We start from the raw sequence: 115,343 nt of genomic DNA, 5'->3' as shown, positions 1-115,343 counted from the left end.
CACACTCCGGGAGTGGGCTCAACTGCCGGACAGCCGGGCCACCGCGGACACGTACATCACTCCCACCGGCACACACGTCCTCGACCTGCGGCTCACGGCCTCCGACGGGACGACGCTCAGCTGGCGCGTCTCCCAGCAGCGGGCGTTCGACGGCACCCGCCCGGACGTGCTGTTCGAACGCGTCGACGCTCCCGGCCCCCGCGTCGCCCTCTATCTCGACGGCTACGCCTACCACGCGGCACCCGAGCACAACCGGGTCGCCTCCGACGCGGAGAAGCGGACCCGGTTGCGGGCCGACGGGCTCCGCGTCTTCCAGCTCACCTACCCCGACGTCCGCGAGTGGCAGCGGCGGGTGCGCGACACCGGCTACGCGGGCGCAGGGCCCGCCGACCCGGTGTGGCGGCCGTACAGGGAGCAGGGCGTGGCCGATGCGCGCGCCTACTACAGCCGGGTGCGCGGGGGTCTGCCGGGCGAACTGCCGGAGACGGTGTGGGTGAACCCGGCCGACCTGCTGCTCGCCTACCTGCGGCAGCCGGACGCCGAACGCTGGCAGTGGCGGGCCGAGGCCGCGCTCGCCGGGCTCGCCAAGGCGCGCGGACGCGGAGGGCGGCCGGCTCCCGGCTCCGTGGGCGATCAGATCGCTGCCGCCCTGCGCGGCCGCGTGCCCGAGGACGCCTCCGGAGCGGCGGGGCGGGTGCAGGTGCTGACCGCGTCGGACGCGTCAGGGTGCCTGCTGGTGTGCGCGGCCGACGGCCGGGAGAAGCCGCCGGTGTGGACGGGGCTGGTGCTGCTGGACGACACCACGGCGGCACGCGCGGACGAGGACGCGCACAAACGGCGCTGGCAGGCGTGGCTGTACTGGAGCAACGTGCTGCAGTTCCTCGATCACGGCGGCGGGGACGGCGTCCAGCTCGCGGTCTCCGGGCTGGAACACTTCGCGACGGAGAGGCTCGCGGTCGCCGGCGGGGGCGGCGTGCTCCTTTCCGTGCGGACGGAGATCGTCACACCGGAGCCGTCACCCTCGCTGCCGGTCGCGCAGCCGCAGCCGTCCGGGGGACGGCCGCCGCGCGACAGCGCCTGGGTCGAGGCCCTGGACCTGCTCGACCCCGACGAACCGGGTCTCGCCGAGCTCGCCGAAGCCCTCGCCAACCACGGTGACGTGCCGCCACCCGAGGTCGGGTACGAGCTGGACGTCCGGGGCGGGTGGATGGCCGAACTCGCCTGGCCTGCCACGCGTGTCGCGGTCGTGTCGGCACCGCGTCCGGAGGCCGGGCAGGACGACGACCCGGAGGCCGCGGACCGTGACAAGGCGTTTCGCGCGGCCGGCTGGAGCGTGCGGCCCGCTGCCGACTGGCGCATCGACGAGATCACCGAAGCCCTCGGCATCACGGGCCGACCGTTGCAGAGCGACGCCCGACCACACGCCCAACCACACACGCAACCATCCGAGGACGCGACTGGTCATGACCGTCGCGACGGCATCGCCCAGGAAGACGACGGAGAGAACGGACCCCAGTGAGCGGCACGAACGTGACTCTGCGCCTGCTCGACAAGGCGGACAAGGAGATCCTCCGACTCCCCCGCCCGGTCAAAGGTGCGATCTACGATTTCCAGCACAAGTTCCGCACCAACCCGGACTCACCGGGGTTGCGCCTGAAACAGCTCACGGGGCACGACAAGCTGTTCTCCGCCCGCGTCAACGACGAGTACCGGGCCTTGCTGCTGCGCCTGGCCGAAGACGACTGGCTGATCGTCTCCGTCAAGCACCGCAAGGACGTCTACGACCACCTCAGCCGCATCACCGTCAACCCGGTCAGCGGCGGCATCGAGTACATCGACCTCAAGACCGTCCAGGAACGCGTCCTTCCCACTGAGGCCGCGGTGCCCACGCCGGAAACGGCCCCGGCACCCGCACCCCAGCAGGCGGCCGCAGCGCAGGCACCACCCATGATGTTCTCGGCATGGTCCGACGAACAGCTCACCGACCTGGGCGTCACGGGTACGCTCCTGCCCGTCGTCCGGGCGCTGACGACCGAGGACCAGCTGCTCGGCCTGGTCATGTATGCGCCGCAGCTCACCGGCGAGGTGCTGCTCAGCCTCCACGACGGCAAGCCCTACGACGAGGTGCTCGACCAGGTCACGGCTCCCGTCGCGGCCACCGAGCCCGTCGACACGGACGACTTCGTGGCCGCTGCCTCCCGTCCGGCCACCGTCGTCACCACCACGGACGACAAGCTCCGCGAAGCCCTCGAAGGTGAGGACTTCGGCCGGTGGAAGGTCTTCCTGCACCCCACGCAGTCCAAGCTGGTCTCTCGCGACTACAACGGCCCGGCGCGCGCCGGCGGCGGACCCGGCACCGGCAAGACCATCGTCGCCCTGCACCGCGTCAAACACCTGGTGGACCAACTGCCCCCGGGACATAGCAAGCCCGTGCTGCTCACCACGTTCAACAAGAACCTCGCAGCCGACCTCCGCTCACGTCTGCTGGCGCTCGGCGGCGAAGACCTGCTGTCACGGGTGGACATCAGCCACGTCGACAAGCTCTCGCTGGGGGCCGTGCGGGAGGCCGAACCCGGAAACCATAAGCGGCTCATCGACGACAACCAAGCGGTGCGGGAGTGGCGCGCGCTCCTCGACGAACTCGGCGAGGACCGGTGGGACGCGGAGTTCCTCCAGGACGAGTGGGCCCAGGTCGTCCTCGGCCAGGCCATCGCCTCGCGCACCGAGTACTTCCGCGCCCGGCGGGCGGGCCGGGGACGGACGGTCACCCGCGCGGACCGGGCCGCGATCTGGCAGCTCACGGAGCAGTTCACGCAGCGCCTGGACCGGCAGAGCATGCAGACCTGGGATCAGGTGGCCGAGCGGGCAGCCCAGCTGGAGCGTGCACGGGCCCGCCGTATCGAGAACATCGCCCGGCAGCAGGAGGAAGCCGGTGGTCTCCAGAACATCCATCTCCAGGACGGCTCGGGCGGCTGGCTTCGCTACCGTTACCGGCACATCGTCGTGGACGAGGCGCAGGACCTGCGCCCCGCCCACTGGAAGATGCTGCGCTCCATGGTCGCCCCCGACCGCAACGACATGTTCCTCGTCGGGGACACCCACCAGCGGATCTACAAGAACCAGGTGACGCTGGGCAGCCTCGGCATCAACATCCGCGGCCGCTCGTCGCGGCTCTCGCTGAGCTACCGCACGACCCGGCAGATCCTCCTCTCCGCGCTCCAGGTCCTCGGCGAGGAGAAGTACGACGACCTCGACGGCAGTGACGAGACGCTCGCCGGATACCGGTCGGTCCTCAGCGGCGGTGTTCCCCAGATGCACGGTCTTCCCGACTGGGAGGCGGAGCGTGAGGCGATCGCCGAGTTGATCGCCTCCCTGGGGGACGTTCCGCACGAGCAGATCGCCATCGCGGTGCCCACGAACCAGATGGTCACGGAGGCCGCGGCGACGCTGCACCAGCACGGCATCCGACTGGTGGAGATCGGCCCCGACGGCCCCCGCGGTGACGGCGGCGTCCACATCGGCACGATGTTCCGCTTCAAGGGGCTGGAGTACCAGCACATGATCATCGCCGGCGCGAGTGACGGCCTGGTGCCCCGCGAGGAGATCCAGCGCAGGCGCCAGACGGACCCGGTCCGCCATCGGCGGGACCTGCAACGAGCCCGCTCGCTCCTGTTCGTCGCCGCTACGCGCGCACGGGACACTCTGGACGTCTTCTGGCACGGAAAGCCCAGCCCGTTCCTCGACGCCCTGCTCGGCACCGCAGGCAAGGCGTAGCCCAGTGGTGCGGGCAACGAGCGCGCCGCGTGGCTCATGTCTCAGCGCAAGGTGAGAGCGGGGGCAACGTGACGACCTGCCCAGGTGTATTCGCGTCACTCGTGGACCTCGGCGGAGGCAACCGACCGGTGGAGGAACACAGGCACGTCCCACAGCCGGGAGCGGTGCAGGGACTGGGGGCAGTGCCGGTAGATCTCCTCGATCTCGACGAGCAGGGCGAGTGCCGGGCGTCGGCCCGCATCGGCCATGGCGTCGAAGAAGGGGGCGTCGGTGAGGATGCGGGCCCTGCCGTTGATCCGCAGGACGTCACGGCTGCCGGGTACGAGGTGGAGCAGTCCGGCGTGCGGGTTGTCGAGGATGTTGTGCAGGCTGTCGCCGCGCCGGTTCCCGGGGCGTTCGGGCAGTGCCAGCGTGCTCGGATCCACGACATGGGTGAAGCCCGGGGCGTCACCGCGAGGGGAGACGTCGCAGGTGCCGTGTGCGTCGGAGGTGGCGAGGAGGCAGAACGGCGAGCGGGCGAGGATGCCGGTGTCCTCGTCGGTGAGCTGGTCGTGCACTTTGTCGATCACGACGGGGTGCGGCTCGTCGAGTAGTTCCCGCAGTTCGGTGCGTGAGCGCAGCACGGTGAGGCCGGCCCTGGATGTGGTGGACCGGCCGTCGGCGGAAGCGGGCGCGGGCGGCGTGGGAGTGGGATGCGTGGTGGCGGCGGGGGTGCGGGGCACATGAACTCCTGCGGTGAGTGGCGGGCGCTCGGAGGCGGGTCGGGCACAGGCGGCCCGGTCACCTGCCCGCCGAGGACGCGGCCTGGGGCGGCCTGACATGGTGGCGCCCGATCGGCAGCATCAGCGGCCGCCCCGACACCGGGTCCTCGATGATGCGGCTGTCGAGGCCGAACACCGCGCGCACCGTGTCCTCGCTCAGCACCTCGGCCGGAGGGCCGGACGCATGCAGCCGGCCCTCGGCGAGCGCGAGGATGTGGTCCGCGTACCGGGCGGCGAGGTTGAGGTCGTGCAGGACCATGACGACGGTGGTACCCCGCGCCTGGTTCAGGTCGGTCAGGAGGTCGAGGACCTCGACCTGGTGGCTGGCGTCGAGGAAGGTGGTGGGCTCGTCGAGCAGGAGGATGTCGGTGTGCTGGGCGAGCGCCATCGCGATCCACACGCGCTGGCGCTGCCCCCCGGACAGCTCGTCCATGGCACGGTCGGCGAGCGGGGTGGTGCCCGTCGTTTCGAGGGCTGCCGCCACGGCCGCGTCGTCCTCGGCGTTCCAGCGGGAGAACATCCCCTGGTGCGGGTGGCGGCCCCGGCCGACGAGGTCGCCGACGATGATGCCCTCGGGTGCCACCGGTGACTGCGGCAGCAGGCCGAGTGTGCGTGCCAGTTGCCTGGCGGGCATCCGGTGCACCTCCTTGCCGTCCAGGACGACGCGGCCGGTACGGGGAGCCAGCAGCCGGGACATGGAGCGCAGCAGCGTCGACTTGCCGCAGGCGTTGGCGCCGACGATCGCGGTGATCCGGCCGGGCGGGACGACCAGGTCGAGGGAGTCGATGACGGTGCGGTCGCCGTAGCCGAGGCTGAGCCCCTCGGCGGCCAGGGAGTGATGCGTGGTCACAGGGAGCCTCCCGTCCGGTTGGTGCGGACGATCAGGTAGATGAGGTAGGGGGCGCCGAGCACGCCGGTGACGACGCCCACGGGCAGGCGGGTGCCGAGAGCGTTCTGGCCGGCGAAGTCGGCGACGAGGACGAGCAGGGAGCCGACGAGCCCCGCGGGCATCAGCAGCGACCCGCCCGGCCCGACCAGCCGCGCCGCGATGGGTCCGGACAGGAACGCGACGAACGCGATGGGGCCGGCCGCCGCGGTGGCGAAGGCGATCAGTACGACGGCGGCGACGATCACCGTGATGCGGGTGCGTTCGGTGCGTACGCCGAGGGCGGAGGCGGTGTCGTCACCGAGTTGCATCGCGGAGAGGCTGCGCGCCTGGGCCAGGAGTACCGGGCCGAGCACGGCCAGGGCGACGAGTGCGGGCAGGGTCTCCTTCCAGGCGGCGTTGTTGAGACTGCCGGTCAGCCAGCGTGTCGCCTCCTGGAGGTCCCATTCGGCGGCCTGCGACAGGACGTAGGAGATGACGCTGTCGAGCATCGCGGAGATCCCGATGCCGATCAGGATGAGCCGGATGCCCACCACGCCGTCCTTGAAGGCGAGGAGGTACACGAGCAGGGCCACCACGAGTGCGGCGACGACCGCGAGGACCGACACCTGCGTCTCGTCGAGGGAAAGCGTGACGATCGCCACGGCCGCGGCGGCGCTCGCGCCCGAACTGATGCCGATGACGTCCGGGCTGGCGAGCGGATTGCGCAGCATCGTCTGGAAGGTGACCCCCGCCAGGCCGAAGCTGAAGCCTGCCACCACGGCGAGCACCGCCCGCGGCAGCCGCAGCCGCCCGACAGTGAAGGACGCCCCCGGAACCTGCTCTCCGCGGACCACCCGGAGCACGTCGTCGAGCGGATAGAAGGTGTCGCCGGCCATCAGTGACACGGTGAACACGGCGACCACGAGGAGGGTCAGCACCGCTGCGACCGTACGCCGCCGCAGCGCGCGCCGGGCGCGGCCACGTGACACGGCCCGGACGGCGGGCGGCTGGGTGAGGGTGTCTGCGCTCACAGGGCTCGCACCTTCTGCCTGCGGACGATCCAGATGAAGAAGGGGGCGCCGACCAGGGCGGTGACGATGCCCACGTCGACCTCCGCCGGACGGGCCACCACCCGTCCGACCACGTCGGCGGCGGTGAGCAGCGACGCGCCCAGCAGCGCGGCCAACGGCAGCAGCCACCGGTGGTCCACACCGACGAGCAGCCGGCAGGTGTGCGGGACGACGAGGCCGACGAAGCCGATCGGCCCGGCCACCGCGGTCGCCGCCCCGCACAGCACCACCGCGCCGAGCGCGGCGACGGCACGCGCCACGGCGACGCGCTCTCCGATGCCGGCCGCGAGCTCGTCGCCGAGGGCGAGCGAGTTCAGCGACCGGGCCGACAGCAGGCAGATCACGAAGCCCGCCGCGAGGAACGGCGCGACCTGTCCGGTGCGTTCGAAGGAGGCGCCGCCCACGCCGCCGATCTGCCAGAGCCGGAAGCCGCCGGCGATGTCGTTGCGGGGCAGTACGACGGCGGTGACAAGTGACGCGAACGCGGCGGAGGTGGCCGCCCCGGCGAGCGCGAGCTTCAGCGGGGTGGCGCCGCCTCGGCCGAGGGTTCCGACCGTGTAGACGAAGACTGCCGCGAGCGCCGCGCCCGCCATGGCGGTCCAGATGTAGCCGATGGGCGAGGAGAGCCCGAAGTACGCGACCGCCGTGACGACGGCGAGCGAGGCTCCCATGTTGACGCCGAGGATGCCCGGGTCGGCCAGCGGATTGCGCGTGACGCCCTGCATGACGGCACCCGCCAGGCCGAGCGCCGCGCCGATCAGCACCGCGAGCACCGTACGGGGGATCCGCTTGCTCGCCGCCGCCTGGCCCAGGGAGGCGTCGGCCCCGCCGAGCGCGGACCACACGTCGGACAAGGGGATGTCCCGGGTGCCGAAGGCCAGGGAGGCCAGCATCAGGGCGGCGAGCACCAGGATCGCGGCGAGCAGGCACAGCACCCGCACCCGCACCCGCGCCGGACGCCGCCGCGGCGCGGGGGCGTCCGGCGCGTCCGGCAGGTGGCGAGTGGCGACCGCCGTCACCTGATCCGTCACTTGACCTTGTCCGCGGCCTCGGCGAGCGCCGCGACGTAGTCTTCGAGGACCCACGTCAGGGACAGCGGCGTCGGATTGGCCGCAGTGGCCAGCGGCGAGGAACTGCCGGGCAGCAGGTAGGCCGAGCCGCGCTCGATGGCGGGCATCTTCGACAGCAGCGCGTCCTTCCGGAGTGTTCTGAGCAGCTTGCCCTTCTCGTCGCCGTACCCGGTGACGATGTCCACGTCGTCGAACGTGTCGATCTTCTCGGCGCTCTGCGTCAGCGAGAACTTCTTCGTGCCCTCGGACGCCTTCGCGATGCTGCCCGGAGTCTTCAGGCCGAGGTCGTTCAGGAACTGGACCCGGGTGTCGTGCGCCGTGTAGAAACCGACCTTGCTCACGTCCCCGGCGTCGACGTGCGTCATGAACATCGCCGACTTCCCCTTCAGCTGCGGGTACTTGGCGACCGTCCGCTTGATGTCGGCGTCAAGCTCTCCGACCAGTTCGTCGCCCTTGTCGGCCAGGCCGATGGCTTTGCTGTTCATCCGGATGACGTCGCGCCACGAAGTCGACCACGGGGCGTCCGGATAGGCCACCACGGGCGCTATCCGGCTCAGCGTGTCGTAGTCCTTCTCGGTCAGCCCGGAGTAGGCGGCCAGGATGACGTCGGGCTTGGTGCCGGCGACCGCTTCGAAGTCGATGCCGTCGGTCTCGTCGAACAGGGTCGGCGTCTTCGCGTCCAGTTGCTTGAGCCGCTTCTCCACCCAGGGCAGGACGCCGTCATCGTCGTCGTCGCCGAAGTCGGCGGAGGCCATGCCGACCGGGACCACACCGAGTGCCAGCGGGACCTCCTGGTTGGCCCAGTTCACGGTGGCGACGCGCTTCGGCTCCTCCTCGACGGTCGTGCTGCCCAGGGCGTGCTTGATCGTGATCGGGAACCCGGCCGAGGAACTCCCCGAATCCCTGCCGTTGTCCTTGCCCTCCTCGTCGGCGGCGGACGAACCGCCACATGCCGCGAGCGTCAGGAGAGCGGCTGCCGTGGCAGACAGCCGTAGGCGATGTGCACGCATGAGTTCGTCACTCCACTTGTCCGGATGCCGGAGGTGCTGGTCCTCGCACGCCGGGGGTCCCGGGAATGCCGTCGTGGAGTGTGCACCGCACCGCGCGATACTTAGGTAAGGCTTACCTTGGCATCCTAAGTAAGTTGCACAGGTGTCGCAATCGGCCTTATGAGACAACCGATATAGCGATCGGGACATGAAGCCCGGCAGACGGGAAGGAAGCATGCCGCGTGGGTGTGCTCGAAGGTGATGCTCAGGACGCTCGGAACGTGCCCGGAGTAAGCCCGGTCGTCCGCCGGAACGCAGCCCCGAACGCACTCGCGGACCGGTAGCCGACCTGCTCCGCCACGGCCTCCACCTCCCAGCCGAGAGCGAGGAGAGCGACAGCGTGCTGAGCCCGGACCGCCGCGACCCAGCGCGCGAAACTGGTGCCGGTCTCCGCGTTGAAGGCGCGCGTGACAGTGCGGGTGCTCACCCCCAGCTCCGCCGCCCAGTCCCCGAGCGTGCGCTGGTCACCCGGATTCTCCCGGAGTGCCGCGGCGACCGGACGCAGGAATGCCGACGTGGGTGCGTGCACGAGCAGTTCGCGGGGCGACGGTTCGACCGCGTCGAGGATCATCGCCTCCGTGGTCGCACGGGAGGCGGGGGACAGCCGCGGCTCACCGAGCCGTTCGAGCAGCAGCCGCAGCAGCGGGGTGATCTCGACGGTCACCGGTACGTCCGAGAGGGACGGCGTCGTGTGGAAACCGAAGAACCCGGCCCGGAACCACGTCCCGGCCACCGCCGAACCGGAGTGCAGCGTGCCGGCGGGCATCCACAGCCCCAGGGAAGGCGTGATCGTCCAGACCCGGGCCCCGACCACGGCGGTGGACGCTCCGCGCTCATTCCAGAGCAGCTCGTGGAAGGCATGGGAGTGCTCGCCCCAGGTGGTGTCGCACGCGACGACCTCGTCATACCCCTGGATGCCGGACGGCATCTCCACCGCACCCGCGGCGACGACCGGCAGAGTACGAACCTCCCTCATCCCGCCCACCCCCGCTCACTCGACCTGCGCGCTCAGCCCGTCGTCCGTCCGGCGCCCCGGCCATCTTCCGATACCGCTGGATCGCTCCCAACGCCGCCCCGCACCGCGTCGTCGGTTCTGCCATGCACGGCCCACTCCCAGCCCTGCGCTGCCCAGCCCTGCGCTGCCCAGCCAATTTCCGGTCACCGAGCACATGCCGGTGGCACCCGGCACTGGCACTGGCACTGGCACTGGCACTCTTGCCCGGATACCGCCGGTGTGTTCTTGTGGTGCCGTTCGCGGGGGAGATGAGAGGGGACATCGATGGCGGGCGGTACCGGGCATCTGCTGGCCATCAGCGACCTCCACATCGGTTACGCCGAGAACCGTGCCCTCGTCGAGCGCATGGAGCCCGAGTCCGCCGACGACTGGCTGCTCGTGGCCGGGGACGTCGCCGAGACCGTCGCCGACATCCGCTGGGCCCTCAAGACGCTGGCGAGCCGTTTCCGCAAGGTCGTCTGGGCCCCGGGGAACCACGAACTGTGGACCCATCCCAAGGACGCCAACACCTTGCGCGGCGCCGCCCGTTACGAACACCTGGTCGAGCTGTGCCGCGACTTGGGCGTGACCACCCCCGAGGACCCCTATCCGGTCTGGGACGGCCCCGGCGGCCCGGTCGCCGTGGCACCGCTGTTCCTGCTGTACGACTACAGCTTCCTGCCGTCCGGCTGCACCACCAAGGACGAGGGACTGGCCTACGCGCACAGCACCGGAGTCGTATGCAGCGACGAGTACCTGCTGCACCCCGACCCCTACCCGAGCCGCGAAGCGTGGTGCCGCGCCAGGGTGGCCGAGACCGAACGCCGGCTCGCCTTGCTCCCCGACGACCTGCCCACCGTCCTCGTCAACCACTACCCGCTGGACCGTCATCCCACGGACGTCCTGTGGTACCCGGAGTTCGCGATGTGGTGCGGCACCCGGCTGACCGCCGACTGGCACCGCCGATTCCGCCCGGCCGCCATGGTCTACGGCCATCTGCACATCCCGCGGACCACCTGGCACGAGGGCGTCCGCTTCGAAGAGGTGTCAGTGGGATATCCCCGCGAGTGGCGCAAGCGGTCGATCCCACCCGGCAGACTGCGCCGCATACTGCCGATGGAGGTCCCGGCCGGTGATCGATGAGCTGCTCCCGGAGTCGGTGGTGGCCGTGGAGTCACGCGGTGACGACGAGGCCGACCACGCCCCCCTGTACCCCGAGGAACTGGCGATCGTGGCGCGGGCGGTGGAAAAGCGCCGCCGCGAGTTCGGCGCGGTGCGTGCCTGTGCCCGCCGTGCCATGGAGAAGCTCGGCGTGCCGCCGCAGCCTGTGCTGCCCGGCGAGCGCGGCGCCCCGTGCTGGCCGGAGGGCCTGGTCGGCAGCATGACCCACTGCGACGGCTACCGCGCCGCCGCCCTGGCCCGCGCCGCCGACCTGGCCTCCCTCGGTATCGACGCCGAACCCCACGCCCCTCTCCCGGACGGCATCCTGCCCTCCGTCTCGCTGCCCGCCGAGCGGGAGCGCCTGACGCAGCTGGCCGTGCGGCAGCCCGCCATCCACTGGGACCGGCTGCTGTTCAGCGCGAAGGAGTCCGTCTACAAGGCGTGGTTTCCTCTGACCGGGAAATGGCTGGACTTCACAGAGGCGGACATCGAGGTCCACGCGGACCCCGGGCCCACGGGACCTACGGCCCCGCACGGCCGCTTCCGCGCCGAGCTGCTCGTCCCCGGACCGCTGGTGGGCGGCCGCCGACTCGGACACTTCGATGGACGGTGGACCGTCGGCCAGGGCCTGGTCGCCACCGCGATAGGTGTTCCACACGCTTGAGCCCGCCCCCCACCCTGCCCCGTACCTCTGTCGCACCGTCAGCCGAAAGTACCTCCCGACGGCGACCAGCACCTGCCACCAGCCTCGCCCCCCCCCGGCAGCTCGCTGAAAGGCTGATGCCGGACGCCACTACTCGGGGTCGGGAGATCGGGTGTGGTGGTCCAGCAAGCGGGTGAGCAGTTGCATGAACTGGTCGCGTTCGGCCGGATTCAGCGGCGCGAGCAGTTCTTCGTGGAGGTCGTCCAGGACCGTGTCGAGGCGGCGCAGGTGACGGCGGCCTCGGGCGGAGATCGTGATGATGTTGCGGCGCCGGTCGCCGGGGTCCGGCGCCCGCTCGACGAGGTCACGCTCGGCCAGTTCGTTGAGCACCCCGACCATGTCGCTGCGGTAGATGCCCGTGCGTCCGCTCAGCGCCGCCTGGCTGCCGGGCCCGTAATCCTGTAGCGAGGCGAGCACGGCGTAGTGCCACTTGCGGGCGTCGACCTGGGCCAGCCCTTCGTTGATCAGCCGGTCCGACCGCATGGTCAGCTGCGACAATTGCCTGCTCGCCCGTCGACGCAGCCTGCCGGGCGTCTTGGGCGGGCCGTCGTCGGGCATGTCCGGGGCTTCGGCTCTGCTCATGGCGCTGAGCCTACCGTTGCGTTAGTGCGACTAACGATGTACGTTCACGCACGCCGAAAACGTTGGTGCGCCAAACGTCAGTTCGGTGAACTCCCAGGAAGGAAGATCCACCATTCCCACCAAGATGTTGCAGATTCCCACCACGGACGGCCAGGCCGACGCCTTCGCCGCCTTCCCCGACCAGGGCGAGCGGCATCCTGGGGTGCTGATGTACGCGGACGCCTTCGGCATCCGGCCCGCGCTGCGGGAGATGGCCCGCGAACTGGCCGGTCACGGGTACTACGTGCTGGTCCCCAACTTCTTCTACCGACAGGGCCAGACCCCGCTGGTCGAACTTCCCGAGCACATCGGAGAAGACGTCCGGCCCGCGATCATCGCCCAGCTGATGCCCTTGATCGAGGCGCACACCACCGAACGCGTCCTGAGCGATGCCGACGCCTACCTCAGGTTCCTCACCGCCCAGCCCGAGGTCGGCGCCGGACCGGTCGCGGTGACCGGCTACTGCATAGGCGGCCTCCTCGCTACGCGCACCGCCGTGGCCCACCCCGGCCAGGTGGCCGCCGTCGCCGCATTCCACGGCCCCGTGGGCGCCGACGGGCCCGAGAGCCTGCACAAGCTCACCGCCCAGGTCCACCTCGGCCACGCCGAAACAGACCTGACGCCCGAGGCCCTCGGCGAGCTCAACCAGGCCCTGGACACGGCAGGCGTCGGCTACACCTCCGAGATCTACCCCGGCACCGTCCACGGCTTCACCATGTCCGACACCGACGCCTTCGACCCCGCCGGGCTGCAACGCCACTGGGACCGCCTGCTCCCCCTCCTCGACCGCACCCTGACCCACAGCTGAAAGCTCCGCGTGCCATCGCCCTCACCGAGGGCCTGACCAGCGCCCGCAAACCGCTCGGCGCCCTGCGCCGCCGCCTCGAACACGCACTGCCCGAACCGCCCCCTCCCCCACCCCCGTCACCAGCGACACCGGAGCCCCAGCCCCGCATCACCGGCATGCGCGAGTGCCGCACCCGCCACACCCAGCCCCGCCTGTTCCGGCCGGAGCCCGGCAGCGGCCGGGACCTGTGCCCCGACTGCCGCACCGCGCACGACCGCACCGCCGCCCACGCTCGGCAGCCCCGGGAGAGCACACCGGCCTCGCCGCGTTCCGCGACGCCCGCAAACGCAAGCGCAAGCGCCTGCACCCGGCCACGTAGCCGGCGGAAGGAGGGTGGGTCGGTGGGTGGGTGGGTGGGTGCGAGAGCGGCCAGGTCCAGCCCGCGCGACGACATCCGTGAGTGTGCGGGCGTCGCCCCACCACGCGCACCATCCGTCAGACGCGCTCGTAGGTGGTGCCGGACTCGTTTCGGCGCAACAGGCCCTCGTCCACGAGGGCACGGCGCAGGCTCACCCAGTCGTCGAACCATTCGCCGCAGATCGCGTTGACCTTGGCCTCGGAGTACGTCACGCCATGCTCGAACGAGTCCTTCACCACGGCCAGAACACGATCGCGTACCTCCGCCTTGCCCGGAATGGACGTGAGCCGACCACGGCGGAAGTAGGAGCCCGCCCCGTCTCCGCTGCTCCGGCCGGAGACCCTGACCTCGGCCTGGACTGCGAGCCGGAACGTGTCGTCGAGCAGCGTGTACGTACGCTTTTCGCTGTCGAAGGCGGCGATCCGGCCCTCCGTCAGCTTCTGAAGCGCCGCGGCAGCGGCCGGTGGGCGGAGCTGGGCCAGTTCGGCGACCTCCGCCACGGAGGCCGCGCCGAGGACGAGGGCCGCGTAGGCGGCGCGCCGGTCGGTCTGGGCGAGGATACCTACCAGGTCGCGGCAGGAGGGCGGATGGTCCTCGGTGGGGGCAGTGTTCATGATGTCCTCTCCGGTTGTCGTTCCGGACGCCGGTCGTCGCGGGAGCCTTTGGCGTCGCTACAAGCGGCTCAATCGGTCCGGCCTCCCACGCGCGGGCCGACCGGTGTGAGAACTCCGAGCCGGTCCTCGATCGCCTGGGCCGCGCCCAGGCACAGGTCCTCGCGGAACGCGCGCCCGACGATCTGTACTCCGGAGGGGAGCCCGCCGACCACCCCGGTCGGTATGGCCACACCGGGTACGCCGACGAAGCTGGTCACGGTGCACAGGCGCATGCCCGACGCGACACGGTCCCGCCCTGGCCTGTCACGCGACTCCAGCCCCGGCTCGACCGGTGGTTCGGTGAAGACCGGGCCGAGCAACAGCGGGTATTCGTCGAGGAATTCGGCCCACGAGCGGCGGATGTTCATCCAGGTGCCCATCAGCGTCATGAACTCTGCCGCGCTTGCGGGCGGGGTCTGCTCCATCGCCATCTCGATATAGCGGTCCCCGCCTTTGCCGAGCAGCTCGCGCACCACCGGCCAGTTCGGGGCGAACTCGGTCACAGCGATCCGGCCGTACGCCTCCAGGGCCTCTTCCATCCGCGGTACGTCCTGTACCTCGCGCACGTCGTATCCGGCGTCGCGGAGCGCGTCGGCCGCGGTCGCGACGGCTTCGCGAATCGTGGGGTGGACGCCGTGCCCGCCAGGGTCCGCCACGACCGCGACCTTCGCGCGTCCGGGGAGCGGTTCGCCGTATGCGGGTACCGGCACGGCGCGTGGGTCTCGCGGATCGGTCCCGGCCAGCACTTCGTAGGCCAGCCGCAGGTCGCCCACGCTCCGGGCCAGCGGGCCGTCGGTGACCAGCATCTGGGACGCCGGGCCGGGGTCGGCCGGGCCGAGTACGCGGTGGTCGGCGGGGAACCGGCCCGTGGACGGCTTCAGCCCGGCCACACCGCAGAACTGGGCCGGGATGCGCACTGACCCGCCAGAGTCGTTGCCGAGCCCGAGCGCCGCCATGCCCGTGGCGACGGCCACCGCGTCGCCCCCGCTGGAGCCGCCCGGGGTCCGGCTGCTGTCCCACGGGTTGAGCGTGTCGCCGAACAGCTCGCTGCGCGTGTGCATCCCCGCCAGGATCAGGGTGGGGATGTTGCCGTGCCCGATGGGGATGGCCCCGGCCGCGCGCAGCCGCGCCACCGGGGGTGCGTCTGCCGGCGCCACCAGATCGCGGAAGCGCTCCGTGCCGAACGTGGTCGGCACGCCTTCGACGGCGGTGCTCTCCTTCACCGTGAAGGGCACGCCCGCGAGCGGTCCCAGCGTTTCACCGGCGGCCCGCCGACGGTCCGTCTGTGCCGCGGCCTCGCGTGCGCGCTCCGCCAGGAGCTGCGTGACCGCGTTCACCTGCGGGTTGACCTCGGCGATGCGATCCAGGTGGCTGTCGACCAGTTCGACAGCTGAGACGGCCGCGCTGCGCACAGCCTCCGCCTGCGCGGCGGCCGGCATCTTCCACAGGGCGTCCTGCATGGCTTTACCTTCCCCATCCACGTACCAATGCGCTTGCATCGGAACCGTACCCTGGAACCGATACGAGCGCATCGCATAAAGTGCACTGCGAAACAGAGCGCTGGGAAACAGGGAGGCGACCAGGCATGCCCAGGCAGGTGGATCACGCGAGCCGACGCCGCCTCATCGCCGAGGCCGTGTGCCGCCTCGCCGATGAACGCGGGCTGGAGGGCGTGACCCTTCGCGACGTCGCCGCCCGCGCGCAGGTGTCGATGGGCGCGGTCCAGCGGTGCTTCCGCACCAAGGAAGAGATGCTCGTGTTCGCTCTCGGGCACATCGGCGAGCGGATCAGCGAGCGCGTACGGGCCCGCCTCGTCAGGAGCCCGGCCCAGTCGGCCGGCACCGCCCTGGGCCACGCGGCCACCGAGATCTCACTGCTCCGGGAAGAGCACCGCGCCGAGGCCAGGGTCTGGCTCGCCTTCCTCGCGCAGGCGGCTGTCAGCAAGCCGCTCGCCAGGACGCTGACGGCTAACTACGCGACCCTGCAGGAGACGTTCACCCGCCTCATCGCGGAAGCCGGCGAGGGGCACGGCGCCGACTGCGCCATGCCCCTCGATCCGCAACGCGAGGCCCGCACCCTCCTCGCCCTCGCGGACGGCCTCACCGCGCACGTCCTCATCGGCCACCTCACCCCGCACGAGGCACACGACGTCCTCCACGCGCACCTGGCCGCCCTCTGGGAGTCGACGTGAAGGGCGGGGTGCGCCCGCACCTCCGCGTCGCCGCCGGATTCCTGCCGGCCGCTGCCGTCGGCCTCCTGCTGACTGTCACAACCGGACGCGGCCCCGAGGCCGGCTGCGGCCAGGGTCACCGCAGCAAGCAGGCTGACGGGGCGCGACGACCCATGACGGGTTCCACTCTGTGGACGGGACACCCTGGACGTCTTCTGGGACGGCGAGGCCCAGCCCCTTCCTCTACGCCCTGCCGCGCAGCGGACACCGCGCCTCGTTGACCGGCGAACCCGGTCGACCGACCGGCTGAGTGCGCTCTGACGCCGCCTCCATGGAATGGCATATGCCATCCGACGGTTCGGATTCCACCCCGCTCTTCGTCGTGGAATCGTGGCCCTCCCACTCCAACAACCCGACGAGAGGCCGCAGATGACGGAGCAGTCCGAGGCAGACAGCGTTGTTGACACCTCGGTGCCGCATTCGGCACGGATCTGGAACTACTGGCTCGGAGGCAAGGACAACTACAGGGTCGACCGCGAGGCCGGGGACGAATACGCGAAGCTCTACCCGGACATCGTCTTCATGGCGCAGGCGGCTCGGGGCTTCCTGAGCAGGGGTGTTCACCATCTGGCCGCCGAAGTGGGTATCCGTCAGTTCCTGGACATCGGCACCGGCCTGCCCGCTGCCGAGAACACCCACGAGGTCGCGCTGCGCGCGGCGCCGGAGTGCCGCGTCCTCTATGTCGACAACGACCCGCTGGTGCTGACGCATGCCCGTGCAATCCTCACGGGCCCTGTCAGTGATCGCGTCGGCTACATCGACGCCGATGTGCACCGGCCGGAGTCCATCCTGGAGGCGGCGCGCGAGCGGCTCGACTTCGATCAGCCCATCGCCCTGATGCTGATGGGCATCCTGGGCCACGTCGACAGCTACGAGGAGGCCCGCTCGATCGTCGCACGGCTGCTGGAGCCCCTGCCCGCGGGCAGTCACCTGGTGCTGTACGAGAGCACCGACGGCGACGAGCAGCTGCAAGCCGCCCAGCAGGGGTACGACGACGGCGGATCTGTGCCCTACCGCCTGCGCGACCTGGATCAGGTCCGCGGCTACTTCGACGGCCTGGACCTCCTCGAACCGGGTATCGCCTCCTGCTCCCACTGGCGCGTGTCCAGCCCTCCCGAGAGGGAGGCCATGACGTTCGGCGGCATCGGGCGCAAGCCCTGAACCTCCGGTAGCGCCCTCGTGCGCGGGGTGCGGTGACGGCGTCCCCGATCGCCCTGCGCACGTCGGTCAGGCGGTCCGCTCAATCCTGTCTGCGGGGCTGTGCGTGCTGCAGGGCTGGAGGGGTACTGCGGGGGCACGGTGAGCTGTTGTCAGCTCACACCGCAAGCGGAGGGAACTCCCATCATGGGACACAGCGGAAATGTGATCGCAGAACTCACCACCGACCATCGCGAGGTCGACGAGCTGTTCGAGAAGATCGAGGCCCAGCCGGTCGGTGACAAGCGGCGCCGGAAACTGGTCGACGAGCTGACCATCGAGCTGGTACGGCACTCGGTCGCCGAGGAGCAGCACCTGTACCCGGCGGTGCGCGAGCACGTCGCGGGCGGGGACGAGATCGCGGACAGGGAACTCTCCGAGCACGCCACGGTGGAGCAGCTCCTCAAGGAGGTGGAAGGACTCGACGCGGGGGATCCGCAGTTCAACCATCTGGTGGCAAAGCTGAAGGTCGATGTGAGCAAGCATCTGCGCGACGAGGAGAACCAGCTCTTCCCCCTGCTGGCCGCAGCCTGCACCCCCGAAGCGCTGGACGAGCTGGGCGACAAGATCCGCACCGCGAAGAAGACCGCCCCCACCCGCCCCCACCCCTCCGCGCCGGACACCCCGCCGGGCAACAAGCTCCTGACCCCCGGAATGGGACTGGTGGACCGCGCCCGCGACCTGGTGTCCGGCCGCGGTAAGGGCTGACACCAGCCATCGCGCAGCACCGGAAGCGGCCCGAGATGGTCATTGGGCCGGATGGCGGGCCTGCGCACGCGTGAGTGCCGCGGAGAGGGGACCCTGCGACTGAGGCACCTTCCAGCGGAGTCCAGGAGCAGGAGCGGAGACGGGCGATGGCCACCACGAGGGGCGAGGTGCGGGCGAGCCTCTCACGGCCCAGGAGTATCCGGTTGCCGGGCATCGTGCTCGGTGTGGGGATGGGCGGGTTCGTCGACGGCATCCTGCTGCACCAGCTGCTTCAGTGGCACCACATGCTCTCCAGCACTGACCAGGACCACATCGGGGTGAAGTACTACAACGCCCACACGGTCTCCGGCCTGGAGATGAACACTCTGTGGGACGGAATCTTCCACACCGTCTGCTGGCTCTCGGTCCTGCTCGGGCTGGCCATCCTGTACTCGCGGGTCAGCCACAACCGGCGGCGGCTGTGGACCTCACGGGTGCTGTGGGGCTGGATGTTCGTCGGCTGGGGCGTGTTCAACCTCGTCGAAGGCGTCCTGGACCACCACATCCTCGGTATCCACCACGTCTACGCCGGAGACGGCCAGATCTGGTGGGACCTCGGCTTCCTCGTCCTGGGGGCCTTGCTGGCCGCCGGCGGCTTCCTGCTCCAGCGCAGCGGCCAGCCGTTCGATCCGCATGCCCCGGCTGGACGGAGTGAGGGCCGGCGCGTCTGATGGGCCATGACATGCCCGCGCACGGGCACGAAGCGGGCAGCAGCATCGTGGAGACGCTGCTGCCCGCGCTCGTCCTGCCGGCGGCCGCCGGCGCCTACCTGCTGCTCGTCCGCCGTGCGTGCCGCCGCAACCCGGCTCTGGGCTGGAGCCGGTGGCGGACGACCGGCTTCCTGACCGGAACCGTCCTGCTCGGGGTGGCACTGCTGCCTCCCGTGGCCCCTTTCGCGCATGAGGACTTTCGCGGCCACATGGCCCAGCACATGCTCATCGGCATGTACGCGCCGCTCGCGCTCGTCCTCGCGGCCCCCGTCACCCTCCTGCTGCGCACGTTGCCCGCGGCCGGGGGACGGCAGCTGACCGCCGTGCTGCACAGTCCACCCGTCCACGTGCTCGCCCACCCCGTGGTCGCGCTGGTGCTGTCGACGGGCAGTCTCGTGCTGCTCTACTTCACCCCCCTGTACAACGCGACCATGGGCAGTCCGGCAGCACACTGGCTGCTCCACGCGCACTTCCTGCTGTCCGGGTGCTTGTTCGCCTACGTCATCGGCGGCCCCGACCCCGCCCCCGCCCGGCCGGGCGTGCCCGCCCGGCTGGTCTGTCTCGGGGTGGCGATCGCGGCACACGCGGTGATCTCCCAGTTGATGTACGGCGGCTTCTGGGTCGATATCCACGCACCGGTCTACCAGGTCCAGGCAGGCGCTGAGGTCATGTACTACGGCGGCGACATCGCCGAGCTGCTGCTGGCCGCCGCCCTGGTCGCCACCTGGCGCCCCGACCCCCGTCGCCCGCGCGCTGGTGTCGGATCAGGCGCGCGGCGTCAGCCGCACCGTCACGATCTGGAACGGGCGCAGGACGAGCGGAACGCCGTCGGCGGTGACGGGCAGGTCGGGTCCGTCGGCCAAGGGCCGTTCGAGCAGGTCGGTCATGGTGGCGGTGGTCAGGGGGAATCCGGCGCGCAGGATCGTCGTGGCGCGCCCGCCGAGCGACTCGTAAAGACGCACGATCACGTCTCCTGAGCAGTCGTCCGCGAGTTTGACCGCCTCGATCACGACACCGCTGTTGTCGACCTCGGCCAGTGGGGCGACGACGGCTGTGCCGGCGACGGTACGTTCGGCAAGGTTGAAACGGTAGCCCTCGCGGACGGCGTCGCCGATGTCCGCGCCGATCACCAGGCCGTAGCGCAACCGGTGTTCGCCCTGGTCGGTCTCCGGGTCAGGGAAGAGCGGGGCGCGCAGGAGCGAGAGCCTGGCGGTGGTCGTCGTTCCCCCGTCGGGGCGGACGTCGTGGGTGACGTCGTGGCCGTAGGTGGAGTCGTTGACCAGCGCCGCCCCCCAGCCTGGCTCCGCGAGGTGCAGGAAGCGGTGGGCGCAGATCTCGAAGCGGGCCGCGTCCCAGCTGGTGTTGGAGTGGGTGGGCCGCTGGACGTGGCCGAAGGGGATCTCGCTGGTGGAATTGCCGGCCCGGAGGTCGAAGGGGAACGCGGCCTTGAGGATCTTCTCGCGCTCGCGCCAGTCGAGGGTGGTGTCGATGTCGAGCCGGCGGGCGCCTTCTCGCAGGGTCAGCAGTTGCCGGATGCGCGACCGGTTGACGCTCCATACGACCTCGATGCCCTCGTCGTGGGCCGTGACCTGGTCGGCTTGGGTGAGGTCCTGCACGGTGTTGCGGTAGAACGCGTCGACGTCCCAGGCGTCCCACTGGTTGGGGAAGTCCTGGTGGAGCTGGAGCAGGTTGCCCACCGCCCCGGGGGCGAGCGCTTCGCGTCCGGCTGCCAGGTCGTAGGCGGAGGTGATCAGTCCACGGGTGTCGACCGTGATCCGCACCAGACCGTTGTCCAGGACGAGGCTGCCGTTGTGGCCTGGTCGTACGGGCGCCGTCCGCAGTGGTGTGGTGCGGGGTGCGGCGGCGAGTGCGGGCACCCCGTCGCGGCTGTGCGGGGCGGCGTTGAAGACGACGCCGCCGCCATCGGCGTCTGCCGGTCCGGCCAGGGCACGCTGGGCGGTGTCGATGAGGGTGTTCAGTTCGCGGGCGACTTCCTTGTGTGCGTTCTCCGTTTCCCGGTGCACCCAGGCGATGGAGGAGCCGGGCAGGATGTCGTGGAACTGGTGCAGCAGGACGGTCTTCCATATCCGGTCGAGCGCGGCGTACGGATATGCCTCACCGGTCCGCAGCGCGGCCGTGGCCGACCACAGTTCTGCCTCCCGCAGCAGGTGTTCGCTGCGTCGGTTGCCCTGTTTGGTGGCAAGCTGGCTGGTGAGTGTGCCCCGGTGGAGTTCCAGGTAGAGCTCGCCGACCCAGACCGGCGCATCGGGGTATTCCTCGTGGGCCTTGGTGAAGAAGTCTGCGGGCCCCTCCATCTCGACCTTCGCGGAGCCCTCCAGGTTCGCGAGCCGGCCGGCGCGCGCCAGCATCTCGCGAGTGGGGCCGCCCCCGCCGTCGCCGTAGCCGAACGGCACCAGGGAGCGGTTGGCAGCCCCCTTGTCGCGGAAGTTGCGTTCGGTGTGGCCGATGTCGGCACCGGAGAGGTCGCCGTTGTAGGAATCGACGGGCGGAAAGTGGCTGAAGACACGGGAGCCGTCGATGCCCTCCCACCAGAAGGTGTGGTGCGGGAACGCGTTCGTGGTGTTCCAGGAGATCTTCTGCGTCAGGAACCAGTCGATGCCGGCGAGCTTCATGAGCTGGGGCAGCGCGGCGTTGTAGCCGAAGGTGTCGGGCAGCCACATGTCGCGCGTCTCCACGCCGAACTCCTCCAGGTAGAACCGCTTGCCGTGGACGAACTGGCGGACCAGGGACTCGCCGCCCGAGAGGTTGGTGTCGGGCTCGACCCAGAGACTGCCGGTCGGCAGGAACTGCCCGGTCGCCACCTTCTGCAGCACCCGGGCGTACACCTCGGGGCGCTGCTCCTTGAGCCAGGCCAGTTGCTGGGCCTGTGACATGACGAAACGGAAGTCGGGGTGGTCGTCCATCAGCGCGGTCACGTTCGAGACGGTGCGGGCCGCTTTGCGGACTGTTTCGCGTACCGGCCACAGCCAGGCTGTGTCGATGTGGGCGTGGCCGATGGCCGAGATGCGGTGGGCGCCCGCGTGCGCCGGTGCGGAGAGCGCAGGGGCCAGCAGCGTCCTGGCCTGTCCGGCGGTGCCGCCGATGTCCTGGAGGTCGATCGCGTCGAGGGCTGTGCTCACCGCGTACCGGATCTGGCTGCGGCGGGTGGAGTCCTCGGGCAGTTGGTGCATGAGCCCGGACAGGACGTCGAGGTCCTGGACGAGCTCCCAGACGGTCTCGTCGAAGACGGCGAGATCCATGCGGGTCAGCCGGTACAGCGGTTCACCGACAGGCCCGGTGTGCCCCTCGGCGCGCAGCCAGGGGGCGACGTCACCGGCGCGCGTGGGGACGAAGGGGTCGCCCGCGGTGTCGGAGTCGAAGATCAGGGGGTTGGCGGCGGCCTCGATGTGGAACTCGAAGTCCTCACCGCCCTCTGCCCGTTCGGCTATGAGGAGCCAGGTGTTGCGCGGGTTGAGGGCCTTCACGGGGGTGCCGTCGGCGCGGTACACGAGTCCTTCGGCGGAGAAACCGGGCTGGGTGGCGCCGAAGCCGAGGTCGAGCACCGCTTCGACCCGCTCCCCCGCCCAGTCGGTGGGGACGGTGCCACGGATCCTGAACCAGCTGGTCGACCAGGCCGGGCCCCAGTACTCGCCGGTGCTGACCGGCTTGTAGGGTCCGGCGATTCCCTCGCTCACGGGGGCGGGTTCGCCAAAGACGTGGTGGACGCTCACCTCGAGCGGGAGGCTTCGGACGTGGACTGCGGGCCTGAGACGCTGGTCGAGTACCCGGGCGAGCCGGCGTTCGGTCAGCGTGCGGTCGTCGTGCATGGAGACTCCAACGAAAATTGCGCGCGTGCAGCGCAGGTCCGTCCGCTGCCCGTCGCGGGCAGCGGTGTCCCGCAAACGGGCGGGCGGACGGTGCAAGGCTTACGGTCGGTCTATCCCGTACCGGATGACTTCGGTGGGGACCACGGAGCGTCGTGCGGGCAGTGGGGTGTGGGGGCCTGCGTTTATGCGGTCGATGAGCATCTGGCCGGCCCTGCGTCCGATCTCGTCGGCGTCGTAGGACGCGATCGTCAGCGGGAGCCCGAGGACGTCCGCGAGGTCGAAGTCGTCGAAACCGGCCAGGGCCACCGGGACTTCGAGGGTGCGGACGGCCCGGATGGCGCCCTGGGTCAGACGGTTGTTGGTGCAGAAGAGGGCGGTGGGGGCGTCAGGCTCCCTCAGCAGGGCGACGGCGGCGCGCTCGGCCATGGCCACGTCGGCCAGTCCGCGGCGGATGTGGCGTTCGTCCGGCTCCAGGCCGGCTGCCTCATGGGCGGCCCAGTAGCCGCGGAAGCGTTCGGCACCGGTGTAGAGCGCGGGCGGGTTCCCCAGGAACCCGATCCGCCGGTGTCCGTCCTCGATCAGCCGGCCGGTGGCCGCTTCGGCTCCGCCGAAGTCGTCCACCAGTACGCAGTCGGCGTCCATTCCCGCCGGCGGCCGGGAGGCGAGGACGATCGGCATGCCGCGCAGCGCGGCCGGTGCCAGGTGACGGTGGCTGCCGCCCGCCGGAACCACGATCATCCCGTCGACCTGACGGGCTGCCAGGTCCTCCACGAGCCCTCGCTCCCGGTCGACCTGTTCGGCGGTGTTGCCGAGCAGGACTCGCAGACCGTGTTCGTAGGCCACCTCCTGGACGCCGAGCGCCAGTCGCGAGTAGAAGGGGTTGGCCAGGTTGGTGACGACGAGACCGATCATCCCGCTGCCGCCGACCCGTAGACGGCGAGCGGTTTCGTTGCGCCGGTAGCCGAGCGCGTCGACGGCGTTCAACACCCGCTCCCGGGTGGCTTCGGTGACCCTGGGGTCGTCCTTCAGCACCCGGGAGACGGTCATCGCGCTGACCTTGGCACGGGCGGCGACGTCACGCATCGTCGGCGCGGCGGCGTCACTCGGTCGGTGCTGCGCCACGGCCGGTCCTTCCTTCGTACCGTCAGGGGGCCTGTGCCGTCGGGGAGCTGCCGGAGTCGCAGGCGCCGTCATTGTAGAGAGTGCCCGGCCTGTGGCGCCGTCCGCCCCGGCAGACGGATCCGGCGGCTCCCTGGCGCGCGGCGGCACTGTCTCCTCACTGGTGAGCCGAGCGGCAGGCGTCGAAGGGTGCGGGTTCGGCCGCCAGGGGGTCGGGCTCCGGCGGGCCGCACCCCGTCCGACGCCTCAGGGCCCAGTGGGCGGCACCGATCAGGGGTGCGTCGTCGGGCCGTCGGGCGGCACGCAGGTCCATCGCGGCGACGCGTGCATCCGCTCCCGGTCCGGCGGCCTCGGCCCCGGTGGTGAGTCCGGAGCGCAGCGCGGGGCCGATGAGGTCCCAGGACGCGGCCATGGAGCCGCCGACGACCATCACGTCCGGCCGGAACACGGCGCACCAGGGTGCCAGGGCACGCCCCAGCGTGGTGAAACACCCGCTGATCGCCGCCGCGGCGTGCCGGTCTGCTCCGCGGGCCAGCGCGGCGATGGCGCTGACGTCCGGGCCTTCGGTCCGCCCGTCCAGACCTGCGGTCCGGGCGTACCGCGCGCGGATCGCCCGCCGCGAGATCACCTCCTCCAGCGGCAGTCCGTCGACGGTGATGCGGTGGGCCCGGCCTCCGGGCGGCACGGTGGGGCCTTCCGTGACGGGGCGTCCGTCGTGCAGGAAGGAGGATCCGACGCCGGTGCCGAGCGTGACGCACAAGGACCGGTTCCGCCGTACCGCCGCCCCGCTGTGGTGCTCCCCGATGGCGAAGGCGTCCGCGTCGTTGAGGAAGCTGATGGCGCGCGGGTGCGGCAGCCGATCACGCAGTCCCGCCCCGACGTCGATATCGTGCAGCGACTCGAACTTGCCGATGCCCCGGAATCTGCCGATGCCGGCCGCGTAGTCGAACGGTCCCGGTACGGCGACGCCCCAGCGCGCTCGGTCGGGTGCTGCGATGTGCCGGGCGGCCGCGGCGAAGGAGTCGAGGATCTCCGCGGCGCCGGCATCGGCGGACACCGGCCTGCGGACGACGGAATCGGCGACCGGCAGGCCGGTCGTCATGTCCACCAGGGCGGCGGTGACGTGGGTGCCCCCGACTTCCAGTACGGGCACCCGCGTCATGACGGTGCCACCAGGGACTTGACGACCTGCACGGGCCGTGCGCCGACGGGGTGGAGGCGATAGCTGCCCACGGCCGCCGGCACGGTGAGGGTTTCGGCGAACGCCAGGTCGTGGCATCGGCCGTCGGCGGTCTCCACCACCACGCCGTCACCGGCGGCGACGTTGAGGATGTGGAAACGGCCCTCGGTGTCGTCGTCGGCCGGCCCCGTTCCGTCGAGCACGAAACGGTGGACCACGTAGAACATCTCGGGCAGCGCGCCGAGGACCTCCTCGCGCCAGCCCGCGCCCTCGCGCAGGAGGCGCGGCTGCTGGACGAGATCCTCGATGACCTCGCTGCCGCGCCGGCCGGTGTCGAGGTTGGCGAAGGCGTGACGGTGAGACAGCGGCCGGGGCACCCCGGAGGCGGAGCGGCGCAGCCAGTCGTAGAAACGCAGGGAGTAGAGGTAGGGCGTGGCGCTGATCTCCAGCACGAGGTTGCCCGCACCGGAGATGTGCGGCGTGCCGGCCGGGATCATGAACAGCTGGCCGGGGTCGGCGGGGAACGTCTGGACGTGATCCTCGACGCGCAGCGGTGTGCCGTGCGTCGCCGACGCCTCCACTTCCTTGCGCAGGACGTCCACGTCGGTACTCTGCCGCAGCCCGAGGAAGACCAGGGCTCCGGGGTCGCTCGCCGTGACGTAGTAGGTCTCGTGCTGGGTGTAGGACCAGCCGAAGTTCTCCCGCATGTACTGCTCCTGCGGGTGGCAGTGCAGGGAGAGGTTGCCGCCCCCGACGGTGTCGAGGTAGTCGAAGCGGATGGGGAACGAGGTGCCGTAGCGCTGGTGCACGTCCGCGCCGAGGAACCGTTCGGGGTGCAGGACGCACAGGAGCTGGAAGGGCAGTTCCACCAGTGCCCCGGTGTCCTGGCCGACGAGGACGCCCGCTTCGGGGGCGATCAGCTCGTAGCCGAGGGCGGTGTTGCCGTTGTCGGGCTCGAAGCCGAGCTTCTCGGCGGCCCACTGGCCGCCCCAGGGGGTGGAGTTGAAGTAGGGGCGGGTGCGCACGGGCTGCTGGGCGAGGCCGGCGAGGGTGGCTCGGACCGCCTCGCCGTCCAGGGAGGCGGGGGCCTGCGGTTCCTGTACGTCGATCCACCGGTCGATCCTGGGCGCGAGCGCATCACGGTGGCGGTCGGTGACGGGCCAGTCGGTGTAGAAGAGGCTGCGCAGTTCGCCAGGTACGTCCACGCGCCCGAGGTTGACGCCCACGGGCAGCGTCTGGGAGGCGACAGCGCTCTCGGCGTACCGCTTGGGCAGGTCCGCCCACCAGATCAGATCGGGCGAGCAGAGGGCGGCGCCGGGGCCGAAGACCAGCAGGACGCCACTCGTGGGACGCTCGACGGACAGTCGGCCGTCGAAGAGGTCGGCCATCTCGAACTCGGCGAGCGGCAGGAAGAACGCGTCGGTGTCGGCATCAGGGACGCACAACCGCTCGACGGCTGCCGGTGACCAGCGCTCACGCACATCGAGGACGGCGGCCTCGACGGACTGTTCCCGCAGGGCTGTGGCGATTCCCCGGGCGGCCTCGTTCCAGTCCAGGGCCGCCGGCCCGTCCAGGGCGAGCACGGCCGGCCGGGCGGGCAGGGTCGCGACTGCGTCCTTCCACCCGGTGACCACGGTGCCGGCGGCCGGGTAGCGGGGGTTGCGTTCGTAAGGACGGGGCTCTGAGTGCACGGGTACTCCTGAGGAGGCGAGTGGGGGCGACCGCAGGAATGGTATCGATAACCAAGGAGCCGAACAAGGTGAAGACTTATCTGTGAGACATAACCACAGCTAGAGAGGGTTCCTCGGTGGATTCTCGTCTCAGAGTCTTGTTTCAGCCCCATGGTGTCGTTAACATCCTGGCAATCCGAACCGCCAATGCCGTGCGGTGCGGCGAGATCTCTCGGAGGGGGCCATGCCCCCTCACCCGCCACACCCCAGAGCCAGGGATCCCTGCCCGGGATCCAAAGGGAAGGGAACCCATGAGATCAAACGGCGGGGCGACACAATGGTCGTCCCACCCGCTTGGCCGCCGCAGCGTCCTGGCGGGCATCGGAGCGGGCGGTGCGGCCGCGCTGGCCGGCTGCGCCCGCGGCGACAGCACCGCGGTGAAGCCGGGCACCACCTCGCTCGCCAACGACAACGCCACCTGGGACCAGGGCTACGTAGCGGCCGGGCGGGAGCTGAAGAAGCTCACCGGCTACGCGCTGCGTCCGCTGTCCAACCCGAACCCCACGTCGTACAAGCAGGTCACGCAGATCTCGCTGCAGACGACCAAGGCCACCGACATGATCAAGTGGGCCTCGGGGTATCTCCTCAAGTCGCTGGCCCGCACCGGAGAGCTCAGCGACCTCTCCTCCCTATGGGCTGACTACGAACGCAGGGGCTGGGTCACCTCCCAGGCCCGTGAAGCGATGTCCTACCGCGGCTCCGTGTACGGGATGCCGCTCTACGAGTCGTACTACGTGCTCTTCTACAACACGGCCCTCTTCCGCAAGCACGGCCTGCGGGCGCCCGGCACCTGGGAGGAGCTGCTGCACAACGCCGAGGTGCTGAAGAAGGCGGACATCGTCCCGTTCGTTGCCACGCAGAGCGGCAACTGGCCCGCCTACGAGTGGTTCCAGGAGCTCGTCAGCAAGGTGGACCCGCAGTTCTACGCGGAGTTGATCAGCGGGAAGGCGCATTACACCGACCCCCAGGCGAAGCAGGCTCTGCAGATCTGGCAGGACTTCATGCGCAAGGGCTGGATGACGCCGGCGGACTTCGACCAGAACAACGGTCCTGCCGCGCTGAAGGCCGGGCAGGTCGGCATGTTCCTGCACGGTTCCTGGCAGTCGCAGGGGATCGCTGCCACCGGGATGAAGCCGGGCGTCGACTTCGACGCCTTCGTCATGCCTCCCGTGGAGTCCTCCACCCGCCGCTCTGTCATCACCGAGTCGGGTGTGCTCGCCGTCCCGCGCAAGGCCGTCTCGCACGAGGCGGCGATGGCCAACGCGGCCAACTGGCTCGACCCGAAGGTCCAGAAGGTGTGGACCGACTTCCTCCAGGATGCCTCGGCCAATCCGCGCTCCCGGCCCGGCAACCCGGTGATGGCCGGTCTCAAGGACCGTGCGCAGCGGGAGCGCTGGACGCTGCTGCCGCGCTACGGCGAGTCGGGCCCGCCCAACCTCATCCAGGGAAACACCGACGACTTGGGGAGCTTCATGACCGGGTCCTCCTCCGCCGAGGGCACGCTGCGCAGCATGGCGGGCCGGGCGGCCGAGGAGTGGGCCGCGTGGGAGAGGGACGAGGCATGAGTTCTTCCCTCGACCAGCGCAAACCACCGCTCCCCGGCCCGCGCACCTCGTCCAAGCCGGGCCCCGCGGACTCCCCTCCCCCGCGCCGGTCCGCCCGGCGGCTACGGGACAGGCTGGCCGGGGCCGGATTTCTGGCTCCCGCCGTGCTCCTGGTCAGCACACTGCTGCTGCTCCCGTTCGCCACGACCGTCTACCGGAGCTTCTTCGACGACCGGCGCGTCTCGGGCTTCGCCGGTCTCGACAACTACGCCCTCTTCCTCAACGACCCGGTGCTGACCCGCTCGATCCAGAACACCCTGATGTGGGTGGTCGGCACGGTCGTACTGCCGCTCCTGCTGGGTCTGGCCATCGCCGTGCTCACACACGGCGGCGGGTGGTCCCGTGCGGCCCGGCTGGTCGTCGTCCTTCCCTACGCTCTGTCCGGATCGGCCGTCGCGGTGGTGTGGAACTTCGTCCTCACCACCGACGGCGCCGCGAACCAGGCGCTCAGGGCGTTCGGCATGGATGCGTTCGCCCAGGGGTGGCTGCTGGAGTGGCCGGGCAACACGCTGGTCATGATCCTCGCCAACACGTGGCAGTCGGCGGGCGTCGCGGTGATCCTCTTCCTGGTCGGTCTCCAGACCATTCCGCCCGAAACCCTCGAGGCCGCCTCCCTGGACGGTGCGTCGGGCTGGCGGAGGTTCTGGTTCGTCGTGCTGCCCCAGCTGCGGACCGTCTCGGTGATCGTCGTCGGCATCAGCCTGGTCAACGGGCTCAAGTCCTTCGACCTGATCTGGGTGCTCACGCAGGGCGGGCCCGGACGGGAGTCCGAGACGCTCGCGGTCTCGATGTACCAGGAGACATTCCTCGCCCTGCACCCCGGAGCGGGCGCGGCCGTCGCGGTCGTACTCACCACGATCGTGCTGTTCACCTCGTGGCTGTATCTGCGGCGTCAGCTGACCCCGAAAGGCAACTGATCATGCCCACCATCCCCGGCACGCCGAGGCGTGCCCCGCGAACGCGGCCCACGCCCGGCCGCATCCTGCGCAACACCACCCTGGTGGTCATCTCCTTGGTCTGGGCACTGCCCACCTGGCTGCTGCTGGTCAACGCCATGGTGCCGGCCGCCGACTACGGCGGTGCGCCCCACTGGTGGCCGCAGGGCTTCGGTCTCTTCGACAACATGTCGCAAGCCTGGACGAAGGCGGATCTCGGCCCCTCCATGGGCAACAGCCTGCTCTACGCCGTCACCAGCGCCGCCGCCGCCATCGTGGTGGCCACCACCGCCGCGTTCGCGACCGTCATCATGCCGGTCAAGCACAAGACGCTGTGGTTCTGGCTGATCTACTCGGGAACCCTGCTGCCGCTCCAGGTCTTCCTGCGCCCCCTGTTCCTCGCCTACGCCGACACCGGGCTCTACGACGCCCAGTTCGGGCTGTTCCTGGTGTACGTGGCCATCGCCATCCCGTTCGCCTACTTCATCATGCGCAACTTCGCGCTGACGCTGGCACCGGAGATCATCGAGGCCGCCCGGATGGACGGTGCGTCCTGGTGGCGGGTCTTCTGGCAGATCCACGTGCCGCTGTCCAGGTCCGCCATGGTGGCCGCCTTCGTCTTCCAGTTCGTCGCCGTCTGGAACGACCTGCTGTTCGGCATCACGCTGTCCACCAGCAAGAACATCCGCCCGGTCATGGCCGCGCTGGCCGAACTCCAGGGCAACTACTCCAACGTGGGGCCGCCGGTGGTCCTCGGCGGCGCGCTGCTGGTCTCGCTGCCGACAGTCGTCCTCTTCTTCTCCGCACAGCGCTTCTTCGTCAGCAGCCTCAAGCTGCACGGCTGAGCAGCATCCCCGACGCCCCTCACCGTTCCACCTTCCCGAAAGGCAGACCATGGTGAAGACACCTGTACGCGCCACGCTGGCCCTCGCCGTCCTCTCCGGAGCGCTGTTGGCGAGTCCCTCCGCCGCAGCCGACAGCGACCGGCAGACCTCGCCCTCCACCTGGGCCCACCGCGCCGAGGTCACCTACGACTCGTTGCAGCAGCACCTCTACCAGGGCCCGCAGGAGCACGGCCTGTACCTGGAGAAGACGCCGCGCAAGGAGGGGGAGAACCCCCACTCGTACCTCTGGCCGCTGCGTGAGGTGGCCGCCGCCACCGTCGACATGACCGAACTGCCGCGCGGCGGTGCGCGCTACAAGCGCGATGCCGCCGAGCGCTTCACGACACTGCGGCTGTACTTCAACCCCCGCGACGGCAGGTCCGGATACGACTCCTACCTGCCCGCCCCGCTCGGTCAGGGCGGCGACGTCTTCTACGACGACAACGCCGTCGTCGGACTCTCCTTCCTCGACCAGTACCGGGCGACCGGCAAGAAGCTGTACCTGGACCGGGCGCTGGAAACCTATGCGGTCGTCAGCCGGGGCTGGGACGAGGACCCCGCCAAGCCGTGCCCCGGAGGCATGCACTGGGTCGACTCGCCGGACAACACCATGCGTGCGGCCAACGTCACGGGACTGTCCGCCCAGCTGGCCGCCGAGCTCTACGCCATCGACCACGACGAACAGTTCCTCGCGAGTGCGAAGAAGTGGTACGAGTGGAACTGGTCGTGCCTGCGGCAGTCCCCCGGCCTGTACAACAACAGCCGCGACGACGACGGCACGGTGAACACCACCCTGTGGTCGTACAACTCCGGCGCGATGATCGGCACCGCGACCACGCTCTACCGCGCGACCGGGAACCAGAGCTACCTCGACCGTGCCGTCGAGGACGCGAAGGGCTCGCTCACGTACTGGAAGCAGGGCGACCGGCTGCACGACCAGCCGGCGATCTTCAACGCCTTCTACTTCGACAACCTCCGCATCCTGAACGAGGTGCGGCCCGACCGCGCCTACCGAAAGACAGCCGCCACCTACGCCGAGCAGACCTGGAAGGACAACCGGACACCGTCCGACGGACTGTTCCGCTTCCAGCCCTCCGGCGGCGGCGACCACGACCCGGCCGCGCAGTCCGAGACACTCGAACAGTCCGCGATGGTACAGATCTTCGCCGGTCTCGCCACCGACCGTTCCTGAGCCTCCCCCACCCACGCCCCGAGCAGCACGTCCCGGCACCGCACACGAGTGGAGACCTCTCCCATGCCCCGCCCCGCACTTGCCCGTCCCTCCTGGTGGGACTCGAACATGGCCCGAGACATCCTGCGCGAGCGCGCGGTGTCCGCCGAGGGGGTCCTCGGCGGACACCGGGTCAGGCTCTCCTGCGAGCCGCTGCTGCGCCACGACGGCGCGGGGGGCCTGCTCCAGTCCGTCCGCGTGAAGGTGGGCCGACCGGTCACCCGTGCCCGCGTCACCACCGTCACCGGGGGTGCGCTGCGCTGCGACGTCCTGCCGGGGCCGGGCGGAGACACCCGGCTGCTCGTTCCGGAGGTGGACGCTCCCACACCGGTCCTCGTCGAGCTGCCTGAGCTTGCCGCCGGAGAAAGCACCGAGGTACTGCTGACCCCGCAGCGGCACTGGACGCTGCACCTGGTCCAGCACGCCCACCTGGATATCGGCTACACCGACCCGCAGAGCACCGTGCTCGCCGAAGGGCGCAAGTACCTCGATTCCCTGCTCGAACTGTGCCGCACCACGGACGACTGGCCGGACGAGTCGAAGTTCCGCTGGGCGGTCGAGGGATTCTTCAGTTACGAGAACTGGTCGCAGAACCGGCCGCCGCGGCTGGTCGCGGAATTCCTGGACCGCGTGCGCGAAGGACGCATCGAACTGGCCGCGATGCCCTTCAACCTCCACACCGAGACCTGCTCCACGGACGAGCTGCACGAACTGCTGCGTCCCGTACGGGAATTGCGGGAGCGGGAAGGCATCGACATCACCACGGCCATGCAGACGGACGTGCCGGGCCAGGTCGTCGGGCTGCCCGACGTCCTCGCCGGCAGCGGGATCCGCTACCTGTCGGTCGCCCACAACTGGGCGGGGCGCGCGGTGCCGCACCACGTCGGCGGCCAGGACCTGCCGCGCCTGTTCCGCTGGCGGGTGCCGAGCGGGCGCGAAGTGCTGGTATGGCGTACCGACACCCCGCACGGCCTCGCCTACATGGAGGGGTCGATCATCGGTTTCGACGAATCCTTCGACCGGGTCGACGACCTGCTGCCGAACTACCTCTCGGCACTGACGAACCACCAGTACCCGCACGAGGGGCGGGGCATCCCCGGGTTTCCCATCCTGGACGAGGAGTTCAAGGGCGACCCGTACCCGTGGGACTTCCTGCACCTGCGGGTCCTGGGCAAGTTCGCGGACAACGGGCCGCCGCGCCGCATCATCGCGGACACAGTGCGCCGGTGGAACGAGGAATGGGCCTTCCCCGTCCTGCGCACCTCACGCAACGAGGACTTCTTCACCGACGCCGAAGAACGGCTCGGCGACCGGATCGAGACGTTCGAGGGCGACTGGACGGACTGGTGGGTCGACGGCGTCGGCGCGGGGGCCGTGCCACTGGCCGCCACCCGCGACGGGCAGGCGGCGCTTGCCGACGCGCAGACCCTCGCGGGGTACGCGGAGATCCTGGGGGCACCGGATGGGGCACGGATCACCGAAGCCGCGCCCGAGGTGTACCGCGCGGCCTCGCTGTTCAACGAGCACACCTGGGGCGCCGGCGACCCGTGGACGCACGGCGACCACGGCCATGCCTCGGGCGAGCGGCAGTGGCACTGGAAGTACGCCCAGGCCCTGCGTGCCCACGACGGGGCGCACACCCTCCTTGATGCCGCGAGCGCGGCACTGGGAGAGCGCCTGGCTCCGCGCGAAGGGACGCTCGCCGGCTACTACGTCGTCAACACGTGCAGCTGGGAGCGTTCCGAGACAGTCCGGCTCTTCCTCCCCGAAAGCACCGTGCCCCTCGCCGACCCGGTGCGGGTCGTCGACTCCCGCACCGGCACACCCCTGGAGATGGTGGAGGAAGAGCAGAGCAACGAACTCCACCGGGCGGCCGGCCGCTTCCTGCTGTTCCGGCTGGCCGACGTACCGGCCCACGGAGCAGTACGAGTGGACATCGAACCCGCTCCGTCCCCCTCGCCTCTCATGGCGGAGAGCGGCTCCCCGGCCGACGCCTCCACGGTCCTGGAGAACGAGTTCCTGCGCGTCCACGTCGATCTGCCGTCCGCCTGCATCGACTCGATCCTGGACAAGCGGACAGGGAACGAACTGGTCCGCCAGGATGCCACCGTCGGCTTCAACGGGTACCTGTACGACGAGTACGCCACGGCCGGCGGGTTCAACCACCAGTCGAGCAAGACCACGGCCGACGACTCGATGCACCTGCTGGCCACGCGGAAGACGGCTCCCCCGGCGGCTCTGGTGGAACGGACCTCGGACGCGACCGGCGAGACCCTGGTCTACGAATGCGCCCCGGCCGGCACCCGACGGCTGCGGGTCAAGGTCCATCTGCCGCGCGCGAGTGCGCGGATCGACCTGGAGAACCGGATCGACAAGGCCGCGACCCTGACAAAGGAGAGCGCGTTCTTCGCCTTCCCCTTCGCGATGCGGTCCCCGGCCGTCCGGATGGAGGCGACCGGCGGAGTCACTGGGACGGGGCTGCCCACGGTGCCCGGTTCGGCCCGGCACATGCGGGCGATACGCCGCTGGGTCAGCCTCCAGGAGGAGGCCACGAGCGCGGCGCTGGCCACTCAGGACGCACCGCTCATCCAGGTGGGCGGGGTCGCCATCCCTTATGTGCCGTATCCGCAGTCTCTGGCGCAGGAGGAGCCGGGGACGGTCTTCTCGTGGATCCACAACAACATCTGGGACACCAACTTCCCCTCGGAGCAGGAGTTCGACCATGTCTTCCGCTACAGCGTCGGATGGCAAAACGCACCGGCCCTCGGCGGTGCGGTGCTCGGCATGCGCACGGCCGCCGTCGGCAGCCGGCCTCTGCTGGCGATACGGGCCGGCCGGGCGGCCGAACCCGGCCCCGGCACCTCCTACGCACTACTGGCCCTCGACGACCCGCGCGTGCGCGTCGTCGGTCTGACCGTGCCGGAACCGGGGCGTCTGCTCGTTCGCCTGCAATCCTTCGCCGAGGAACCCGTCACCTGCCGGCTGACTCCGGGCTTCCCCACCACCGGAGCCATGTCTGCCGACTACCTCGGCGCCGTGTCCGCCACACTGCGCGCCGGGGCGGACGGCTCCCTGCCCGTACCGGTGCCCCGGCTCGGCACCACGGCGGTGTCGCTGACGACGGGAGACACGCCCCGCGGCACGGAGTGACGCGTCCGCATGCCGTCGGCGGCTTCCACGGAACAGGCGCAGTCTCGGCGATGCCGAGGCAGGTTCAGCGGATCAGCACCCCAGGGCGGTCGCGGCCCCCGACCCGTACCGTCGGCCAGCGGTCGTCGTGCACCAAGGTGCGCACGCCGCCCGCCAGCACCAGGGCGGTGTCCTCCACCTTCCATCCGCCGCCACTGGGGTTCCAGGCGACGGCACTCCCCTGCGCGAGGAGCTCCGCCGAAGCGTGATGGGCCGGGAACTCGCGCGGCTGCGTACCTGAGAAGCCGCCTTGGTGGTGCCGGTGCCACTCGTCGGGCGGGAAGCCGTTCGCCGTGTACGCGGTCACTCCGGCGCCGAAGACCGCGCCCAGCCGTGCGCCGGGCAGCGACGAGTCCAGGAACGCCCGTTCCACCTCCAGCAGCCGCTCATAGCGGCGCTGCTCGGACGCGGTCGGCGCGCCGAACGACACGAACCGCGTGATGCTGGCGATGAGGCCGTGCCGGCGGCCGCAGGCCACCAGCATCATGCGGCGGGTGGCCGCCCGCTCCGTGGGCAGCGGGTGGCGGTGCCGATCGATACGTTCGTCGGCCGCCACCAGCAGCACCACCGGGTCCAGGCCCCGTTCCAGTAGCGCGTGGGCCAGGTCCGCCGCCGCCGCCCGCTCGGTGCGGCCGGGAGTCAGCCGGTGTGCCGTGTCGGTCGCCGCTTCTGCGGTGTCCCGTGCGACCTCGGCCAACTGGTCTTGCTGGCGTCCGGTCAGCACGCGGCGGACACGGGCGATCTCCGCGGTCAGTGGTATCTCGTCGAGGCGTGGCATGTCCGACCCGGTCCGGGGCCCGGACAGCAGCCGGTCGTCCCGGCTCTCCCACCAGGGCACGGTCTGCCAGTCGGCGTCCAGCCCGGCGAGCTCGGTGTCCCGCAGCCTGGGCGCCTCGATGGCGTTGGCAACCACGGTCAGCTGACCGGTGCCCGTGATCAGCAGCACGGTGAAGCAAGCGGTGTCCAGTGTCTGCGGCACGTGGGTGCGAGCGCCCAGCAGCCAGGCGAGGGTGGCCGGTGCCCGGAGTATCAGTGTGTCCAGGCCGTGCCGGGTGCCGAGTGCGCACAGCCGGTCGCGTTTCTCCGGGAAATCGGGTGCCCCGGTGAACTCCGCGCTCACCGTTCCGCCATGTGCCGTACAACCCGTCCGGCGAAGGGCTGGTCGCCTTCGGCACGCACCACGTCTCCCTCGACCCGTACGTCGAACGGAGACCCGTCGAAGCCGGTGAATTCGCGCAGGCCGTCCGCGGCGCCGTACAGGTGGAGTTGCCAGGGCCGGTCCGCCAGGTCGTCGGTCGAGCGGACCGTGTCGTCCACGGCCAGCCGCGGCAGCCAGCAGCCGTCCCGCACCAATACCGGCATGCGCTCGAGGCCGACGGTCTGCTCGGCGTGCCCCGGCCCGGTGTGACGTTCGCCCGTGAGCAGGTCGGTCCAGCCGCCTTGCGGCACCCAGAAGCGGCGGCGTACCGGGCCGGGGCCGTCGTCGAAGACGGGTACCACCAGCAGGTCCGGGCCCAGCAGGAAACTGTCGTCCACCGAGCCGGCCACGGGATCGTCCGGGAACTCGAGCGCCAGGGGGCGCAGCAGCGGCCAGCCGTGTTCGGCGGTCTCTCGTGCCACCTGCCAGAGATACGGAAGCAGTTCGTACCTCAGGCGTACCCAGCGGCGCGCGATCTCCAGCGCCCGGTCGCCGAACGCCCATGGCTCTCGGGGGCGCAGCCCGTGCGCTCGCATGAGCGGGGACAGCGCGCCCAGCTGCGTCCAGCGCACGTACAGTTCGGGTGTCAGTTCGGGACCGAAGAAACCGCCGATGTCGTGGCTCCAGAAGCCCGGCGCGCTGAGCGCGTACGAGAGTCCGCCGCGCACCGTGGAGCGCATCCCGGCGACCGTCGACTCCGCGTCCCCTCCCCACTGGCCCGGGTAGCGCTGCGAGCCCGCCCAGCCCGACCGGCCCCACACCAGCGGGGGGCGGCCGGTGCGGGCAGCGATCGCGGACGAGACGGCTGCGTTGTAGCGCAACGGGTAGAGATTGTGCGCGTGGTGGGCCGGAGTGCCGTCGGCCGGGGCCGTGCGGTCGGGCAGCCCTTCGCCGAAGTCCGTCTTGAACACCGCCACGCCGTCGTCCAGGAACTCCGCGTGCAGGTCCTGCCACCAGGTCACGGCCTCCGGATTGGTGAAGTCCACCAGGGCGCGGGGCCGTCCGTCCGGAGAGGGGGTGCCCGCCACCTCGGCCGGTTCGCCGTCCGCGCCCCGTACGAGGTAGCCGCGCTCCCGGGCCTCCGCGTGCCGGGGCGAGGCGGGATCGAGATACGGGAGCTCCCACACCGACAGTCGCAGCCCGCGTGCACGGAGCCCGGCGACGAAGGCCGCCCGGTCGCCGAAGCGTTCGGTGTTCCAGATGAAGTCGCAGTTCAGCCGGTCCACCACCAGCCAGTCCGGGTCCACGTGCAGCACGTCGCAGGGCACCGCGTGCTCGCGCATGGTGTCGCCGACCTCGTTCATCTCGGCGGCGCTGTGGTAACGGCAGCGGCCCATCCAGTAGCCCAGGGCCCACAGTGGCGGTACGGCGGCCCGACCGGTCAGTGCGGTGTAGCGGGACAGCCGCGTCTTGGGAGAGGGAGAGCCGATGATCCACAGGTCGAGCGCCTCGTCGTCCACCGTGAGGCCGAGGACGTCCGGGCGCCGGTGGCCGACATCGGCGGTGACCACGGCACCGGTGTTGAGGAAGCCCAGATAGCCACTGCTGGAGTGCCAGACCGGCACCGGCTTGTAGGCCATGCCCGTGCCGGTGCCGAGAGCGTCCTCCACTCGCAGCCGCAACCGCTGTCCGTTCTTCACGAGCGGGCCGAACTGTTCACCGAACCCGGTGATCCGTTCGTCCGGGCCCAGTTCGAGGTTGAGTACTGTTCCGGAGTCTCCGGCGAGCACGGGCGGGGCCATCGGGAACCCGGCCACCTGTCGCAGCCGTTCCCCGGTACGCAGCAGCGTGCGTCCGGTGGCGGTGTCCTCGACGGCGACCGCGAACGGCCGCCGGGTCAGGCGTACCCGCATTCTGCCGGTGTGCAGGACGGTCTGTGCGGTGTCCGCCATGCCCGGGCCGCTCCCGCCGGGGCCCACCGCGACGTCGGCTGTGCGTACGCGGGGTGCGGGCCCGTGGGTGCCGTCCAGCACGATGCCCAGCCAGCCGGGCTCCTCGCCGAGCACTCGCGCGCCCTCGGGGGCGAGGGTGATCCGGACGGCGTCCTCGCTGCCGAACGCCACCCGCAGCACGAAGCCGCGCGGATCCAGCGGGGGGACCGGCAGCTTCGGGAGGTTGGGCATGGTGGTCTCGATGCCCTGGTCGGCAGCCGGTTCGCCGGTCAGGTAGCCCGGCGTTCCGGGAAGTTCGACGCAGCGGACGGCACGTATGGCGCACTCCACGCCGCCCTCGTAAGGGCGCACCGCCGTGATCTCACGAAGCAGGTACACAGGTCACTCCTTGACCGAGCCGGCGGTCATCCCGGCGATGAAGAACCGCTGGAGGAAGATGTAGCCGACGACGAGCGGCAGCGAGGCCACCACGACGCCGGTGAACAGCAGCGGGTAGTTGGTGAGGAACTCGCCCTGGAAGTTCAGCAGTGCCAGCGGCAGGGTGCGCTTCTCCGGGTCGTTGATGAACAGCAGCGGATACAGCAGCTCGTTCCAGTGGATGACGAGCAGGAAGATGGCTGTGGCGGCGACTGACGGCAGGGACAGTGGCAGCGTGATCGAACGGTACGTCCGCCACGGCCCGACCCCGTCCAGCGCCGCGGCCTCGTAGATCTCGCGGGGCAGCGCTCTCATGAAGCCCGCCAGGATGAACACCGCGACGGGAAGCGTGCTGACGATGTTGATCAGTACCAGGCCGGTCAGGCTGTCGGTCAGGCCGAGCACGTCGAAGAGCACGAACTGCGGGATCATGTTGGCCTGCGCGGGCACGGACATGCCCAGTACGAGGAAGCCGTAGACGGCCCAGCCCGGCCAGCCGGGGATACGGGCCACTCCGTACGCGGCCAGGCTGCCCAGCAGCAGCGTCAGCGTCACGGAACAGGTGCTGACCACGGCGCTGTTGGTGAACGCGGTGCTCAGGTCCCCGCTCCCCAGCACCTCGCTGTAGTTGCTGAACCGCCACTCCTCGGGCAGCGAGAACGGGTTGCTGAACAGGTCCGAGGTGGACTTGAAGCTGCCGGCGAGCATCACCAGCAGGGGCACCAGGACGAGCGCCGCGTACACGCCGAGCAGCGCACGCCGTCCGATACGGGATCCCATCTCACGCTCCTGACTGGGTGAGCTTGACGGTCCGCCGCTGGATCACCGTGACGAGTGCGATCAGCGCCATGAAGACGATCGACTCGGCGGCGGCGTAGCCGAACTCGGAGTTGGCGAACGACGTGTAGATACGGGTCGACAGGATGTCCAGCGACCCCTGCGGCGGATTGCCGCCCAGTCCCAGCACCAGATCGAAGGCCTTGAACGACTGGATGGTGGTGTACGCGATCACGATGCTGGTGGCCGGGGCGATCATCGGCCAGGTCACGTGCCGAAAGCGCTGCCACCTGCTCACTCCGTCGATCGCGGCGGCCTCGTACAGCTCCCGGGGGATCTGCTGGAGACCGGCGATGAAGATGACCATCATCTGGCCGGTGTGGAACCACACCTGGGTGAGCGCCAGGAAGTAGATGGCCTTGCCGTCGTCACCGAGGTACGAGCTGGTCAGCGCGTCCAGCCCGACGCCTTCCAGCGCGCCGTTGGCGAGTCCGAAGTTCGGGTCGTAGATGAACTTCCAGACGAACGCGACCGAGACGCTGGAGAGGATCGTCGGGAGGAAGAACACCGCGCGCAGCAGCGTGGAAGAGCGGCTGTTGCGGGTCAGCATGGATGCCAGTACGAGCGAGAACAGCGTTTGCAGGACCACCACGACCAGCATGAACTTCAGGCTGTTGGACATCGCGTTGGAGAACAGGTCGTCCCCGCCTGCGAGCTGCCCGAAGTTGTCCAGGCCCACAGAGTCGTAGTCCGCGCTGTAGCCGTCCCAGTCGGTCACCGCGTACTGGAACGCCTGCACCGTGGGGATGGCGAAGAAGATCACGTACAGGACGAGTGCGGGCAGTGGGAAGAGATAGAACGCCGGGTGCCCGTAGCGCCTGCGCAGACTCCGGCGCCGGTGCGCCACACGCTCGGGGAACGGCGGGTCCGCCGCCGGGCTGGGGCCGGTCTTCACCGGGCTGGGGGCGCTCACTTGCGCCGCCGCTGGTCGACGACCCGCTGGGCGGCGTCGGCGGCCTTGTCGGGGGACGTGCCGGTGAGGACATCCGCACAGGCGCCCTCCACGGCGTTGAGCATGTCGATGTCCTCGATCTGGTAACGCGGGGCCAGCATCGTGCGCTTCTTCAGCCAGTGCTCGGTTGCGCGCAGGTCCTTGTTCTCGTACGTGACCCCGGAGACCGTCAGGTGCTGGGCGGTGCCGTTGGCGTAACGGGTGGCCACCGACGGGGTGGACAGGTACTCGACGAAGCGCAGCGCGGTGGTTGCGTGCTCGCCGGCGGCGTTCACCCCGAGGATGAAGGTGGCGTTGTGCGTACCCACGTAGCGTGGCCGCTCACCCTTGTCCACGGTGATCGGCGGGACCAGGTCGATCGGGAACTTGGCGTCCAGCTGCCGTACGGCGGCCATGTGGTAGGAGCCGGTCGACAGCATCGCCGCGGAGCCGCGGGCGAACATCTGCTGGGCGGGCTCGACTTGTGTGCCGGACGCGTTTTCCTGCACGAAGGGGCGCAGCTGCGCGTACTGGCCGAGGAGGGCGAGGAACCAGTCGTCGGTGACCTTCGCCTTGCCGGACGCGATCCGTGCGCAGGCGTCGTCACTGGGCGCGTTGTTCATCACCATCGAGTTGAAGAGCTGGCCCGCGTTGCCCGGCTCGGCGCCCGGCCAGGCCAGCGGGACCTTGCCGCGCGACTTGAGCTTGTCGCAGAGATCCAGATAGCCGTCCCAGTCCTGCGGCGGATCGGCGTAGCCGGCCTTCTCCAGCAGGTCCCTGTTGGCCAGCGGCATCAGGAACACCAGCTGGTACGGCAGCCCGAACAGCCGCCCGGCATCGTCCCGGCCGCCACGGCTGTGCTGCGGCAGGTACGCGTCGGCGAACGTCTGTGCCGACAGCTCGGTGAACAGACCGGCATCCAGCATGTCGGTGAACTGCGCGCCACGGAAGGCGGTCAGCACATCGCCGACTGCGCCGCCCTTCAGCCGCTGCAGGGCGTTGGCCTGGTAGTCCTGCGCCGGGGAGATGTCCTGCTGTACCCCGCTGCCGCGGTTGCCCGCGGTGAAGTCGTCGATGATCGAGCCGAGGACCTTCTTGTCCTCGGCCCTCCAGTGCGCGAACGATATTTGGGCGTCCGCTCGACCGCTCACCGGCGGCAGGACGTCGGAAGGCGCCCCCTTGCTCCCCCGGCCGCCGCGGGTGGAGCCCGGACCCACGCAGCCCGCCGCGGCGGCGACGGTCCCACCGGCGACGGCGGCGCTCAGCAGTCCGCGGCGACTGAGACCGTACGGCCGTGAATTCTCGGTCATGCTTGCTCGTCCCTCCTCGTGAAGCCGATGAACACCGTCACCACTCGGTGACGGGGATGCCGAGCAGGTCGGCGGCGGTGCGCAGGGCGGGCCGTACGTCGCTCCAGGCGAGCACGGTGTGATGCGGAAATCCACCTGTGACCAGGGACTGGACAAGGCCGTCGGCGGGCCGGTCCACCCGTACCTCGGCGGTGTTGCCCTGAAAGCGGTTCGGGGCGGGCAGCGACTCGCCCGCGGCGATCAGCAGTCGGAGCCGGCCGGGCCGTGCAGGGTCCTCGGTGAGCCGCGTGATCACCACGGGCCCGGTACGCAGCGGGAAGTTCCCGGCCACTCCCAGCTTGCGGTTGCAGTGCACCGACTGGGTGGCGTTGGCCGGGTCCGCGGCGAGCGAGGTCGCGGCGGCGCCGCAGTGCCACAACCGCAGCACGTTGCGGTCGCTGTCCACGTCGACCGTGTCCACCAGGTACGTCGTGCCCGCGCCCAACGACTCCATGAGCAGCATGGTCACGGCCCCGTAGACGTCCCGTTCGCAGGCGGTCGGGGTTCCCTCGTCCGCGAGCCTGGAGAGCGCCGAGCAGGGACACGCACCGAGCCGGGTGGGGAACTCCGGCCAGCAGCGGACTGCCGCGGCCGCCAGCTGGCGGTCGGCGGTCCAGTCACGCAGGGAGGTGGTGACGGCGGCCGCGAGCCCGGACTGCTGGTGGTCCACCTGAGCCAGGCTCGGCTGGGCGGCGGTCGCGGCCTCCCGTTCGGTTTCGCGTTCACCGGGGTCCACTCGCTGCGCCGCGTCGATGGCGGCGTCCACGGTCAGCCTCTCCATGGTGATCCCGAACAGTTCCGCCACCAGTTCAGGGTCGTACTCGCTGGGGGTGAAGCCGGGCGGAGCGTCGCCCACCAATCCGATGCGGCGGCCGCGCAGCCGCTCCAGTCCAGCCCGCACGGGCTCCTCCGCGGCCCGTTCACCGTGGACCGTCTCCAGGACGGGAGGCGCGGGCAGCTCTCCGGCCAGGGCGCAGGCCAGGGCGTCACGTACGGCGGGCTCGTCCGGGTCGCCGTGGATCAGGCGGACGGTGCCGCCCTCGCGCACCACGGCGTGGGCGAAGAGGTTCGCGCCGCAGAGGGAGTTGAGCCACAGCCGATCGCCGGTCTCGCCGGGCTCCCGGAAGGCCCAGAGCAGCAGGGGCCGGTCCAGACCGGTGTAGAGCCGGAGCGCGGGGGTCGCGTCGGAGAAGGTGGCGCAGACGTTGACCACGAGGTCGGCTCCGTCCAGGGCCGGGGCTGCCGCCTCGACGTCCTCGGGGGTCATGACCAGTTCTCTGGGGCCCACGACGTCCGCGCCGAGACTGGCCAGCAGTTCGTGGGCCGAGTCGGCCCGCACCCGCGCCTGATCGGTGGCGAAGGTGGGCCTGGCCGTGGGAATGAGTGCGACACGCGGCATTGCGGGCCTTCCTGACGAGCGGTGCGGGTCCGGCGGACGGCCGCAGAACCGGCGGAGAGTGGATGTCTCGTGCGCTGTCTGTTAGAAATCCAACATGAGATGTTGGGACTTTAACGCTGACCGTGGCGTTGTCAAGGGTTCGCTGCGGAGTGAACATCGGGGTACGCCCCGTGAGTAAGGTGGCGATGTATGAGTCGGGACGGGCGTGTGAGCCGTGGGCGCCGAATCAAGGAAGGGCACATGACTGACGCAGTGCCGCGATACGACACGGCCACCGGGCGACGCGACGCGATCCTCAGCCGACTACAGGCCAGCGGCTTTCTTTCGATCAGCGACCTGAGCGGCGACCTCCAAGTCTCCGACATGACCGTACGGCGTGACCTGCGGCTACTGGAGGGGGACGGTCTCGTACGGGTGGTGCGCGGCGGAGTCAGCCTGCCGCTGGGCAGCCAGGTCCCCGCGTTCTCCGGGCGGGCGGACGCACACCACGACGCCAAAGTGCGCATCGGCGCTCGCGCGGCCGAGCTGGCAGGTCAGGCCGACGCGATCGCGATCGATTCCGGGACCACCCCGTGCGAGCTGGTCGCGGCGCTGCCGCAGGCGTTCACCGGGTCGGTGGTCACCCACTCGGTGCCCGTTCTCCAGCAGATGCTGGGCCGCCCCCCGGCCCGGGTGGTGGGACTCGGCGGCGATCTCAATCCGGAGAGCAGGGCCTTCGTCGGACCGATGACGGTGGAGGGCGTGGCCCGGCTGCGGGTACGGCTGTTCTTCATGGGAGCGGCGGCCGTGGACGAACGGGGAATCTACGTCAGCACCGACCTGGAACGGCCCACCAAGCAGGCACTGATGGGTATAGCCGACGAGGTCGTGCTGATGGTGGACCACTCGAAGATCGAGGCATCAGCGCCGGTGCTGCTCTGTCCGCTGGAGGCGGTCGGCACCATGGTCACCGACCGGCCGCCGGCGGCCGGTCTGGCGGCGGCCCTTGATGCCGCCGGGGTGCGGGTCTGCGTGGCGGAGGGCGTTCCGGCGGGTGTCGTGGCGGACACGAACACGGACCCCGAGGCATGACGCTGCCCCACCACTGTGCACTCCGCCACGCACAGGAATGATCCGTTAGCAACATTCTCTGTTGACAAGTAAACATATCGTTGTGACACTCCCTCCATGACTCTTCTGGATTCGGGCAGGCGGTGGCCATGACACGTGTCGTCTTCGTCGGTGTCGCTACCGCGGATGTCATCGCGGTGGTCGACCACCACCCCACAGCGGACGAACGGATCGTCGCCGACGACCTGGTGCACGGCGGCGGCGGGCCGGCCGCGACCGCCGCCGTGACCGCCGCCCGGCTGGGCCTGCACACCGAACTGATCTGCACCGTCGGAAGCGACGCCCGGGGCCACGGCATCGCGGCGGAACTGGCGGCCGAGGGCGTGGGGACCCGCCACCTGCACATCGACCCCGACGTACGTACTCCCGCCAGCGTCGTGATCTCCAGCCTGCGGGAGGGGGCCCGGGCGATCTGCACCCTCCCGGTCCCCCCGCTGGTCCTCCAGCCCGAGGCGGAGGCCGCCGTACGGAAAGCCGACTGGGTGCACGTGGACCACCTCGGCTGGCCGGCCGTCGCGGCGCTGCTCGCCGACGTGCCGCCCGGACAACGCCCCCGGCTCTCCGTCGACGACGGCAACCCGGTGCCCAGCACCCTCTGCCGCCCCGCCGACGTACAGCTCTACGTCCCCACCGTCGGACGTCTCGCCGCCCGCTATCCCGACGCCGCCGCCCGCGCCGCAACGCCGGACCCGGGCGCGGCCGAGGCCGGACCCGGCGTCACCCCGGCCGAAGCCGCTCTGCTCGCCGCCGCCGGTGCCCAGCAGGTGGTGGCCACCGACGGCGCCCGAGGTGCCCTCGGCCGCGACGCCGACGGCACCGTGCACCGTGTCCCCGCCCGGCCCGTCCAGGTGGTCAGCACGCTCGGCGCCGGTGACGTCTTCCACGGCGCCCTCCTCACCGGCATCGTGCGCGATCTGGCGCTTCCCGAGGCAATGGCGTACGCCGCCGACGTGGCCGCTCTGTCCTGCCGCGCCGTCGACGGCCGTTCCGCGATCCCCGGCCACCACGAGGTCACCGCACTGTCCGGTGACGTGAAGGAGTTCGAGTGAACCTGCCCGCCTATGACTTGTCGGTGCTCGCCCGCTCCTCCGGGGCACTGGCCATGCTCGCCGTGGACCAGCGCGAGGCCATGCGGCTGATGTTCGCCGGGAACGCCGTGCCCGAACCCGACGGTTCGGTACCGGCACGGGTGCTGGAGTCGGTGCCCGACCGGAAGCTGACGGCGTTCAAGACAGCCGCGGCGCGCGTGCTGACCCCGTACGCCTCCGGGGTCCTGGCCGACCGGCAGTTCTGCTTCGACGCCTTGGTCGAGGAAGAAGCCGTCGCGCCCGGCTGCGGGCTGATCGCGGCCGCCGACCACTTCGTTCCCGGACACGGCGAGGTGGTCACGGACGCGGTGATCGACGAGGACGTGGACGCCCATACCGTGCGCGGCCAGGGCGCCGTCGCCATGAAACTGCTGGTCATCTGGCGCCCCGACGGCTCACCCGAGACGCGTACGAACATGGTGCGCCGCTTCGTGCGGCGCTGCCGGGACGCCGGTCTGGTGAGCATCATCGAGCCGGTCTCCCGCCCTCCCAGGTCCGGCGACGCCTGGGACCACACCAGCGGCGTGCTGGCCGCCGCCCGCGAACTCGGGAACCTCGGCGCCGACCTGTACAAGGGGGAAGTCCCGCACGGCGGCCGCAGCACCGACGAGGAGATCCGGCGGTCCTGCGCCGAACTCGACGAGGCGATCGCCTCGCCCTGGGTCGTGCTCTCCTCCGGGGTGCCCGCCGACGAGTTCCCGCGCGCAGTGAGGCTGGCCTGCGAGGCGGGGGCGTCCGGCTTCCTGGCCGGACGCGCCGTCTGGCGGGACTGCATAGGCGCCCCCGACCTGGAACGCGCATTGCACGAGGACGCGGTGCCGCGGCTGCGGCACCTGGTGGACATCGTGGACGAGACGGTCGCAGCGAGGGTGGGCTGAACCATGGCGACAGTCAAGGACACCGAGGAGAGGCCGGCTATGAGCGTGGTTCCCACCGTCCTGATCGACGGCGTGTGGCAGAGCCGGGACCAGCGGCTGGAGGTGCGCGCCCCGGCCACCGGGGCCCTGGTGGGCCATGTCGACCACCCGGACTCCGGCCAGGCCGTACGGGACGCCACCGCCGCCTGCGATGCGGCAGCCCGCGCGTTCACCAACTGGTCGGCGGCCACCGCCCGGTACCGGGCCGACGTACTGCTGGAGGCCGCACGTCTGATCCGGCAGCGGTCTGACCAGCTGGCCCGGCTGCTCGCCGCAGAGGCGGGTAAGCGGCTCCCCGAAGCGGCCGGGGAGATCGCCTTCTCGGCGGAGTACTTCCGCTGGTTCGCCGAGCAGGGCCGCCGCGCCGACGGCGCGATCCTGCCTCAGGAGGCTCCCGGCCGCCGCCATCTCGTGCTGCACCGCCCCGCGGGCGTGGTGGCCAGCCTGACACCATGGAACTTCCCCTGCTCCATCCAGGCCCGCAAACTCGCGCCCGCCCTGGTCGCGGGCTGCTCCGTGGTCGCCCGCGTCTCGGAGCAGGCGCCGCTGGCAGTCACCGAGTTGATCCGCTGCCTGACCGACGCGGGTCTGCCTGACGGCGTCGTCAACCTGGTGCACGGCCCGGCCGCACCCACGACGGAGGCTCTCCTCGACCACCCGGCGGTACGTGTCGCGACCTTCACCGGTTCTACCGCCGTCGGAAAGCTGATCATGCAGCGGTGCGCCCGCCGTATCGTCCGGCCGCTGCTCGAACTGGGGGGTGACGCCGCCTTCGTGGTGCTCGACGATGCCGATGTCGGATCAGCGGTGGAGGGCGCACTGCTCGCCAAGTTCCGTAACACGGGGCAGTCCTGCATCGGTGCCAACCGCTTCGTCGTGCACACGGCCGTCTACGACGAGTTCGTCAGCGAGTTCGCCCGCCGGACCGACGAACTGACCCTCGGTGACGGCCTCGCCGACCCCTGCCCTGACCTGGGTCCGCTGCTGAACCCGGTACGTGTCGAGGCGGTACGCGGCCTGGTGGACGGAGCGCTGGCCGCCGGTGCCACCCTGCTCACCGCCGAGCGTCCGGTACCGGAAGCCGGCAGCTTCCTGGCGCCCGCCCTGCTGGGGGACGTACCGGCCACGTCGGCCCTCGCCACCACCGAGGTGTTCGGCCCGGCTGCCGCCGTGTTCCGGGTGACCGACGACGCAGAGGCGCTGCGGCTGGCCAACGCCACCGAGATGGGCCTGGCGGCGTACGTCTACGCGCGCGACATCGGCCGCGCCTGGACCTTCGCCGAACGGCTGGAGGCTGGGGTCATCGGGGTCAACGAGGCACTACCGAGCGTGGCGTTCGCCCCGATGGGCGGGAGCAAGCAGTCCGGTCTGGGCCGGGAGGGGGCGGCGGCCGGACTGATGGAGTTCACCGAGCCGCAGTACCTCTCGCTCGGGCTCTAGTCGTGGAGTCCCTGCTGCTGCCGACGCTCGCCGGTGCCGGAGTGATGACCGGGGCGGCCACCCAGCGGGCGACCGGGCTGGGTTTCGCGTTGGTGGCCGCCCCGTTCCTGGTCCTCGTACTGGGGGCGCGGACCGGTGTCGCGCTGGTCAACCTACTGTCCGCCGTACTCTGCGCGATCGTGCTCCTGCGGACCTGGCGCGCGCTGGAATGGCGGCGGATGGCCTGGCTGACGGTGCCGGGACTGGCAGCGGTACCCGCCGGGATCGCGGTGATCGGCGCACTGCCGGAGCCGCTTCTGCTGGTCCTGGTCGGCACGCTGGCCGTCGGCGCGATGCTGCTCGTCCAGTGCGGCGAACAGGCCGCCACGCTGCACGGCCGGTCCGGGGCGGTGACGGCCGGTGCGATGTCCGGCTTCATGAACGTCACCGCGGGGCTCGGCGGCCCAATGATCACCGTGCACGCTCTCTCCGAGGGCTGGGACATGCGCCGGTTCGTGGCAACGGCCCAGGCGCATCTGCTCGTCATCAACTGCGTCTCGGTAGCCGCGAAGGGGCTTCCCCCCATCGGGTTCAGGGAACTGTCCGCGGCGACCGTGCTGGTGCTGGCCGGAGCGGCAGCCGGGGAGTGGCTGACGAGCAGAGTCGATCCCCTGCTGATACGGCGGCTGATGATCGCCGTCGCCCTGCTGGGCGGGCTCGCCGCCGTGCTGCGCGGTGTGCTCACCTGGTGACCGTCTGAGCAGAAGGGTTGCCACCCGGTCGCTCACTCCGCGCGCCTCGGGCACCCACAGCGGCACGCCGCAGTGCACGAACAGCGGGAACTCGTCGCCGAACTGGGCGCCGCACAAGGCCCGTGCAGCTCGCGATCACCTCCGCGTGGAAGCCCCGCCCGGGGGCCGGGCGAGCTGCTGGAGCCGCCGGTGGCGTCAAGGCACCGGTAGGCGGTCACCAATTGGTGGATCCGGTCTCAAAGCTTGAGCACGAATTGCACACATCCTCTCTACATACTGGCCCCGATGCTCTAGATTGACCGTGCTTCAGCTGTTCGGACACGAGGTGACAAATGATGATCTAGAGGTCCGGCACTGCGGAAAGCCAGCAGTCGCGTCCCCGGCGCCAGACGTAGGGGTGATCGATTCCTGGAGCCCGAGAGGGGGCCTTGGGTGCGGGGAGCACCCGAGGTTTCGACGGGTTCCGGCGCACCTCGGGAGTCTGGCCAGGACATACGAGTCTGCTGTCGCCAGGGTGGGTTGTTCAAGCAGCGCTGAAACAGCCCGGATGTCATGCGTGGGGGCGCGGGCCTCCCGGGTGGGGAGGGAGGAACCGTGTTAGGCGAGCACGTCGAAGCACTGGCGACCTGAGGGGGTTCTGTGCGGCAGGGGGGATTAGTCAGCCCGTTTCCGTCGGCGCGCGGGCGTCCGGCGAACGGGGCAATCAGTCAGCCCGCGATCGACTGGGAGCAGCGGTACCGCCGTACCGTGATCACCAGCGATACCGTGACCACCGCCTTCGTGGTGGCGGTGATCGGCAGCTTCTTCGGAGCCCGGGACGCTGCCAACTGGCACGAGAAGTGGGGAATTCTCGCATTCGGCACCGAGCTGCTCGTGCTGGGGGCGCTTGCGGTGAGCCGGTCGTGGGCTCCGGCCGTACTCGGCCAGGGCGCTGAGGAATTCCGACGGCTCGGACGCTCGCTGTTCACGGCGACCGTCGTACTGGCGCTCGGCGGGATCGCCCTCACCTCGCGCAACATCAAGCTCTGGATCTTCGTCGCGATCCCCGCGATCGCGCTCATCACCATGACCACGCGGTATCTGCTCCGCCTCTGGCTGCACAGACAGCGGAAGGAAGGACGGTGCCTGCGACCGGTACTTGCTGCCGGGAGCCTGGCCACCGTGCGCGACCTGATCACCCGAACCCGCAAGTTCCCGCACCTCGGCTGGCGGGTGGACGCGGTGTGCACGGCGGACGGTCCCGGGCTCGACGGTGGCCAACTGGACGGAGTGCCGGTCGTCGGCCGACTGGCGGATGTCGCCAGCCACATCCGCCGCGACGGCTACCGTGTCGTCGCGGTCACACCGGACCCGCGCTGGTCACCGGACCGGCTGCAGCGGCTGGCCTGGAACCTCGAAGGCAGCGATGCCGAGATGGTCGTGGCCCCCGTGCTGATGGAGGTGGCCGGCCCGCGGCTGCACGTCGACGCGGTGCTCGGCATCCCGCTGCTGCGGGTCAGCATGCCGACCTTCACCGGGGGCCGCCGGGCGGTCAAAGAAGTCGTCGACCGGATGGGCGCCGTGATCCTGCTGATGCTGTTCGCGCCGCTGATGGTGCTCATCGGGCTGCTCGTGCTGGCCGACAGTCGGGGTGGGGCGTTCTACCGCCAGCGCAGGGTCGGCAAGGACGGCCGCGAGTTCACCATTCTCAAGTTCCGCACCATGGTAGCCGGGGCTGACGGGGCACGTGCCGAGCTGGCCGATCGCAACGAGGGCGCCGGCCTGCTGTTCAAGATCCGCCGGGATCCGCGGGTGACCCGGGTGGGAGCAGTGCTGCGCCGGTACTCGGTCGACGAGCTCCCGCAGCTTTTCAACGTGCTCACCGGATCGATGTCGCTTGTCGGCCCGCGGCCTCCGTTACCGGAGGAGTCCGCCGCGTACGGCCCGGACATCCGGCGGCGGCTGCTGGTCAAGCCCGGACTCACCGGCCTGTGGCAGATCAGCGGACGCAGCGACCTGCTGTGGGAGGAGGCGGTCCGGCTGGACCTGCGGTACGTGGAGGACTGGTCGCTCGCCCTGGACGCAGTGATCTTGTGGAAGACGCTGCGTGCGGTGCTCTGCGGGCAGGGGGCCTACTGATGCGCGGGAGTCGTCGTGCCGGCGCGCGGACCGCAGGCCGGGAGGGCCTGCCTGAGGGGAGGAACGGGTCATGAGGGTCAGCGTTTTCGGGCTCGGCTACGTGGGCTGCGTGTCGGCCGCGTGCCTGGCCAGCATGGGTCACGAGGTCATCGGGGTGGACGTGAACCAGGTGAAGGTCGACCTGGTCAACGACGGCAAGGCCCCGGTGGTCGAGGAGCGGATCGGCGAGCTCATCGCCGAGGTCGTGCGGACCGGAGTGTTACGCGCTACCGGCGACGTCCGCGAGGCAGTCATGGGCAGCGAGGTGTCGCTGGTCTGCGTGGGCACGCCGTCGGAGCCCAACGGCAGCCTGTGCACCACGTACCTGGAGCGGGTCACCGAGCAGATCGGCGCCGTGCTGGCCGAGCGGGGAGGGCGGCAGACCGTCGTGTTCCGCAGCACCATGCTCCCGGGCACCTGCCTGAACCTGCTGGTACCGATACTGGAGAAGTACGTCGGCGGCACGGCCGGGGTCGACTTCGGGGTCGCGGTCAACCCGGAGTTCCTGCGCGAGGGCACGAGCGTGCGGGACTTCTTCGACCCGCCCAAGACCGTCATCGGCGAACTCGACCCGGCGAGCGGCGACGCGGTGACGGCGCTGTACGACGGCTTGCCCGGCAAGGTGTTCCGGGTGCCGGTCCCGACGGCCGAGGCGATCAAGTATGCGGACAACGCGTTCCACGGTCTCAAGATCGGCTTCGCGAACGAGCTGGGCGCGGTGTGCCAGGCGCTCGGGGTGGACTCGCACCAGGTGATGGATGTGTTCCTGGCCGACCACAAGCTGAACATCAGCCCCGCCTACCTGCGGCCCGGCTTCGCCTTCGGTGGCTCCTGCCTGCCCAAGGACCTGCGCAGCCTGGTTTACGCGGCGCAGCGGGCCGACGTCTCGGTGCCCATCCTCGCCCACGTGCTGCCCTCCAACTCCGCACACCTGCAGCGCGCGGTGGAGATGGTCGAGCGCACCGGCAAGCGCCGGGCGGGCCTGTTCGGGTTGTCCTTCAAACCCGGCACCGACGACCTCCGCGAGAGCCCGCTCGTCGAACTGGCGGAGAGGCTCTTCGGCAAAGGTTACGACCTGCGGATCTACGACGCCAACGTGAGCCTCTCCCGGTTGCTCGGCGCGAACCGCGAGTACATCGAGACCCGGCTGCCACACCTCGCGCAGCTGCTTGCGGACTCCGTCGGCGAGGTGCTCGAGCACGCCGAGGTGTGCCTGGTCGGGACCAGGGATCCGGCCGTACTGTCGGCGCTGCCCCATGGCGACGGCCCGGTGCTCATCGACCTCATCCGCCTTCCCGACGCCGAGGCGCGCCGGGCCGAACAGGGGTACATGGGCCTTGCCTGGTGACGCAACCAGCGGCGACCGGCCGGACCGGCGCGCGCTGATCCTGGTGGAGAACCTGTCGGTGCCGTTCGACCGACGGGTGTGGCAGGAGTGCACGACGCTGCGCGACGCGGGCTGGAAGGTGCACGTCATCTGTCCCCGGGGGAGTACGCGGGACACCGAGCCGGAGGCAGAGATCGACGGGGTGCGGATCCACCGCTACCCGTTGCGCGCGGCCACCGGAGGGCCGGCCGGCTACCTGCGGGAGTACGGATCGGCGTTGTGGCATACGGCCCGGCTGGCCCGCAAGGTCGGCCCGGTCGACGTGGTCCACGCCTGCAACCCGCCCGACCTGCTGTTCCTGCCGGCACTGTGGCTGAAGCGGCGCGGCGCGCGGTTCGTCTTCGACCAGCACGACCTGGTACCCGAGCTGTACCTCTCCCGGTTCGACCGCGGCGAAGATCTGCTCTACCGCGCCGTGTGCGCGCTGGAACGGCTGACCTACCGGGCCGCGGACGTCGTGCTCGCCACGAACGAGAGTTACCGGGACGTCGCGATGCGCCGTGGCGGTCGGCGGCCGACGGATGTTTTCGTGGTGCGCAGCGCGCCCGAGACCGACCGGTTCCAACCGGTGCCGCCCGAGCCGGAGCTGAAGCGCGGCAAGCCTCATCTGCTGTGCTACCTCGGCGTCATGGGCCCTCAGGACGGCGTCGACTACGCCTTGCGGGCCCTTGCGAAAGTGCGCGACGAGCTCGGGAGGACCGACTGGCATGCGGTGTTCGTCGGCGCCGGCGACGCCTTCGACGCGATGGTGGAGCTGTCCCGGCGGCTCGGACTCTCCGAGCAGGTGCAGTTCACCGGGCGCATTCCGGACACCGACCTGGTGCGCTACCTGTCCACCGCGGACGTGTGCCTTTCACCCGACCCGCGCAATCCACTCAACGACGTGTCGACCATGAACAAGGTCCTGGAGTACATGGCGATGGGCCGACCGATCGTCTCGTTCGACCTCCGGGAGGCGCGAGTCTCCGCCGGTGACGCCGCCGTCTACGCGCCCGCCAACGACGAGGCTGAATTCGCCAAGCTCATCGCGCTGCTGCTGGACGATCCGCCGATGCGGGCCCGGATGGGCAAGATCGGCCAGGAGCGGATCAGCGGGCAGCTCTCCTGGCGGAACTCCCAGCGATCGCTGCTCGCCGCCTATGCCGTTGCCTGCCGTGACCACACCCCGGTCTCGGCGCGCGACGCGGTCCGGACACGGAAGAGGCCGCGCCGTTGAGCGATGACACGATACGCCTGGTCACGATCGGGCGGATTCTCCGTCGGCGCTGGCGGCTTCTCGCCATCCTCGCCGTGGTGGGCGCGCTCGTCGGCTACGGCACCTCGCTGCTGGTTCCGCCGCGTTACACGGCGTCGGCATCGGTACTGCTGCCGGGGCAGTGGGAGGAGCGCGAGCTGCTTACTCAGGCGGAGATCGCGACCAGTTCGGTGGTGGTCGACCGCGTGGCTGCCACGCTCCGCTGGACCGGAGTCAGCGGCAGCGAGTTGCGGGATCGAGTGAGCGCCAAGGCCGCCGACGGGAACATCATCAAGATCTCGGGTACGGCCGACACCCCGGAGCGCGCGCAGCGGCTCTCCGACCGGGTGGCCGAGCAATTCGTGACATTCGCCGCGCAGATCACAGGCGACGGCGACGGCACCGACCCCGACGCGGCGGCGGGACCCGAGACACTGCGGCAGAAGGTGATGCAGACCAACCGCCGCATCACCGAACTGGCGAACGCGGCCGATCCGGGGCAGACCGTGGAGAGCGTGCAGGCGCGCACCGAGCTCGCGAAGCTGCGCGCCGCGCTGCAGGATGCCGTGAAGAAGCTGGAACAGGCCGAATCGGCGACCGAAAAGGCCGGCATGCTCGTCATGGGACCGGCGGCCCGGCCGGCCGGCGAGGCACCGCCGACGAGGACCCAGCTCATCGTCGGTGGGGCGCTGCTGTTCTTCCTGCTCTCGGTCATCGGCCATCTCGCCGCCGCACGGGGGAATCGCCGACTGCACACCGAAGGGGAGATCGCCGCGGCGCTGGGCTCAGCGCTGCTGGGTACCGTCGACGTACCTGGTGAACGGCCCGCGCACGGGCCAAAAGGCCGTGGCGCGCGGGCCTGGATCCGCCGACTGCTGGGCGTCGACACCCGGTGGGAGACACCGGCCCCGCAGACGTCCGGCGACGAGGCCAGCAGGCGGATCCGCTACCGGAGGGTGTGCGCTCGCCTCCGGGACCAGCTGCCGCCCCCCCGGCGGCTGCTGGTCGTCGTACCGGACGGCGACGAGATCGCCCGCCGGGCCGCCGGGCAGCTCGTCGCCGAGGCTGAGAGCGATCCTTCCCCAAGCTCTTCGAGCAGGGGAGACCCCGTGCTGCGGGTGGCGGAGGTTTCGGTGTCCCATCCGATGGTGCCGGACCGCGACACCGAGTCCGGTGCCCTGGTCGTGCTCAGCGCGGGCAGCTGGACCGCGCAGGAGCTCGCCGGCATCGCCGAGGCATGTGCGGACGGCAGGCATGAGGTCGTCGGCATCATCGTCGCCGGCACGGTCCGGGCCCGTCCGACGCGGCCTGCCGGCCATCCTCCGGACAACGCCACTCCGGCGCTCGCGGTTCGCGGCCACGCGACGGGAGGTTCTGTGTGACGACGAGCAAGACTGCCGAGTCGTCGGCCGCCGCTCCGCTGCTGGACCTGCAGGCGCTGGTGGTGGCGGTGCGCAGGCGCCGCCGACTCTGGTGCTCCGTGGGGCTGCTGGGGCTGCTGGTCGGCGTGGCGGTGACGGTCCTGCTGCCGCCGCCGCCGACCGCGGTGACCAAGGTGCTGGTCGCGCATCAGGAGGACCAGCCGAACGACACCGGAACGCTGATCCGCACCGACGTCGAGCTGCTGGGGACCACGCGGATCGCCGGCAAGGCCCTGCAGGCCCTCAAGTCCCCGGAAGACCCGGAAGACTTCATACGGGACTACCGGGGTACCGGCTTGACCAACAACCTGCTGCAGATCGAGGTGGCAGGTGACAGCGACGCGGAGGCGGTGGCCCGGGCCAAGGCGCTGGCCGACGCGTTCGTCGCGGACCATGTGAGGCGGATGCGGGAGGCCGCGGAAGCCGAGGCCGAGGCCCTGCTCGACCAGCGTGAGCGCATGCGGGACGAGCTCGCACAGGTCAACAAGGCGATCGGGGACCGATCGCCGGGGAGCGACCCGAAAGCCTCGGCGAGCTTCGAGTCGCTCTTCGCCCGCCGGGCCGAGCTCAACTCGCGGATCGCTGATTTCGACCAGCGCGCCGCGGATGCGCGCACCGGCGCGCCCAAGGTCATCGTCGGCACGCAGATCGTGGACGCCCCGCGCGCGGTGCAGCACTCCCTGCCCAGGGCCGCTGTCACCAACGCCGCGATCGGGCTCGTCCTCGGGCTCGTGCTCGGGCTCGTGCTGGCCGCGGTCGGCACGGTGGTGGCGGACCGCCCCGTACTGCGCCGGGAGATCGCGGCGAACCTGGGCACCTCGGTCATCACAGAGCTGCGCCGAGCGCCCCACCGGTCGGCCGGGCTGTGGCAGCGCGGACGGACCCGGGCGGCACGCGAACGGCTCACCGCGACCCTGGCCCGCACCGTGCGCGGCTCCGCGGAACCGGTGTCGCTGCTGGAACTGGGCTGTGCGCGCAGCACGAGCGTGATCGCCCTGAACGTCGCCAGGGCACTGGCGGCGGAGGGGCCCGTGGTCATCATCGACGGTCTGCCCGGCCCGCAGCTCGCCAACAGCCGCCAGAAGCCCGGAGACCCGAGCGTGGTCAGCGGCGAGGGTGCCGCGGACGTGCCGCATCAGGCGCGTCGGCTCGGCGTCGGCTCGGTCGCGCCCGGCACGGCGTGGACCGACCTCCACCACCTCGGTAGCCAGACCCTGCTCGTCGTGCGTGCCGGGCACGGCAGCGCCGCATGGCTGCACACCGTGGCGCGGCAGCTCGCGGACCAGCGCATTCCGGTGATCGGTGTGGTGCTCATCGACCCCGATCCGCGTGACCGGACCGACGGCACGCTGTGGGACGGGCTGCACACCGCGCTGCGAGGCCCTTATGAGCGGCCGGCCCGGCAGAACGGGACGGGCCAGCCGCGGACGGGACGGCCGTCGATGCCGGCCGCACAAGTCCCGTACAGCGATCAGGAGGCGCGGTAGAACATGTGTGGTATCGCAGGCACTTACCGATGGCCGGACGGGAAAGTCGTGACCGACCGGCTCACCGAGGTCCTGGCCCACCGCGGCCCGGACGGAGCGGGCCGGTACAGCCACCTTGCCGGTGACGGCGAAGTGCACCTCGGGCACCGCCGGCTGGCCATCATCGACCTGTCCGAGACCGGCACCCAGCCGATGGTCTCGGGCGGCCTCGCCCTGACCTACAACGGCGAGCTGTACAACGCGCCCGAACTGCGTGCCGAGCTGGCAGCCGCTGGGGTGCGCTTCCGCGGTACCTCCGACACCGAGGTGCTGCTGGAGGCCTGGCGGCGCTGGGGCACCGACTGCCTGCCCCGGCTGCGCGGCATGTTCGCGTTCGCGGTCTTCGACGAGCGAACCGGTGACCTGGTGCTCGCCCGCGACCAGCTCGGCGTCAAGCCGCTGTTCCTGCTCCGGCGCGGTGCGGGGCTGATGTTCGCCTCCGAGCTCAAGGCACTCGCCGCGGTGACCGGCGGGTCGCTGCAGGTGGACCAGGCGGCGCTGGTGGCCTCGCTGCTGTACTACTGGGTGCCGGACTCGCGCTGCGCGTTCCGCGAAGCGGAGAAGCTGCCGCCGGGGAGCTGGCTGCGGTGCCGGCCGGACGGCCGGATCGAGCGCGGCCGGTACTGGAACCTCAGGGACGTCGCCGGCGAGGCCCGGGAACGGGCTCGCGGCGGCGAGCAGCCGGACGTGGCTGCCATCGTCGAGGAGTCGAGCCGGCGGCACCTGCTCTCCGACGTACCGGTGGCGACCTTCCTCTCCGGCGGGCTGGACTCCAGCTACCTGACCGCGCTGGCGGCCCGCCACCAACCCGGGATCTCCGCGTACACGATCGGGTTCCGCGCCGAGGACGCCAAGTTCGAGGCGATGCCGGACGACCTGCGCTATGCCCGGCGGGTGGCCGAACGCTTCGGTGTCGACCTGCATGAGATCGAGATCGCTCCGAACGTGCTCGACCTGCTGCCGCGGATGACCTACCACCTGGACGAGCCGATCGGCGACCCCGCCGCGATCAACACCTTCCTCATCTGCTCGGCCGCCCGACAGGCCGGGGTCAAGGTGATGCTCTCGGGGATGGGTGCCGACGAGCTGTTCGCCGGGTACCGCAAGCACCTGGCCAACCTGCTCGCGCTGCGCTACCAGCGCATCCCGCGGCCGCTGCGGCGCGGCCTTTCCGCGAGTGTGGACCGGCTGCCGGTGGCCACGTCCCGCCGGGGCTACCGGTCGGTGCGCTTCGCCAAACGGTTCCTCTCCTTCGCCGATCTGCCGGAGGAGACCGCGTTCCGGCGCAGCTACACCATGTACGACCGGGACGAGCTGCTCGCCCTGGTCCACCCGGACTTGGCCGGGACGGTCCAGGACGTGCTGACCGAGCATGCGGACACCTACCAGGACAACGACCTCGACGACTTCGTCAACCGCATGTGCCTGGGCGACACCCGGATGTTCCTGCCGGGCCTGAACCTCGCCTACACGGACCGCTCGAGCATGGCCGCGTCGACCGAGGTGCGGGTGCCCTACGTGGACATCGAGGTGGTCAAGGCGGCGTTCGCCGTGCCCGGCGAACGCAAGATCGTCGGACGGCAGGGCAAGGCCGTCCTCAAGGAGGCGGCCACCTCGATCCTGCCCCGGGAGATCGCGTACCGGCCCAAGGGCCTGTTCAGCGCCCCGCTGCGCGCCTGGATGAGCCGGGATCTGGCACCGCTGGTGCGCGAGGTGGTGCACGACGGCGTGCTCGTCAGTTCCGGCATCCTGCGCCGCGACGCGCTGGCGCGGATGGTCGCCGAGGACGCCGCCGGGCAGCGGGACTTCTCCAAGCATCTGTGGCACGTGCTGACCCTGGAGTACTGGTATCGCGGCGCGACCTCTGGCTCGGGCCAGAGCCAAGCGGCTTGACGGCGCAGGAACAAGAGGAGCTCGGGTGAAACAGGTTGTGCAGAACTACAAGAGCGGTGAGCTGTCGCTGCTCGACGTGCCGGTTCCGGGGTGCAAGCCGGGCGGTGTGCTGGTCCGCAGCGCCTACTCGCTGATCTCCACCGGGACCGAGCTCATGAAGGTGTCCGAGGCCGGTATGTCGATGGTGGGCAAGGCCCGCTCCCGGCCGGACCAGGTGGCCAAGGTCATGCAGAGCGTGGCCACCAACGGGTTATCCGCCACCTACCGCAAGGTGACCAACCAGCTGGACTCCTACACGCCGCTGGGCTACTCGCTGTGCGGAGTGGTCGAGCAGGTCGGCACCGGGATCGACGATGTGGCGGTCGGTGACCTCGTGGCCTGCGCCGGCAATGAGCACGCGTTGCACGCCGAGCTGAACTGGGTGCCGAAGAACCTCTACGCCCGGGTGCCGGACGGCCTCGCACCGCGGCACGCTGCCTTCGGCACCGTCGGGTCGATCGCGTTGCAGGGCGTCCGCCGCGGCGAGTCACAGCTCGGCGACGTGGCGCTGGTCATCGGCCTCGGTCTGATCGGGCAGCTGGTGGTGCAGCTGCTGACCGCCTCGGGGGTCCGCGTCGTCGGCGTCGACCCCGACCCGGTGCGCTGCGAGCTCGCCGAGCGCCTGGGCGCTGCGGCCTGCGGCGCTCCCGAGCCCGCGGCCGTGGAAGCTGCCGTCGCCGAACTCACCGGCGGTCACGGGGTTGACCAGGTGTACCTGGCCGCAGGCGGCGGCAGCAACCAGCCCGTCGAGCTGGCCGCCCGGGTGAGCCGGGACCGCGGCCGGGTCGTCGACATCGGCAAGTGCCGCCTGGACCTGCCGTGGAACGCGTACTACGAGAAGGAGCTCGACGTCCGGTTCTCCCGCTCCTACGGCCCCGGGCGCTACGACCCGGAGTACGAGCTTCAGGGGCGGGATTACCCGATCGGCTACGTGCGCTGGACCGAGCGCCGCAACCTGGCGTGTTTCCTCGATCTCCTCGCCCGCGGCCGCGTCGACGTGGAGCCCCTGGTCTCCCACACCGCCGACTTCGATGACGCCGTCGAGACCTACCAGCGCCTCAAGGACGGCGACCTGAAGGCCGTGGCTGTGCTGTTCCGCTACCCCGGCCCGGCTGAACACCCAGCCGAAGCGCAGGCCCCGGCGGTGGCCGTGCCCGCGGTGCGACGCGGCGGCAAGGTGCCCGCCCCGGCCCGGCCTGCCACGGCGCCGGTGCGGCTGGCGTTCGCCGGCGCGGGAAACTACGCGACGTCGATGCTGCTGCCGCACCTGGCACGGCGTGACGGCGTCGAGTTGTCCACGGTCGTCACCACGACGGCGCTGTCCGCGGCCAACGCGAAGCGGAAGTTCGGCTTCGCCGAGGCGACCACCGATCTCGACGCCGTGCTCGGCGACCCGTTGATCGACGCGGTGTTCGTGGTCACCCGGCACAGCTCGCACGCCGAACTGACCCGGCAAGCACTGCTGGCCGGCAAGGCGGTGTTCGTGGAGAAGCCGTTGGCGCTCACCGAGGACGAGCTGGCCGGCGTGCTCGCGGCGGTCGAGGAGTCCGGCAACGACCGGCTGCAGGTGGGCTTCAACCGCCGGTTCGCACCGTTGCTGCGGGAGGCCAAGAAGCGGTTCGGCGCCCGGACCGGCCCGGCGAGCGTCCGCTACCTCGTCAACGCGGGCCGGCTGCAGCACGGCAGCTGGTACCTCCGGCAGGACACCGAGGGCTCGCGGTTCGCCGGCGAGGGCGGGCACTTCATCGACACGGCGAGCTGGCTGCTCGCGGCCGACCCGGTCTCGGTGTACGCGCTCGCCACGCCCGGCAACGAGGACCTGCAGGTCGTGCTGCGGTACCCGGGCGGGTCCACCGCCACCATCAGCTACGTCACCACCGGCCCGGCCGGCTTCCCCAAGGAGACGCTGGACCTGGTCGCGGACGGCCATGCGCTGCGGCTCGACGACTTCGTCCGTGCCTCGGTGTACGGCCGCAAGCGGTGGGTCAGTTCGCGACTGCCCAAGGCCCGGGACAAGGGCCAGCGCGCGGAGCTGGACGTGTTTCTCGAGGCCGTGCGGACCGGCGGGCCGATGCCGGTGCCGCTGGAGTCGCTGGTCGCCACCACGGCGGCCACCCTCGCCGTGCAGGCCAGCCTGGTCGGCGGCGCGCCGGTGACGTTGGCGAGGGCGCGATGACCATGAGCGCTGCTCCGGGCTGGTACCTGCGGCGGTTGTCCCGGATGGGCCCGCGGGAGGTCGGCGGGCGGGTGGGAGACGCGGTGCGCAGGCGGCGGTGGCGGTCGGCGCTGCCGGACTGCCCGCGCGTGACCGGCGCCCGGTTCACCGCGGTACTGCCCGCCGGGACGATCGCCGCGGTGCCACCGGAAGCCGCGAAACGCCTCATCGCCGAGGCGGACCGGCTGATGGACGGGCACGCCGGGTATTTCGGGGTGCACCGCGACGACCTGGCCGACCCGGACTGGTGGTACGACCCGAAGACCGGGCGCCGTGCTCCGTCGGGTTACGCCTTCGACGTGCCGTACCGGAACGAGGACGCGGTCGGGGACATCAAGCAGATCTGGGAGCTGTCCCGGCACCAGTACCTCACCGTGCTCGCCGCCGCCTACGCGGTCACCGGGAACGACCGGTATGCCGAGCGAGTGGCCGAGCACCTGCGCTCGTGGTGGGCGGCCAACCCGCCGCTGCGCGGAGTGCACTGGACCAGCGGCATCGAGCTGGGCATCCGGTTGCTTTCCTGGGTGTGGATCCGCCGGCTGCTCGACGGCTGGCCGGGCGCGGCCGGGCTGTTCGAGGGCAATCCGGTGGCGCTCCACCAGATCTGGCACCACCAGCGCTGGCTGGCCGCCTTTCCCAGCCGGGGGTCTTCGGCGAACAACCACGTCATCGCCGAGGCCGCCGGGCAGTGTGCAGCGGCCTGCGCGTTCGGGTGGTTCCCCTCCTCGGCGCGTTGGCGAGCCGGCGCGCTGCGTTCGCTGGAGCGGCAGCTGCGAAGCAATACCTTCGACTCCGGCCTCAACCGCGAGCTGGCCAGCGAGTATCACGGACTCGTGCTGGAGCTCGGCCTGGCCGCGCTGGCCGAGGCGGATGCCGCGGGCGTGCCGGTCCCCGCGTCGATCCGGCTGGTGCTGCTGCGCATGACCGACGCGCTGGCGGCCATCGTGGACAGCCGGCTGCGGCCGCCGCGCCAGGGGGACGCGGACGACGGGCACGGTCTGGTCGTGGACGGCGCGGGCACCGACCGCTGGGCCTCGCTGCTGGCTACCGGGGACGCCGTGTTCGGGTCTCTCGCCTGGTGGCCGGCAGTGACCGGCACTGATGTGCGCACCCCGCTGCTGGCCGCGCTCATCCGGCCCGCGGCACCGGCCGTGACCCGCCCGGCAAGCCGGCCGGCCCACTTCGCCGACGCGGGCATGACCATCCTGCGCGGTCCGGAGGAGATCTGGTGCCGCTGCGACGGTGGTCCGCACGGCTTCCTGTCCATCGCCGCGCATGCCCACGCGGACGCGCTGTCCGTGGAGGTCCGGCACGACGGGGTCGACGTGCTCGCCGACCCGGGGACGTTCTGCTATCACGGGCAGCCCGAGTGGCGGCAGTACTTCCGGTCGACCCTCGGCCACAACACCCTGCAGATGGACGGCGGTGACCAGTCCGTCTCCGGCGGCCCGTTCCTGTGGACCCGGCATGCCCGCAGCCGCGTCCTGGTCGCGGACACAGCCGACGAGGGTGTGTCCCGCTGGTGCGCCGAGCACGACGGTTACCGGCGCTCCGTGCACCGCCGCCGGGTGGAGCTGACCGCCGCAGCCAAGGAGCTGCGGGTGGTCGACGAGGTGCGCGGCCCGCGCCGGGCCGTGCGCCTGGCCTTCCACCTCGGGCCGGCGATCGCCGCGGACCTGGGGGGAAACCGGGCCGTGCTCACCTGGACCCGGGACGGCGAGGACCGCACCGCGGTACTGGACCTGCCCGAAGAGCTGAGCTGGCGGGCGCATCGCGGCGAGACCGATCCGCCACTGGGTTGGTACTCCGCCGGCTTCGGGCGCAAGGAACCCGCCACGACGCTCATCGGCACCGGCTTCGCCGACGGCGCGCACGGGTTCACCACCGTACTCGGATTCCGCGGCTAGGGGGCTCGCGTGGGGATCAAGTGGCGGAACCGGGCGTTGCCGGTGGCACCGCTGGCGCTGGCCGTGCTGGCGACCGGCTGTGTGAGCACGCCGGGCGCCCCGGCGGCGGAGCCGACCGGTGCGCCCTCCACATCCGGGGCCCGGACCGTGGCCCGGGCGTGCGCCAAGCCTGCGGCCGGGCCGGCGAAGGCGCCGGCGGGCGCGGTGACGGTCGACCCCGCGGTGGTCGGTGACCTGGCCGCGAAGACCCGCAGCAGTCCCCCGAACACCACGTTCTGGCTTCGGCCGGGCAAACACCGGCTCAAACCGGACCGCTACTCCCAGGTCATCCCCAAGAAGGGGAACCGCTACCTCGGCGCACCGGGCGCGGTGCTCGACGGCCGCAAGACCAACCAGTACGCGTTCGGCGGTACCGCCCGCGACGTCACCGTCCGCTACCTGACCGTGCAGCGTTTCGTCGCGCCGCACAACGAGGGCGTGGTCAACCATGACTCGGCCGACGGGTGGGTGATCGAGCACGCGAAGATCCAGCACAACTCCGGCGCCGGACTGATGGCCGGTGCCCACCAGCGGGTCCGCGCCAGTTGCCTGCGCGGCAACGGACAGTACGGCATGAACGCGTACAAGGCCGGCGACTCCATCAGCGACCTGGTGGTCGAGGGCAACGAGATCGTGGGGAACAACACCGGCGACTGGGAGCGGCGGCGGCCGGGCTGCGGCTGCACCGGAGGCGTCAAGTTCTGGGCCGTCAACGGCGCCGACGTACGCGGCAACTGGGTGCACGACAACCGCGGAGCCGGGTTATGGGCGGACACCAACAACAACGACTTCCGCATCGAGGACAACGTGCTGGAGGCCAACGACGGTGCCGCGCTGATCTACGAGACCAGCTACAACGCGGTCATCCGGAAGAACACGATCCGGCGGAACAACTGGGTCGAGGGCCGCAGGCACGCCGACCGCGGCGACAACTTCCCGTTCGCGACCCTCTACCTGTCCGAGGCCGGCGGGGAACCACGGATCCGAGCCCGCACGGACAAGATCGAGATCTACCGGAACGTGCTGGAGAACAACTGGTCCGCGATCACCCTGTGGGAAAACGCCGACCGGTTCTGCAACAGCCCGGCCAACACCTCGTCCGGTGACTGCACGTTGCTGGTGCCGCACTCCGACCGCTGCGCGCGGCCGGCGATCGCCACCGCACCGCTCTACGCCGACTGCCGGTGGAAGACCCAGCGGGTGGACATCCACGACAACCGCTTCGTGCTGGACAAGTCCGTCGTCGAGTGCACGGTGAAGTGCGACCGCATGGCGGTGCTGGCCAACTACGGCACCTATCCGGACTGGTCGCCGTACCAGGGCGAGCGGGTCGCCGAGGCGATCACCCACAAGCAGCACAACCGCTGGCACGACAACGTCTACCTCGGACCGTGGAAGTTCGTCGCCCACGACCCGAGCCGGGTGCTGGACTTCGGGCAGTGGCAGGGCACGCCTTATGAGCAAGACGCGGGCAGCACCCTCGACCCACGGGCCGGTGGTTGAGATGGGCGAGGACCTGCGGCGCGCTGGGCTGCCGGGCGGAGCGGACACGGCCGGCACGCAGTCCGGCGCCGAACCGCTCCCTGCCGTCACACCGAAGCTCGTCGGGATCGTCTGGGCGTTGCTGATCCTCAACACGCTCGGCTCCGCCGGGGCGGAGACCATCATCCCGCTGCCCCGCTCCCTCATCCAGATGGTCACCATGGGCGCGCTGGTCGCCGCGTTCACGCTGGCGCTCGCCGTCAATCTCCGGCTGCGCATCCGAGCCAGCGCCTTCGTGCTCCTGCTCACCCTGCTGCTGGTGCCGAGCGTGATCTCCAGCGTGCAACTGGAGTCCGGATTGGGCGCGCTGTTCCGCTGCGCCCGGCTGGCTCTCTTCGTCGGCACGCTGTGGCTACTCAGCCGCTGGTGGGACGGCAGCCTGACGTTCGTCCGGCACCACATCCGGATGTACTTCGCGGTGCTCGCGTCGGTCGCCGCCGGCGCGGTCATCTCACCGGGCACGGCCAGGCCCGAGATCTACGGCGGGCGGCTGGTCGGCGCGTTGTGGCCGCTCACCCCGCCGCAGATCGGACAGTACGCCGCGGTGATCATCGGGCTCACCGTGCTGCTCGTACTGGGCCGTCGGACCGACAGGGCCGGCGCGGCGGTAATCATCGTGCCCTCACTCATCCTGCTCGCGTTGACCCATACCCGGACGGCCACGCTCGGCCTGCTCACAGGGTTGGCCTTGGCGATCGGCTCGCTCGTTCTGACCAGTGCCGCCGCCCGCCGGTTCTTCACCTGGGCGGTGCTGTGCACCGCGGTGGCCGCGGTGGGGTTCGCCCCCGCGCTACGGGCGTGGTTCCTTCGCGGACAGAGCCAGGAGCACCTCACCAGCCTCACCGGCCGGGCCAAGGTCTGGGACGCCCTGCTGGCAGCGCCCCGGACGACCGCGGAGAAGTCGTTCGGCATGGGCCTGGGCGACAAGTCGTTCGGCGGGCTGCCGATCGACAACAGCTGGCTGGCCGTTTACCACGAGCAGGGTTGGACCGGCCTCACCCTCGTGGCGGCGATCATCATCGTGCTGGGCGGCGTCGCGTTGCTGCGGCCACCGTCGCTGCCGAGGGCCTGCGCGATCTTCCTGATCAGCTACTGCGCGATCGCGTCGTACACCGAGGCCGGGCTGGGTGACGCCTCGCCGTATCTGCTGCATCTGGCCGTGGCCGCCTCGCTGCTGGCGGCACCTGCCGCGGCCACGCCCCTCGCGACGTCCGAACCCCCTCGACGACGTGTCCCGCGAGGGGCCCGGGATGGGAGATGACCTTGAGCATGCATGTTCTCGTGGTGCACAACCGCTACTCCTCGGGGCAGCCGAGCGGGGAGAACAAGGTCGTCGACCAGGAGGTGGGGCTGCTGCGCGCGGCCGGCCACCGGGCCGATGTGTTCGAGCGGCGCAGCGACGACATCGCCGCCCGGTCCCTGCTGGGCAAGGCCGCGGTGCCGCTGCTGGTGCCGTGGAACCCGGCGGTCCGCGCGGAGCTCGCCGCCCGGCTTCGCGCCGAGCGGCCGGACGTGGTGCACGTCCACAACGTCTTCCCGCTCCTGTCGCCCGCGGTGCTGGCCGCCTGCGCCGACGCCGGCGTGCCCGCCGTCGCCACGCTGCACAACTACACCCAGGTCTGCCCACCCGGCACGCTGCAACGGAACGGCCGGCCGTGCTCCGAGTGCGTCGGGTCGGCGCCGCTGCCCGCCGTCCGGCACGGCTGCTACCGGAGCTCCCGGCTGGCGACGGTGCCGCTCGCGGTCAGCCTGTCGGTCAACCGGCGGCGGTGGTGGTCCGGCGTGGAGCGGTTCTTCTGCATCTCCGCCGCGCAGCGCGACGTCCTGGTGCGGGCCGGCATGCCACCCGAGCGGCTGGCGGTGAAGCACAACTTCGTGCCCGACCCGGGCGCCCGCCGATCGGACGCCGGCGAGCAGCTGCTCTACCTCGGCCGACTCGCGGAGGCCAAGGGCGTGCGGCTGCTCATGGCCGCGTGGGACGAGATCGCCGCGGACGGCGGTGTGGGCGTGCCGCTCGTGGTCGCCGGCGCGGGGCCGCTGGAGCGAGAGGTGGCCGCCTGGGCAGCGGGCCGGGACGACGTGCGCTACGTCGGCCTGTACGACCCGGCGGAGTGCCGGCAGGCCATCGCGCGATCGGTGGCCGTGGTGGCTCCCTCGACGTGGCTGGAGGCGTTCGGCCTGGTGGTCGTGGAGGCGATGGCGGCCGGGGTCCCGGCCGTCGCAGCCGGTCACGGCGCCTTCGTCGAACTCCTCGAGGACGGGGTGACCGGGCTGCTGCACGAGCCGGGCGAGCCCGCCTCGCTCGCGTCCTGCCTGCGCCGGATCACAGCCGGGCCGGCCCGCAACCGGGAGATGGGCCAGGCGGCCCGGCGCCGTTACGAGCAGGCATTCAGTCCGGCCGTCGGGCTGGAGCGCCTGGTGGATGGATACCGCACCGCGATCGCGGGTCGGTCCGGCGGCGGGGGCAGCCCGCCGCCGGCAAGGGACAAAGGCACTGGCTCGCGGCGGGGGCACCCGCGCGAGCAGGGATGGGGGCAGTAGATGACACGATGCCGACTCTGCGGCTCGGCGGCGATGGCAAGCGTCGTCGATCTCGGAGCGACCCCGCCGTGCGAGAGTTTCCTCGCCGCGGACCAACTGGACCAACCGGAGCCGGCGTACCCGCTGCACCTGCGGGTCTGCACCGACTGCTGGCTCGCGCAGATCCCTGGGCTGATCACCCCGGAGGAGACGTTCACGCAGTACGCGTACTTCTCCTCCTACTCGGCCTCCTGGGTGGAGCACGCGCGCACGTTCGTCGCCGACGCCGCAGCGCGGCTGGGTCTCGACTCCGAGGAGAAGGAAGCCTTCGTCATCGAGGTCGCGAGCAACGACGGATACCTGCTGAGGCACCTGGTGGACCGCGATATCCGCTGCCTCGGCATCGAGCCGTCGGTGAACGTCGGCGCCGCGGCGCGGGACGCGGGTGTGCCTACGCTCACAAAGTTCCTGGACCCGGCCACCGGCTCGGGCGTCCGCGGCGAGCACGGCCCGGCGGACCTGGTCGTGGCCAACAACGTGTACGCGCACATCCCCGACGTGGTCGGGTTCACCCGGGGGCTGCGCGCCCTGGTCGCCGACGACGGCTGGGTCTCCATCGAGGTGCAGCACCTGCTGACCCTGATCGAGAAGAACCAGTACGACACGATCTACCACGAGCACTTCCAGTACTACACGGTCGCGTCGGCGACCCGGGCGCTGGCGAGCGGCGGACTCGCGCTCGTGGACGTCGAGCTGCTGCCCACGCACGGCGGCTCCATCCGGCTGTGGGCCCGGCCGGCCGAGGTGGCCGGCGAGCCGACCCGGCGGGTGGCCGACGTGCTGGACCAGGAGAAGGCCGCCGGGCTGCAGGAGCTGTCCGGTTACAGCGAGTTCTCCGCTCGGGTGGCCAAGGTGCGTCGGGACCTCCTGCGGTTCCTCATCGAGGCGGCCGAGCGCGGCGAGACGGTGGTCGGCTACGGCGCCCCGGGCAAGGGCAACACCCTGCTCAACCACTGCGGAATCCGGCCCGACCTGCTCCCGTACACGGTCGACCGCAACCCCTACAAGCACGGCAGGTTCACCCCGGGCAGCCGCATCCCGATCCTGCCGCCCGAGCAGATCAGCACCGACAGACCGGACTACGTACTCGTCCTCCCGTGGAACCTGCGGGCCGAGCTGGTCGAGCAGCTGTCCTTCGTGCACGCCTGGGGCGGCCGGCTGGTCTTTCCCATCCCGGAACTGAGCATTGTCGAGGTCAAGCCATGAAGGTCGTACTGTTCTGCGGCGGTTACGGGCTGCGTATGCGCGACGGAGCCTCCGACGACATGCCCAAGCCGATGGCGATGGTCGGCCCGCGGCCGCTGATCTGGCACGTCATGCGCTACTACGCGCACTTCGGGCACCGGGAGTTCATCCTGTGCCTCGGATACGGGGCCCACCACATCAAGAACTTCTTCCTCCACTACGAGGAGACGGCCTCCAACGACTTCGTGCTGCGCAACGGGCAGACCGAGCTGCTCTCCACCGACATCGCCTCCTGGACGATCACCTTCGTGCAGACCGGCATCGAGTCACCGATCGGGGAGCGGCTGCGCCGGGTGCGGCACCACCTGGACGGCGACGAGATGTTCCTCGCCAACTACGCCGACGTGCTCACCGACGCCCCGCTGCCGGAGATGATCGACGGGTTCGCCCAGCGCGACGCCGGCGCGTCGATGATGGTGGTGCCGCCGCAGTCCTCGTTCCACTGTGTGGACTTGGGCGATGACGGTCTGGTGGGGGGCATCACCGCGGTGAGCGAACTGCCGCTGTGGGAGAACGGCGGCTACTTCGTGCTCCGCCAGGAGATCTTCGACCACATCCCGGAGAACGGGGACCTGGTCGCCGACGCCTGCGCCCAACTGGCCAAGCGCGGCCGGTTGGTGGCCCACCAGCACTGCGGCTTCTGGAAGCCGACCGACACCGTGAAGGAGCGGGCCGCGCTCGACGCCGCCTACGCCCGGGGCGACCGCCCGTGGGCCGTGTGGGAACGGGACGGTGCGGGGGCGGGCGCGACCGGCAGCAGGGACGGCGCCGGAGCGAGGGCGTGATCCGGCTCGGGGCCGGGCGCCTGGACGAGCTCGTCGCGGTAGGCGCGCACTGCGACGACATCGCCATCGGCGCCGGCGGCACACTGCTGACGATGTGCCTCGCGCGGCCGGGTATCCGCATCGACGCGCTGGTGCTCTCCGGCGGTGGCAGCGAACGGGAGCAGGAGGAGCGGGCCGCGCTCGCCGCCTTCTGCCCGGGCGCCGAACTGCGGCTGACCGTGCTCAAGTCGCCGGACGGCCGGCTGCCCTCGCACTGGGACGAGGCCAAGGACGCGGTCGAGGAGCTGCGCGTGCGGACCGAACCGGATCTCGTGCTGGCCCCGCGTACCGATGACGCGCACCAGGATCACCGCGGCCTGGCCAAGCTGGTGTCCACCGCGTTCCGCGACCACCTCGTGCTCGGCTACGAGATCGTCAAGTGGGACGGCGATCTGGGCCGTTTGGCTGCGTACCAGCCGCTGTCGCCGGAGGTCGCCGAACGGAAGGTGCGGCTGCTGCAGGAGCACTACCCCTCACAACGGCACCGGCCCTGGTACGACCGGGAAGCCTTCCTCGGGCTGGCCCGGATCCGCGGCATCGAAAGCCACGCGCGCTACGCCGAGGCGTTCGCCGTCACCAAACTCACTCTCAACCTGGAGGGATGAACCTTGCGCGTACTGCTGACCGGACACCAGGGCTACCTGGGCACCGTGATGGCCCCGGTACTCGCGGCCGCCGGGCACGAGGTCGTCGGGCTGGACGCCGGCCTGTTCGCCGACTGCGTGCTGGGCCCGCCGCCCGCGGACCCTCCCCCAGTCGGCGCCGGCGCGCCTGTGGGCAGTGCCCCCATGGGGCAGCGGGTGGACCTGCGCGACGTCACGGCCGAACACGTGACCGGGGTGGACGCCGTGATCCACCTGGCTGCGCTGTCCAACGACCCGCTGGGGGCGCTGGCGCCGGACCTCACCTACGACATCAACCACCACGCGTCCGTGCGGCTGGCCCGGCTGGCCCGCGATGCCGGAGTGCGGCGCTTCCTGTACGCGTCGACCTGCTCGGTCTACGGCGCCGCCGGCGGCGGTGACTCGGCGGACTTGGTGACCGAGGACGCCCCGCTGCGCCCGGTGACGCCCTACGCGGAGTCCAAGGTGCGGGTGGAGGACGACCTGCACGCGCTGTCCGACGGCGACTTCAGCCCGGTGTTCATGCGCAACGCCACCGCCTTCGGCTACTCACCCCGGCTGCGCGCCGACATCGTGCTGAACAACCTGGTGGGCCACGCGCTCCTGTCCGGCGAGGTGCTGGTGCTCTCCGACGGCACCCCCTGGCGCCCGCTGGTGCACGCCGCCGACATCGCACGGGCCTTCGCGGCCGCGCTGATCGCGCCGCGGCAGGCGGTGCACGACCGGGCGTTCAACATCGGCAGCGAGATCAACAACGTCACGGTCGCCGAGATCGCCGAGCAGGTCGCCGCGGCGGTCTCCGGCTCGCGGGTGGTGATCACCGGGGAGACCGGTGCCGATCCGCGGTCGTACCGGGTGGACTTCTCCCGGTTCCGCGCCGCGGTGCCCGGCTTCGACTGCGAGTGGACGGTGAAGCAGGGCGCGCTCGAACTCGCCGACGCCTACCGGAAACACGGGTTGACCCGGGAGGACTTCGAGCGACGCTTCACCCGGCTGGCCGTGCTGCGCGCGGCGTCCGACGCAGGAGCCGTCGACGACACCCTGCGGTGGCGCCGGTGACCGCGGCCGGCGAGCAGATGTACGCGCTGGTGGAGCGGCTGTACCCGCTGTGCCGGAGCATCACCGGCGACGGTGTGCGCGCCACCCTGGAGATCGTCGACGAGTACGTTCCGCTGCAGGTGCACGAGGTGCCGACCGGGACGCGGGTGCTCGACTGGACGGTGCCGCAGGAGTGGAACATCCGGGACGCGTACGTCGCCGACACCGCCGGCAACCGGGTCGTCGACTTCGCCGCGTCCAGCCTGCACGTGCTCGGCTACAGCTTGCCGGTGTCGGCGACCATGCCGCTGGCCGAGCTGCGCGGACACCTGCACACCCTGCCGGACCACCCGGCCTGGGTGCCGTACCGCACCAGCTACTACAAGCCGGAATGGGGGTTCTGCCTGGCCCAGGAGACCTTGGACGCGCTGCCGGACGGCGAGTACGAGGTGCACATCGACTCCGCACTCACCGATGGCCACCTCACCTACGCCGAGCACGTGGTGCCCGGGCAGGTCCCCGACGAGGTGATCGTCTCCTGCCACGTCTGCCACCCGTCGCTGGCCAACGACAACCTCGCCGGCATCGCGGTGGCGACGTTCCTGGCCCAGGCGCTGGCGGAGAAGACGCCCTGGTACACCTACCGGTTCCTGTTCGCGCCCGGCACCATCGGGGCGATCACCTGGCTGGCCCGCAACGCGGAGCGGGTGGAACGGGTCAAGCACGGGCTGGTGCTGGCCTGCACCGGCGACCCGGGCCGGCTGACGTACAAGCAGAGCAGGCGCGGCGACGCGGAGATCGACCGGGTGATGCAGCACGTCCTGGTCGCCTCCGCACGCCCGCACCGCGTCGCCGAGTTCACTCCGTACGGCTACGACGAGCGGCAGTTCTGCTCGCCCGGGTTCGATCTCGGCGTGGGCTCGCTCAGCCGAACCCCGTACGCCGGCTACCCCGAATACCACACCTCGGCGGACAACCTGGACTTCGTCTCCCCGGAGGCGATGGCGGACACTCTCGCCGTCTGCCGCGAGGCATTCGCCGTACTGGACCGCAACCGGCGGTACGTCAACCTCAGCCCCTACGGCGAGCCACAGCTGGGCCGGCGTGGTCTGTACGACTCGCTCGGCGGACGCAGCGACGCGAAGCAGGCCCAGATGGCCATGCTCTGGGTGCTCAGCCTCTCCGACGGCGAGCACAGTCTGCTGGACGTCGCCGAGCGGTCCGGGCTGCCGTTCGACACCGTCGCGGTCGCGGCCGGCGCCCTGCACGGCGCCGGGCTGATCAAGGCATGACGCCGATGACCACCGGGAGGGAGAATCCGAGGACAACGGAGCCCCCGGCGGACCGGGCCGGACACGCCCGGCGGGCCGGCACGCGGGCCATCGTCGGCCGGCTGTCCTGGGGACTGGCCGATCAGGCGGCCTCCAGCATTTCCAACTTCGCGGTGGGAATCTACGTGGCACGCTCGCTGGGGCTGGCCGCGTTCGGCGTGTTCAGCCTGGCCTGGGTGACCTACGGCGTAGTGCTCAGCGTCTCCCGCGGGCTGGCCACCGACCCGCTCGTGGTGCGCTTCAGCGGCGTGCCGGAATCGTCCTGGCGCGGGGCGGTGGCCCGGGCCTCGGGTACCGCGCTCGTTGTCGGTGCCGCCATCGGCGCGGCGTGTCTGGTGGCCGGGCTGGGTCTGGGCGGCAGCGTGGGGCCCGCGTTCGCCGGCCTCGGCGTCATGCTGCCGGGGCTGCTGCTGCAGGACGCCTGGCGGTACTCGTTCTTCGCCGCCGGCACCGGTCGGAAGGCGTTCGTCAACGACCTCGTGTGGGGAGCCGCACTCGTCCCGGCCATGGTGGTGGCGGCCCACGTGGGCAGCGTGGCCGCCTTCGTGCTCGCCTGGGGCGGGTCCGCCGCGGTTGCCGCGGGGTACGGCTGCCTACAGTCCGGCATTCGGCCCCAGTTGACCGGAGCGCGCGAGTGGCTTCGCGAGCAGCGCGACCTCGGCTACCGGTACCTGGTCGAGAACACCTGCGTCAGCGGCGCGAGCCAGCTGCGGGCGTACGGGCTCGGTGCGATCGTCGGGGTCAGCGCGGTGGGTGTGGTCCGGGGCTCCGAGCTCCTGCTCGGCCCGTTCCTCGCTGTGCTGATGGGGCTGACGCTGGTCACCGTCGCGGAGGCGGCACGGATGCTGCGGCAGGCCCCGCACCGGCTGGGCTCGTTCTGCCTCCTGCTGGGCGGCGGGCTGGCCGCCGCCGCGCTGCTCTGGGGCGCGGCGCTGCTGCTGGTGCCGGACCCGGCCGGCGAGTTCGTGCTCGGCGGCGTCTGGCACTCCGCCTCGGAGCTCATCGTGCCGGCCACGCTCAGCGTCGCGGGCGCCGGCCTCGGCAGCGGCGCGGCGGCCGGGCTGCGCGCACTCGGCGCGGCCCGGCGCAGCCTGCGCTGCCAACTGTTCGCCTCCGCCTGCTATGTCGGCGGCGGGCTCGGCGGGGCGGCCGTGGCCGGCACGGTCGGCTCGGCCTGGGGCGTCGCCGCCGCGTCCGTCTGCGGCTCGGCCGTGTGGTGGCTGCACCTGCGGTCCGCCCTGCGCGAGCGCCTCCGCAAAGATCCCTCCGACACCCCCTGAACCCCATCCGCGAAGTGAGGACGCCATGGCTGCATTTCGCCGCATTCCCCGGCTGAGTATCGGCCTGCCCGTGTACAACGGCGAGGAGTACCTTGCCGAGGCCCTCGACGCCCTGCTCGGCCAGACCTACGAGGACTTCGAACTGGTCATCTCCGACAACGCCTCGACCGACGGGACCCAGGACGTCTGCCGCCGGTACGCAGCGCGCGACGCGCGCATCCGGTACCTCCGGCTGCCCCGGAACATCGGCGCCGCACCGAACCACAACCACGTGTTCACCGAGTGCCGCGGCGAGCTGTTCAAGTGGGCCTCGCACGACGACCTGTACGCCCGGGACCTGCTGCGGCGCTGCATGGAGGTGCTGGACGAGCGGCCGGACGTGATCCTCGCGCACTCCGGCCAGGCGGTCATCGACGGCGGCGGCCGAGTGAAGGTCCCGTACGAGTACGGGCTCGCCACCGACTCGCCGCACCCGCCGGAGCGCTTCCGCAGTCTGCTGTTCGAGCCCGGCGGCGACGACTTCTACGGGGTGATGCGGGCTGACGTGCTGCGCCGGGTGAAGCCGCACGACAGCTACCACCACGCGGACCGCACCTTCGTCGCCGAGATCGTCCTGCACGGGCCCTTCCACCAGGTGCCGGAGCTGCTGTACTTCCGCCGCGACCACCCCACCCGCGCCGAGCGGGCGAACCCCGGCAAGCGCTCCCGGTGCGTCAACCTGGACCCGCGTCGGGCAGGCCCGCTGCACCCGACGCCCCGGCTGCTCGCCGAGTACGTCTGGGGCTTCGTCGCGGCGATCCGGCGGGCGCCGCTGTCCGCGGCCGACCGGCGCTCCTGCTACCGCCACCTGGCCGCATGGATGGCCGCCCGGGTCCGGCCGGGCGCCGGGGAGCGGGTCGAGGACCGCGCCCCGGTCGACCCGGGCCGGCTCACCGTCTCCGTCGACGCCCTCGTCGCCGGCCGTGAGGGGAGGCAGGCATGACGTCCGCGCACGGGACTCCGGTCCGCGTCGGGGTGTTCGGTCTGCTCGGCTCCGGCAATGTCGGCAACAACGGGTCGCTCGAGGCCGTGCTCGGGTACCTCCGCGCCGAGCACCCGGAGGCGGTCGTGGACGCGCTGTGCGGCGGACCCGAGGTCATCGCGGCCCGGTACCGGATTTCCGCCACGCGGCTGAACTGGTACCGCGGGGAGTACCGGACCGCGTCACGTGCGGGCGCGATCGCGGCCAAGGGTCTGGGCAAACTCGTCGACGCCGTCCGCACCGCCGTCTGGGTGCGCCGGCACGACGTGGTGATCGTGCCGGGCACGGGCGTCCTGGAGGCCACGCTGCCGCTGCGGCCATGGGGCTTCCCGTACTCGCTGTTCCTGCTCTGCGCGACCGGCCGGCTGTTCGGCACCCGCGTCGCGCTGGTCAGTGTGGGCGCCGCCGCGATCGGCCGGCGGCCGACCCGAACCCTGACGCGCTGGTCGGCGCGGCTGGCCGCGTACAGGTCGTACCGGGACGCCCTGTCCCGCGACGCGATGCGGGCGATGGGCGTGGACACCGCGCGCGACCAGATCTACGAGGACCTCGCATTCGCCCTGCCGACACCTCCGGCCGGCGCGCCCTCGAAAACGCCGGACCCGGTCTGCGTCGGCGTCATGGCCTTCCACGGCAGCGACGACGACCGCGCCCGGGCCGAGGAGATCCACCGGCGCTACCTCGACGGGACGACCGGATTCGTCCGCGCGCTGGTCGAGGACGGCAGGCCGGTCCGGCTGCTCACCGGCGACGAGGTCGACCGGCCGGTGGTCGCCGCGATCCTCGACGCGGTGGACTCGCCGCTGGTCACCGCTGCCGAGACGGCCTCGCTGGCCGACCTGATGAAGGAGATGGCGGCAGCCGACACCGTGGTGGCGACCCGGTACCACAACCTGGTCTGCGCGTTGAAGGTCGGCACGCCGACGCTCGCACTCAGCTACTCGGCGAAGAGCGACGCGCTCATGGCCCGGATGGGACTGGGCGCGTACTGCCACCCGGCCCGCGAGGTCGACACCGACCGGCTGCTGGAGCAGTTCCGGGCACTGGAGCGGGGATCGGCGGAGCTGCGGCGGACCCTCTCCGAGCGCAACCTGGTCGCCGCCCGGCGCGTCGAGCACCAGTTCACCGCCTTGACCGCGGCCCTGTTCCCTGCGGCCGACCACACTCACGCCCTGCGGGAGGCTCCATGAAGGCGACCGGAATCCCGGCGATCGTCGGCGCGTACCTGTTCGAACCGACGCCGTACGCCGACGAACGCGGCTTCTTCTGCCGCACGTTCGACGCCGACGTGGTCCGCTCGGTGGGCCTCGACCCGGCCACTTTCCTCCAGGACAGCGTGTCCCGCTCGGCCCGGGGCGTGCTGCGCGGCCTGCACCTGCGCTCCGGCGCCGGCGAGGCCAAGCTGGTGCGGTGCTCGTACGGGAGGGTCTTCGACGTCGTCGTGGACCTGCGGACGGACTCGCCGACATACCGCGCCCGGGCCTTCTTCGAGCTGTCCGGCGAGACGCAGGCGACCCTGTACGTCCCGGCTGGGTGCGCGCACGGCTTCCAGGCGCTGACCGGGACCGCCGACGTCTCGTACCGGATCGACCGCCCGCACGATCCGGCCGAGGACGTGACGATCGCCTTCGACGACCCCGAGCTCGCCATTCCCTGGCCGCTGCCCGTCACATCGATGTCCCAGCGGGACCGGGAGGCGCCGAGCCTCGCCGAGGCCCTGCGGCAGAAAGAGCGGTGAGGCCGGCGTGGACACCGAAGAGTTCCTCCTGCCCCGGTCGCGGCTGGCGAACGAGCGGCTGCACGCCATGATTCCCGGGGGCGCGCACACCTACGCCAAGGGTGACGACCAGTACCCCGACAACCTGGCCCCGGTCATCAGCCACGGCCGCGGTGCCCACGTGTGGGACATCGACGGCAACCGCTACGTCGAGTACGGCTCCGGCCTGCGGTCGGTCAGCCTCGGCCACGCCCATCCACGCGTGATCCAGGCGGTGCGGCGGGAACTCGACCGCGGCAGCAACTTCGTCCGGCCGTCCATCGTGGAGGTCGAGGCCGCGGAACGCTTCCTGGCCACCGTGCCGACCGCGGAGATGGTGAAGTTCGCGAAGAACGGCTCCGACGTCACCACCGCCGCGGTGCGCCTCGCCCGCGCCGTCACCGGGCGCCCGCGGGTGGCCATCTGCGGCGACCATCCGTTCTACTCCACCGACGACTGGTTCATCGGCACCACGCCGATGTCCGCCGGTGTTCCGGCGGCTACCACCGAGCTGACCGTGGCGTTCCCTTACGGGGACCTGGCCGCCACGGAGGAGCTGCTCACCCGGTACCAAGGCGAGGTCGCCTGCCTGATTCTCGAACCCGCCGACCACACCGAACCCTCCCCCAGCTCTCCACTTCGTCCGAGCAGGGAAGACCCCACTCCCGGGTACCTCGCCGGCCTGCGCGAACTGGCCGACCGGCACGGCTGCGTACTGATCTTCGATGAGATGATCACCGGCCTCCGCTGGTCCGAAGCAGGCGCCCAGGGCCTGTACGGCGTCGTCCCCGACCTCTCCACGTTCGGCAAGGCGCTGGGCAACGGGTTCGCCGTCTCCGCGCTGGCCGGGCGCCGCGATCTGATGGAGCGGGGCGGGCTGCGCCACTCCCGCGAGCGGGTGTTCCTGCTGTCCACCACGCACGGTGCGGAAACGCACTCGCTGGCCGCCGCGATGGCCGTGCTCACCACCTACGTCGAGGAGGGCGTCACCGCGCGACTGCACGCCCTCGGCGAGCGGTTGGCCGCCGGTGTCCGCGACGCCGCGGCCAGCATGGGCGTCGGCGACCACCTCGTCGTCCGGGGCCGGGCCAGCAACCTGGTCTTCGCCACCCTCGACGAGAACCGGCAGCCGTCGCAGCAGTACCGCACCCTGTTCCTGCGCCGGCTGCTCGCGGGCGGGGTGCTGGCCCCGTCGTTCGTGGTGAGCAGCGCGCTCGACGACGCCGACATCGACCACACCGTCGACACAGTGGCCCAGGCATGTGCGGTGTACCGCAAGGCGCTGGACGCCGCCGACCCCACCTCCTGGCTGGCCGGGCGACCGGTGAAACCCGTGTTCCGCCGCTTGGCGTGACGTGACGTCAGCGGCGCTCCCGCCAACCGGCGTCAGCCAGCCGGTCGACCAGCCACGCGGTCGCCGGTATCACCGCCAGCGCGGTGCACCAGCCGCCGAGGACGTCCGTCGGATAGTGCGCACCCAGAGCGACCTGCGCCCAGCCCATGGCGGCGCCGGCCACCAGCGCCGCGGCGAGCACGAGCAACGTGCCGGCCGTCCTGCCGAGGCCGAGCCGGCCGGCCGCGAGCAGCGCCACCACGAGGGCGAGCGCGGTGAGGAAGGCGGTGTGCCCGCTCGGGTAGGACAGGTGCACGCCGTGGATGGTACGTCCCGCCAGGGGCTTGATCAGCGTCGTCATCCCCACCGTCATACCGGGACCGACAACGAAGAGCAGCGCCGCACGAGGCCGCCGAAGCAGCAGGCAGCCCGTCACGGCGGCCACGACCAGCGTCGCCGCTCCGGCGGGCTCCCCCAGGAAGTCCGTGGCCAGAGCGACGTGCCGCCACGGCGGCCGCACACCGCCCCCCGCCGGCTGGATCCACGCGTCCACCATGCCGGGCCGGCCGTGGCCGGCGTACAGGACCCCGAGCACGACGACCATCAGCGCGGCCAGGGCCGAGATCAGCCCGAGCCACGCGCGCAGCGACGGGGGCAGCACCGCGGGCGCCGACCGACCGGTCACACGCCCACCGCGTCCGGTCGCCCCGCGGTGGTCTGCCGTGATCGGTAGATGGTGTTCCGGATCTCGGCTTCTTGAGACAGGGTCCACACCCATCCCGGCCGCACCACCCTCCTGACCTCCGCTCCCTCGACATCCCGGGGGCAGAGAAGTTCGGCAACAGGTTCTCAGCTTGTCATTCAACGTCCGGCCGCCGGAGGTGGCTCAGTCGAGCCAGATCAGCATCGCGTGACCGGTGGATGCGGCACCTTGGAAGAACTCTGTCAGGGGAGTGAACAGGTCGCGGGCCCACTCCAGTGAGGTGGGCGAGTCCCGGATTCGGGGGTAGATCTCGGCCTCGGCGAGTTCGGAGGGATCGACGCCCTGAATGAGCTGGTCATACGTCGTCTGGTGCAGGGTGTCAGCGGCCAGCCGTACTCGATCCGGGGTCAGGTACTGCGGCGGTCCGTAGCCCCAGTCGTCGGCGGTGAGGGGTTCTTCACCGTGGACGATGTCGACGGGGAAGGCCAAGCGTCGCAGAAGGAAGCCGAGCAGATCCCATGTCTTGTGCGTGGTGAAGTGCCGCGCCTCGCTGGGTGCCGGCTCGCTCTCCTCCTGCGTGTCCTGTATCTCCTCGGCGAGTTCCAGGGCCCATTCGGGATTCCTGAGCGCCCGGTCCAATTCCGCAGGAGTGACACGCAGGTACTCCCCAAGAATGCTCATGGGCGGCAGCATACGGAGCATGTCTGACACCGTGGCCGGGACCCGTGCCGCAGGTCACTTTGTGCGTCGGGGTTTGGTGCCCTTTCTGTGGGGGGGCTGGTCGGGCGCATGCCTCGCCGGTGGCGAGGACTCTCCCGACCTCCTGGCGGAGTGCTGGTCCCGAGGTCCTGGTCGCCAAGGTCAGCAGCCCACGCCCTTTAACCAGGTCCCACACCCGCACCGTGCCGTCGCCTCCTCCGGAGACCACGCGGCGCCCGTCCGTAGTGACCGCCACAGCACGCACCTCGCCGGTATGGCCGGGTGCCCCGCCGGTGCGCGCACCCCGGCGGCGGGGACGGTCCAGTCCCGCTCGACGAAGTCCTGGTACGCCTGCTCGGCGGAGATGTCTGAGCAGCGGAAGTCGCCGTTCCGGCCGGGCGGCCCGGCCATCGAGGGGAGGAGTCGGCGTGCGTGTGCGCAAGTGGTCCAGGTACACGGAGGAGGAGAAGCGGAGGCTCGGGCGGGGCCTCGAAACGGTTCTCAGGGAAGGGGGTGCTCCGGACGCGAAGGCGTTTCTCGCCGAGGGCGACGGTGGTGTACTCATTGAGGTTCCTGCCTCGCCCTATCAAGGAGACCTGGATCGCTACGGTCGCGCGCCCATCAAGATACGAAACAGCTGGGCCGACGAAGCAGTCCGAGGGATCCGGCTTCTCGCCGAGCGGGTCGGCATTGACCTGACCTGTCACAGCGAGCACAGCAAGTACGGCGCTGGACATGGCCACGGCTTCGCCCCGCTACCTGTTTCCGGGTTCGTGCACATCACGGTCCCGTGGGCGGACGCCGATCACCTTTTAGCCGCCCTTGCGGGTGTGGCGCCGATCGTTCCGGCGGAAGAGCCGCAGCCAGAGCCAGCTGCGGTCGAGGCGCGCGAGCGAAGTCCGCGAATCGGCCGAGGTGATTGCCTGTATGGAGGCGGTCACTTCTGCAGGAATCGCCCTGGCACAGGCCGTGACGGCTCTGCGGGCTGCTGCGCGTGACGTAGGGGTCGAAACGTACGCCGCTTCACGGCACCGCCTGACGGCCGTCCGTGCCGCTGTTTCGCAGAACACCGACCGTCGAATTCCCGGCCCCGATATCTACGATCCCTCGCTTACGGAATACCCAAGGGGCCGAGGGTATGCCGACAGGGCCCGCAACCGCTGGCAGTGCCTGGCCCCCATGCCCGTGCCGCGCCACAGCACCGCCGCGGCGACGGTCGGGGACACCGTCTACATTCCCGGCGGCGGCACGGCCGCCGGCGGGCCCCCGTCGCCGTGAATGACGCCTACAGGCCGCCCCGGCACTGACCGGCAGCCTCCCGCAGCGTTCCGGGGGTCCGGAGGCGGGCGCCGTCCGCACCCGCAGCGGCGCCGGAGCCCTCAGGAGTGCTGCGGGTCGCCGGCGCTGCGGCCGTAGCGGGCGAGCATCGTCGTGACCGCCTCGTCGACGGCGTGGCCGACGTCGGCGGGTGCGGGGCTCCAGTCGGCGAGCAGCATCCGCGGCCACAGGACGTAGTTGGCGATCATGCCGAGGAACTGGTTGGTGGCGCTCTCCGCGTCAGGTACCACCGCAGTGCCCGCAGCGTGCTGGGCCTCCAGGTAGTGCTGGACGGAGATGAAGTAGGGCAGCTTGCCCAGCTCGAACTGAGCCCGTCCCAGTTCCGGGAAGCGCGGCAGTTCGGCGATGACGATGCGGAAGAGAGCCGCCATCGCGGGCCGGCCGATCAGGTCGGCGTACTGGCGGCCGATCGCGCTCAGGCCGGCGCGCAGGTCACCGGGCTGCGTCGCGGGCGCCGCCGGGTCCGGCCCGCCCTTCCAGTACTCGGTGACGATGGCTTCGAAGAGCGCCGCCTTGGTGGGGAACTGCTTGAACAGCGTGGACTTCGAGACGACCGCTTCCTGCGCGATCTTCGCCAGCGAGGTCCCGTCATAGCCCCGTTCCAGGAACAGCTTCGTGGCCGCTGCGGTGATCGCCTCGCGCTTGCGCTGAGCGATTCGTTGATGGTGCGCGGAGAGTCCTGCGGTCATGGGCCCAGTATGACCCATCGCGAGGCGAGTCACTTGACTCGCCTCTGTGCAGATGTTTACGTGGACAGGGAGGCGAGTCGCACGACTCGCATTCGGTCGGCGGGAGCGCTCCCGGCCGGCGTCGTTCCGTTCCCGAAGGAGAAGCGCTCATGGAGTCAGGCAAGATCGCATTGGTGACCGGCGGCAATCGCGGGCTGGGCCGGGCCACGGCCCAGTCGCTGGCCCGGCACGGGCTGTGCGTCATCGTCACCCACCGCGGCGACGCGCAGGAGGCCGACAAGACGGTCAAGAGCATTCAGGACACCGGCGCCACGGCCGCCGCACTGCGGCTAAACATCAGCGACGTGGCCTCCTTTCCCGCCTTCGTCTCCCACCTGGCCGCGCAGCTGGAGCGCTGGGAAGCGACCCGGCTGGACGTCCTGGTCAACAATGCCGGGATCGGGCTGTTCGGACCGCTGGAAGCGGTCACGGTCGACGACTACGACGCGGTGATGGACACCAACGTGCGCGGCACGTTCTTCCTCATCCAGGCGCTTGCGCCCGTGCTGGCCGACGGGGGGCGGATCATCAACGTCTCCTCCTCCCTCAGCCGCCACACCAGTGCCGGCACCTCGGTGTACTCGGCCTCCAAGGCGGCGGTCGAGGTCCTCAGCCGGACATTGGCCGTGGAGCTGGGGGCGCGCAAGATCCGCGTCAACGCCATCGCACCGGGGCCGACCGCCACCGACTTCAACGGCGGCGCCATGCGGGACGACGCGCAGATGCGCGAGGGCCTGAGCGCGCAGACCGCGCTCGGCCGCGTCGGCGAACCGCAGGAGATCGGCGACGCCATCGCCGCGCTCGCCTCCGAGGACCTGCGATGGGTCACCGCCCAGCGCCTCGAAGTGTCCGGCGGCGCCCTGCTGTAGGGACCCCCGCCCACACCGTGTGCCCCGCCCCTCACCTGGCAGAACCGGGAGATGTGTCAGTGGACCGTGCAGAACTGAGCGGGACCGTCGTGTTCCCGGGCTCGCAGGACATGAAGGAAGAGGCGAGACCGATGAGCTTCCGGCTGGAGGGTGGGACCCAGACGACCGGCGATCCGGCAGCGCTCTCGGTGTCGCAGCGGCGGGACGTCGTCGTCGCCGCCCGGCGGCTCGCACGCCGCTTTCCACCGGATCATGCAGTGCGGGCCACCCGTCTGGGCAACGTGCTCGGGGCCCTGTGGGCGGAGGCCGGGCGGACACACGGCTGGCACGCCACGGCGCTATGGCCGTACCTCTATCCGGTCCTGCCCGAGCAGACCCGGACGCTCGTGGACGACGCTCGGGACAGCCTGGACCAAGCGCTCACCACCGCCACGATCAGCGCCCTGACCACCGTGCCAGGCGCCCTGCTGCTCTGTCGGTCCGGCTGGCTCGCCCTGCTGGCCGGGATTCCGCCGCTGGTGGCCTGGCTCGCATACGCGGGCGCCGTACAGGCCGCGCGCATCTACGCGCTACTGGTGCACAGCGCCGTCGAACTCCACCGCTTCGACCTGCTGGCAGCGCTGCGCCTGCCGTTGCCCGAGGATTCCGCCGCGGAGCGCCGCCAGTTCCAGCGTCTGTCCGCGCTCTACGGGCAGGGGCTGTGGCTGGAGACGCCGTACGTGCACGAGTGCCCCGACCCCGGGAACGGTGCGGGGAGGGGTGGATGAGTGTCCGGTCGGGACTCCACCCACGGATTGAACCGCTCCGGGATCGGTGGAGGCTCTATGCGTTGGCTCCAGCCGCCGGTTGGGGCTGGTGCTGAGCGGGGGAAATGCACGAGTACCGCCCCACAGGTCGCAACCGAGGAAGGATTGCCGTGCAAGCCACTTGTCGCCCGACTGCGGGGTGAAGCCCCCAGCCCAGGCGCCCAGTTGCGTATCGAGCCGGGGGTGGGCCGCCGGTCAGCCTGGTCCCCGCCTCGACTGGGGCCAGTCGAGGATCGAGGTACTCAGACCGAGTAACTCGGAACCCGCCACCCGGTCGCTCACTCCTCACGCCTCGACCAGGCCGCTCTCTCGGCCGCTGACCTGTCGCCGAGTACCGCCAGAGCCGGCGTCCGGTGACAGGCTGAACCATGATCAACGAGCGTCAAATGAGCGTCACGAGCGTCATTTCAGCGTCAAGATATCGCCCGTAACGCCCACACCGCACATACTGCACATGGACAAACCTGCAGGTCAGGAGCGCTTTGAGGCGGGCTCCAGGATGGCGACGCACTCCATGTGGTGGGTCATCGGGAAGAGGTCGAAGGCGCGGAGGAAGCGGGAGGTGTAGCCCGCCTCGCGGAAGTAGTCGAGGTCGCGAGCCAGGGCCGCCGGGTCGCAGGCGACGTAGGCGATGCGGCGCGGGGAGAGCCCGGCGAGCAGCTGGACGGTCTTCTTGCCCGCGCCCGCGCGCGGCGGGTCCAGGACGATGAGGTCGGCCTCGGTGATGCCGGTACGCGGCAGCACCGCGTCGACCTTGCCGTGCTCGATGCGGACGCGGGGGAAGTCGTCGAGGTTGTGCCGGGCGTCCTCCACCGCGCGCTTGTGGGACTCGATGCCGAGCACCGCGCCCTCCTCGCCCATCCGTTCGGCCAGTGCGCCCGCGAACAGCCCGACGCCGCAGTAGAGGTCGAGCGCCATCTCGCCCTTGCGCGGGGTGAGTCCGCGCATCACCGCGTCCACCAGCAGCTCGGCGGCCTGCGGGTGCACCTGCCAGAAGCCGCCGTCGCCCACGCGCCAGGTGCGGTCCTCGGCACGCTCGCGTACGTACGGGCGGCCGTGCACACGGTGCACCGCCTTGTCCTTCTCTCCGGTCCGCAGCACCGAGACGGGCTTGTCCAGCTCCACCAGCGGAAGCCTGCCGCCGGGGCGCGGGGTGAGCACCACCTGTCGGTCGTTGGAGCCGGTGGCGGCGATGGCGTCCACGGACGCGATCTGCGGCCAGGCGTGCTTCTCGATGCCCAGTTCGGTCACCTCCGGGCTCGCGATCAGGCACCGGTCGATGGGCTCCACCTCGTGCGAACGGTGCCTGCGCAGCCCCGCCCGGCCTTCCTCGTCGACCGCGTACTGCACCCGGGTACGCCAGGCGGGCACCTCACCGGCGGGCACCTTGTCGCCCGGCGCGGGCTCCACGGTGCCGTCCCAGCGCACGTCTTCGGCGGTCAGTCCGGCCAGCCGCTCCAGCTGCTCGGTCAGCACCTCGGCCTTGAGCCGCCGCTGCGCGCCGGGCTTGGCGTGCTGCCAGTCGCAGCCTCCGCAGCGGCCGGGGCCCGCGTAGGGGCAGGGTGCGGGCACGCGGTCCTTCGAGGCTTCGATGATCTCCACGGCGTCAGCCCGCAGATAGCTGGAGCGGGTGCCGCCCTCGGTGACCCGGGCCCGGATCCGCTCGCCGGGGAGGGTGTGCCGTACGAAGAGGACCTGACCCTCGGCTGTCCGGGCCACGCAGTGTCCGCCGTGGGCGACGGGGCCGACCTCGACCTCGTACTCCTCTCCGACGAGGGAGACGGCGGTGCTTTCGGCGCTGTCCGGCAGAGGCTCGGGCATGAGGGGATGGCTCCAGTACGTACGAGGCGGGGAGAACGAGGAAGAACGAGGGGGTATGAGCGGAATCAGGCGGAAGGAAGGAACCGCAACTGACCAGTCTACTGCTCGTCCCGCTTCCCCTGACCGGGCACCGGCCCCCGCCGGACCGCACCGGGCGCGTGCCAGTCCGCGCGCCGCCTGGCCCGCCGCCTGGCGATCTCGGAGGACTCCAGCTGCCAGGGCACCGAAGTGACCATCACACCGGAGGTGAACAGCAGGCGGCCCTTCAGCCGCAGCGCGCTCTGGTTGTGCAGCAGCTGCTCGTACCAGTGGCCGACGACGTACTCCGGGATGTACACGCTCACCACGTCACGCGGGTGCTCCTTGCGCATCCGCTTCACATAGTCGATGACCGGCCGGGTGACCTCGCGGTAGGGCGATTCAAGGATCTTCAACGGTACGTCGATGCCCCGCCGGTCCCATTCGGCGCGCAGCTCCTTGGTCTCCGAGGGGTCCACGCTGATGGTGACGGCCTCCAGGCTGTCGGAGCGCATCAGCCGTGCGTACGCGAGGGCGCGCAGTGTGGGCTTGTGGATCTTGGACACCAGGACGATGGAGTGGACGCGTGAGGGCCGCACCGGCGGCTCGCCCTCCTCGTCGGTCTCGAGCTCCTCGGCCACCAGGTCGTAGTGCCGGCGAATGGCGGTCATCAGCGCGTAGAAGAGCCCCATGCCCACGAGCGAGACCCACGCGCCGTGCGAGAACTTGGTGATCAGTACCACTATCAGCACGATGCCGGTGAAGAAGGCGCCGAAGGTGTTGATCGCGCGGGAGCGCAGCATGCGGCGGCGCTCCGGGGGGCGGGTCTCCGTCCGCAGCAGGCGGTTCCAGTGCCGGACCATGCCCGTCTGGCTCAGCGTGAAGGAGACGAAGACCCCGACGATGTAGAGCTGGATGAGCCGGGTGGAGTCCGCCTCGTAGACGACGACGAGTATCGCTGCCGCGCCCGCGAGCAGCACGATGCCGTTGGAGAAGGCGAGCCGGTCGCCGCGGGTGTGCAGCTGGCGGGGCAGGTAGCGGTCCTGCGCCAGGATGGAGCCGAGCAGCGGGAAGCCGTTGTAGGAGGTGTTGGCGGCCAGGAAGAGCACGAGCGCGGTGGCGGCGGCGAGGAAGACGAAAGGCAGTGAGCCGTCACCGAAGACGGCCGCGCCGACCTGCGAGATGACCGGATCCTGTGCGTAATCGGAGCCCGCGGGCTCGCCGTTGACCAGGATCTCGGTGCTGGGCCGCTCCGCCATCTTCACGTCGCTCGCCAGTGCCAGAGCGATGATCCCGCCGAACATGGTGACCGCGATGACGCCCATCAGCGCCAGCGTGGTGGCCGCGTTCTTTGACTTCGGCTTACGGAAGGCGGGCACCCCGTTGCTGATCGCCTCGACGCCGGTGAGCGCGGCGCAGCCGGAGGAGAAGGCGCGCAGCAGCAGGAAGGCGAGCGCGAATCCGGCGAGGCCCTCGGTGTGTTCGGTATGGATCTCGTAGTCGGCGGTCGGCGCCTTCAGGTCGTCGTCGAGCAGCACGGTGCGTATGACTCCCCAGAGGATCAGGGCGAGCACACCGACGACGAAGCAGTAGGTGGGGACCGCGAAGAGTTTGCCCGACTCCCGCACGCCGCGCAGGTTCATCACCGTCAGGAGCAGGATGACAGCGACGGCGACGGTCGTCTTGTTCTCGACGACGAAGGGGACTGCCGAGCCCAGATTCTCGACGCCGGAGGAGATGGAGACGGCGACGGTGAGCACGTAGTCGACGAGCAGCGCGCTGGCGACGGTGAGCCCGGCCCGGCGCCCGAGGTTGGTGGTGGCGACCTCGTAGTCGCCGCCGCCCGACGGGTAGGCTCGCACGTTCTGCCGGTAGGAGGCGACCACGGTGAACATCAGTACGATGATCGCTGTCGCGATCCAGGGGCTGAAGTGATAGGCGGAAGCCCCGGCGATCGACAGGACGATCAGGACTTCGCCCGGCGCGTACGCCACCGAGGACAGCGGGTCGGAGGCGAACACGGGGAGCGCGACGCGCTTGGGCAACAGCGTCTCACCGAGCTTTTCACTGCGGCGGGCGCGCCCGATGAGGATTCGTTTCGGCACGTCGGTCAACTTGGACACGGGGAGGATCGTATGCGGTCAACCGTGCGATGCTGATACGGCCCGCTGGATGCGATGAGAGGGACGGGCGTGCACATTGTGATCATGGGCTGCGGGCGGGTTGGCTCCGAGCTCGCGCAGGCTCTCGAACAGCAGGGCCACACCGTCGCGGTCGTCGACCGCGACCCTACGGCGTTCCGGCGGCTGGGCGCCGGTTTCGGCGGTCGCCGGGTCACCGGGATCGGCTTCGACCAGGACACCCTGCGCGAGGCCGGTGTCGAGGAGGCCGGGGCGTTCGCCGCCGTGAGCAGCGGCGACAACTCCAACATCATTGCGGCCCGGGTCGCCCGTGAGACCTTCGGCGTCGAGAACGTCGCCGCGCGCATCTACGACCCCCGCCGCGCGGAGGTCTACCAGCGGCTGGGCATCCCCACCGTCGCCACCGTGCGCTGGACCGCCGACCAGATGCTGCGCAGGCTGCTGCCGAACGGCGCGGAGCCCCTGTGGCGGGACCCGAGCGGCCGGGTGCAGCTCGCCGAGGTGCACGCGTCGCCTTCCTGGGTCGGACACCGGGTCAGCACGCTCCAGGAGGAGGCCGGTGTGCGGATCGCCTTCCTCACCCGATTGGGTGAGGCGATGCTGCCGACTTCGCAGACGGTGCTGCAGGAGGGCGATCTTGTGCATGTGATGATGCGCTGCGACCGGGTCGCCGACGTCGAGGCGGCCTTCGCCAAGGGGCCCGAGGAGGCGCAGCAGCGATGAGGGTTGCTATTGCGGGGGCCGGGGCGGTGGGCCGCTCGATCGCGGGCGAGCTGCTGGAGAACGGCCACGAGGTGCTGCTCATCGACAAGGCGCCGACGGCGATCTCGGTCGAGCGGGTTCCGCAGGCGGAGTGGCTGCTGGCGGACGCCTGCGAGATCACCTCACTGGACGAGGCGGCCCTGGAGCGGTGCCATGTGGTGATCGCGGCCACCGGCGACGACAAGGTGAACCTGGTCGTCTCCCTGCTGGCGAAGACCGAGTACGGAGTGCCGCGGGTCGTCGCGCGGGTCAACAACCCCAAGAACGAATGGCTGTTCAACGAGTCGTGGGGCGTGGACGTTGCCGTTTCCACTCCCCGGCTGATGTCCGCGCTGGTCGAGGAGGCGGTGAGCGTCGGCGATCTGGTGCGGCTGATGCGCTTCTCGCAGGGTGACGCCAACCTCGTCGAGTTGACGCTGCCGCCCGAGGCGGCGCTGGCGGGCACCCGGGTGGGCGAGGTCACCTGGCCGCAGGACACAGCGCTGGTGACGATCATCCGGGGCAAACACGTGATGGCGCCGAACGCGGAGGACGCGCTGGAGCCGGGCGACGAGCTGCTGTTCGTCGCCGCGCCGGACCGCGAGGAGCAGCTGGAGAACCTGCTGTCGGTGCGCGACACCGCGTAGCGGTCTCCCCTCGCGTTACGGCGCGGGGCGCAGGCTTGGAGGTCACCCGACAGCCCCTCGCCCCTGCAACCGGCCACCTCCGCGGCTCTTACCCCTGGGGTAATCGTCAGGGCGCGTCGAGGCTGGTCAGATGGACGTACCACGCTCCGATCGGGGCGTTCCGGACGGGAAGGACCAGCCATGCCCACAGAGACACTCACGACCACCCGCGGCGTCGTCGAAGAACTGCTCCGCAGGATCGGCGAAGGCGATCCGCAGCGGATCGCCGAGCTGTACGCTTCGGGCGCCGACTGGAAGCTGAACTGGCCGGAGACGGAGCACGGCCGGACCGAGACCCCGTGGATCCGCCACCGGAGCAGCCGGGCCGACGCGGCGGCCCACTACCGGGAGATCAGCGAGCACCACATACCGGAGCAGGTGGCGACGGAGGTCGAACGAGTGCTCGTCGACGGCGCCGACGCGGTCGTGCTCGGTGAGATCCGTCAGACCGCACGGTCCACGGGACGCGCCTACCGCTCGCGGTTCGCCCTGCACCTCACCGTCGAAGGCGGCCTGATCTCCCGGCACCATGTCTACGAGGACAGCCTCGCCGTCGCCCAGGCGTTCGCACCGGAAGCCGGGTGACGACCTGATCCGCTGGCTACCGCGCACCCGGTCGTAACTCCTCTCCCGCGCTATCTCCGCAGGTCAGCGGCGGTGGCGTGGTCCGGTGCCCTCCGGCTCGGCCGGCGCGCCGTCGACCGCTGCACCGTCGACCGCTGCACCGTCGGCCGCCCTGGCCGCCTTCGCCGCCTCCTCGGCTGCCTTCTCGGCCGCCTCCTCCGCCTCCATCTCAGCGATCACGTTGATCGGCGGCGGAGCCTTGGCGAGGAAGATCCAGGTCAGATAGACGGCCAGCAGCAGCGGCGGAATCTTCAGCGCGACCGTGACCCAGCCGAACTTCGTCGGATCGGCCCACCAGTAGAGCGGGAAGAGGATCGCGGACTTGCCGAGGAAGATGAAGCCCCACGCGTAGCTGGCCTTCACGTAGGCCCGCTTGCGGCCCGGGTTGCGGGTGCGCCAGGAGAGGTTCTCCTTGAAGGCCGGGCCGAGGATCAGGCCGAGCAGCGGTACGCCCGCCGCCGCGGTGATCAGATAGGCGAGCGCGAGCCCGAGCCCGTAGAGCATGCCCGGCAGGTAGAAGTCCTTGGCGTTGCCGGTCATCATCGCGAAGACGACGCCCACGCCGACGCCGAAGACCCCGCCGAAGGCGTGCTTGAGGGTGTCCTTGCGCAGCAGCCGGGCGAGCCCGAGCAGACCGGAGAGGACCAGCGCGGCGATGGCGGAGGTCTTCAGATCCTTGTCGATGGTGAACATCAGGATGAAGACGAGGCCGGGCACCGTCGTCTCCACCAGACCGCGCAAACCCCCGAACGCCTCCAGGAGGGCCGCTTGCGATGCCGCGCGGCCGGCTGGGCTGTCGCCGCCCGCCTCGTCCGTCGGCGCGTCCTGACCGGCACGGGCCGGCTTGTCGAGGGAGGTCACCCGCTACTCCTGTCCCAGGGGTCGAAGCTCGTACTTCGGGTTGAACAGCACCGGGCGGCCGCGGTCCATCGCGACCCGCCCCCATGCGATGATCCTGCGGCCCGGCTCGATACCGGCTATCGCGCGCCGGCCCAGCCAGACCACGTCCAACGCGGCCGATCCGTCGAAGAGCTCCGCCTCCAGGGTGGGCACTCCGGCGAGTGGCCGCAAGGTGACGGTGCGTAGTGTACCGGTGACCCGGACCCGCTGACGGTCGTCGCAGTCACAGATACGGGTGCAACCCGTGGTGACCGCGTCCTCCCGCAGCTCAGCGGAGCGAAGGTCCTCGTCCGAGGAGGACAGTCGCTCCAGGAAGCGCCGGAACCGGCCGGCTCGCTTCTCGTCCCGTGAGACACCTGTCATAACCGCCAGCGTACCGGTGCGAGGGCCGCCTTGGCTCCGCCCCCGTTCACGTCTCGAAGCGGTATCCCATCCCGGGTTCCGTGATGAAGTGCCGTGGATGCGACGGGTCGTTCTCCAGTTTGCGGCGCAGCTGCGCCATGTAGACCCGCAGATAGTTCGTCTCGGTGCCGTAGGAGGGGCCCCACACCTCCTGGAGCAGCTGCCGCTGGCTGACCAGCCGCCCGGTGTTCCGTACGAGCACCTCCAGCAGGTGCCACTCCGTCGGGGTCAGCCGGATGTCGCGGCCCGCGCGGTTCACCTTCTTCGCGGCGAGGTCGACCGTGAACGCCTCGGCCTCGACGATGCCCGGTTCCGCGCCCCCGGAGGTCGCCGGTTCGGTCCGGCGCACGGCGGCTCGCAGCCGCGCGAGCAGTTCGTCCATGCCGAAGGGCTTGGTGACGTAGTCGTCCGCACCTGCGTCCAGCGCCTCGACCTTCTCGTCCGAGGTCTGGCGGGCGGAGAGCACCAGGATGGGTACGCGGGTCCAGCCTCGGATGCCGCGGATGACTTCGACGCCGTCCATGTCGGGGAGCCCCAGGTCGAGGATGATGACGTCAGGGCGCCGCTCGGCGGCCAGTCGCAGGGCCGTGGCACCGTCGTGACCTGCGTCCACGGCGTACTTCCGCGCCCTGAGGTTGATCACGAGGGCGCGGACGATCTGCGGCTCGTCATCGATCACGAGCACCCGGTGCATGGGGGCGGTCCTTTCACTCGGCAGTCTGGGATGCGGCGGCTGGCGGGATGCGGCCGGTGGGCAGCGGGCCGGTGGGGTCGGTGACGAGGAGCGATCAGGAGGAGACCTGTGCGGAGAGGCCGGGCCGGACGGCCGGGCGGCCGGGGGCGGCCCGGAGGCTGAGCACCATGGTCATGCCGCCGCCGGGGGTGTCCTCGGCCTCCAGGGAGCCCCCCATCGCCTCGGTGAAGCCCCGTGCCACGGCCAGCCCGAGGCCGACCCCGGCGCCGCGCGGTGCGTCGCCGCGCCGCTGGAACGGTTCGAAGATGCGCTCCTTGTCGCTGTCCGGCACCCCCGGTCCCCGGTCCCGCACCCGCAGGTCCACCCACTCCCCCAGCGCGCTCGCCCGTACGACGACGGGCCCGCCGCCGGGGCTGTACTTGACGGCGTTCTCGACGATGTTGGCGACCGCCCGCTCCAGCAGTCCCGGATCGACGGCGACGGTGGGCACCGACTCGGGGATGTCCAGGGTGACGCTGCCCTCCGGCACGCCGCCCAGCGCCTTGGGGACCACCTCGTCCAGGCCGGTCTCCCGGATCAGCGGGGTGACGCTGCCGGTCTGCAGGCGCGACATGTCCAGCAGGTTGCCGACGAGGTTGTCCAAGCGGTCCGCGCCCTCCTCGATGGCCTCCAGGAGATCGGCCTCGTCCTCCTCTGACCAGGCGACGTCATCGGAACGCAGCGAGGAGACCGCGGCCTTGATGGCGGCCAGCGGCGTACGCAGATCGTGCGACACGGCGGCCAGCAGGGCCGTACGGATGCGGTTGCCCTCGGCCAGCTTCCGGGCGTCCTCGGCCTGGCTCAGCAGCCGCTGGCGGTCCAGCACCCCCGCGGCCCGCGAGGCGAACGCGGCCAGCACCCGGCGGTCCTCGGCGGGCAGCACCCGCCCGCGCAGTACGAGCATCATCCGGTCGCCTATCGGCATGTCCGCGTCGCCGTCCTCCGGGCGTGCGGGCGGGCCGTGGGCGCCTGCCGCCTCGGCGCTGCCCGCGCAGGTCCAGGGCGCGTGCTCCCCCGCGCGCTCCAGCAGGGCCGCCGACTCCATCCCGAAGGTCTCCCGCACCCGGTCGAGCAGGGCCTCCAGGGAGTCCTCGCCGCGCAGCACGCTGCCCGCGAGGACGGAGAGGATCTCTGACTCGGCGCGCAGCCGGGCCGCCTGGTGGGTGCGGCGTGCGGCGAGGTCCACGACGGAGGCGACGGCGATCGCGATCACGACGAAGACGACGAGCGCGACGACGTTCCGGGGACTGGAGATCGTCCAGGTGTGCACGGGCGGGGTGAAGAAGTAGTTGAGCAGCAGCGAGCCGGCACCCGCCGCGGCGAGGGCCGGGAGGAGTCCGCCGACCAGCGCGGCCATCACGGTGAGCAGCAGGAAGAGCAGCACCTCGTTGGCCAGGCCCAGGTCCGGTTCCACGGTGGTGAGCAGCAGGCTCAGCAGGCAGGGCCCCAGGAGTCCGGTCAGCCAGCCCGCGACGATGCGTGAACGCCCCAGGCGTGCGCCCCGCGCGCCGGGCAGCCCGCGGCCCCTGGCCACCTCCTCGTGCGTGACCATGTAGACATCCAGGTCCGGCCCGGAGTCGCGGGCGACGCTGGCGCCCACGCCGGGGCCGAAGACGTACTGCCAGCTCTTGCGGCGGCTGGAGCCGAGCACGATCTGGGTGGCGTTCACACCGCGTGCGAAGTCCAGGAGTGCGCCGGGTATGTCGTCGCCGATGACATGGTGGTAGGTGCCGCCGAGGTCCTCGACAAGGCTCCGCTGGACTGCCAGTTCCTTGGGCGAGACGGCCGTCAGTCCGTCGGCCCGGCCGATGTGCACGGCGAGGATCTCACTGCCGGACCCCTTCGCGGCCACCCGAGCGGCGCGCCGCAGCAGCGTACGGCCCTCGGGCCCGCCGCTCAGACTGACGACGATCCGCTCGCGGGCCCGCCAGGTGGAGCGTATGCGGTGTTCCTCGCGGTATGCGCGCAGGTGCTCGTCGGCCCTGTCGGCGGTCCACAGCAGGGCCAGCTCGCGCAGGGCGGTCAGGTTGCCGGGACGGAAGTAGTTGGAGAGCGCGGCGTCGACCTTGTCCGGGGTGTAGATGTTGCCGTGCGCCATGCGACGGCGCAGCGCCTGCGGGGACATGTCGACAAGCTCGATCTGGTCGGCGCGGCGCACGACCTCGTCCGGGACGGTCTCACCCTGCCGTACGCCCGTGATGGACTCGACGACGTCGCCGAGCGACTCCAGGTGCTGGATGTTCACCGTCGAGATCACGTCGATGCCGGCGTCCAGCAGTTCCCCGATGTCCTGCCAGCGCTTCTGGTGGCGGCCACCGGGCACGTTCGTGTGCGGCATCTCGTCGACGGCGGCCACCGCCGGGCGCCGGGCCAGGATCGCGTCCGTGTCCATCTCGGTGAGGACCACGTCCCGGTGCACGCGCTCGGTGCGGGGGATCAGCTCCAGGCCGTGCAGCATCACCTCGGTACGGGGGCGGCCGTGATGCTCGACGAAGCCGACGACGACATCGGTGCCCCGCTCACAGCGGCGGTGCGCCTCGGCGAGCATGGCGTAGGTTTTGCCGACTCCGGGGGCGGCGCCCAGATAGATCCGCAGCGTGCCGCGCCGCGCCGGGAGTCGTGCTGTCATGCCCCCATTGTCGCCGCCGTGCCGGTGGTTTCCCTCCGATCAAGGCGTCACACGCATCAGGGTTCCGTATGGATGCCGCCGGCCGGATCACCCGGGTCGGCCGCTTCGCCCGGCAGGATCTGGCCGTCCGCGAGCTCCAGCACCTGGTCGGCCAGGCCCAGCAGGGTCTCGTCGTGAGTGGCGACGAGGGCGGTGACCTGCTCGCTCCGTACGACCGCACGCAGCAGCTCCATCACGGCCAGCCCGGTCTCGGCGTCCAGCTGACCGGTGGGCTCGTCGGCGATCAGCAGCGCGGGCTGGTTGGCGAGCGCCCGCGCGATGGCGACTCGCTGCTGCTGGCCGCCGGAGAGTTCGCCGGGACGCTGCTCGGCGTGGTCGGTGAGGCCGACGAGGGCGAGCAGCAGGGCGACGCGCTCCTCGCGCTCGCGGGCCGGGGCCCGGCGCATCCGCAGCGGGACCCCGACGTTCTCCGCGGCGGTGAGGACGGGCAGCAGTCCGAAAGCCTGGAAGACGAAGCCGATCCGGTCGCGGCGCAGCGCCAGCATCTGCTCCTCGCCCAGCCCGGTGAGCTGCGTACCGTCCACGGTGATCCGCCCGGAGGCGGGGGTGTCCAGGCCGCCGACGAGGTTGAGCAGGGTGGTCTTGCCGGAGCCGGAACGGCCCTTGAGCGCGATGAGCCTGCCGCGTGGCACTTCGAGGGAGACGCCGCGCAGGGCGTGCACGGCGGTCGGCCCGCTGCCGTAGGTGCGGTGCAGATCCTCGACCAGGACCATCGGGCCGTCCGCCGCCGGTACGTCCGCGACGGCGGTGGCGCCCGTGGGGCCGGTGGGCATGCGGCCGGTGGCGGCTGTGCTGTCGGTCATCCTGCGGTCTCCCCTGTCCCCGCGGCACTCGTCCGCACCGCGTACGGCGCGGTGGCGGGCGCGTCAGTATGTACACGTCCGCCACCGTGGGGCAACGGCCCCGGGGAGGTCAGGGCGGACAGGCCCGGTCCGTTCACTCCCGGGCGAGCCCGTGCACCGCGAGGTTCAGCTTCAGCACGTTCACGTGCGGCTCGCCGAGGAACCCCGCGGCGCGGCCCTCCGTGTGCTCCTCGACCAGCCGCGCCACGGCTGTCTCGGGCAGACCGTTGGTACGGGCGACCCGCTCGGCCTGCAGCCGCGCGTAGCGGGGCGAGATGTGCGGGTCGATCGACGAGGCGGAGCCGGTGACGGCGTCCGCCGGCACCTCGGACACCGGCACCCCGTTGAAGTCGGCAACCTGCGCCCGTGCCGCACGGACGGCGGCCACCAGCCGCTTGTCGCTCGCTCCGAGCTGGCTGGAACCGGTGGCGAGCGGATCGTAGCCGCCGGCGGACGGCCGCCCCTGGAACCACCTGGGGTCGGGTTTGCCGTCCTCGCCCGCCCACTGCTGGCCGATCAGTGCGGAGCCGACCTCTCGGCCGTCGGCCTCGGCCATGGAGCCGTTGGCCCTGTCGTGGAAGACGGTCTGGGCCACGCCGGTGACCGCCAGCGGATAGAGGACGCCGGTGATCACGGTGAGGACGAGCAGCGCGCGGAAGGCCGCCCACAGCAGCCGCCCCGAGTGGCGTCCGGAGGTGTGCATGGAGGTGTACATGGGTCACCCGATCCCAGGGATGAGCGAAATGAGCAGGTCGATGATCTTGATGCCGAGGAAGGGGGCGATGAGGCCGCCGAGGCCGTAGATGCCGAGGTTGCGCCGCAGCAGCTTGTCGGCTTCGATCGGGCGGTAGCGCACACCGCGCAGGGCGAGCGGGACCAGCGCGATGATGATCAGGGCGTTGAAGACCACCGCCGAGAGGATCGCCGACTCCGGGGTGCTGAGCGCCATGACGTTGAGCTTGTCCAGACCGGGATAGGCCGCAGTGAACATCGCCGGGATGATCGCGAAGTACTTCGCGATGTCGTTGGCGAGCGAAAACGTGGTCAGCGCGCCCCGGGTGATCAGCAGTTGCTTGCCGATCTCCACGATGTCGATCAACTTTGTCGGATCGGAGTCGAGGTCGACCATGTTCCCGGCCTCTTTGGCCGCCGAGGTGCCGGTGTTCATCGCGACTCCGACATCGGCCTGGGCGAGCGCGGGCGCGTCGTTGGTGCCGTCGCCCGTCATCGCGACGAGCTTGCCGCCCGCCTGCTCGCGCTTGATCAGGGCCATCTTGTCCTCGGGCGTGGCCTCGGCGAGGAAGTCGTCGACGCCCGCCTCGGCGGCGATCGCCTTCGCGGTCAGCGGGTTGTCGCCAGTGATCATGACGGTGGTGATGCCCATCCGCCGCAGTGCGGCGAAGCGTTCCCGGATGCCGTCCTTGACGACGTCCTTGAGGTGGACGACGCCGAGCACGCGCGCGCCGTCCGCGTCCCGTCGCGCGACCACCAGCGGGGTGCCTCCGGCCTCGGAGATCCGTCCGGTGATGCCGTGCACCTCCTCGCCGACGTGTCCGCCGTGCTCCCTCACCCAGCCGGTCACGGATGCGGCGGCGCCCTTGCGGACGCTGACGCCGTCCACGTCGACGCCGGACATCCGCGTCCCCGCGGTGAACGGCACCCACTCGGCGTGCGCCAGCTCGCCCTCATGCCGCTCGCGCAGCCCGTACCGCTCCTCAGCGGCTGCAAGGACGACGATGGAGCGCCCCTCCGGGGTCTCGTCGGCCAGTGAGGAGAGCTGCGCGGCATCCGCCAGCTCACCGATGGAGGCGTCGCGCACCGGGATGAACTCGGCGGCCTGGCGGTTTCCGAGCGTGATCGTGCCGGTCTTGTCCAGCAGCAGCGTCGAGACGTCGCCCGCCGCCTCGACCGCCCGGCCGGAGGTGGCCAGGACGTTCCGCTGGACGAGGCGGTCCATCCCGGCGATGCCGATGGCGGAGAGCAGGGCGCCGATGGTGGTCGGGATGAGGCAGACCAGCAGCGCGGAGAGCACGATCAGCGACTGCTCCGCGCCGGCGTAGACCGCGAAGGGCTGGAGGGTCACCACGGCCAGCAGGAAGATGACGGTGAGCGAGGCCAGCAGGATGTTGAGCGCGATCTCGTTCGGTGTCTTCTGCCGGGCCGCGCCCTCGACCAGGGAGATCATCCGGTCGATGAAGGTCTCGCCGGGCTTCGTCGTGACCGAGACGACGATGCGGTCGGAGAGCACCTTGGTGCCGCCGGTCACCGCACAGCGGTCGCCACCGGACTCCCGGATCACCGGGGCCGATTCCCCGGTGATCGCCGACTCGTCGACCGAGGCCACGCCCTCGACGACGTCGCCGTCACCGGGGATGAGGTCGCCCGCCTCGCAGACGACGCGGTCGCCGATCCGCAGCGCGGTGCCGGGTATCTCCTCCTCGCCGTCCGCGGTCAGCCGGCGGGCCACCGCGTCCGTGCGGGCCCTGCGCAGGGTGTCGGCCTGCGCCCGGCCCCGTCCCTCCGCGACCGCCTCGGCCAGATTGGCGAAGAGGACGGTCAGCCAGAGCCAGGCCGTGATCGCCCAGCCGAACCAGTCACCGGGGTCGGTGACGGCGAGCACGCTGGTCAGCACCGAGCCGACCGCGACGACGAACATCACGGGCGCCTTGACCAGGACGCGCGGATCGAGCTTGCGCAACGCCTCCGGCAGCGACGCGGCCAGCTGACGCGGGCCGAAGGGGCCACGGGCGGTGCGGCCGGACGAGGCATCCGGCCGGGCGGGTTCCGGTGTGCCGGACCGTTCCGGCCCGATCCGTACGGGAGTGGTGGTGGACATCAGACGAGACCTTCCGCGAGTGGCCCCAGCGCGAGGGCGGGGAAGAACGTGAGACCGGAGATGATCAGCGCGGCCCCCACCAGCAGCCCCGTGAACAGGGGTTTCCCGGTCCGCAGGGTGCCCGCCGTCTCCGGTACGGGCGACTGGCGGGCCAGCGACCCGGCCAGTGCGAGGACGAACACCATGGGCAGGAAACGGCCGAGCAGCATGCACAGGCCGATGCTGGTGTTGAGGAAAGGAGTGTCCGCGCCGAACCCGGCGAAGGCGCTCCCGTTGTTGTTGGACCCGGAGGTGTAGGCGTAGAGGACCTCGGAGAAGCCGTGGGCTCCGGTGTTGGTCATCGCCGCCTCCCCGTCACCGAGCCCCATGGCGAGCGCGGTGCCGCCGAGCACCAGAGAGGGGGTGACCAGCAGGTAGCAGGCGGCGAGCTTGATCTGCCGGGTGCCGATCTTCTTGCCCAGGTACTCCGGGGTGCGTCCCACCATGAGCCCGGCGACGAAGACCGCGATCACGGCCATCATCAGCATCCCGTAGAGACCGGAGCCGACTCCGCCGGGCGCGATCTCCCCGAGCATCATGCCGAGCATCAGCACGCCGCCGGAGAGTCCGCTGTAGGAGTCGTGGAAGGAGTTCACCGAGCCGGTCGAGGTCATCGTCGTAGAGACGGCGAAGAGCGAGGAGCCTCCCTCGCCGAAGCGCGTCTCCTTGCCCTCCATCGCGGCGCCCGCCAACTGCGAGGCGCTGCCCGGATGGGCGTATTCGGTGACGGTGACGGCGATGACGCCCGCGAACCAGATCACTCCCATCGCGGCGGCGATCGCGTAGCCCTGCCGCACACTGCCGACCAGCTTGCCGAAGGTACGCGGGAGCGAGAAGGGGATCACCAGGAGGAGGAACATCTCCAGCAGGTTGGAGACGCCGGTGGGGTTCTCGAACGGGTGCGCGGAGTTGGCGTTGAAGAACCCGCCGCCGTTGGTGCCGAGATTTTTGATGGCCTCCTGCGAGGCCACCGCCCCGCCGCTGATGTGCTGGCCGCCTCCGGAGAGGGTCTGCACCTCGTGCGGGGAGGCGAAGTTCTGGATGGCGCCAGTCGCGACCAGCACCACGGCCGCCAGCACCGAGACGGGGGTCAGGATGCGGACCGTGCCGCGCACCAGGTCGGACCAGAAGTTGCCCAGTTCGCCGGTGCGGGAGCGGGCGAAGCCACGTACGAGAGCGAGGGCGACGGCCATGCCGACGGCGGCGGAGAGGAAGTTCTGCACCGCCAGACCGCCGGTCTGGGTGAGATGACCCATCGCGGATTCACCCGCGTACGACTGCCAGTTGGTGTTGGAGGTGAAGGAGGCGGCCGTGTTGAATGCCTGGTCCGGCGAGATGGGTTCGAAGCCGAGCGACATCGGGAGCCGGTCCTGGAAACGCTGCATCGCGTACAGGAAGAGCAGGCTCACCGCCGAGAAGGCGAGCACCCCGCGCAGATAGGCGGGCCAGCGCATCTCAGCATCCGGATCGGCGCCGACGCAGCGGTAGATCCAGCGCTCCGGCCGCAGATGCCTGCGGGAGGTGTAGACGGCGGCCATGTAGTCGCCGAGGGGGCGGTGCACCAGGGCGAGGGCGGCGGCGAGCGCGGATATCTGGAGCACATCAGCTGTTGTCTGGTTCATCGCGGGTGGCCCTCAGAACTTCTCGGCGAGGACGAGCGCGAGCACCAGATAGCCCAGCAGGGCGGCGGCCACGATGAGGCCGACGACGTTCTCGGCGCTCACAGCTTCTCCACTCCCCTGGCGACGAACGCCATGAGCGCGAAGACCGCGACGGTGACTGCGACGAAGGCCAGATCGGCCATCGTGTGCTCCTTAGGGGTGGTCGGTTGTTCTGACCACCCCAGCGAAGCGCTCCTTTCGGCCACCCCTTCTTCCGTTGACGCCTCCCATACGCCCCGGCGCCCACTCTTGACGTCTTCCCTACGCCTGCGGGCGGCTCGACTCGGTCGAGGGAACGGCTGACAGGACGGTTGACGGGACGGTCGGCACCCACGGGGATCTTGCGTGAAGTCTCAACTGCAAAGGTGGGCACTTCGTTCTCGCATCAAGTACCGCAAGTCAGGTGCCACCAGAGTGGTTCATCCCCTAGCCTCAAGGAGATCATCGATAGGTTTAGCAAAGTTCACCAATCGAAGCGGGGTCGGGGATGTCTTCTTTTGATCAAGAATGGGCAGGTCTGGTCGCAGGTGCCGAGTCACGGGGCTCGACCTCGATGAACCTCAACGACGCGGGACCGGCGAACGGAGGCAGATACGGCACGGGGCTCAATGTGAGCGTTTCCGTGCTGCGCGCCTACGCGGGGAAGTCGGACACCGCGCGTGGTGACTTCGCGAAAGCGGACAACGACACGATGCGGGAGACCGAGCAGGTACCGGGCACGATGACGGGCTTCGAGAGCGACGAGGCCGTCCAAGAACTCCAGAAGCGCTGGCGGAGTCAGATGCGGTACCTGGACGGCCTGCTCGGCGGCGTGTCGAAGGGGCTGCGCGAGGCCGCGAAGAACTTCAAGGCCGAAGACGTGCGGCGCAAGGAGGAGATGGACAAACTTCTGCCGCCGGAGTACGGCCCCTACGTCCCCGGGACAGAACCCTCGCGGTACGGCCTCGTCCACCCCGGGTCCGCGCCTCTGCTGAACAACCCCCTCATCCCCGGAACCCAGCAGCCGATGTACGGCCCCTTCGTGCCTGGAACCGCACCGACTGAGCCCAAGTCCTAGTCAAGGGAACGAAGATGTCTCTCACGTACACGGCAGTGCGGCAGGTCAATCTGGTGCCGTTCAGCGAAGCGGCGGCCAAGTGGCAGAAACTCGGCGGCCAGTTCCGTGCGGCGCGGAACACCTACCAGCGCACCGTCGCCGGACCGCTGGAGCAGTCCGACTGGCAGGGGGAGGCCGCCTCGGCGGCCTTCCGGAAGTTCACCGGCGTCAAGTCCATGATGGACAGAGCCGCGGGCGAGGCGGACGACATCGGCACCGTACTCGCCGAAGCCCTCGCGAAGTTCACCTGGGCCAAGGACGAACTCAAGGCGATACAGGAGGAGGTGGAGAGCCCGCGGGCAGACGGCGGCAAGAGCTACCTGAAACTCAACAGGGAGAACGGAAACGTCTACGTCGATCCGCCCCCGGACGAGGTGGACCGCAGCGCGGCCCTGCAGAAGGCGTTCCACGAAGCCATCGTCGCCTACCGGCAGCGCACCCTCCGGGCCATCGAGGTCGCGACCACGGCGGACCGCCGCCTGTCGACCGCACTGCTCATCGACCCGAACGGCAAGGACAAGGGTTTCACCGACGACGGAATAGCCCACCTCAACGATGTCGACAAGGAGACGGAAAAGGACATCAAGGCGGCGATGAATCTCGCCGACAAGGGCGCCGATGCGAACGAGAAGCAGATATCGCAGCTGAACGGAATCCTGGCGAAGCACGCCAAGAACTCCGATTTCGCGGAGCAGTTCACCTTGCGTATGGGCCCCAAGGGCATGCTCGACTACTGGGCCGCGATGGCCGAGCCCAAGCACGAACAGCGCGGAACCACCAGCGTAACGATCGAGCACAGCAAGGAACGGCGCGCCCAGCTCGCCGCCCTCCAGGACAACCTCGGCGTCACCCTCGGCCTGGCCAGCCACTCCGACACGCCCGAAATGAAGGCGTGGAAGAAGGAAATGATCGACATGGGTGACGAACGGATCGGCGCCGAAGCCGCGAAGGGCAATCCGTACGCCTCCAAGGGTCCCTACAATTTCCAGGTCATGAGCAATCTCATGCGCACCGGAAACTTCCAGTCGGACTTCCTGAACGACTACGGCGACGCACTGCTCAAGAAGGACCGGGAAGGCTTCGTCCAGGGTTACGAGGGCAACAAGCCGACGGAGAAATGGATCAGCAAGGGATTCGGCGACTCGGGGTTCCTCAACTTCGGCAGCGCGAAAGACGCGGGCGAGGATCCGGTCACCGGCTTCATGGAGGCACTGGGGAACAACGGCAACGCTTCAACGGAGTTCTTCCTGGACAAGGGTAACTACGACTACCTGATCAGCGATCGCGACTGGCCCGAGGACGGGGAGTTCACCGAACCCGAGGAGGAGAAGCGGGAGCTGGGTGGCTACAAGGCGCTCTCGCACGCGCTGAACTCGGCGACGACGGGAAGCCCCTACGATGCGCCGGTATCTCTCCAGCCGTCCCACAGCGAGGACGAGGCCAAGATCATGTCCCGCCTGATCCAGGGCGTCTCCTCCCTGGACGACCACACCGCTCTGAAGCCGGGAATGCACGAATCCGTGGCCCGAGCCGCGGCCGAGTACACCCCGGACATCTTCCGGGCGCTGAAGGACGGCTCGGACGACAAGCTGCTCTTCCCCATGGAGGGAGCCGAACTCGACCTGAAGAACGCCCATCTGGACACCACCCGTTTCCTGCTCGCACTCGGCCAGGACCCGGACGGGAACACGGCACTGGGCCAGGCGCAGAAGGCCTACACAGCCCAGGTACTGGAGCATCACCTCTCCGGAGACCTCCCCGCGAACCAGCGCTATGACGCCTCCCGGGAGGACACGGTGCAGGAGATCCTCCGTGCGTCCGGCGAGACGGCCGGCACCCTGGCGATCGGGCGGCAGGAAGCCGTCATCGGGCCCGCGGTGACGAGGGACGCCGAGTTCGACAAGTCCACCCTCAGCGCGCGGCTCTGGGGCAACACCGCGTTCGGCACGGGCGTCACGGCCGCGTCGATGGCGCCCGTCTTCACCGCCCATCCCATAGCCGCCGCCTCCATCGGAGTGTTCGTCGCTGGCGCGGAAGGCGCGCTGGTCAACGACATCGACGCCGACATCTCCAGGAGCGAATCGATAGACAAGGCCGACGCCGCGGCCCGCATCTGGAGCAGCTCGCAGGAGCGGGACATCCAGCAGAACGAGGCGGCCCTCAAGGCCATCGCGGAGGTGCACGGCGTCGACGTGTCCAACACCTGGGCCGAGGTCTACTCGAAGGACGGTTACGGGCAGGCCCTGGACCGGGTGGCGACCACGGCCACCTACCTGTCCTCGCTCGACCAGGTCAAGAGCCTCCCCGTGGACCGGCCGGACTGACACCTGTCCGACCGGTGACGGGCCGGCGCGGCGGCGGAAGGGATCTCCACCGCCGCGCCGGGGGACGCGAGGCTCCGCCGAAGGGCTCAGTGGATCTGGGTGATCTCCGGGCCGCGCTGGAGCTTGTCGATGCCGCCCGCGAAGCGGGATCCCTCCTCGACGGTCTCCTGCTGGACGCCGTCGGGAACCATCTGAGCGTCCTCGGGAAGCTTGAGGACGATCGGGTCGCGGGGGGCCATGGGGCCGTCGCCGCGCACGATCACGGTGTCCCGGAAGATCTGCTCCAGCAGCCCGGCGGCCTCCGGCTGGACCGCGCCCTGGCCGGAGATGACCCCGCGCAGGAACCAGCGGGGACCGTCGACGCCGACGAAGCGCACCACCTGGACGCCGTGCTTGCCGTCCGGCAGCTGGACCGGCACCTGGGCGCGCAGCTCCCAGCCGAGCGGACCCTCGACCTCGTCGATGACGCCGCCCTGCTTGGTGATCCCGGCGGCGACCTCTTCGCGTACCTCTTCCCAGATGCCCTCGCGCCGCGGCGCGGCGAACGCCTGGAGCTGGATCGCGCTGTCCTGGAGCACGATGGTGGCGGCGACGATCGCGTCACCGGCGACCTCGACCCGCAGTTCCATGCCCTCGACACCGGGCACGAACAGTCCGCCGAGGTCGACCCGGCCGTCGCCGGGGTCGGTGATCTCACTGAGGTCCCAGGGGCCGTCCGGGCGGGGGGCCGGCGGCAGCTTCACACGCTTCGCGTCGGCGTCGGCGTCCGCGTCCGCCTCGGCGCCCTCGTCCGCCTCCTCGGCGGTCTCCGTCTCGAACTCGTCCGAGGCGCCCGGCTCAGGCTCTTCGCTCTTCTTACGACGACGTCCGAACACGTCACTGTCCTCTCAGATCCGGGTTCTGGTCGGTACCGACCGCGATGAAATCACTGTGCTGTGCTGGGTCGTCCCGCCGCGCGGCGGCATGGCCCCCCGTAGAGCCGAAGCCACCCGATGCCCGCGCCGAGCCCGGCAGCTCCTCCACCTCGTGGAAGCGCGCCTTCTCCACCTGCTGGACGACGAGTTGGGCGATGCGGTCAAAGCGCTCGAATCGCACGGTCTCGCGCGGGTCGAGGTTGGTCACGATCACCTTGATCTCCCCACGGTACCCGGCATCCACTGTTCCGGGCGCATTCGGCAGCGCGACGCCGTAGCGGGCCGCGAGCCCGCTACGGGGGTGCACGAAGGCGGCGTATCCGTCCGGCAGCGCGATCGACAGCCCCGTGGGCAGTACGACCCGCTCACCGGGGGCGATCTCCGCGGCCTCGGCCGTCCTCAGGTCGCATCCCGCGTCGCCCGGATGCGCGTACGCGGGCAGCGGCATGGCCGGGTCCAGCCGCAGCACCAGCACGTCGACAGGCTGCCGCGGCTGCCCGGTCACGGGTTCACCTCGAAGGCCCGGGCCCGCCTCACCTGGTCGGGGTCGGCCATGGCTGCCTTGATCTCCTCGTCGCGGCCGTTCTCGATGAAGTGATCGACCCGCACCTCGATGTAGAGCGCTTCGGCCCGCACCGCGACCGGCCCCTCGGGGCCGCCGAGCCGCCCGGTGGCGGCACAGAAGATCTTCCGGCCGTGCCGGGCGGTGGCGTGGGCGTCCAGATGGAGCGTCGTGCCCACGGGCACCGGGCGGACGAAGTCGGTCTCCAGGCGTCCGGTCACCGCGATCACCTGCATCAGCCAGTTCAGGGCACCGAGCGTCTCGTCCAGTGCCGCGGAGAGGACTCCGCCGTGTGCGAGACCGGGTGCGCCCTGGTGGGCGGGCTGGACGGTGAACTCCGCGGTGACGTTCACTCCCTCGCCCGCGCGGGCCTCCAGATGCAGCCCGTGGGGCTGCGCGCCGCCGCAGCCGAAGCACTCGCCGTAGTGGGAGCCCAGCGCCTCACCGGGGGCGGGAGCATCCGGGTGGCGGGCCGGAACGGGGGCGTCAGCCGGTGGCTTCATACGGTTTCTCGATGGATCAGCAGCACTCACGTGTGCAGACCCTACCGGTGCCGCCGGTGCGTGGTGCCGGACGTGCCAAGCTTGGACGCATGCAGCCTCATGTGCAGTCTTACGACGAACGTCTGACCGCTCCCGCCTTCTGGTGGCTGATCGCCCTGCTGTCGGGTGCCGCACTGGCGCTGATACTGCTCCCCCTGGGCCCGATGGCCATGCTCGTCGGGCTGGTGGCGGGCTCCGCGCTGTCGGCGGTGGGTGTCAGCACGTACGGGGCGGCGCGGGTGCGTGTGGTCGCGGACTCACTGGTCGCGGGGGACGCCCGGATCCCGCTGTCGGCACTGGGCGAGGCGCGGGCGCTGGACGCGGAGGAGGCTCTCGCCTGGCGCAGTTACAAGGCGGATCCGCATGCCCACATGCTGCTGCGCGGCTACATCCCCACCGCGGTCCGGGTCGAGGTCACCGATCCCGAGGACCCGACGCCGTACGTCTATGTGTCGACCCGCGAGCCGGACCGGCTGGTCGCGGCACTGGCGGCGGCCTCCGCACCCGGACGGACCTCTTAGAGCCCCTCACAGAATGGGCGGTCGGCTTGCGACGCCTGGCACGCGCGCTCGCCGCGTTGTCGGAGTCGTCCATGTACGCCCAGTACGAGGACGATCCTCCGCCTTGCGAGCGCACGCACCAGACGCCGCAAGCTGATCGACCGCCCATTCTGTCAGGGGCTCTAAGAGCCTGTCCGGTCAGGAAGCGGAGGCGGGCCCGGACCCGGACCCGGGCCCGGAGGTGCCGGGCGGCAGCTCCGAGGCAGGCGACGGCGCGGAGGCGGACGGCAGCGCGTCCCACCGGACCTGGGTCTTGCGGAGGTCGGTGCGGACACGGCGGGCGAGCCGGGCCGTGTCGTGGTGGTTCATCGCGGCGCCCACCGCGGCGCCGATCAGGAACGGCGCCAGGTTGGGCAGATTCCGCGCCGTGCGCTTCAGCAGCTGCTGGCGCAGCTCGCGCTTCAGCTGGCCGCCGAGAGCGGCGTTGAGCGTGGTCGGCTTGGCCAGATTCACTCCGCGCTCCGAAGTCCACGCCGACAGGTAAGCCGCCGAACGCTGCTTCACGTCACCCGGCGCGCGGCGCCCGTAGACCTCGTGCAGTTCGGCGATGAGCTTCAGCTCGACGGAGGCGACTCCGAGGAGCTCCGCCCCCAGCTCTGCGGGCATGGCGGGCGGCACGGGCATCATCGCGGCGACGCCGACCCCCGCCCCCACCGTCGCCGAACTCCTGGTCGCGCCCGAGACCAGCCGGTCGGCGAGCTCCTCGGGCTCCAGCCCGGGAAACTGCCGCCGCAGGGTCTCCAGGTCGCGGACGGGGATGCGGGGCGCGTTCTCGATGACGCGGTCGGCGACCCCGCCCACGAAGGCGCGGACCCTGCCCTGCCGCAGGTCCGCCCGGTCAAGGCGTTCCAGACGGCCAGGCCGGTCCGCGTCGGCACCGCGCTCCTCGAGTTCCGTGTGCTCCCCGTCCCCCTCGTGCTGCTTCTGTGTCGCGTCCCCCTCGTGGCTTTCGTTCTCCCCCTGCTCCCTCTGTTCTCCGTGTTCCTCGGCCTTCTCCTGCCGCTGCTTCTTCCGCCGCCCGCGCAGCCGGAGCGGCACGCGGCCACCGACGCGTGCCGCGAGCGAGGCGTCCCTCTCGGGCTGGCCTCGCTCGGCATCACGTGCGTCTTCGGCCGCCACGATGGGCCGCCTGTCAGGCCGCGCAGTCGCGGCAGATCGGGTGGCCGTTCTTCTCTGCGGCGAGCTGTGACCGGTGGTGCACCAGGAAGCAGCTCATGCAGGTGAACTCGTCCGCCTGCCGAGGCAGCACCCGGACGGACAGCTCCTCGTTGGAGAGGTCCGCGCCGGGCAGCTCCAGGCCCTCGGCCTGCTCGAACTCGTCCACGTCCACATTGGACGCGGACTTGTCGTTCCGCCTGGCCTTGAGCTCCTCGATGCTGTCCTCGTTGACATCGTCGTCGGTCTTGCGTGGGGTGTCGTAGTCCGTTGCCATGTCGCTCTCCCCCTCTGGGTTTCTGTGGTGTCTCCAGCGCACGTAACGCGTGAGAGGCCGAGCTTGTGCCCGACCTGAGGCGGAGATTTTGCCTCACATCAAGGTCTGTTACTCAATCGACACCCAACCGGCCCCCTGAAGAGGTGATTGGGTCTACTGCCGAACGGGACCGCGGACGGTCTGAATGTCGCACTTTGTGCACGACACTCCGGGGTCTGCCCACGATCACGGACTGCGGAAACCTGGATTTTCCACGATTTCTTCCCAGCTTGTGATCACAGAGGGTAAATAACGAAAAAATCCCGTGTGTGATCGCTCACAAGTTCCAGTGGCGGCTGTCTTACCGTACGAATTCCGCATATAGCGAACCTCCCCAGCGGGGAGCTCCCCGGCCGAGATGATCTCAGATGGGCAGAACGACTCGCACCGCGAGGCCACCGTCCTCCCGCGGCTCCGCACTCACCGTGCCCCCGTGTGCCCGCGCCACCGAACGCACGATCGAAAGCCCCAGTCCGACCCCCTTGTCGCTGCCGGTGCGTTCCGTACGGAGACGCCGGAACGGTTCGAAAAGGTTGTCCACCTCGTAGGCGGGCACCACGGGGCCGGTGTTCTCCACGACCAGCACCGCGTACGCCTGCTGCGCCTCCGTACTCACCGAAACCCATCCACCCTCCCGCAGGTTGTAGCGCACGGCGTTCTGCACCAGGTTGAGCGCGACGCGCTCCAGCAGCACGCCGTTGCCCTGCACGTACGCGGGCTGGCGCACTCCGCGCAGCTCCAGCCCCTTGGCCTGGGCCTCGCCGCGTGCCTGCTCCACGGCCTGCGAGGCCACCTCGGCCAGATCGACCGGCTTGCGGTCGATCAGCTCGTTCTCACTGCGGGCCAGCAGCAGCAGACCCTCCACCAGCTGCTCGCTCCGCTCGTTGGTGGCCAGCAGCGTCTTGCCCAGATGCTGGACCTCCGGCGAGGCATGCGGATCCGAGAGTTCGACCTCCAGCAGCGTGCGGTTGATGGCCAGCGGGGTGCGCAGCTCGTGCGAGGCGTTCGCCACGAACCGCTGCTGCGCGGTGAACGCCCGGTCGAGCCGGTCCAGCATGTCGTCGAAGGTGTCGGACAGCTCCTTCAGCTCGTCGTCCGGGCCCTCCAGCTCGATCCGCTTGTGCAGGTCCGACCCGGCGACCTGGCGTGCGGTACGGGTGATCCGGCCGAGCGGTGAGAGCACGCGTCCGGCCATCACATAGCCGAAGGCGAACGCCGCCACCGCGAGCCCCAGCAGGGCCAGCAGCGAGCTGCGCAGCAACTCGTCGAGGGCGAGGGCACGCTGGTCGTCCGTGCACTCGCCCAGCCGCTCCATGAACACCTCGCTGGGCATCGAGCCGGAGAGCCCGGGGCACGAGTCGGAGGTCAGCTGGGCCTCGGCGTTGAGCACCCGGAAGGGGAGCGTGCTGACGTCGTGCAGTGCCTGTGCCGACAGCAGATAGATGATCGTGAGCAGCACCATCCCGGCGATCAGGAACATCCCGCCGTAGAGCAGGGTGAGCCGTATCCGGATGGTGGGCCGCAGCCACGGGTACGGCCGCGACGCCACGCGCGGTGCCCAGGTCGGCTTGGGGGGCGGGGAGGCCGGGGAGGACGCGGCCGGGGGCGGAGCGGGCATCGCGCGTCAGATCCGGTATCCCGCGCCGGGAACGGTGACGATGACCGCGGGCTCGCCCAGCTTGCGGCGCAGCGTCATCACGGTGACGCGCACGACGTTGGTGAACGGATCGGTGTTCTCGTCCCAGGCCTTCTCCAGCAGCTGCTCGGCCGAGACCACGGTGCCGTCGTTGCGCAGCAGCACCTCCAGGACGGCGAACTCCTTCGGGGCCAGCGGGATCGGCCGTCCGTCCCGGAAGACCTCGCGGCGGTTCGGATCCAGCTTGACCCCGGCGCGGGCGAGCACGGGCGGCAGGGCGGTCGTCGTACGCCGGCCCAGGGCGCGCACCCGCGCGGTGAGTTCGCTGAAAGCGAACGGCTTGGGGAGATAGTCGTCCGCGCCGATCTCCAGGCCCTCGACCCGGTCGCTGACGTCCCCCGAGGCGGTGAGCATCAGCACCCTGGTGGGCAGGCCCATCTCGATGATCTTGCGGCAGACGTCGTCACCGTGCACGAGCGGCAGGTCCCGGTCGAGCACGACGACGTCGTAGTCGTTGACGTCGACGCGCTCTTGGGCCGCCGCGCCGTCGTAGACGACGTCGACGGCCATGGCCTCACGGCGGAGCCCGGTCGCCACGGCATCGGCGAGCAGCTGCTCGTCCTCGACGACGAGTACGCGCACGACGTTTCCTTCCCTTGGTACGACTGGTACAGCGTGGTGCGGTTGGCCCCTCTGGTGCTAGTGATACCAGTGAGACGAACGGCCGAGATCCGCTGCGGCTGCTGGAGTTCCCTCCTCCATCCTGCCCCGAACGCTGGTAAATCGGCTGTAAGTGCCCGATGGGCTGCGAAGGCACTCGACAACAGGCGCGGCTGAGTTTTCCCGGCGGTTGAGGTTTCTCCGGGCAATCCGGTGGGGATGAACGACTGCACACCCGCGATCACGCCCTGTAGGCGGCAAGCCGAGACGGCTGCCGACCGCAGTGGGGACCACGCACGTGATCGTTCCCAACCCTCGGCACACCCCCGTGCCACCGACCCATGACGAGGGGGCGCACACATGGACGCGTTCACGACAGGCATCCTGCAGCGCATAGAGAGCACCAAGTCCGACCTGCACGACGCTCGTGAGTCGGGAGACGAGTTCCTGGCAGATGTCGAACAGGCCGAACTGGAGGATCTGCGCCGAATCGCCGCGGAGCACGGCGTGGAGGTCGAGGCCTCGGCCTCGGCCCGCTGAACCCACTCTGGCCCCTGGCACTCCCCCGGCATCGCCGTCCGGGGGTGCCAGGGGTTTCTTACGGGCGTACTCGGGGCGACCGACAACGCAGCAAGGATGGGGCCTCCCCAGGCCCGCAGGGCCGAGGGGACGGGTGCCCGGCGTCGCAGGCCCGAGAAGACCGCCCCGACAGGGCTCTGGGGTCCCTCGTTGGGATCTTGCCGGGCTCGCGTGCCCTGGTGCCGCACCCCGCCGCGTTGTCGTCAGTCGCCGACGCTCCGCGGTCGTCTCCCTCCTCCGCCCTGCGAGCCGTCCCCTGCCTGCGGCGGGGAGACCCCGAGCACCAGACCCCGCTCACTGGCCCAGCAGGATCCAAACGAGAGGCCCTAGTCGTGCCAGGCGCCCAGCTCCTCGAGGATCGGCTGGAGGGCGTCGAACACGTCGGGTGACGCCGCGAGGGTCAGATCCGGGTTCGGCGGCTCGCCCGGGCGGCCGCCCGTCCTCGCTCCGGCCTCGCGGGCGATCAGGTCACCGGCCGCGTAGTCCCAGGCGTGCAGGCCGCGCTCGTAGAAGCCGTCCAGCCGCCCCGCGCCGACATCGCACAGGTCCAGGGCGCAGGAGCCGGAGCGGCGGATGTCGCGCACCTGCGGGATGAGCCTCCGGGCCACCTCCGCCTGGGCGACGCGGCGCTCGTGGACGTAGTTGAACCCGGTGCCGATCAGTGCCTCGTCCAGCGGCGGGGACGGACGGCAGTGGATGCTGCCCCCGTTCAGGAACGCGCCGCTGCCGCGGACCGCGCGGAAGGTCTCGCCCCTGCTGGGCGCCGCCACCACACCGACGACGGTCTCGCCCTCGTACTGGGCGGCGATCGAGACCGTCCAGGCGGGCAGCCCGTAGAGGTAGTTCACGGTGCCGTCGATCGGGTCGATCACCCAGCGCACGCCGCTGTTCTCCCCCGGTGCCTGCCGGTCGCCGCCGAGGCTGCCCTCCTCGGCCAGGAAGGTGTCGCCGGGCCGGTGCCGGGAGAGGAAGCCGGTGATCAGCTTCTCGGCGGCGACGTCCATCTCGGTGACGACGTCGATGGGGCTGGACTTGGTGGCCGCCACCCCCAGGTCGTCGGGACGGCTCTCGCTCAGCAGGACACCGGCGCGGTGGGCGGCCTCCAGGGCGAGGTCGAGGAGTTCGGCCTTGAGTTGGTCGAGCGGGACGGTCACGGTTCTCCCTGTGAAGGTGTGAGGGTGTGGGTCTCGGCCACCGGCCCACGGCGGCAGGCAGGCGGACAGGCAGGCAGGCAGGCAGGCAGGCGGCTCAGACGAACGGGCTGTCGGCCCCGGCCGCGGCGGGCCGGGGCGCTCCGGCCGCGCAGCAGCCGACGGGACACAGGTCGTGGCTGGGCCCGAGCCCGCCCAGTGCGCAGCGCTGCGGTTCCCCGCCGCGTTCGGCCGCGGCACGTTCCACGGTCAGGTCCCGGATCGCGGCGACGAAGCGCGGGTCGGCGCCGACGGTGGCCGAGCGGGCGACGGGCAGGCCCAGTTCCGCCGCCTTCGCCGTCGCCTCCGTGTCGAGGTCGTACAGGACCTCCATGTGGTCGGAGACGAAGCCGATCGGGACCATCACGGCGGCCGGTGCGCCCGCCGCGTGCAGCTGCTCCAGGTGGTCGCAGATGTCCGGCTCCAGCCAGGGGGTCTGCGGGGAGCCGCTGCGCGACTGGTAGACGAGCTGCCAGGGGCGCTCGACACCGGTTGCCTCAGCAACGGCTGCCGCTACGAGAGCGGCCACCTCCAGGTGCTGGGCGACGTACGCGCCGCCCCGGGGCCCGGCCGTCTCGGCCGCGGCGGTGGGGATGGAGTGTGTGGTGAAGGCGAGGTGCGCCTGCTCGCGCGCGGCTGCCGGGAGCGCGGCGAGGGAGTCCAGCACGCCGTCGACCATGGGCTGGAGGAATCCGGGGTGGTTGAAGTAGTGCCGGAGCTTGTCGACGCGCGGCGGCTCCAGACCCTCCGCGATCAGGGTGCCCAGCGACTCGGCCAGGTTCTCCCGGTACTGACGGCAGCCGGAGTAGGAGGCGTACGCGCTGGTGGCCAGCACCAGGACCCTGCGGCACCCGTCCCGCGTCATCTCGCGCAGGGTGTCGGTGAGGTAGGGGGCCCAGTTGCGGTTGCCCCAGTAGACGGGCAGGTCGAGCCCGTGTGCGGCGAAGTCCTCGCGCAGGGCACCCAGCAGGGCGCGGTTCTGCGCGTTGATCGGGCTGACCCCGTCGAAGAGGAAGTAGTGCTGCCCCACCTGTTTGAGGCGTTCCCTCGGGATACCGCGGCCTCGCGTCACGTTCTCCAGGAAGGGAACGACGTCGTCAGGACCTTCGGGCCCCCCGAAGGAGAGCAGCAGCAGGGCATCGTAGGGGCGGGCATCGAGCGCGTCGGACATGTCCCTGATCCTGCCATCCGGGTCCGCAGGGTGCGGGAGCACCTCCGCCCGTCGCTCCGTCCGTAAGCTCGCTGCGCCAGACGTTCCTTACGCACCCGCCGAGGATCTCCCATGCCCAGTCCCTATCGTGAGATCTTCGCCGCCCCCGGCAGTAGGAGGTTCTCCGCCGCCGGGTTCCTCGGCCGGATGACTCTGGGCATGCTGAGCGTCGGCATCGTCACCATGGTCTCCCAGCTCACCGGGCGCTATGGGCTGGCGGGCGCGCTGGCCGCCACCGTGGCGCTGTCCGTGGCGGTGTGCAGCCCGCAGGTATCCCGTCTTGTCGACCGGCACGGGCAGCGCAGGGTGCTGCGGCCCGCGATGCTCGTGTCGGTGACCGGCGTCGCCGGGCTGGTGCTGTGCGCGCGGCAGGGCGCGCCGGACTGGCTGCTGTTCGTCTTCGCCGCCGCCTCCGGCTGCACACCGGGTGTCGGTTCGATGGTGCGGGCCCGCTGGACGGCGATCCACGGCGAGAGGCCGCAGCTGCTGCACTCCGCGTTCGCCTTCGAGTCGGTGGTGGACGAGGCCTGCTTCGTGCTGGGCCCGATACTGTCGATCGGACTGTGCACCGTCTGGTTCGCCGAGGCCGGGCCGGTCCTGGCGGCCGGGTTCCTGCTGACGGGTGTGCTGTGGCTCAGCTCCCAGCACGCCACCGAGCCGGTCCCGCATCCGCATGAGCATCGCACGGGCGGCTCCGCCCTGCGCACGCCCGGCCTGTGGGTGCTGGCGGTGGTGTACGTCTTCACGGGGGCGGTCTTCGGCTCGGTCGACGTGGTCACGGTCGCCTTCGCCGAGCACGCGGGGCACAAGGCGCTGGCCGGTCCGGTCCTCGGTGTCTACGCCCTGGGCTCCGTCCTGGCGGGCGCCCTCTACGGGCTGCGGCGGGTGACCTCTCCCGCCCCGCTGCGGTGGCTGGTGGGCATCTGTGCCATGGCGCTGAGTATGATCCCCCTCCAACTTGTCGGGAACCTGCCCTGGCTGATGGTGGCGCTCTTCGTCGCGGGCCTCACGGTCGCGCCGACGATGGTCACCACGGTCGGACTGGTCCAGCAGCTCGTCCCCGGTGCCCGCCTCACCGAGGGCATGACCTGGCTCAGTACGGGGCTCGCCGTCGGGATCGCGCTCGGCTCCTCCACCGCGGGCTGGGGGGTGGACACCTTCGGGGCCGAACGCGCGTACGGGGTCTCCGGGGGCGCGGGGGCGCTCGCGGCGGCGGTCGCGTTCCTCGGATACCGGCGGCTGCGGCCGCCGCGAAGCGGAGGGGTGGTCGAGCATGAGCGGACAGCCGGGGAAGAGCAGAGTGACGTGGCGTAACTGGGCGGGCAATGTCGCGGCCCAGCCGACGCGCACCGTGGCGCCGTCCTCCACCGGGGCGCTCGCGGAGGCGGTGCGCCGCGCGGCCGAGGACGGGCTGCGGGTGAAGGCGGTCGGTACGGGCCACTCCTTCAGCAGCGTCGCCGCCACCGGCGGTGTGCTGATACGGCCGGAACGCCTCAGCGGCATCCGGGAGATCGACCGCGCCGGCGGCACCGTCACGGTCGCCTCGGGCACCTCACTGCGGCAGCTCAACGAGACGCTCGCAGGTGAGGGCCTGTCGCTGGCCAACATGGGCGACATCATGGCGCAGACCGCCGCGGGAGCCGTGAGCACCGGCACCCACGGGACGGGGCGGGAGACGGCTTCAATCGCCGCCCAGATACGCGGGCTGGAACTGGTCCTCGCCGACGGCTCGGTACTGCGCTGCTCGGACACGGAGCACGGGGACGTCTTCGCAGCGGCACGCGTCGGCCTCGGGGCGCTCGGCGTGATCAGCGAACTGACCTTCGCGGTGGAGCCGGTGTTCCTCCTCACCGCCCGCGAGGAACCCATGCCCTTCGACCGGGTCACCGCCGCATTCGATCAGCTGGCGGCCGAGAACGAACACTTCGAGTTCTACTGGTTCCCGCACACCGACGGCTGCACCACCAAGCGCAACAACCGGTGTATCGGCCCCGCCGCGCCACTGCCGCGCCTGCGCGGCTGGATCGACGACGAACTGCTCTCCAACGGGGTCTTCCAGGCCGCGTGCTCCCTGGGCAGAGCGGCCCCCGCCACGGTGCCCGGCACGGCCAGGCTCGCGGCCCGCGCGCTGTCCGCGCGTACGTACACCGACATCCCGTACCGCGTCTTCACCAGTCCGCGGCGGGTCCGCTTCGTGGAGATGGAGTACGCGCTGCCCCGCGAGGCGGCCATGGGCGCGCTGCGGGAGCTGAAGGCGATGGTGGAGCGTTCCCGGCACCGGGTGAGCTTCCCGGTGGAGGTGCGGACCGCCCCCGCGGACGGCATACCGCTGTCCACCGCGAGCGGACGGCAGACGGCCTACATCGCCGTGCACGCCTACCGGGGCACACCGCACGCGGCGTACTTCACCGACGCCGAGCGGATCATGACCGCGCACGGAGGACGGCCCCACTGGGGCAAGCTGCACTCCCGCGACGCCGCGTATCTGGCCGGTGTCTACCCGCGGTTCACGGAATTCACCAGGCTGCGGGACCGGCTGGATCCGGAGCGGGTCTTCGGCAACGACTACCTGCGGCGGGTGCTCGGCGACTGAGATCCGGACAGCCCTCAGGGCGTGCCCTCCGTGCCCTGAGGCCCGCCCGCGTCACCCGAGGGGGCCGGGGCCGGAACCTCGTCCTCCGTGCCGGGACCGCTTCCGCCGGAGTCCGGGTCCGGCTGGTCGTCCGTGCCGGTGGTGCCGGACGGCTGCGGCGTACCGGGACGGGGCTCCTCGGCGGGGGAGCCGCCGGGGTTTCCCTCGTCGGCGCCGCCGTCCGGTTCCGCGGAGGGGGCTCCGCTGGTCCCGCCGGTCCCGCCGGATCCCTCCTCTCGCTGCGGGCCGGGCGCCCGTTCCCCCTCCTCGCCCCGGGGCGCGTCCGAACCGCCCTGCCCGGACGGACCGGGCGCGGGCTGCCGCGGGCTCTCCTCCCGTTCCTGCTGCCTGTCACGCTGGCCGCCCCTGTCACCGCCCACTGCGCGGCCGATGGTGGTGCCACCCTTGTCGTCACCGTGCCACCAGCCGAAGAGCGAGGAGTCCGTGGCCACTTCCAGGCCGGTGATCGCACCCATGGCAAGCGCGAAGACCCCGGCCGACACGGCGAGCCGCGCACGCAGCGTGCGGCGGGTGCGCCCGTGTTCGGTCGCTTCGCCGAATTCCTCCCGGCGGCCACCCACTCCGGACGGCCCGGCGGGCAGGACGCGGGTCTCCGCCGCACCGCTCAGCGGCTCCGCCTCCGCCTCCGCCTCCGCCTCCGCGACGGCCGGTATCGCGCGGGAGTACTCGGCATCAGCAGGCAGCCCGGATACGGGCGTTCCGGGCATATCGGGTGTCTCATCCACCACGTCCGGGTGATTGTCGCCACGCAGGGCGGGCGGCACAGCGGGACCGGCCGCCGGGCCACGCCGTGGCACGCGACGCGGCAGTGGCCTCGCCGCCTCCCGGATCTGCTCGCTGGTGCGCTTGAACAGGTGCTGGTACAGGGCGCCACCGGTGGTGGCCACCACACTCACGACCCCGGCACCGATGATCGTTCCGTAGACGCTGAGCCCGGAGGCGAGTATCGCTCCGGTCACCGCCGCCGCCGCACTTCCCGCCACCTGCGGGACGTTCAACTCGATCCGCCTGCCCGGGGATGCGCGCCCCGAGTCGCTTATATCCCTGTTATCCATGTCCCGCCTCGGGTCGCACATTTCCGCCACCATGCACCCATGAGAGACATCAGAACAGGAGAGATAGTTCCATATGTGCGGATTCTGTGAACTTCACCACCAGAGAAGGGCCGTTCCCCCCACCGTGGACACCCCACCACCTCCCGCCACGAACTTCGGCGGCGCGCCGAGCCACCCCGGATGGCACGAATGGAGTAGTCTGACGAGCCCTGGCCCCGACCCGATACCCGACTACGCAGCTCAGGGTGACCACTGTCACCGTGAGTGGTAAACAAGTAACCGTGCCATAACGGCGGATCAGGGCTTGGGCTCGACACGCCGGGCAGGTCCGCAATGCAGTGGCAGGCTGCACCCCGGGCAGGCCACACTCGTCTAGCGGGAGCAGCGACGCACGTGACGTCGGCAGGCACCACCCGGGAGGTTCCCATGCCCGAACTGCGTGTCGTGGCCGTCAGCAACGACGGCACACGGCTGGTGCTCAAGGCTGCCGACAGCACGGAATACACCCTTCCGATTGACGAACGGCTGCGCGCCGCGGTGCGCAACGACCGTGCCCGGCTCGGCCAGATCGAGATCGAGGTCGAGAGCAACCTCCGCCCTCGTGACATCCAGGCCCGCATCCGTGCCGGAGCGACCGCCGAGGAGGTCGCGCGGCTCGGAGGCATCGCCGTGGAGCGCGTCCGCCGCTTCGAGGGGCCCGTGCTGGCCGAGCGCGCCTTCATGGCCGAGCGCGCCCGCAAGACACCTGTGCGCAGGCCCGGAGAGAACGCCGGTCCGCAACTCGGCGAAGCCGTCGCCGAGCGGCTGCTGCTGCGCGGTGCGGACAAGGAAACGGTGCACTGGGACTCCTGGCGCCGGGACGACGGCACCTGGGAGGTGCTGCTGACCTACCAGGTCGCCACCGAGCCGCACTCCGCGAGCTGGACTTACGACCCGCCCCGGCGGCTCGTGCAGGCCGTGGGGGACGAAGCGCGGGCGCTCATCGGCGAGACCGACGACACGCCGGAGCCGAGCTTCCCGTTCGTGCCTCGTATCGCCCGGCTGCCACGTGACCGTGTCGAGCGCGGGGATCATGAGCCGCACGCCAGTCCGCCGTCGGCGTCCGAGAGCTCGGCGGACAGCGGCTCGGATTCGCTGACCAGCCTGCTGGAGGCGGTGCCGAACTTCCGGGGCGACATGATCGTGCCCGAGCAGCCGTCCGCCGCCGCGGCGGCCGCCTCTCAGGAGGCGGTGCAGGACGCCGAGCAACAGGACGCGGAGGAGCCGGATTCCGAGGAGGAGTCCGTCGACCCGCCGGCCCCCGCGGCCAGCGCCGGTTCGGCGTACGCGGATGTGCTGATGCCGCGCTCCGTCGGCGCGCACCGCGAGCGCCTGACGGGGAACACCGACCGCCAGGCGGAGGC

The 115,343-nt window shown here is 70.8% G+C and carries 96 protein-coding genes and 2 pseudogenes (2 of these 98 running past the window's edge); 53 read left to right on the top strand and 45 right to left on the bottom strand.

From position 1 onward, the window contains the following. Both LHJ74_RS12590 and LHJ74_RS12585 read left to right on the top strand, forming a co-directional pair. Positions 1–1,519, top strand: partial view of a DEAD/DEAH box helicase gene (locus LHJ74_RS12590; RefSeq protein ID WP_260218049.1) — the 3' end only. 5,534 nt of this gene lie to the left of the window's left edge; only the last 1,519 of its 7,053 coding nucleotides appear in the window; the start codon falls outside the window, past its left edge; the stop codon is at positions 1,517–1,519. Next, a complete protein-coding gene (locus tag LHJ74_RS12585; protein WP_260218048.1) occupies positions 1,516–3,774 on the top strand; it encodes a UvrD-helicase domain-containing protein in 2,259 nt (752 codons plus the stop codon). The genes LHJ74_RS12590 and LHJ74_RS12585 overlap by 4 nt, the downstream gene beginning before the upstream one ends. 95 nt (positions 3,775–3,869) lie before the next feature. Here LHJ74_RS12585 and LHJ74_RS12580 read toward each other — a convergent pair whose 3' ends face one another. From LHJ74_RS12580 to LHJ74_RS12555, 6 genes are all read right to left on the bottom strand, one after another. Beyond that, positions 3,870–4,595 carry an MSMEG_1061 family FMN-dependent PPOX-type flavoprotein gene (locus LHJ74_RS12580; protein WP_375546731.1) on the bottom strand — a complete coding sequence of 242 codons (726 nt, stop codon included), beginning with the start codon at positions 4,593–4,595 and terminating at the stop codon, positions 3,870–3,872. Then, positions 4,555–5,385: an ABC transporter ATP-binding protein gene (locus tag LHJ74_RS12575; protein ID WP_260218047.1), complete on the bottom strand. Its 831-nt coding sequence runs from the start codon at positions 5,383–5,385 to the stop codon at positions 4,555–4,557. The genes LHJ74_RS12580 and LHJ74_RS12575 overlap by 41 nt, the downstream gene beginning before the upstream one ends. Beyond that, positions 5,382–6,434, bottom strand: coding sequence for a FecCD family ABC transporter permease (locus tag LHJ74_RS12570; RefSeq protein ID WP_260218046.1), 1,053 nt, complete (start codon positions 6,432–6,434; stop codon positions 5,382–5,384). Before LHJ74_RS12570 ends, LHJ74_RS12575 begins: the two co-directional genes overlap by 4 nt. Then, positions 6,431–7,492: a FecCD family ABC transporter permease gene (locus tag LHJ74_RS12565; protein WP_260218232.1), complete on the bottom strand. Its 1,062-nt coding sequence runs from the start codon at positions 7,490–7,492 to the stop codon at positions 6,431–6,433. The genes LHJ74_RS12570 and LHJ74_RS12565 overlap by 4 nt, the downstream gene beginning before the upstream one ends. A gap of 8 nt (positions 7,493–7,500) precedes the next feature. Further along, a complete protein-coding gene (locus LHJ74_RS12560) occupies positions 7,501–8,553 on the bottom strand; it encodes an iron-siderophore ABC transporter substrate-binding protein (RefSeq protein ID WP_260218045.1) in 1,053 nt (350 codons plus the stop codon). A gap of 244 nt (positions 8,554–8,797) precedes the next feature. Then, a complete protein-coding gene (locus LHJ74_RS12555; RefSeq protein ID WP_260218044.1) occupies positions 8,798–9,568 on the bottom strand; it encodes a helix-turn-helix domain-containing protein in 771 nt (256 codons plus the stop codon). 303 nt (positions 9,569–9,871) lie between these two features. On the opposite strand from LHJ74_RS12555, the gene LHJ74_RS12550 reads away from it, so the two are divergent. Both LHJ74_RS12550 and LHJ74_RS12545 read left to right on the top strand, forming a co-directional pair. Then, the gene (locus LHJ74_RS12550; RefSeq protein WP_260218043.1) at positions 9,872–10,729 is read left to right on the top strand and encodes a metallophosphoesterase family protein; all 858 of its coding nucleotides are present in this window, start codon (positions 9,872–9,874) and stop codon (positions 10,727–10,729) included. Beyond that, positions 10,719–11,411, top strand: a complete 693-nt coding sequence (locus tag LHJ74_RS12545; RefSeq protein ID WP_260218042.1) for a 4'-phosphopantetheinyl transferase family protein — start codon at positions 10,719–10,721, stop codon at positions 11,409–11,411. Before LHJ74_RS12550 ends, LHJ74_RS12545 begins: the two co-directional genes overlap by 11 nt. A gap of 129 nt (positions 11,412–11,540) precedes the next feature. Here the strand turns inward: LHJ74_RS12545 and LHJ74_RS12540 are convergent, their stop codons facing one another. After that, positions 11,541–12,032, bottom strand: coding sequence for a MarR family winged helix-turn-helix transcriptional regulator (locus LHJ74_RS12540; protein ID WP_260218041.1), 492 nt, complete (start codon positions 12,030–12,032; stop codon positions 11,541–11,543). Positions 12,033–12,144: 112 nt separating this feature from the next. Here LHJ74_RS12540 and LHJ74_RS12535 point away from each other — a divergent pair, with 112 nt between their 5' ends. Next, complete coding sequence (locus tag LHJ74_RS12535) at positions 12,145–12,879, top strand: dienelactone hydrolase family protein (RefSeq protein ID WP_260218231.1); 735 nt, start codon at positions 12,145–12,147, stop codon at positions 12,877–12,879. A 474-nt stretch (positions 12,880–13,353) separates the two neighbouring features. Here the strand turns inward: LHJ74_RS12535 and LHJ74_RS12530 are convergent, their stop codons facing one another. Further along, on the bottom strand, positions 13,354–13,890 hold the full coding sequence (locus tag LHJ74_RS12530) for a DUF2087 domain-containing protein (protein WP_260218040.1): 537 nt from the start codon (positions 13,888–13,890) through the stop codon (positions 13,354–13,356). 68 nt (positions 13,891–13,958) lie between these two features. Then, positions 13,959–15,389, bottom strand: coding sequence for an amidase (locus LHJ74_RS12525; protein WP_260218039.1), 1,431 nt, complete (start codon positions 15,387–15,389; stop codon positions 13,959–13,961). A 125-nt stretch (positions 15,390–15,514) separates the two neighbouring features. On the opposite strand from LHJ74_RS12525, the gene LHJ74_RS12520 reads away from it, so the two are divergent. From LHJ74_RS12520 to LHJ74_RS12500, 5 genes and pseudogenes are all read left to right on the top strand, one after another. Further along, positions 15,515–16,120 (top strand): TetR/AcrR family transcriptional regulator, encoded by a 606-nt coding sequence (locus tag LHJ74_RS12520; protein ID WP_260218038.1) that lies wholly within the window; start codon positions 15,515–15,517, stop codon positions 16,118–16,120. Between the two features lie 408 nt (positions 16,121–16,528). Then, a complete protein-coding gene (locus LHJ74_RS12515) occupies positions 16,529–17,320 on the top strand; it encodes an SAM-dependent methyltransferase (protein ID WP_260218037.1) in 792 nt (263 codons plus the stop codon). Between the two features lie 183 nt (positions 17,321–17,503). After that, positions 17,504–18,064 (top strand): hemerythrin domain-containing protein, encoded by a 561-nt coding sequence (locus tag LHJ74_RS12510; RefSeq protein WP_260218036.1) that lies wholly within the window; start codon positions 17,504–17,506, stop codon positions 18,062–18,064. A 146-nt stretch (positions 18,065–18,210) separates the two neighbouring features. Next, positions 18,211–18,774 (top strand): DUF2243 domain-containing protein, encoded by a 564-nt coding sequence (locus LHJ74_RS12505; protein WP_260218035.1) that lies wholly within the window; start codon positions 18,211–18,213, stop codon positions 18,772–18,774. Beyond that, positions 18,774–19,571, top strand: a pseudogene (locus tag LHJ74_RS12500) (cytochrome c oxidase assembly protein); the annotation flags it as partial. The gene LHJ74_RS12505 and the pseudogene LHJ74_RS12500, both read left to right, overlap by 1 nt. Before the next feature lie 6 nt (positions 19,572–19,577). Here LHJ74_RS12500 and LHJ74_RS12495 read toward each other — a convergent pair. From LHJ74_RS12495 to LHJ74_RS12480, 4 genes are all read right to left on the bottom strand, one after another. Continuing rightward, complete coding sequence (locus LHJ74_RS12495) at positions 19,578–22,640, bottom strand: alpha-mannosidase (RefSeq protein ID WP_260218034.1); 3,063 nt, start codon at positions 22,638–22,640, stop codon at positions 19,578–19,580. Positions 22,641–22,739: 99 nt separating this feature from the next. Further along, a complete protein-coding gene (locus LHJ74_RS12490) occupies positions 22,740–23,723 on the bottom strand; it encodes a LacI family DNA-binding transcriptional regulator (RefSeq protein ID WP_260218230.1) in 984 nt (327 codons plus the stop codon). A gap of 193 nt (positions 23,724–23,916) precedes the next feature. Then, the gene (locus LHJ74_RS12485; RefSeq protein WP_260218033.1) at positions 23,917–24,921 is read right to left on the bottom strand and encodes an ROK family protein; all 1,005 of its coding nucleotides are present in this window, start codon (positions 24,919–24,921) and stop codon (positions 23,917–23,919) included. Continuing rightward, complete coding sequence (locus LHJ74_RS12480; protein ID WP_260218032.1) at positions 24,918–26,630, bottom strand: class I mannose-6-phosphate isomerase; 1,713 nt, start codon at positions 26,628–26,630, stop codon at positions 24,918–24,920. The genes LHJ74_RS12485 and LHJ74_RS12480 overlap by 4 nt, the downstream gene beginning before the upstream one ends. Positions 26,631–26,920: 290 nt before the next feature. Between LHJ74_RS12480 and LHJ74_RS12475 the strand changes: the two genes are divergently transcribed. From LHJ74_RS12475 to LHJ74_RS12455, 5 genes are all read left to right on the top strand, one after another. Continuing rightward, the gene (locus LHJ74_RS12475; RefSeq protein ID WP_260218031.1) at positions 26,921–28,234 is read left to right on the top strand and encodes an ABC transporter substrate-binding protein; all 1,314 of its coding nucleotides are present in this window, start codon (positions 26,921–26,923) and stop codon (positions 28,232–28,234) included. Further along, positions 28,231–29,190: a carbohydrate ABC transporter permease gene (locus tag LHJ74_RS12470; protein WP_260218030.1), complete on the top strand. Its 960-nt coding sequence runs from the start codon at positions 28,231–28,233 to the stop codon at positions 29,188–29,190. The genes LHJ74_RS12475 and LHJ74_RS12470 overlap by 4 nt, the downstream gene beginning before the upstream one ends. A 2-nt stretch (positions 29,191–29,192) precedes the next feature. After that, positions 29,193–30,053, top strand: a complete 861-nt coding sequence (locus tag LHJ74_RS12465) for a carbohydrate ABC transporter permease (RefSeq protein WP_260218029.1) — start codon at positions 29,193–29,195, stop codon at positions 30,051–30,053. A 49-nt stretch (positions 30,054–30,102) separates the two neighbouring features. Further along, positions 30,103–31,284: a glycoside hydrolase family 76 protein gene (locus LHJ74_RS12460; RefSeq protein WP_260218028.1), complete on the top strand. Its 1,182-nt coding sequence runs from the start codon at positions 30,103–30,105 to the stop codon at positions 31,282–31,284. 63 nt (positions 31,285–31,347) lie between these two features. Further along, positions 31,348–34,473 (top strand): glycoside hydrolase family 38 N-terminal domain-containing protein, encoded by a 3,126-nt coding sequence (locus LHJ74_RS12455; protein ID WP_260218027.1) that lies wholly within the window; start codon positions 31,348–31,350, stop codon positions 34,471–34,473. Positions 34,474–34,537: 64 nt separating this feature from the next. Here the strand turns inward: LHJ74_RS12455 and LHJ74_RS12450 are convergent, their stop codons facing one another. From LHJ74_RS12450 to LHJ74_RS12425, 6 genes are read right to left on the bottom strand one after another with little or no spacing between them, the layout of a single operon-like run. Further along, positions 34,538–35,632 (bottom strand): M24 family metallopeptidase, encoded by a 1,095-nt coding sequence (locus LHJ74_RS12450; protein ID WP_260218026.1) that lies wholly within the window; start codon positions 35,630–35,632, stop codon positions 34,538–34,540. Then, positions 35,629–37,980 (bottom strand): glycoside hydrolase family 31 protein, encoded by a 2,352-nt coding sequence (locus LHJ74_RS12445; RefSeq protein ID WP_260218025.1) that lies wholly within the window; start codon positions 37,978–37,980, stop codon positions 35,629–35,631. The genes LHJ74_RS12450 and LHJ74_RS12445 overlap by 4 nt, the downstream gene beginning before the upstream one ends. Positions 37,981–37,983: 3 nt before the next feature. Then, entirely contained in the window at positions 37,984–38,799 is an 816-nt protein-coding gene (locus LHJ74_RS12440) for a carbohydrate ABC transporter permease (protein ID WP_260218024.1), read from the bottom strand. 1 nt (position 38,800) lies between these two features. Continuing rightward, complete coding sequence (locus LHJ74_RS12435; protein WP_260218023.1) at positions 38,801–39,769, bottom strand: carbohydrate ABC transporter permease; 969 nt, start codon at positions 39,767–39,769, stop codon at positions 38,801–38,803. Next, entirely contained in the window at positions 39,766–41,097 is a 1,332-nt protein-coding gene (locus LHJ74_RS12430; protein WP_260218022.1) for an ABC transporter substrate-binding protein, read from the bottom strand. The genes LHJ74_RS12435 and LHJ74_RS12430 overlap by 4 nt, the downstream gene beginning before the upstream one ends. A 37-nt stretch (positions 41,098–41,134) precedes the next feature. Next, positions 41,135–42,535 carry a hypothetical protein gene (locus tag LHJ74_RS12425; protein WP_260218021.1) on the bottom strand — a complete coding sequence of 467 codons (1,401 nt, stop codon included), beginning with the start codon at positions 42,533–42,535 and terminating at the stop codon, positions 41,135–41,137. Between the two features lie 240 nt (positions 42,536–42,775). Here LHJ74_RS12425 and LHJ74_RS12420 point away from each other — a divergent pair, with 240 nt between their 5' ends. The 26 genes from LHJ74_RS12420 to LHJ74_RS12295 all read left to right on the top strand — a co-directional run bounded on the left by LHJ74_RS12420 (position 42,776) and on the right by LHJ74_RS12295 (position 76,233). Continuing rightward, positions 42,776–43,606, top strand: a complete 831-nt coding sequence (locus LHJ74_RS12420; protein WP_260218020.1) for a DeoR/GlpR family DNA-binding transcription regulator — start codon at positions 42,776–42,778, stop codon at positions 43,604–43,606. 128 nt (positions 43,607–43,734) lie between these two features. Continuing rightward, positions 43,735–44,694 carry a PfkB family carbohydrate kinase gene (locus LHJ74_RS12415; RefSeq protein ID WP_260218019.1) on the top strand — a complete coding sequence of 320 codons (960 nt, stop codon included), beginning with the start codon at positions 43,735–43,737 and terminating at the stop codon, positions 44,692–44,694. After that, on the top strand, positions 44,691–45,611 hold the full coding sequence (locus tag LHJ74_RS12410; RefSeq protein WP_311203288.1) for a hypothetical protein: 921 nt from the start codon (positions 44,691–44,693) through the stop codon (positions 45,609–45,611). The genes LHJ74_RS12415 and LHJ74_RS12410 overlap by 4 nt, the downstream gene beginning before the upstream one ends. Positions 45,612–45,650: 39 nt before the next feature. After that, entirely contained in the window at positions 45,651–47,090 is a 1,440-nt protein-coding gene (locus LHJ74_RS12405) for an NAD-dependent succinate-semialdehyde dehydrogenase (protein ID WP_260218018.1), read from the top strand. 2 nt (positions 47,091–47,092) lie between these two features. Beyond that, positions 47,093–47,821, top strand: coding sequence for a sulfite exporter TauE/SafE family protein (locus LHJ74_RS12400; protein WP_260218017.1), 729 nt, complete (start codon positions 47,093–47,095; stop codon positions 47,819–47,821). 639 nt (positions 47,822–48,460) lie between these two features. Continuing rightward, positions 48,461–49,939, top strand: a complete 1,479-nt coding sequence (locus LHJ74_RS12395; RefSeq protein WP_260218016.1) for a sugar transferase — start codon at positions 48,461–48,463, stop codon at positions 49,937–49,939. A 70-nt stretch (positions 49,940–50,009) separates the two neighbouring features. Next, positions 50,010–51,326 carry a nucleotide sugar dehydrogenase gene (locus LHJ74_RS12390; protein WP_260218015.1) on the top strand — a complete coding sequence of 439 codons (1,317 nt, stop codon included), beginning with the start codon at positions 50,010–50,012 and terminating at the stop codon, positions 51,324–51,326. Next, complete coding sequence (locus LHJ74_RS12385; protein WP_260218014.1) at positions 51,316–52,581, top strand: glycosyltransferase family 4 protein; 1,266 nt, start codon at positions 51,316–51,318, stop codon at positions 52,579–52,581. The genes LHJ74_RS12390 and LHJ74_RS12385 overlap by 11 nt, the downstream gene beginning before the upstream one ends. Further along, positions 52,578–53,981, top strand: coding sequence for a Wzz/FepE/Etk N-terminal domain-containing protein (locus tag LHJ74_RS12380; protein ID WP_260218013.1), 1,404 nt, complete (start codon positions 52,578–52,580; stop codon positions 53,979–53,981). The genes LHJ74_RS12385 and LHJ74_RS12380 overlap by 4 nt, the downstream gene beginning before the upstream one ends. Continuing rightward, positions 53,978–55,507 carry a Wzz/FepE/Etk N-terminal domain-containing protein gene (locus tag LHJ74_RS12375; protein WP_260218012.1) on the top strand — a complete coding sequence of 510 codons (1,530 nt, stop codon included), beginning with the start codon at positions 53,978–53,980 and terminating at the stop codon, positions 55,505–55,507. The genes LHJ74_RS12380 and LHJ74_RS12375 overlap by 4 nt, the downstream gene beginning before the upstream one ends. Before the next feature lie 3 nt (positions 55,508–55,510). Beyond that, complete coding sequence (gene asnB, locus LHJ74_RS12370) at positions 55,511–57,439, top strand: asparagine synthase (glutamine-hydrolyzing) (RefSeq protein WP_260218011.1); 1,929 nt, start codon at positions 55,511–55,513, stop codon at positions 57,437–57,439. A gap of 25 nt (positions 57,440–57,464) precedes the next feature. After that, positions 57,465–59,654, top strand: a complete 2,190-nt coding sequence (locus LHJ74_RS12365; RefSeq protein ID WP_260218010.1) for a bi-domain-containing oxidoreductase — start codon at positions 57,465–57,467, stop codon at positions 59,652–59,654. Further along, positions 59,651–61,600: a heparinase II/III family protein gene (locus tag LHJ74_RS12360; protein WP_260218009.1), complete on the top strand. Its 1,950-nt coding sequence runs from the start codon at positions 59,651–59,653 to the stop codon at positions 61,598–61,600. The genes LHJ74_RS12365 and LHJ74_RS12360 overlap by 4 nt, the downstream gene beginning before the upstream one ends. 9 nt (positions 61,601–61,609) lie before the next feature. Beyond that, positions 61,610–63,142 carry a right-handed parallel beta-helix repeat-containing protein gene (locus tag LHJ74_RS12355; protein ID WP_260218008.1) on the top strand — a complete coding sequence of 511 codons (1,533 nt, stop codon included), beginning with the start codon at positions 61,610–61,612 and terminating at the stop codon, positions 63,140–63,142. Between the two features lies 1 nt (position 63,143). Continuing rightward, the gene (locus LHJ74_RS12350; RefSeq protein WP_260218228.1) at positions 63,144–64,442 is read left to right on the top strand and encodes an O-antigen ligase domain-containing protein; all 1,299 of its coding nucleotides are present in this window, start codon (positions 63,144–63,146) and stop codon (positions 64,440–64,442) included. 8 nt (positions 64,443–64,450) lie between these two features. Then, complete coding sequence (locus LHJ74_RS12345; RefSeq protein WP_260218227.1) at positions 64,451–65,722, top strand: glycosyltransferase; 1,272 nt, start codon at positions 64,451–64,453, stop codon at positions 65,720–65,722. Further along, positions 65,723–66,967, top strand: coding sequence for a class I SAM-dependent methyltransferase (locus tag LHJ74_RS12340; protein WP_260218007.1), 1,245 nt, complete (start codon positions 65,723–65,725; stop codon positions 66,965–66,967). Further along, the gene (locus LHJ74_RS12335; protein ID WP_260218006.1) at positions 66,964–67,791 is read left to right on the top strand and encodes a glycosyltransferase family protein; all 828 of its coding nucleotides are present in this window, start codon (positions 66,964–66,966) and stop codon (positions 67,789–67,791) included. Before LHJ74_RS12340 ends, LHJ74_RS12335 begins: the two co-directional genes overlap by 4 nt. After that, on the top strand, positions 67,788–68,435 hold the full coding sequence (locus LHJ74_RS12330; RefSeq protein WP_260218005.1) for a PIG-L deacetylase family protein: 648 nt from the start codon (positions 67,788–67,790) through the stop codon (positions 68,433–68,435). Before LHJ74_RS12335 ends, LHJ74_RS12330 begins: the two co-directional genes overlap by 4 nt. Before the next feature lie 3 nt (positions 68,436–68,438). Next, positions 68,439–69,512: an NAD-dependent epimerase/dehydratase family protein gene (locus LHJ74_RS12325; RefSeq protein ID WP_260218004.1), complete on the top strand. Its 1,074-nt coding sequence runs from the start codon at positions 68,439–68,441 to the stop codon at positions 69,510–69,512. Then, positions 69,500–70,783 carry a DUF4910 domain-containing protein gene (locus tag LHJ74_RS12320; RefSeq protein ID WP_260218003.1) on the top strand — a complete coding sequence of 428 codons (1,284 nt, stop codon included), beginning with the start codon at positions 69,500–69,502 and terminating at the stop codon, positions 70,781–70,783. Before LHJ74_RS12325 ends, LHJ74_RS12320 begins: the two co-directional genes overlap by 13 nt. Positions 70,784–70,788: 5 nt before the next feature. Further along, complete coding sequence (locus tag LHJ74_RS12315) at positions 70,789–72,102, top strand: MATE family efflux transporter (protein WP_375546730.1); 1,314 nt, start codon at positions 70,789–70,791, stop codon at positions 72,100–72,102. Positions 72,103–72,127: 25 nt separating this feature from the next. Continuing rightward, the gene (locus LHJ74_RS12310) at positions 72,128–73,084 is read left to right on the top strand and encodes a glycosyltransferase family 2 protein (RefSeq protein WP_260218001.1); all 957 of its coding nucleotides are present in this window, start codon (positions 72,128–72,130) and stop codon (positions 73,082–73,084) included. Continuing rightward, on the top strand, positions 73,081–74,313 hold the full coding sequence (locus LHJ74_RS12305) for a polysaccharide pyruvyl transferase family protein (protein WP_260218000.1): 1,233 nt from the start codon (positions 73,081–73,083) through the stop codon (positions 74,311–74,313). The genes LHJ74_RS12310 and LHJ74_RS12305 overlap by 4 nt, the downstream gene beginning before the upstream one ends. Next, positions 74,310–74,861, top strand: a complete 552-nt coding sequence (locus LHJ74_RS12300; RefSeq protein WP_260217999.1) for a dTDP-4-dehydrorhamnose 3,5-epimerase family protein — start codon at positions 74,310–74,312, stop codon at positions 74,859–74,861. The genes LHJ74_RS12305 and LHJ74_RS12300 overlap by 4 nt, the downstream gene beginning before the upstream one ends. A gap of 7 nt (positions 74,862–74,868) precedes the next feature. Beyond that, the gene (locus LHJ74_RS12295; RefSeq protein WP_260217998.1) at positions 74,869–76,233 is read left to right on the top strand and encodes a glutamate-1-semialdehyde 2,1-aminomutase; all 1,365 of its coding nucleotides are present in this window, start codon (positions 74,869–74,871) and stop codon (positions 76,231–76,233) included. Positions 76,234–76,240: 7 nt separating this feature from the next. Here LHJ74_RS12295 and LHJ74_RS12290 read toward each other — a convergent pair whose 3' ends face one another. The 4 genes and pseudogenes from LHJ74_RS12290 to LHJ74_RS12275 form a co-directional block, all read right to left on the bottom strand. Further along, on the bottom strand, positions 76,241–76,897 hold the full coding sequence (locus LHJ74_RS12290) for a phosphatase PAP2 family protein (protein ID WP_260217997.1): 657 nt from the start codon (positions 76,895–76,897) through the stop codon (positions 76,241–76,243). A gap of 201 nt (positions 76,898–77,098) precedes the next feature. After that, entirely contained in the window at positions 77,099–77,596 is a 498-nt protein-coding gene (locus LHJ74_RS12285) for a YfbM family protein (RefSeq protein ID WP_260217996.1), read from the bottom strand. A gap of 217 nt (positions 77,597–77,813) precedes the next feature. After that, a pseudogene (locus tag LHJ74_RS12280) lies at positions 77,814–78,179 on the bottom strand (WD40 repeat domain-containing protein); the annotation flags it as partial. Positions 78,180–78,993: 814 nt separating this feature from the next. Beyond that, positions 78,994–79,641 carry a TetR/AcrR family transcriptional regulator gene (locus LHJ74_RS12275; RefSeq protein WP_260217995.1) on the bottom strand — a complete coding sequence of 216 codons (648 nt, stop codon included), beginning with the start codon at positions 79,639–79,641 and terminating at the stop codon, positions 78,994–78,996. A gap of 149 nt (positions 79,642–79,790) precedes the next feature. On the opposite strand from LHJ74_RS12275, the gene LHJ74_RS12270 reads away from it, so the two are divergent. Both LHJ74_RS12270 and LHJ74_RS12265 read left to right on the top strand, forming a co-directional pair. After that, positions 79,791–80,549 (top strand): SDR family NAD(P)-dependent oxidoreductase, encoded by a 759-nt coding sequence (locus LHJ74_RS12270; protein ID WP_260217994.1) that lies wholly within the window; start codon positions 79,791–79,793, stop codon positions 80,547–80,549. A 59-nt stretch (positions 80,550–80,608) separates the two neighbouring features. After that, positions 80,609–81,316 (top strand): hypothetical protein, encoded by a 708-nt coding sequence (locus LHJ74_RS12265; protein ID WP_260217993.1) that lies wholly within the window; start codon positions 80,609–80,611, stop codon positions 81,314–81,316. Positions 81,317–81,826: 510 nt separating this feature from the next. On the opposite strand, the gene LHJ74_RS12260 is transcribed toward LHJ74_RS12265, so the two are convergent. After that, the gene (locus tag LHJ74_RS12260) at positions 81,827–83,176 is read right to left on the bottom strand and encodes a class I SAM-dependent RNA methyltransferase (RefSeq protein WP_260217992.1); all 1,350 of its coding nucleotides are present in this window, start codon (positions 83,174–83,176) and stop codon (positions 81,827–81,829) included. A 98-nt stretch (positions 83,177–83,274) separates the two neighbouring features. After that, on the bottom strand, positions 83,275–85,317 hold the full coding sequence (locus LHJ74_RS12255) for an APC family permease (protein WP_260217991.1): 2,043 nt from the start codon (positions 85,315–85,317) through the stop codon (positions 83,275–83,277). Between the two features lie 69 nt (positions 85,318–85,386). On the opposite strand from LHJ74_RS12255, the gene LHJ74_RS12250 reads away from it, so the two are divergent. From LHJ74_RS12250 to LHJ74_RS12240, 3 genes are all read left to right on the top strand, one after another. Further along, entirely contained in the window at positions 85,387–86,058 is a 672-nt protein-coding gene (locus tag LHJ74_RS12250) for a potassium channel family protein (protein ID WP_260217990.1), read from the top strand. Continuing rightward, entirely contained in the window at positions 86,055–86,723 is a 669-nt protein-coding gene (locus LHJ74_RS12245) for a potassium channel family protein (protein WP_260217989.1), read from the top strand. The genes LHJ74_RS12250 and LHJ74_RS12245 overlap by 4 nt, the downstream gene beginning before the upstream one ends. A 180-nt stretch (positions 86,724–86,903) precedes the next feature. Next, positions 86,904–87,347: a nuclear transport factor 2 family protein gene (locus LHJ74_RS12240; RefSeq protein WP_260217988.1), complete on the top strand. Its 444-nt coding sequence runs from the start codon at positions 86,904–86,906 to the stop codon at positions 87,345–87,347. A 63-nt stretch (positions 87,348–87,410) separates the two neighbouring features. Here the strand turns inward: LHJ74_RS12240 and LHJ74_RS12235 are convergent, their stop codons facing one another. The 10 genes from LHJ74_RS12235 to LHJ74_RS12190 all read right to left on the bottom strand — a co-directional run bounded on the left by LHJ74_RS12235 (position 87,411) and on the right by LHJ74_RS12190 (position 97,694). Beyond that, positions 87,411–88,247, bottom strand: a complete 837-nt coding sequence (locus LHJ74_RS12235; RefSeq protein ID WP_260217987.1) for a DUF3159 domain-containing protein — start codon at positions 88,245–88,247, stop codon at positions 87,411–87,413. A gap of 3 nt (positions 88,248–88,250) precedes the next feature. Then, complete coding sequence (locus tag LHJ74_RS12230; RefSeq protein WP_260217986.1) at positions 88,251–88,649, bottom strand: OB-fold nucleic acid binding domain-containing protein; 399 nt, start codon at positions 88,647–88,649, stop codon at positions 88,251–88,253. Positions 88,650–88,695: 46 nt separating this feature from the next. Then, complete coding sequence (locus tag LHJ74_RS12225) at positions 88,696–89,382, bottom strand: response regulator (RefSeq protein ID WP_260217985.1); 687 nt, start codon at positions 89,380–89,382, stop codon at positions 88,696–88,698. A gap of 94 nt (positions 89,383–89,476) precedes the next feature. Next, the gene (locus tag LHJ74_RS12220) at positions 89,477–92,050 is read right to left on the bottom strand and encodes a DUF4118 domain-containing protein (protein WP_260217984.1); all 2,574 of its coding nucleotides are present in this window, start codon (positions 92,048–92,050) and stop codon (positions 89,477–89,479) included. A gap of 56 nt (positions 92,051–92,106) precedes the next feature. After that, complete coding sequence (locus tag LHJ74_RS12215) at positions 92,107–92,913, bottom strand: ABC transporter ATP-binding protein (protein WP_260217983.1); 807 nt, start codon at positions 92,911–92,913, stop codon at positions 92,107–92,109. A gap of 133 nt (positions 92,914–93,046) precedes the next feature. Beyond that, entirely contained in the window at positions 93,047–93,655 is a 609-nt protein-coding gene (gene kdpC, locus LHJ74_RS12210; RefSeq protein WP_260218226.1) for a potassium-transporting ATPase subunit KdpC, read from the bottom strand. Between the two features lie 15 nt (positions 93,656–93,670). Continuing rightward, positions 93,671–95,788, bottom strand: a complete 2,118-nt coding sequence (gene kdpB / locus LHJ74_RS12205; protein ID WP_260217982.1) for a potassium-transporting ATPase subunit KdpB — start codon at positions 95,786–95,788, stop codon at positions 93,671–93,673. Beyond that, a complete protein-coding gene (gene kdpA / locus LHJ74_RS12200) occupies positions 95,788–97,449 on the bottom strand; it encodes a potassium-transporting ATPase subunit KdpA (protein WP_260217981.1) in 1,662 nt (553 codons plus the stop codon). The genes kdpB and kdpA overlap by 1 nt, the downstream gene beginning before the upstream one ends. Positions 97,450–97,461: 12 nt before the next feature. Further along, positions 97,462–97,551 (bottom strand): potassium-transporting ATPase subunit F, encoded by a 90-nt coding sequence (locus LHJ74_RS12195; protein WP_260217980.1) that lies wholly within the window; start codon positions 97,549–97,551, stop codon positions 97,462–97,464. Continuing rightward, positions 97,548–97,694 carry a hypothetical protein gene (locus tag LHJ74_RS12190; RefSeq protein WP_260217979.1) on the bottom strand — a complete coding sequence of 49 codons (147 nt, stop codon included), beginning with the start codon at positions 97,692–97,694 and terminating at the stop codon, positions 97,548–97,550. The genes LHJ74_RS12195 and LHJ74_RS12190 overlap by 4 nt, the downstream gene beginning before the upstream one ends. A 404-nt stretch (positions 97,695–98,098) precedes the next feature. Here LHJ74_RS12190 and LHJ74_RS12185 point away from each other — a divergent pair, with 404 nt between their 5' ends. Both LHJ74_RS12185 and LHJ74_RS12180 read left to right on the top strand, forming a co-directional pair. Beyond that, positions 98,099–98,545 (top strand): type VII secretion target, encoded by a 447-nt coding sequence (locus LHJ74_RS12185; RefSeq protein WP_260217978.1) that lies wholly within the window; start codon positions 98,099–98,101, stop codon positions 98,543–98,545. Between the two features lie 14 nt (positions 98,546–98,559). Continuing rightward, on the top strand, positions 98,560–100,908 hold the full coding sequence (locus LHJ74_RS12180) for a PPE domain-containing protein (RefSeq protein ID WP_260217977.1): 2,349 nt from the start codon (positions 98,560–98,562) through the stop codon (positions 100,906–100,908). An 86-nt stretch (positions 100,909–100,994) separates the two neighbouring features. Here the strand turns inward: LHJ74_RS12180 and LHJ74_RS12175 are convergent, their stop codons facing one another. The 3 genes from LHJ74_RS12175 to LHJ74_RS12165 are packed head-to-tail and all read right to left on the bottom strand — an operon-like array spanning position 100,995 to position 102,887. After that, positions 100,995–101,783, bottom strand: a complete 789-nt coding sequence (locus LHJ74_RS12175; protein WP_260217976.1) for a DUF3710 domain-containing protein — start codon at positions 101,781–101,783, stop codon at positions 100,995–100,997. 1 nt (position 101,784) lies between these two features. Continuing rightward, the gene (gene dut, locus LHJ74_RS12170) at positions 101,785–102,327 is read right to left on the bottom strand and encodes a dUTP diphosphatase (protein WP_375546729.1); all 543 of its coding nucleotides are present in this window, start codon (positions 102,325–102,327) and stop codon (positions 101,785–101,787) included. Next, positions 102,324–102,887, bottom strand: a complete 564-nt coding sequence (locus LHJ74_RS12165) for a PaaI family thioesterase (protein ID WP_260217975.1) — start codon at positions 102,885–102,887, stop codon at positions 102,324–102,326. The genes dut and LHJ74_RS12165 overlap by 4 nt, the downstream gene beginning before the upstream one ends. 89 nt (positions 102,888–102,976) lie before the next feature. Between LHJ74_RS12165 and LHJ74_RS12160 the strand changes: the two genes are divergently transcribed. Beyond that, on the top strand, positions 102,977–103,447 hold the full coding sequence (locus LHJ74_RS12160) for a DUF3093 domain-containing protein (RefSeq protein ID WP_260217974.1): 471 nt from the start codon (positions 102,977–102,979) through the stop codon (positions 103,445–103,447). A gap of 177 nt (positions 103,448–103,624) precedes the next feature. Here the strand turns inward: LHJ74_RS12160 and LHJ74_RS12155 are convergent, their stop codons facing one another. From LHJ74_RS12155 to LHJ74_RS12140, 4 genes are all read right to left on the bottom strand, one after another. Continuing rightward, positions 103,625–104,512: a hypothetical protein gene (locus LHJ74_RS12155; RefSeq protein WP_375546741.1), complete on the bottom strand. Its 888-nt coding sequence runs from the start codon at positions 104,510–104,512 to the stop codon at positions 103,625–103,627. Positions 104,513–104,618: 106 nt separating this feature from the next. Beyond that, positions 104,619–104,918, bottom strand: coding sequence for a DUF4193 domain-containing protein (locus tag LHJ74_RS12150; RefSeq protein ID WP_023528427.1), 300 nt, complete (start codon positions 104,916–104,918; stop codon positions 104,619–104,621). Between the two features lie 403 nt (positions 104,919–105,321). Continuing rightward, positions 105,322–106,575, bottom strand: coding sequence for a sensor histidine kinase (locus LHJ74_RS12145; protein ID WP_260217972.1), 1,254 nt, complete (start codon positions 106,573–106,575; stop codon positions 105,322–105,324). A 6-nt stretch (positions 106,576–106,581) separates the two neighbouring features. Next, complete coding sequence (locus tag LHJ74_RS12140; protein ID WP_260217971.1) at positions 106,582–107,235, bottom strand: response regulator transcription factor; 654 nt, start codon at positions 107,233–107,235, stop codon at positions 106,582–106,584. A 378-nt stretch (positions 107,236–107,613) separates the two neighbouring features. Between LHJ74_RS12140 and LHJ74_RS12135 the strand changes: the two genes are divergently transcribed. Next, complete coding sequence (locus tag LHJ74_RS12135; protein WP_260217970.1) at positions 107,614–107,793, top strand: hypothetical protein; 180 nt, start codon at positions 107,614–107,616, stop codon at positions 107,791–107,793. 365 nt (positions 107,794–108,158) lie between these two features. On the opposite strand, the gene LHJ74_RS12130 is transcribed toward LHJ74_RS12135, so the two are convergent. Both LHJ74_RS12130 and LHJ74_RS12125 read right to left on the bottom strand, forming a co-directional pair. Further along, positions 108,159–108,986, bottom strand: a complete 828-nt coding sequence (locus LHJ74_RS12130; protein ID WP_260217969.1) for an inositol monophosphatase family protein — start codon at positions 108,984–108,986, stop codon at positions 108,159–108,161. A 94-nt stretch (positions 108,987–109,080) separates the two neighbouring features. Further along, positions 109,081–110,193 (bottom strand): ferrochelatase, encoded by a 1,113-nt coding sequence (locus LHJ74_RS12125; protein WP_260217968.1) that lies wholly within the window; start codon positions 110,191–110,193, stop codon positions 109,081–109,083. A 111-nt stretch (positions 110,194–110,304) separates the two neighbouring features. On the opposite strand from LHJ74_RS12125, the gene LHJ74_RS12120 reads away from it, so the two are divergent. Then, positions 110,305–111,546, top strand: a complete 1,242-nt coding sequence (locus tag LHJ74_RS12120) for an MFS transporter (protein WP_260217967.1) — start codon at positions 110,305–110,307, stop codon at positions 111,544–111,546. Then, entirely contained in the window at positions 111,506–112,825 is a 1,320-nt protein-coding gene (locus tag LHJ74_RS12115; protein WP_260217966.1) for a D-arabinono-1,4-lactone oxidase, read from the top strand. The genes LHJ74_RS12120 and LHJ74_RS12115 overlap by 41 nt, the downstream gene beginning before the upstream one ends. A 14-nt stretch (positions 112,826–112,839) precedes the next feature. Here the strand turns inward: LHJ74_RS12115 and LHJ74_RS12110 are convergent, their stop codons facing one another. Continuing rightward, complete coding sequence (locus LHJ74_RS12110) at positions 112,840–113,940, bottom strand: hypothetical protein (protein ID WP_260217965.1); 1,101 nt, start codon at positions 113,938–113,940, stop codon at positions 112,840–112,842. A 426-nt stretch (positions 113,941–114,366) separates the two neighbouring features. Between LHJ74_RS12110 and sepH the strand changes: the two genes are divergently transcribed. Then, positions 114,367–115,343: the 5' portion of a septation protein SepH gene (sepH, locus tag LHJ74_RS12105; RefSeq protein ID WP_260217964.1), read on the top strand. The gene runs 82 nt beyond the window's last position; only the first 977 of its 1,059 coding nucleotides appear in the window; its start codon is at positions 114,367–114,369; its stop codon lies off the right edge, out of view.

It is taken from the genome of Streptomyces gossypii (assembly GCF_025165795.1).
Taxonomy (GTDB): Bacteria; Actinomycetota; Actinomycetes; order Streptomycetales; family Streptomycetaceae; genus Streptomyces; species Streptomyces gossypii.
This window is presented reverse-complemented; position numbering and strand designations above follow the sequence as displayed.

Bases quoted from the DNA above. Each gene is read 5' to 3' on its own strand.
- LHJ74_RS12580 (WP_375546731.1), bottom strand. From the start codon at position 4,595: ATGTCAGGCCGCCCCAGGCCGCGTCCTCGGCGGGCAGGTGACCGGGCC.
- LHJ74_RS12560 (WP_260218045.1), bottom strand. From the start codon at position 8,553: ATGCGTGCACATCGCCTACGGCTGTCTGCCACGGCAGCCGCTCTCCTG.
- LHJ74_RS12555 (WP_260218044.1), bottom strand. From the start codon at position 9,568: ATGAGGGAGGTTCGTACTCTGCCGGTCGTCGCCGCGGGTGCGGTGGAG.
- LHJ74_RS12550 (WP_260218043.1), top strand. From the start codon at position 9,872: ATGGCGGGCGGTACCGGGCATCTGCTGGCCATCAGCGACCTCCACATC.
- LHJ74_RS12540 (WP_260218041.1), bottom strand. From the start codon at position 12,032: ATGAGCAGAGCCGAAGCCCCGGACATGCCCGACGACGGCCCGCCCAAG.
- LHJ74_RS12530 (WP_260218040.1), bottom strand. From the start codon at position 13,890: ATGAACACTGCCCCCACCGAGGACCATCCGCCCTCCTGCCGCGACCTG.
- LHJ74_RS12525 (WP_260218039.1), bottom strand. From the start codon at position 15,389: ATGCAGGACGCCCTGTGGAAGATGCCGGCCGCCGCGCAGGCGGAGGCT.
- LHJ74_RS12520 (WP_260218038.1), top strand. From the start codon at position 15,515: ATGCCCAGGCAGGTGGATCACGCGAGCCGACGCCGCCTCATCGCCGAG.
- LHJ74_RS12515 (WP_260218037.1), top strand. From the start codon at position 16,529: ATGACGGAGCAGTCCGAGGCAGACAGCGTTGTTGACACCTCGGTGCCG.
- LHJ74_RS12510 (WP_260218036.1), top strand. From the start codon at position 17,504: ATGGGACACAGCGGAAATGTGATCGCAGAACTCACCACCGACCATCGC.
- LHJ74_RS12505 (WP_260218035.1), top strand. From the start codon at position 18,211: ATGGCCACCACGAGGGGCGAGGTGCGGGCGAGCCTCTCACGGCCCAGG.
- LHJ74_RS12495 (WP_260218034.1), bottom strand. From the start codon at position 22,640: ATGCACGACGACCGCACGCTGACCGAACGCCGGCTCGCCCGGGTACTC.
- LHJ74_RS12490 (WP_260218230.1), bottom strand. From the start codon at position 23,723: ATGCGTGACGTCGCCGCCCGTGCCAAGGTCAGCGCGATGACCGTCTCC.
- LHJ74_RS12485 (WP_260218033.1), bottom strand. From the start codon at position 24,921: ATGACGCGGGTGCCCGTACTGGAAGTCGGGGGCACCCACGTCACCGCC.
- LHJ74_RS12475 (WP_260218031.1), top strand. From the start codon at position 26,921: ATGAGATCAAACGGCGGGGCGACACAATGGTCGTCCCACCCGCTTGGC.
- LHJ74_RS12470 (WP_260218030.1), top strand. From the start codon at position 28,231: ATGAGTTCTTCCCTCGACCAGCGCAAACCACCGCTCCCCGGCCCGCGC.
- LHJ74_RS12465 (WP_260218029.1), top strand. From the start codon at position 29,193: ATGCCCACCATCCCCGGCACGCCGAGGCGTGCCCCGCGAACGCGGCCC.
- LHJ74_RS12460 (WP_260218028.1), top strand. From the start codon at position 30,103: ATGGTGAAGACACCTGTACGCGCCACGCTGGCCCTCGCCGTCCTCTCC.
- LHJ74_RS12455 (WP_260218027.1), top strand. From the start codon at position 31,348: ATGCCCCGCCCCGCACTTGCCCGTCCCTCCTGGTGGGACTCGAACATG.
- LHJ74_RS12440 (WP_260218024.1), bottom strand. From the start codon at position 38,799: ATGGGATCCCGTATCGGACGGCGTGCGCTGCTCGGCGTGTACGCGGCG.
- LHJ74_RS12430 (WP_260218022.1), bottom strand. From the start codon at position 41,097: ATGACCGAGAATTCACGGCCGTACGGTCTCAGTCGCCGCGGACTGCTG.
- LHJ74_RS12425 (WP_260218021.1), bottom strand. From the start codon at position 42,535: ATGCCGCGTGTCGCACTCATTCCCACGGCCAGGCCCACCTTCGCCACC.
- LHJ74_RS12420 (WP_260218020.1), top strand. From the start codon at position 42,776: ATGACTGACGCAGTGCCGCGATACGACACGGCCACCGGGCGACGCGAC.
- LHJ74_RS12415 (WP_260218019.1), top strand. From the start codon at position 43,735: ATGACACGTGTCGTCTTCGTCGGTGTCGCTACCGCGGATGTCATCGCG.
- LHJ74_RS12405 (WP_260218018.1), top strand. From the start codon at position 45,651: ATGAGCGTGGTTCCCACCGTCCTGATCGACGGCGTGTGGCAGAGCCGG.
- LHJ74_RS12390 (WP_260218015.1), top strand. From the start codon at position 50,010: ATGAGGGTCAGCGTTTTCGGGCTCGGCTACGTGGGCTGCGTGTCGGCC.
- asnB (WP_260218011.1), top strand. From the start codon at position 55,511: ATGTGTGGTATCGCAGGCACTTACCGATGGCCGGACGGGAAAGTCGTG.
- LHJ74_RS12360 (WP_260218009.1), top strand. From the start codon at position 59,651: ATGACCATGAGCGCTGCTCCGGGCTGGTACCTGCGGCGGTTGTCCCGG.
- LHJ74_RS12350 (WP_260218228.1), top strand. From the start codon at position 63,144: ATGGGCGAGGACCTGCGGCGCGCTGGGCTGCCGGGCGGAGCGGACACG.
- LHJ74_RS12345 (WP_260218227.1), top strand. From the start codon at position 64,451: ATGCATGTTCTCGTGGTGCACAACCGCTACTCCTCGGGGCAGCCGAGC.
- LHJ74_RS12340 (WP_260218007.1), top strand. From the start codon at position 65,723: ATGACACGATGCCGACTCTGCGGCTCGGCGGCGATGGCAAGCGTCGTC.
- LHJ74_RS12335 (WP_260218006.1), top strand. From the start codon at position 66,964: ATGAAGGTCGTACTGTTCTGCGGCGGTTACGGGCTGCGTATGCGCGAC.
- LHJ74_RS12315 (WP_375546730.1), top strand. From the start codon at position 70,789: ATGACCACCGGGAGGGAGAATCCGAGGACAACGGAGCCCCCGGCGGAC.
- LHJ74_RS12310 (WP_260218001.1), top strand. From the start codon at position 72,128: ATGGCTGCATTTCGCCGCATTCCCCGGCTGAGTATCGGCCTGCCCGTG.
- LHJ74_RS12305 (WP_260218000.1), top strand. From the start codon at position 73,081: ATGACGTCCGCGCACGGGACTCCGGTCCGCGTCGGGGTGTTCGGTCTG.
- LHJ74_RS12300 (WP_260217999.1), top strand. From the start codon at position 74,310: ATGAAGGCGACCGGAATCCCGGCGATCGTCGGCGCGTACCTGTTCGAA.
- LHJ74_RS12285 (WP_260217996.1), bottom strand. From the start codon at position 77,596: ATGAGCATTCTTGGGGAGTACCTGCGTGTCACTCCTGCGGAATTGGAC.
- LHJ74_RS12275 (WP_260217995.1), bottom strand. From the start codon at position 79,641: ATGACCGCAGGACTCTCCGCGCACCATCAACGAATCGCTCAGCGCAAG.
- LHJ74_RS12270 (WP_260217994.1), top strand. From the start codon at position 79,791: ATGGAGTCAGGCAAGATCGCATTGGTGACCGGCGGCAATCGCGGGCTG.
- LHJ74_RS12260 (WP_260217992.1), bottom strand. From the start codon at position 83,176: ATGCCCGAGCCTCTGCCGGACAGCGCCGAAAGCACCGCCGTCTCCCTC.
- LHJ74_RS12245 (WP_260217989.1), top strand. From the start codon at position 86,055: ATGAGGGTTGCTATTGCGGGGGCCGGGGCGGTGGGCCGCTCGATCGCG.
- LHJ74_RS12240 (WP_260217988.1), top strand. From the start codon at position 86,904: ATGCCCACAGAGACACTCACGACCACCCGCGGCGTCGTCGAAGAACTG.
- LHJ74_RS12230 (WP_260217986.1), bottom strand. From the start codon at position 88,649: ATGACAGGTGTCTCACGGGACGAGAAGCGAGCCGGCCGGTTCCGGCGC.
- LHJ74_RS12225 (WP_260217985.1), bottom strand. From the start codon at position 89,382: ATGCACCGGGTGCTCGTGATCGATGACGAGCCGCAGATCGTCCGCGCC.
- LHJ74_RS12220 (WP_260217984.1), bottom strand. From the start codon at position 92,050: ATGACAGCACGACTCCCGGCGCGGCGCGGCACGCTGCGGATCTATCTG.
- LHJ74_RS12215 (WP_260217983.1), bottom strand. From the start codon at position 92,913: ATGACCGACAGCACAGCCGCCACCGGCCGCATGCCCACCGGCCCCACG.
- kdpC (WP_260218226.1), bottom strand. From the start codon at position 93,655: ATGCACACCTCCGGACGCCACTCGGGGCGGCTGCTGTGGGCGGCCTTC.
- kdpB (WP_260217982.1), bottom strand. From the start codon at position 95,788: ATGTCCACCACCACTCCCGTACGGATCGGGCCGGAACGGTCCGGCACA.
- kdpA (WP_260217981.1), bottom strand. From the start codon at position 97,449: ATGAACCAGACAACAGCTGATGTGCTCCAGATATCCGCGCTCGCCGCC.
- LHJ74_RS12180 (WP_260217977.1), top strand. From the start codon at position 98,560: ATGTCTCTCACGTACACGGCAGTGCGGCAGGTCAATCTGGTGCCGTTC.
- LHJ74_RS12165 (WP_260217975.1), bottom strand. From the start codon at position 102,887: ATGAAGCCACCGGCTGACGCCCCCGTTCCGGCCCGCCACCCGGATGCT.
- LHJ74_RS12160 (WP_260217974.1), top strand. From the start codon at position 102,977: ATGCAGCCTCATGTGCAGTCTTACGACGAACGTCTGACCGCTCCCGCC.
- LHJ74_RS12150 (WP_023528427.1), bottom strand. From the start codon at position 104,918: ATGGCAACGGACTACGACACCCCACGCAAGACCGACGACGATGTCAAC.
- LHJ74_RS12145 (WP_260217972.1), bottom strand. From the start codon at position 106,575: ATGCCCGCTCCGCCCCCGGCCGCGTCCTCCCCGGCCTCCCCGCCCCCC.
- LHJ74_RS12135 (WP_260217970.1), top strand. From the start codon at position 107,614: ATGGACGCGTTCACGACAGGCATCCTGCAGCGCATAGAGAGCACCAAG.
- LHJ74_RS12125 (WP_260217968.1), bottom strand. From the start codon at position 110,193: ATGTCCGACGCGCTCGATGCCCGCCCCTACGATGCCCTGCTGCTGCTC.
- LHJ74_RS12120 (WP_260217967.1), top strand. From the start codon at position 110,305: ATGCCCAGTCCCTATCGTGAGATCTTCGCCGCCCCCGGCAGTAGGAGG.
- LHJ74_RS12115 (WP_260217966.1), top strand. From the start codon at position 111,506: ATGAGCGGACAGCCGGGGAAGAGCAGAGTGACGTGGCGTAACTGGGCG.
- LHJ74_RS12110 (WP_260217965.1), bottom strand. From the start codon at position 113,940: ATGGATAACAGGGATATAAGCGACTCGGGGCGCGCATCCCCGGGCAGG.